This is a genomic window from Nitrospirillum karajorum (assembly GCF_036348415.1).
GTDB lineage: Bacteria > Pseudomonadota > Alphaproteobacteria > Azospirillales > Azospirillaceae > Nitrospirillum > Nitrospirillum amazonense_B.
The window spans coordinates 713250-805000 of record NZ_JAZBQB010000003.1; the positions used below are offsets into that span (position 1 = coordinate 713250).

Annotated in this window: 85 protein-coding genes and 1 pseudogene (2 of these 86 cut by a window edge); 54 read left to right on the plus strand and 32 right to left on the minus strand. The window is 68.0% G+C overall.

Going from position 1 to position 91751, the window contains the following annotated elements:
- From ileS to UCD39_RS16945, 4 genes are all read right to left on the minus strand, one after another.
- Positions 1 to 1318: the 5' end (the start) of an isoleucine--tRNA ligase gene (ileS, locus tag UCD39_RS16930; protein WP_330497079.1), read on the minus strand. The gene continues 1562 nt to the left of window position 1, outside the view; the window shows 1318 of its 2880 coding nt (coding positions 1-1318); the start codon lies at positions 1316 to 1318; its stop codon lies off the left edge, out of view.
- Positions 1319 to 1592: 274 nt separating this feature from the next.
- Positions 1593 to 2543: a bifunctional riboflavin kinase/FAD synthetase gene (locus tag UCD39_RS16935; protein WP_330497080.1), complete on the minus strand. Its 951-nt coding sequence runs from the start codon at positions 2541 to 2543 to the stop codon at positions 1593 to 1595.
- Between the two features lie 133 nt (positions 2544 to 2676).
- Complete coding sequence (locus tag UCD39_RS16940; protein WP_330497081.1) at positions 2677 to 3888, minus strand: MFS transporter; 1212 nt, start codon at positions 3886 to 3888, stop codon at positions 2677 to 2679.
- Between the two features lie 132 nt (positions 3889 to 4020).
- Positions 4021 to 4152: a hypothetical protein gene (locus UCD39_RS16945; RefSeq protein ID WP_276509115.1), complete on the minus strand. Its 132-nt coding sequence runs from the start codon at positions 4150 to 4152 to the stop codon at positions 4021 to 4023.
- On the opposite strand from UCD39_RS16945, the gene UCD39_RS16950 reads away from it, so the two are divergent.
- Positions 4151 to 5122: an alpha/beta fold hydrolase gene (locus UCD39_RS16950; protein ID WP_330497082.1), complete on the plus strand. Its 972-nt coding sequence runs from the start codon at positions 4151 to 4153 to the stop codon at positions 5120 to 5122. The genes UCD39_RS16945 and UCD39_RS16950 overlap by 2 nt on opposite strands.
- Here the strand turns inward: UCD39_RS16950 and UCD39_RS16955 are convergent, their stop codons facing one another.
- From UCD39_RS16955 to UCD39_RS16965, 3 genes are all read right to left on the minus strand, one after another.
- Positions 5123 to 8320 carry a transglycosylase domain-containing protein gene (locus tag UCD39_RS16955; RefSeq protein WP_330497083.1) on the minus strand — a complete coding sequence of 1066 codons (3198 nt, stop codon included), beginning with the start codon at positions 8318 to 8320 and terminating at the stop codon, positions 5123 to 5125.
- Between the two features lie 231 nt (positions 8321 to 8551).
- Positions 8552 to 9232, minus strand: coding sequence for a His/Gly/Thr/Pro-type tRNA ligase C-terminal domain-containing protein (locus tag UCD39_RS16960; protein WP_330498474.1), 681 nt, complete (start codon positions 9230 to 9232; stop codon positions 8552 to 8554).
- Positions 9127 to 9924, minus strand: a complete 798-nt coding sequence (locus tag UCD39_RS16965; RefSeq protein ID WP_330497084.1) for an ATP phosphoribosyltransferase regulatory subunit — start codon at positions 9922 to 9924, stop codon at positions 9127 to 9129. The genes UCD39_RS16960 and UCD39_RS16965 overlap by 106 nt, the downstream gene beginning before the upstream one ends.
- A 191-nt stretch (positions 9925 to 10115) precedes the next feature.
- Here UCD39_RS16965 and pyrC point away from each other — a divergent pair, with 191 nt between their 5' ends.
- Positions 10116 to 11177, plus strand: a complete 1062-nt coding sequence (pyrC, locus tag UCD39_RS16970) for a dihydroorotase (protein ID WP_330497085.1) — start codon at positions 10116 to 10118, stop codon at positions 11175 to 11177.
- Positions 11178 to 11215: 38 nt separating this feature from the next.
- Positions 11216 to 11890, plus strand: coding sequence for an orotate phosphoribosyltransferase (locus UCD39_RS16975; RefSeq protein ID WP_330497086.1), 675 nt, complete (start codon positions 11216 to 11218; stop codon positions 11888 to 11890).
- 60 nt (positions 11891 to 11950) lie between these two features.
- On the opposite strand, the gene UCD39_RS16980 is transcribed toward UCD39_RS16975, so the two are convergent.
- Entirely contained in the window at positions 11951 to 12859 is a 909-nt protein-coding gene (locus tag UCD39_RS16980; RefSeq protein WP_330497087.1) for a helix-turn-helix domain-containing protein, read from the minus strand.
- Between the two features lie 104 nt (positions 12860 to 12963).
- Between UCD39_RS16980 and UCD39_RS16985 the strand changes: the two genes are divergently transcribed.
- The gene (locus tag UCD39_RS16985; RefSeq protein WP_330497088.1) at positions 12964 to 13953 is read left to right on the plus strand and encodes an alpha/beta fold hydrolase; all 990 of its coding nucleotides are present in this window, start codon (positions 12964 to 12966) and stop codon (positions 13951 to 13953) included.
- A 78-nt stretch (positions 13954 to 14031) separates the two neighbouring features.
- On the opposite strand, the gene UCD39_RS16990 is transcribed toward UCD39_RS16985, so the two are convergent.
- A complete protein-coding gene (locus UCD39_RS16990; RefSeq protein ID WP_330497089.1) occupies positions 14032 to 15696 on the minus strand; it encodes a methyl-accepting chemotaxis protein in 1665 nt (554 codons plus the stop codon).
- Positions 15697 to 16297: 601 nt separating this feature from the next.
- Between UCD39_RS16990 and UCD39_RS16995 the strand changes: the two genes are divergently transcribed.
- On the plus strand, positions 16298 to 16609 hold the full coding sequence (locus UCD39_RS16995; RefSeq protein WP_145735626.1) for a hypothetical protein: 312 nt from the start codon (positions 16298 to 16300) through the stop codon (positions 16607 to 16609).
- A 103-nt stretch (positions 16610 to 16712) separates the two neighbouring features.
- Here UCD39_RS16995 and UCD39_RS17000 read toward each other — a convergent pair whose 3' ends face one another.
- A complete protein-coding gene (locus UCD39_RS17000) occupies positions 16713 to 18170 on the minus strand; it encodes a serine hydrolase domain-containing protein (protein WP_330497090.1) in 1458 nt (485 codons plus the stop codon).
- A gap of 123 nt (positions 18171 to 18293) precedes the next feature.
- Complete coding sequence (locus tag UCD39_RS17005) at positions 18294 to 18716, minus strand: RT0821/Lpp0805 family surface protein (protein WP_330497091.1); 423 nt, start codon at positions 18714 to 18716, stop codon at positions 18294 to 18296.
- 243 nt (positions 18717 to 18959) lie between these two features.
- Here UCD39_RS17005 and UCD39_RS17010 point away from each other — a divergent pair, with 243 nt between their 5' ends.
- The 3 genes from UCD39_RS17010 (at position 18960) to UCD39_RS17020 (ending at position 21688) form a co-directional block, all read left to right on the plus strand.
- Positions 18960 to 19472 carry a MarR family winged helix-turn-helix transcriptional regulator gene (locus tag UCD39_RS17010; protein WP_145735620.1) on the plus strand — a complete coding sequence of 171 codons (513 nt, stop codon included), beginning with the start codon at positions 18960 to 18962 and terminating at the stop codon, positions 19470 to 19472.
- Positions 19473 to 19540: 68 nt separating this feature from the next.
- Positions 19541 to 20260, plus strand: a complete 720-nt coding sequence (locus UCD39_RS17015) for a response regulator (RefSeq protein WP_330497092.1) — start codon at positions 19541 to 19543, stop codon at positions 20258 to 20260.
- Positions 20261 to 20290: 30 nt separating this feature from the next.
- Entirely contained in the window at positions 20291 to 21688 is a 1398-nt protein-coding gene (locus tag UCD39_RS17020; protein WP_330497093.1) for an ATP-binding protein, read from the plus strand.
- 111 nt (positions 21689 to 21799) lie between these two features.
- Here the strand turns inward: UCD39_RS17020 and UCD39_RS17025 are convergent, their stop codons facing one another.
- The 5 genes from UCD39_RS17025 to UCD39_RS17045 all read right to left on the minus strand — a co-directional run bounded on the left by UCD39_RS17025 (position 21800) and on the right by UCD39_RS17045 (position 24954).
- Positions 21800 to 22282, minus strand: a complete 483-nt coding sequence (locus UCD39_RS17025) for a phasin family protein (RefSeq protein ID WP_145735614.1) — start codon at positions 22280 to 22282, stop codon at positions 21800 to 21802.
- A gap of 187 nt (positions 22283 to 22469) precedes the next feature.
- Positions 22470 to 22964 carry a YbaK/EbsC family protein gene (locus UCD39_RS17030; protein WP_330497094.1) on the minus strand — a complete coding sequence of 165 codons (495 nt, stop codon included), beginning with the start codon at positions 22962 to 22964 and terminating at the stop codon, positions 22470 to 22472.
- A 4-nt stretch (positions 22965 to 22968) separates the two neighbouring features.
- Positions 22969 to 23772 (minus strand): pyrroline-5-carboxylate reductase, encoded by an 804-nt coding sequence (gene proC / locus UCD39_RS17035; protein ID WP_330497095.1) that lies wholly within the window; start codon positions 23770 to 23772, stop codon positions 22969 to 22971.
- A gap of 79 nt (positions 23773 to 23851) precedes the next feature.
- Positions 23852 to 24355, minus strand: a complete 504-nt coding sequence (locus UCD39_RS17040) for a type III secretion system chaperone family protein (RefSeq protein WP_322481942.1) — start codon at positions 24353 to 24355, stop codon at positions 23852 to 23854.
- A gap of 269 nt (positions 24356 to 24624) precedes the next feature.
- Positions 24625 to 24954, minus strand: a complete 330-nt coding sequence (locus UCD39_RS17045; protein ID WP_330497096.1) for an accessory factor UbiK family protein — start codon at positions 24952 to 24954, stop codon at positions 24625 to 24627.
- 354 nt (positions 24955 to 25308) lie between these two features.
- On the opposite strand from UCD39_RS17045, the gene lgt reads away from it, so the two are divergent.
- From lgt to UCD39_RS17095, 10 genes and pseudogenes are all read left to right on the plus strand, one after another.
- Complete coding sequence (gene lgt / locus UCD39_RS17050; RefSeq protein ID WP_330497097.1) at positions 25309 to 26112, plus strand: prolipoprotein diacylglyceryl transferase; 804 nt, start codon at positions 25309 to 25311, stop codon at positions 26110 to 26112.
- A gap of 200 nt (positions 26113 to 26312) precedes the next feature.
- Positions 26313 to 26474, plus strand: a pseudogene (locus tag UCD39_RS17055) (SAM-dependent methyltransferase); the annotation flags it as partial.
- A 116-nt stretch (positions 26475 to 26590) separates the two neighbouring features.
- Entirely contained in the window at positions 26591 to 27259 is a 669-nt protein-coding gene (locus UCD39_RS17060) for an SAM-dependent methyltransferase (RefSeq protein ID WP_330497098.1), read from the plus strand.
- A 2-nt stretch (positions 27260 to 27261) separates the two neighbouring features.
- The gene (pgeF, locus tag UCD39_RS17065; RefSeq protein ID WP_330497099.1) at positions 27262 to 28062 is read left to right on the plus strand and encodes a peptidoglycan editing factor PgeF; all 801 of its coding nucleotides are present in this window, start codon (positions 27262 to 27264) and stop codon (positions 28060 to 28062) included.
- Between the two features lie 171 nt (positions 28063 to 28233).
- Entirely contained in the window at positions 28234 to 29166 is a 933-nt protein-coding gene (locus UCD39_RS17070; protein ID WP_330497100.1) for a ribose-phosphate pyrophosphokinase, read from the plus strand.
- A gap of 165 nt (positions 29167 to 29331) precedes the next feature.
- Positions 29332 to 29940 carry a 50S ribosomal protein L25/general stress protein Ctc gene (locus tag UCD39_RS17075; RefSeq protein WP_322481948.1) on the plus strand — a complete coding sequence of 203 codons (609 nt, stop codon included), beginning with the start codon at positions 29332 to 29334 and terminating at the stop codon, positions 29938 to 29940.
- 6 nt (positions 29941 to 29946) lie between these two features.
- Complete coding sequence (gene pth / locus UCD39_RS17080; protein ID WP_330497101.1) at positions 29947 to 30567, plus strand: aminoacyl-tRNA hydrolase; 621 nt, start codon at positions 29947 to 29949, stop codon at positions 30565 to 30567.
- Positions 30568 to 30698: 131 nt separating this feature from the next.
- Positions 30699 to 31121, plus strand: a complete 423-nt coding sequence (locus tag UCD39_RS17085; RefSeq protein ID WP_330497102.1) for a DUF2946 family protein — start codon at positions 30699 to 30701, stop codon at positions 31119 to 31121.
- Positions 31122 to 31317: 196 nt separating this feature from the next.
- Positions 31318 to 33582, plus strand: a complete 2265-nt coding sequence (locus UCD39_RS17090; protein ID WP_330497103.1) for a TonB-dependent receptor — start codon at positions 31318 to 31320, stop codon at positions 33580 to 33582.
- Between the two features lie 16 nt (positions 33583 to 33598).
- Positions 33599 to 34321, plus strand: a complete 723-nt coding sequence (locus UCD39_RS17095) for a TonB family protein (RefSeq protein WP_330497104.1) — start codon at positions 33599 to 33601, stop codon at positions 34319 to 34321.
- 36 nt (positions 34322 to 34357) lie between these two features.
- On the opposite strand, the gene UCD39_RS17100 is transcribed toward UCD39_RS17095, so the two are convergent.
- Together UCD39_RS17100 and UCD39_RS17105 are read right to left on the minus strand one after the other, a co-directional pair.
- Positions 34358 to 34588, minus strand: a complete 231-nt coding sequence (locus tag UCD39_RS17100) for a hypothetical protein (protein ID WP_145735589.1) — start codon at positions 34586 to 34588, stop codon at positions 34358 to 34360.
- A gap of 46 nt (positions 34589 to 34634) precedes the next feature.
- The gene (locus UCD39_RS17105; RefSeq protein WP_330497105.1) at positions 34635 to 35141 is read right to left on the minus strand and encodes a hypothetical protein; all 507 of its coding nucleotides are present in this window, start codon (positions 35139 to 35141) and stop codon (positions 34635 to 34637) included.
- Between the two features lie 381 nt (positions 35142 to 35522).
- Between UCD39_RS17105 and UCD39_RS17110 the strand changes: the two genes are divergently transcribed.
- Together UCD39_RS17110 and UCD39_RS17115 are read left to right on the plus strand one after the other, a co-directional pair.
- Entirely contained in the window at positions 35523 to 36173 is a 651-nt protein-coding gene (locus UCD39_RS17110) for a hypothetical protein (RefSeq protein ID WP_330497106.1), read from the plus strand.
- Between the two features lie 182 nt (positions 36174 to 36355).
- On the plus strand, positions 36356 to 37069 hold the full coding sequence (locus UCD39_RS17115; protein ID WP_330497107.1) for a hypothetical protein: 714 nt from the start codon (positions 36356 to 36358) through the stop codon (positions 37067 to 37069).
- A gap of 52 nt (positions 37070 to 37121) precedes the next feature.
- On the opposite strand, the gene UCD39_RS17120 is transcribed toward UCD39_RS17115, so the two are convergent.
- Together UCD39_RS17120 and UCD39_RS17125 are read right to left on the minus strand one after the other, a co-directional pair.
- The gene (locus tag UCD39_RS17120; RefSeq protein WP_330497108.1) at positions 37122 to 38825 is read right to left on the minus strand and encodes a methyl-accepting chemotaxis protein; all 1704 of its coding nucleotides are present in this window, start codon (positions 38823 to 38825) and stop codon (positions 37122 to 37124) included.
- A gap of 235 nt (positions 38826 to 39060) precedes the next feature.
- Positions 39061 to 40515: a GH1 family beta-glucosidase gene (locus UCD39_RS17125; RefSeq protein WP_330497109.1), complete on the minus strand. Its 1455-nt coding sequence runs from the start codon at positions 40513 to 40515 to the stop codon at positions 39061 to 39063.
- 512 nt (positions 40516 to 41027) lie between these two features.
- Here UCD39_RS17125 and cysT point away from each other — a divergent pair.
- The 10 genes from cysT to UCD39_RS17175 all read left to right on the plus strand — a co-directional run bounded on the left by cysT (position 41028) and on the right by UCD39_RS17175 (position 49210).
- Entirely contained in the window at positions 41028 to 41894 is an 867-nt protein-coding gene (gene cysT / locus UCD39_RS17130; protein ID WP_442943702.1) for a sulfate ABC transporter permease subunit CysT, read from the plus strand.
- Entirely contained in the window at positions 41884 to 42741 is an 858-nt protein-coding gene (gene cysW / locus UCD39_RS17135; protein ID WP_330497110.1) for a sulfate ABC transporter permease subunit CysW, read from the plus strand. Before cysT ends, cysW begins: the two co-directional genes overlap by 11 nt.
- Before the next feature lie 56 nt (positions 42742 to 42797).
- Positions 42798 to 43862 carry a sulfate/molybdate ABC transporter ATP-binding protein gene (locus UCD39_RS17140; RefSeq protein WP_330497111.1) on the plus strand — a complete coding sequence of 355 codons (1065 nt, stop codon included), beginning with the start codon at positions 42798 to 42800 and terminating at the stop codon, positions 43860 to 43862.
- A gap of 61 nt (positions 43863 to 43923) precedes the next feature.
- On the plus strand, positions 43924 to 45195 hold the full coding sequence (locus UCD39_RS17145; protein WP_330497112.1) for a glutamate-5-semialdehyde dehydrogenase: 1272 nt from the start codon (positions 43924 to 43926) through the stop codon (positions 45193 to 45195).
- Positions 45196 to 45217: 22 nt separating this feature from the next.
- Positions 45218 to 45862: a nicotinate-nucleotide adenylyltransferase gene (locus tag UCD39_RS17150; RefSeq protein ID WP_330497113.1), complete on the plus strand. Its 645-nt coding sequence runs from the start codon at positions 45218 to 45220 to the stop codon at positions 45860 to 45862.
- A gap of 205 nt (positions 45863 to 46067) precedes the next feature.
- The gene (gene rsfS, locus UCD39_RS17155; protein WP_145613308.1) at positions 46068 to 46457 is read left to right on the plus strand and encodes a ribosome silencing factor; all 390 of its coding nucleotides are present in this window, start codon (positions 46068 to 46070) and stop codon (positions 46455 to 46457) included.
- Between the two features lie 30 nt (positions 46458 to 46487).
- Positions 46488 to 46946 (plus strand): 23S rRNA (pseudouridine(1915)-N(3))-methyltransferase RlmH, encoded by a 459-nt coding sequence (gene rlmH / locus UCD39_RS17160; protein ID WP_330497114.1) that lies wholly within the window; start codon positions 46488 to 46490, stop codon positions 46944 to 46946.
- A 99-nt stretch (positions 46947 to 47045) separates the two neighbouring features.
- Positions 47046 to 47594: a flavodoxin family protein gene (locus UCD39_RS17165; RefSeq protein WP_330497115.1), complete on the plus strand. Its 549-nt coding sequence runs from the start codon at positions 47046 to 47048 to the stop codon at positions 47592 to 47594.
- A gap of 48 nt (positions 47595 to 47642) precedes the next feature.
- Entirely contained in the window at positions 47643 to 48908 is a 1266-nt protein-coding gene (locus tag UCD39_RS17170; RefSeq protein WP_330497116.1) for an MgtC/SapB family protein, read from the plus strand.
- Between the two features lie 92 nt (positions 48909 to 49000).
- Entirely contained in the window at positions 49001 to 49210 is a 210-nt protein-coding gene (locus UCD39_RS17175; protein ID WP_330497117.1) for an addiction module protein, read from the plus strand.
- 296 nt (positions 49211 to 49506) lie between these two features.
- Here UCD39_RS17175 and UCD39_RS17180 read toward each other — a convergent pair whose 3' ends face one another.
- From UCD39_RS17180 to rocD, 3 genes are all read right to left on the minus strand, one after another.
- Positions 49507 to 49998 carry an Lrp/AsnC family transcriptional regulator gene (locus tag UCD39_RS17180; RefSeq protein WP_330497118.1) on the minus strand — a complete coding sequence of 164 codons (492 nt, stop codon included), beginning with the start codon at positions 49996 to 49998 and terminating at the stop codon, positions 49507 to 49509.
- 84 nt (positions 49999 to 50082) lie between these two features.
- Entirely contained in the window at positions 50083 to 50997 is a 915-nt protein-coding gene (locus UCD39_RS17185; RefSeq protein WP_330497119.1) for a dimethylarginine dimethylaminohydrolase family protein, read from the minus strand.
- A 36-nt stretch (positions 50998 to 51033) separates the two neighbouring features.
- Complete coding sequence (rocD, locus tag UCD39_RS17190) at positions 51034 to 52272, minus strand: ornithine--oxo-acid transaminase (RefSeq protein WP_330497120.1); 1239 nt, start codon at positions 52270 to 52272, stop codon at positions 51034 to 51036.
- A gap of 306 nt (positions 52273 to 52578) precedes the next feature.
- Here rocD and gpmI point away from each other — a divergent pair, with 306 nt between their 5' ends.
- From gpmI to UCD39_RS17220, 6 genes are all read left to right on the plus strand, one after another.
- Positions 52579 to 54156 carry a 2,3-bisphosphoglycerate-independent phosphoglycerate mutase gene (gpmI, locus tag UCD39_RS17195; RefSeq protein WP_330497121.1) on the plus strand — a complete coding sequence of 526 codons (1578 nt, stop codon included), beginning with the start codon at positions 52579 to 52581 and terminating at the stop codon, positions 54154 to 54156.
- Positions 54157 to 54196: 40 nt separating this feature from the next.
- Positions 54197 to 55510, plus strand: coding sequence for a murein hydrolase activator EnvC family protein (locus UCD39_RS17200; protein ID WP_330497122.1), 1314 nt, complete (start codon positions 54197 to 54199; stop codon positions 55508 to 55510).
- Between the two features lies 1 nt (position 55511).
- Positions 55512 to 56975: a S41 family peptidase gene (locus tag UCD39_RS17205; RefSeq protein ID WP_330497123.1), complete on the plus strand. Its 1464-nt coding sequence runs from the start codon at positions 55512 to 55514 to the stop codon at positions 56973 to 56975.
- 34 nt (positions 56976 to 57009) lie between these two features.
- The gene (locus UCD39_RS17210; protein ID WP_330497124.1) at positions 57010 to 58323 is read left to right on the plus strand and encodes a divergent polysaccharide deacetylase family protein; all 1314 of its coding nucleotides are present in this window, start codon (positions 57010 to 57012) and stop codon (positions 58321 to 58323) included.
- 94 nt (positions 58324 to 58417) lie between these two features.
- Positions 58418 to 59086: a hypothetical protein gene (locus UCD39_RS17215; protein ID WP_330497125.1), complete on the plus strand. Its 669-nt coding sequence runs from the start codon at positions 58418 to 58420 to the stop codon at positions 59084 to 59086.
- Positions 59087 to 59185: 99 nt separating this feature from the next.
- Positions 59186 to 59767, plus strand: a complete 582-nt coding sequence (locus UCD39_RS17220) for a DJ-1/PfpI family protein (protein WP_330497126.1) — start codon at positions 59186 to 59188, stop codon at positions 59765 to 59767.
- Between the two features lie 69 nt (positions 59768 to 59836).
- On the opposite strand, the gene curA is transcribed toward UCD39_RS17220, so the two are convergent.
- The gene (gene curA, locus UCD39_RS17225) at positions 59837 to 60859 is read right to left on the minus strand and encodes an NADPH-dependent curcumin/dihydrocurcumin reductase (RefSeq protein ID WP_330497127.1); all 1023 of its coding nucleotides are present in this window, start codon (positions 60857 to 60859) and stop codon (positions 59837 to 59839) included.
- Positions 60860 to 61237: 378 nt separating this feature from the next.
- Positions 61238 to 61852: a polyhydroxyalkanoate synthesis repressor PhaR gene (gene phaR / locus UCD39_RS17230; RefSeq protein ID WP_330497128.1), complete on the minus strand. Its 615-nt coding sequence runs from the start codon at positions 61850 to 61852 to the stop codon at positions 61238 to 61240.
- 561 nt (positions 61853 to 62413) lie between these two features.
- On the opposite strand from phaR, the gene UCD39_RS17235 reads away from it, so the two are divergent.
- Entirely contained in the window at positions 62414 to 63604 is a 1191-nt protein-coding gene (locus UCD39_RS17235; RefSeq protein ID WP_330497129.1) for an alpha/beta fold hydrolase, read from the plus strand.
- Here UCD39_RS17235 and UCD39_RS17240 read toward each other — a convergent pair.
- Positions 63586 to 64224, minus strand: coding sequence for a glutathione S-transferase family protein (locus UCD39_RS17240; protein WP_330497130.1), 639 nt, complete (start codon positions 64222 to 64224; stop codon positions 63586 to 63588). The two genes, UCD39_RS17235 and UCD39_RS17240, sit on opposite strands and share 19 nt — an antisense overlap.
- 51 nt (positions 64225 to 64275) lie before the next feature.
- On the minus strand, positions 64276 to 64695 hold the full coding sequence (locus UCD39_RS17245; protein ID WP_330497131.1) for an HIT domain-containing protein: 420 nt from the start codon (positions 64693 to 64695) through the stop codon (positions 64276 to 64278).
- Positions 64696 to 65123: 428 nt separating this feature from the next.
- Here UCD39_RS17245 and UCD39_RS17250 point away from each other — a divergent pair, with 428 nt between their 5' ends.
- From UCD39_RS17250 to UCD39_RS17260, 3 genes are all read left to right on the plus strand, one after another.
- The gene (locus UCD39_RS17250) at positions 65124 to 67733 is read left to right on the plus strand and encodes a glycosyltransferase (RefSeq protein WP_330497132.1); all 2610 of its coding nucleotides are present in this window, start codon (positions 65124 to 65126) and stop codon (positions 67731 to 67733) included.
- Positions 67734 to 67960: 227 nt separating this feature from the next.
- Positions 67961 to 68461, plus strand: coding sequence for a nuclear transport factor 2 family protein (locus tag UCD39_RS17255; protein WP_330497133.1), 501 nt, complete (start codon positions 67961 to 67963; stop codon positions 68459 to 68461).
- Between the two features lie 95 nt (positions 68462 to 68556).
- A complete protein-coding gene (locus tag UCD39_RS17260) occupies positions 68557 to 69945 on the plus strand; it encodes a glycoside hydrolase family 27 protein (protein ID WP_330497134.1) in 1389 nt (462 codons plus the stop codon).
- A 27-nt stretch (positions 69946 to 69972) separates the two neighbouring features.
- Here the strand turns inward: UCD39_RS17260 and UCD39_RS17265 are convergent, their stop codons facing one another.
- Entirely contained in the window at positions 69973 to 70758 is a 786-nt protein-coding gene (locus UCD39_RS17265; protein ID WP_330497135.1) for a protein tyrosine phosphatase family protein, read from the minus strand.
- A gap of 199 nt (positions 70759 to 70957) precedes the next feature.
- Positions 70958 to 71416 (minus strand): hypothetical protein, encoded by a 459-nt coding sequence (locus UCD39_RS17270; protein WP_330497136.1) that lies wholly within the window; start codon positions 71414 to 71416, stop codon positions 70958 to 70960.
- A gap of 298 nt (positions 71417 to 71714) precedes the next feature.
- Between UCD39_RS17270 and UCD39_RS17275 the strand changes: the two genes are divergently transcribed.
- Positions 71715 to 73049, plus strand: coding sequence for a hypothetical protein (locus UCD39_RS17275; protein ID WP_330497137.1), 1335 nt, complete (start codon positions 71715 to 71717; stop codon positions 73047 to 73049).
- 192 nt (positions 73050 to 73241) lie between these two features.
- On the opposite strand, the gene UCD39_RS17280 is transcribed toward UCD39_RS17275, so the two are convergent.
- Entirely contained in the window at positions 73242 to 73973 is a 732-nt protein-coding gene (locus tag UCD39_RS17280) for a DUF1194 domain-containing protein (RefSeq protein WP_330497138.1), read from the minus strand.
- Positions 73974 to 74014: 41 nt separating this feature from the next.
- Positions 74015 to 75124 (minus strand): A/G-specific adenine glycosylase, encoded by a 1110-nt coding sequence (gene mutY, locus UCD39_RS17285; protein ID WP_330497139.1) that lies wholly within the window; start codon positions 75122 to 75124, stop codon positions 74015 to 74017.
- A gap of 117 nt (positions 75125 to 75241) precedes the next feature.
- Between mutY and UCD39_RS17290 the strand changes: the two genes are divergently transcribed.
- From UCD39_RS17290 to UCD39_RS17350, 13 genes are all read left to right on the plus strand, one after another.
- Positions 75242 to 75733: a DUF721 domain-containing protein gene (locus UCD39_RS17290; RefSeq protein ID WP_088870846.1), complete on the plus strand. Its 492-nt coding sequence runs from the start codon at positions 75242 to 75244 to the stop codon at positions 75731 to 75733.
- 73 nt (positions 75734 to 75806) lie between these two features.
- Entirely contained in the window at positions 75807 to 76685 is an 879-nt protein-coding gene (locus UCD39_RS17295) for a thioredoxin domain-containing protein (RefSeq protein WP_330497140.1), read from the plus strand.
- A gap of 131 nt (positions 76686 to 76816) precedes the next feature.
- Positions 76817 to 77494: a thioredoxin domain-containing protein gene (locus UCD39_RS17300; protein ID WP_330497141.1), complete on the plus strand. Its 678-nt coding sequence runs from the start codon at positions 76817 to 76819 to the stop codon at positions 77492 to 77494.
- Between the two features lie 6 nt (positions 77495 to 77500).
- Positions 77501 to 81040, plus strand: coding sequence for a chromosome segregation protein SMC (gene smc, locus UCD39_RS17305; RefSeq protein WP_330497142.1), 3540 nt, complete (start codon positions 77501 to 77503; stop codon positions 81038 to 81040).
- 177 nt (positions 81041 to 81217) lie between these two features.
- Positions 81218 to 81706 carry a hypothetical protein gene (locus UCD39_RS17310; protein WP_330497143.1) on the plus strand — a complete coding sequence of 163 codons (489 nt, stop codon included), beginning with the start codon at positions 81218 to 81220 and terminating at the stop codon, positions 81704 to 81706.
- Positions 81707 to 82066: 360 nt separating this feature from the next.
- Positions 82067 to 82504 (plus strand): CBS domain-containing protein, encoded by a 438-nt coding sequence (locus UCD39_RS17315; RefSeq protein ID WP_145736818.1) that lies wholly within the window; start codon positions 82067 to 82069, stop codon positions 82502 to 82504.
- A gap of 169 nt (positions 82505 to 82673) precedes the next feature.
- On the plus strand, positions 82674 to 83411 hold the full coding sequence (locus UCD39_RS17320; RefSeq protein WP_442943659.1) for a glutathione S-transferase N-terminal domain-containing protein: 738 nt from the start codon (positions 82674 to 82676) through the stop codon (positions 83409 to 83411).
- A 154-nt stretch (positions 83412 to 83565) separates the two neighbouring features.
- The gene (locus UCD39_RS17325; RefSeq protein ID WP_330497144.1) at positions 83566 to 84477 is read left to right on the plus strand and encodes a DUF3034 family protein; all 912 of its coding nucleotides are present in this window, start codon (positions 83566 to 83568) and stop codon (positions 84475 to 84477) included.
- Between the two features lie 3 nt (positions 84478 to 84480).
- Positions 84481 to 85002, plus strand: coding sequence for a group I truncated hemoglobin (locus tag UCD39_RS17330; RefSeq protein WP_330497145.1), 522 nt, complete (start codon positions 84481 to 84483; stop codon positions 85000 to 85002).
- 737 nt (positions 85003 to 85739) lie between these two features.
- Positions 85740 to 87686, plus strand: a complete 1947-nt coding sequence (locus UCD39_RS17335; RefSeq protein WP_145736827.1) for a PrkA family serine protein kinase — start codon at positions 85740 to 85742, stop codon at positions 87684 to 87686.
- Positions 87687 to 87888: 202 nt separating this feature from the next.
- Entirely contained in the window at positions 87889 to 89214 is a 1326-nt protein-coding gene (locus UCD39_RS17340) for a YeaH/YhbH family protein (protein ID WP_330498476.1), read from the plus strand.
- A gap of 80 nt (positions 89215 to 89294) precedes the next feature.
- The gene (locus tag UCD39_RS17345) at positions 89295 to 90812 is read left to right on the plus strand and encodes a SpoVR family protein (RefSeq protein WP_330498477.1); all 1518 of its coding nucleotides are present in this window, start codon (positions 89295 to 89297) and stop codon (positions 90810 to 90812) included.
- A 224-nt stretch (positions 90813 to 91036) separates the two neighbouring features.
- Positions 91037 to 91231 (plus strand): hypothetical protein, encoded by a 195-nt coding sequence (locus UCD39_RS17350; RefSeq protein WP_145736833.1) that lies wholly within the window; start codon positions 91037 to 91039, stop codon positions 91229 to 91231.
- Between the two features lie 58 nt (positions 91232 to 91289).
- On the opposite strand, the gene UCD39_RS17355 is transcribed toward UCD39_RS17350, so the two are convergent.
- Positions 91290 to 91751: the 3' portion of a glycosyltransferase family 9 protein gene (locus UCD39_RS17355; RefSeq protein ID WP_330497146.1), read on the minus strand. The gene runs 90 nt beyond the window's last position; the window shows 462 of its 552 coding nt (coding positions 91-552); its start codon lies beyond the right edge, outside the window; it ends in the stop codon at positions 91290 to 91292.

Consider the following 91751-nt stretch of genomic DNA (forward strand, 5'->3'; position numbering starts at 1 on the left):
GCGGCGTGGTGCGGAAGATCAGCGGCGCCTTGGACCGCCAGCTGTGCGGATAGCTGTGCTTCAGGTTGCCCTTGGCCAGCAGCGCCCCTTGCGCGATCAGGGTGCTGATGGACTTGCCGTTGGCGTCGCCCGGCTTGCCCTCCGGCGTGTAGACGCGGGCGCCGGCGAACAGCGGCACATGGGCGTAGTAGCTGCCGTCCGCGTCCACCGTCTGCGGCACCTCCAGCCCGAACTTGCGGCCGAGGTCGAAGTCCTCCGCGCCGTGCCCGGGGGCGGTGTGGACGAAGCCGGTACCGGCGTCGGACGTGACATGGTCACCCGGCAGCAGCGGCACGGCGTAGTCGTAGCCGCCGTTGGCCTCCGTATGGCCGCGGAAGGGATGGGCCAGGATGGCGCCGTTGAGGTCGGCGGCGGTGACGTCGGCACCCTTCGCGAACGTCGCCTTGGCCGATGTCGCCACCCCGTCGGCCAGGGCCTGGGCCAGGATGAGCTTTTCACCCACCTTGGCGAGCGAGCCTTCCTGGGCCTCGGTCACAGTGTAGACCGCGTAGGGGATATCCTCGCCATAGGCCACGGCGCGGTTGCCCGGCATGGTCCAGGGGGTGGTGGTCCAGATGACGACCGCCGCACCGTTCAGCACCGGCGTCGGCGCCGTCACCACGGGGAAGCGCACCCAGATCATGGGCGAGGTCACGTCCTGATACTCGACCTCGGCCTCGGCCAGGGCGGTCTTTTCCACCACCGACCACATGACGGGCTTGGCGCCCTTGTACAGGCCGCCGTTCAGCAGGAACTTGTGGATCTCACGCACGATGGCGGATTCGGCGTCGAACGCCATGGTCAGGTAGGGGTTCTGCCAGTCGCCCTCGACACCCAGGCGGCGGAACTCGGCGGCCTGGACGCCCACCCACTCAGCGGCGAAGTTGCGGCATTCGGCGCGGAACTGCAGGACGGGCACCTCGTCCTTGTCCTTGCCGGCCTTGCGGTACTTCTCCTCGATCTTCCACTCGATGGGCAGGCCATGGCAGTCCCAGCCGGGGACGTAGACCGCGTTGCGGCCCTGCATCTGCTGGCTGCGGATGACCACATCCTTCAGGATCTTGTTGACCGCGTGGCCGATATGGATGTTGCCGTTGGCGTAGGGCGGGCCGTCATGCAGCACGAAGGGCGCGCGTTCCGCCCCATCCTGGCGCAGCTTGCCGTACAGGTCGATGGCCGCCCAGTGGGCCAGCAGCTCCGGCTCCTTCTTCGGCAGGCCGCCGCGCATGGGGAAATCGGTGCGCGGCAGGAAAACGGTGTCTTTAAGATCGCGGGTCATGGCGGGTCAGAAAATCCGGTGTTCGGATGGCGGCCTTCCCTGGCCCGGGCGCGGAAGCGGGCGTCCCGGGGAAGGCCGGCGGGATTGTCGGCGGTGGCGGTACGCGGATGAACGCGCCCAAATCCCGGCCCCCCTCAGGAGACCGGGTCGATAATTCGCAGGTCCATGACCCTGATCTGGCGCGGTATCAACATGGGGGCGGATGTTAGCAGCCGGCCCCGGCGGGTCAAGCGGCATGGGACGGAACCGGCTGGCGTCACGGCGCTGACCCGGTTCACGGTTTAGGCAGGGTGGCCAGGCGGCGGCGCGCCTCACCCGCATCGCCGAGGATCTGGTCCTTCAGCGCCTGGAAACTCTCAAACTTCATCTCCGGCCGGATGAAGTCCAGCAACTGGACGCGGACATGCCGGCCGTAGAGGTCGCCGTCGAAATCGAACAGGTGGGCCTCCAGCCGCTCGACCGTGCCGCCCACGGTGGGGCGGCGGCCCAGGTTGGCCACGCCGTCATGCCACACGGTGGCGGCACCCTCGTCCACCCCGGCGCGCACGGCATAGACGCCGAACTGGGGGCGCAGGTAATCGTGGATTTCGATGTTGGCGGTGGGGAAGCCGATGGTGCGTCCGCGCTTGTCGCCGTGCTCGACCCGGCCCTCGATCTCGAAGGGGTGGCCCAGGATGGCGGCGGCTTCCCGTGGACGGCCTTCCTGCAGATGGCGGCGGACGGAGGTGGAGGAATAAGGCTCCCCCGCCCCATTGGCCACCGGCCGCGCCTCGGTCACGCCAAAGCCGTGCTGAGCGCCCAGGGTCCGCAGCAGGCCCATGTCCCCGCCCCGGTTGTGGCCGAATAGGAAGTCGTAGCCCGCCACGACATGATGCGCCCCCAGGCCCTGGACCAGCACCCTCTCCACGAACTCCTCCGCCGTCATGCCCGACAGGGCGGCGTCAAAGTGCAGCACCACCAGGGCATCGACGCCCAGGCCGGCGATCAGGCGCGTCTTGATGCGCAACGGCGTCAGGCGGAAGGGCGGATCGTCCGGGCGGAAGAAGCTGCGCGGGTGCGGCTCGAACGTCATGACGGCGGCCGGCCGGCCCAGGTCGTCGGCCAAGGCCCGGGCCTGGCCGATGACGGCGCGATGCCCCAGATGCACGCCGTCGAAATTGCCCAAAGCCACCACCGCCCCGCGTACGTCGGCGGGCGCATCCTCATAGTGGCGCAATAGCTTCATGACCGGCGGCTTTTCATCGCTTGGGTGGGCCGTGGAACGGGCGGAAATCCGATGCGTCCGGATATAGGCTTTAACGCCCCGCTCTGCAAAGCCCCTTCCCGCGCATGCGGCCCGCCTTCAGGCCGCATGCGCCCTATCTGCCGCCTGGCCTGCCATCCAGCCCACCGCCGGGCCGCGGCAAGGCGTTCAGGGCGGCGCTGGCGAACAGCAGCAGGGCGGTCACGAAGAACACGGAGCGCATGCCCACATGCCCGCCGATGAAGCCGCCCAGCAGCGGCCCGGCCACCTGCCCCGCGAACTGGGCAGAGGTGGAATAGCCCAGGATGGCGCCCGCCACCCGGTCGGGCACGCTGTGCCGGATCAGGGTGGTGATGGCGGGCAACAGGCCGGCCAAGGTCAGCCCCATCAGGAAACGCAGGGCGATCAGCTGCCAGGTATGGGTGACGAAGGCTTGGGGGATCATCAGCACGCCGGTGGCGGCCAGGCAGGCCACCACCACAGCACGCGGCCCCAGCCGGTCGGTCAGCCGCCCCACGCGCGGCGCCGCCAGCATGCTGGCCAACGCCCCGGCCGCCATCACCAGCCCCGACAGAAAGGCGATGTCGCTGTCGGGCGGGGCGATTTGGCCGACATAGACGGTGATGATGGGCTCGATCGACATATTGGCCACCATCAGCATGCAGGCGGTCAACAGCATGGCGTACACCGGCCGCCGGTCGGAGATCTGGCGCCACGGGCTGCCCACAAGAGGGGGCCCGGCAACCTTGGCCCGCGGTTCCTCCCGGATCAGGGTGGCGGTGGCGATGAAGGTCAGGAAGATGGCGCCGCCCGCGGCGAAGAAGGTCTGCCGCAGCCCGATCAGCCCCGGCAGGGCGCCGCCGATCAGCGGCCCCGCCAGGCTGCCGGCCAGGATGCCGGTGGACAGGACACCCAGGGCCCAGCCGGACCGGGACCTGGGCGTCTGCGTCGCCACCAGCACGATGGAGCCGGAGGCGTAGCCCCCCAACAGGCCCGCCAGCAAGCGCAACGCCACCAGCTGATAGACGTCCCGCACCAGGCCGGTCAGCGCGATGGCCGCCGCCATGGCGAAACTGGCGCGGATCAGGATGATCTTGCGGCCGTAGCGGTCGGCGAACCGGCCCCACAGGGGGGCAGTGGCCCCGGCACCAAAGAAGGTGGCGCCATAGGCGACGCCCGACCATTGCACGATGGCGGCGTGACCGCTCACCCCCAGATGCTCCACATACAGGGGCAGGAAGGGCAATATCAGGCTGAGGCCCGCGATGGTGGTGAAGGATCCGAACAGGCAGACGTACAGGTTCCGTCGCCAGTGCAAGGATTCCATGATCGTCAATCCTGATGGGGCAGCATCGTTCACCCGGAAACTGGCGCCATGACCACCACGGGTCCATCGTTAACCTGTCGGTGGAGATGGGCGCCCCCGTCATGCCCCTACGCCGGCCCGATGTGAGCGGGCTCATAGCGCGCCGCCGGGAACGGGCAAAAGATCGAAAAAATATGCCTTGTGGGGTGGACGGGCGCGGCGAATCGCCCCGACAATCAGCAAAGCATCACCGACAGCCAGCCGCGCCAGGATCGCCGCCGTCATGGACACCGCAGTCGAAACACCCGCCGTCCGGGCGGACCAGGCGGGCACCACCGGATGGTCCTGCACCTACCTGGAGCGTCCCGACGGCGCGCGGCTGCGCCTGGGGTCGTGGCAGGCGGGCGAGGCGGCCGGTCGGCGCGGCACCTGCCTACTGGTCAACGGCCGCAGCGAGTTTCTGGAAAAATACGCCGAACAGGCCGCCGAGTGGGCCGCCCGGGGCTGGCGGGTGGTATCGTTCGACTGGCGGGGCCAGGGCCTGTCCTCACGCTCCCTCGCCAACCGCCACATGGGACACATCGACGACTTCGCCACCTACCTGGACGATTTGGACGCGGTGATGGCGACCTTGTGCCCGCCCACGGGGCCGGTCGTGGCCTTCGCCCACAGCATGGGCGGCCATCTCATGCTGCGCCATGTGCTGGATTGCGACACGGCGATGGAGGTGCCGCGGCTGAAGGCGCTGATCCTTTGCGCCGCCATGCTGCGCGTCAACACCTTCCCCTTGCCCAGCCGCGCCGCCACGCTGATCGCGGATCTGGCGTGCCGCCAAGGCAAGGCCGAGACTTATGCCGCCGGCCAGCGCGACTTCGATCCCGACGCCCAGCGATTCGATGGCAACACCCTGACCACCGACCCCCGCCGCTTCCGCGTGGCGCTGGACGCCTGCCGCCGCCAGCCGGATCTGTGCCTGGGCGGTGTCACCTACGGCTGGCTGGCCGCCGCCTTCCGCTCCATGGATTACCTTGAGCAGGCGAGCATGTCAGGCCTGAACCTGCCCATCCAGATCCTGGCGGCCGGCGCCGACCGCATCGTGCGCTCCGCCGCCCTTCGCGTCCTGGCCCGCCGCCTGCCCAACGCCTGGTTCCACCAGTATCCCGGCGCCCAGCACGAGTTGATGATGGAGACTGACGCCATCCGCCGCGCGGTGTGGGAGGATATCGACCACTTCCTGGAGGAAAACGGGTTGTAGTTACCCCTGGTCCGGCGGCATCAGCATCAGGGGCTGCAGCGCCGGGGCCAGCACGCGGAGCAACTGGGCCGGCAATGCGCTGGTGAAGTGGTAGTTGGCGGCCTGGGCCCCATGGACATGGGCGGTTATGACGCCGAAGAAGCGATCGCCGGCATAGAAGACAAAGGTGGCCGTGCGGTTCACCACCCGCGATTCCAGCAGCACCCCGCCGGGCCCGAAGCGGTCGAAGCGCTGGTCACCCGTGCCGGTCTTACCACCCAGGGGCAGCGGGTTGCCCTCGGCGTCGTGGAAGGCGCCCTTGGCGCGCTGGGCCGTGCCGTTCTGCACCACATCCAGCAGGTGGGCCTTCACCACGTCCACCAACTCATGGGACAGCACGCGCTCCCCCTTCAGCCGGTCATCCAGACCCACCGTCGCCTCATAGGGTGTGCCGGCGGCGAAGTGCAGGCGGGTGATGCGCGCGGTGGGCAGGCGGATGCCGTCGTTGACGATGATGCCCATCAGGTCGGCCAGCGCCCCGGGCCGGTCGCCCGAACTGCCGATGGCGGTGGCGTAGGAGGGCACCAGCGCCTCGAAGGGATAGCCCAGGCGCTTCCAGTCGGCATGGATGCGGGCGAAGGCCTGTTCCTCCAGCACGATGCCGATGCGGGTGTCCTGCGCGTGCTTGTAGCGGGTGGAGAACAGCCACTGATAGCTTTCCTGGCGCGAGCTGCTGCTTTCCTTCAGCATCTGGCGCTTGGGCGCCTTGGGGCTTTCCTGCAGATAGGCCACCAGCCACAATTCCAGCGGATGGACGCCGGCCATGTAGCCCCGGTCGTTCAGGGTCCACTTCTCCGGGTCCGCCTTCTCGAACAGGGCGGCCACGGTGGCGGGCTTCAGCGGCTGCGGTTTCGCGTTAGCGCGCGCTCCGGGGGGCCGGGTCTCGTTCTCCGTGGCGCCGTGGGCCGCCAGGAAGCGCGCCAAATCCTCAGGCGTCGAATTGGGCCGGACAGAGCGGTAGATGACGGCCAGCCGCTCCTCCCGCGTGCCGGCCTTGGCCGCCAGCTTTTCCAGCGCTTGGTCGGGGTTGAGGCCGCCATACTCATCCCAGAAATGGTTCAGGAAGGTGCTGCCCTCCCGATCCGCGAACTGGGCCAGGTAGGTCTGGCGGGCCGGGTTGCGCGGATCGTCCAGGACATCGTCCTTCCGCGCCGGCCCTTCGGCGATGTAGTGGTTCACCACGTCGCGCATCAGGCGGATGAACACCAGGTTGACCGAGCGGCGCAGCGCCTCCGACACCGTCAGGATGCGGTGGTCGTCCGACTTTTCGAAATTGTTGAAGCTGTGCAGGCCGCCGCCGGTGAAGAAACGCTCACCCGTGCCGGCGGAATAGGTGCGCTCCATGGCGGCGTTCAGCAGGGCCGGCAGCCCCTGGTCGCCGGTTTCCGCCAGCGTCTGGGTCACCCAGCGCGTCAGGTTGTCATCCGCCGCGGCCGAGATGTCGCGCAACGCCGCCGCGTCGCGCTGGTGATAGTCGCGGTAGAGCTTCTCGATGATCTCAAGATAGGAGATCAGGGTGCGCAGCTTGGCAGTGGAGCCCAAATCCAGGCGCGCGCCCTCGTTCAGGTCCAGCGGCTGGTCCAGGGTGTCGACCTGCACCCGCACCAGGTTGGCGTGGGGGGCGCGTTCATACAGGGTGACGGAATAGACCACCTTGGCCGGGTCGGCCCCGGTCAGCAGCCGGTCGCCGGTCAGACCCAGCTCCGCCGTCGCCGCCGGGTCGGACAGGCGCTTCAGCACCGCCGTCACCCGTTCCTGCGCCGCCTGGTCCAGCGTCGTGTCGGTGGTAAGGTCCAGGCGGTCCAGTTGATACAGCGTATGGGCGCCCAGCATGGAGATGAGGCGGTTACGGATGGCGTTGACGGCCTTCTGTTCCACATAGGAGACATCGGGCGTGTCCGGCGCCTCCTCCCGGAAGCGCAGTCGGAAGTTCTGCGCGGCATCGGCCAGGGCCGGCGGGATGACGCCCGCCTTTTCCAGCACCCGCAGATGCTCGTTGCACAGGGCGTCCAGCGCCGTGCGATTGGTGGTCAGGTAAAACGACGGGCGCCGCTGGGCCAGCAGCAGGCTCAGCACCTGCTTATAGACCACGGCCTGGGTCGCCAAATCCTCTTCCGTTCGGGGTTGGTCGCGCAGGATCTGGTTGGCGGTGGCGAAGTCGGTGCCGTACCAGGCCCACAGGCCGTCGCCCAGGCCATTGATTTCACCGATGCCGGGCCGGGCCGACAGGGGGGTGGAGTTCAGGTAATCCACCAGGATGCGGAAGCGGGTCTGGGTCGTGTCCGCGCCGTCCATATAGGCGCGCATACTTGCCGACGCCATCTGGCGCAGCTTTTCCACCCCATCGGACGTCTGGCCGCCAGCGGAATGGCGATACTTCTCCGTCTGGGTCGCCAGGGTGCTGCCGCCGATGCGCTGGGCGCCCGGGTTGATGACCTGCAAGGGAATCTGCAGCAAGGCCAGGCCAAAGCGGTCCCAATCCACCGCCGGGTTGCGGTAAGGGTGGGCCGGGTCCAGCAGCTTACGGTTCTCGATGAACAGCAGGGTGTTGGCCACCAGGGGCGGGACGGAGGCGAAGCTGGTGAACACCCGCTCCGGATAGCTGGCGCCATAGAGCAGCGTGCCGCCGCGGTCCAGCACCTGCAGCCCGGCCGAGGTCTTCTCCGCATAGGGCGGATAGAAGCTGAGGTCCAGATAGTCCAGCAGGGTGGGCGACATGCGCGCCTGGGCGGTGACGCGGTAGGGACCGGCCGTCAGCCGCTCCAGGAAGCTGGGCATCTGGGTATAGCCCAGCCTCTCATCATAGGGCCCGCCGGTGGGGTAGCGCACCGCCGTGGTGGGCCCGGGATAGACGGAGAAGCGCAGGTCGCGGCCCACCCGGGCCAGCAGCGCGGATTCGAAACCCGACGTCTGTGTTTCCAGCCAGGCCGCGCCCCCGATGCCGCCCATGATGGCCAAGCTGGTGGTCCAGCCCAGGATACGCACCCACAGCGGCGTGCCCCGGCGGCGGACCTTGGGGCCTGTGGCGTCGGTATGGGCGGCCTTCGCCCCCGGCGACAGGCGGGACACGGGTGGACGCAACGCGGCCAGGGTCTCGCCGCGCCCGCCAATACCCGCCAGGGGGCTTCCGCCCAAGCTGTCCTCGGTGCTGGTCGTCATCGCCCGCGTACGCGGTACCCCCCCTAGCGCAGACCCGTCCAGGCCATCCGGCAAAGCCCCACCCTCACCTGGAACCCACCGTCCCTTGGAACTAAGCGGCCTTAACCCGCCCTTGATCAAGCGATATCAAGGGCCGCCTGCTGTTGGGGGTAGCCCCATGCCGGTGGTCAACCGAACACGGGGGACGCCCCGAACGCCGGATCACTTACGCAAGTCCCGTGCCGTCGCCTTTCAGCGCGCGCGACCGAATGATGCCAGCAGGTGGCCGGGCAGGTCCGCACGGGTCACGGCCGCTTGCTCGCCGCTGGCCAGCCGCTTCACCGTGACGGTGCCCGCCGCCCTCTCATCCGGGCCCATCATCAGCACCACGGGAATGCCGGCACGGTCGGCATATTTCATCTGCTTGGCTATTTTTGCCGGCTCCAGATGCACTTCGACGTTCAGGCCGGCGGTGCGCAGCTCACCCGCCAGGGCCAGGTAGTCGGGCAGCAGTTCGGGCGCGAACTGGGTGACCAGCACGTCGATGGTGCTGGTCTGGTCCTTCACCAGGCCGGCCTGGTCCAGCACATAGAACAGGCGGGTGGCGCCGATGGAGATGCCGACGCCCGGCAGCTTGCTCTTGGTGTACTGGCTGGCCAGGTTGTCATAGCGCCCGCCGGAGCAGACGCTGCCCATCTGCGGGAAGTCGGTCAGGAAGGTCTCATACACCGTGCCGGTGTAGTAATCGAGGCCGCGGGTGATGGAGAAATTGACGCGGAAATGGCTATCCGGCACGCCCAGGGCGCGCAGGCCCGCCACCACCTGGGTCAGCTCACCCAGGCCTTCCTGCGCGGTGGCACTGGTTCCCGCCAGCTCCTTGGCCTTGGCCAGCATCTCATCCGTCGTGCCGTCGATACCGACGAAGGCCAGGATGGCGTCGGCGGTCTCGGCCGACAGCGCCTGTTCCCCGTCAGGGTGGTGCGCACGGCGTCCACGCCCACCTTGGGCAGCTTGTCGATCTCACGCAGCACGGCGGCCTGGGCCTCGCCCTCGGTCAGGCCCAACCCTTCCAGGAAGCCGCGCAGGATCTTGCGGTTGGACAGGTTGATCTGGAAGGGGCCGACGTCGATGCCCACCGCCGCCAAGTCGCGGAACACGGTGTAGATGACGGCCGGCATCTCCGCGTCATAGGCGACGGACAGGCTGTCCTTGCCGATGACGTCGATGTCGCACTGATAGAACTCGCGGTAACGGCCCTTCTGCGCCCGCTCCCCGCGATAGACGCGCTGGATCTGGTAACGGCGGAAGGGGAAGCTGAGGTCATGCTCATGCTCCGCGACATAGCGGGCGGTGGGCACGGTCAGGTCGAAGCGCAGGGCGATGTCCGGGCGCTTGGCCTGTTCCAGGGCGCCGGTCGACTGCACGAAATAGATCTGCTTTTCCGTCTCGCCGCCCGACTTGGTCAGCAGCACGTCCACGGTCTCGAACACCGGCGTTTCGATCTGCAGGAAACCGAAGCGCTCATAGCCCCGCCGGATGGTGTCCAGCATGCGCTGGAAGGCGATCTGCTTGGACGGCAGCAGTTCCATCGTGCCGGGCGGCGTGCGGGGGGCGATCAGGGCCATGGGATCGGACTCGGGATTTTAGAGACGGACAAGACGGGCTTCATACCCGATTTGCCCCGTGGCGCGCCACAGGCATGGGTCGCGCGTCCCAAGCATGGGCCATCCGCGACACCTGGGGCGCACAGGGGTTGAGCCCAGGCACCTGAGCGCGTACCACTGGCGCCCGGACATCATAAGCCGGACCCTGCCCCATGAGCGCGACCACCGCCGCCCGCCTGACCCTGCGCCGCCCCGACGATTGGCACCTGCACGTCCGCACCGGGGCCATGCTGCGCGCCGTGCTGCCGCACTCCGCCCGCCAGATGGGCCGGGCCATCATCATGCCCAACCTCGTTCCGCCGGTGACCGACCGCGCCGCCGCCCGGCGCTACAAGGCGGAGATCATGGAAGCCTTGGGTCCGGACACCCGCTTCCAGCCGCTGATGACCGCCTACCTGACCGATGGCAGCAGCGCCGATGAGATCGCCGCCGGCTATGAGGAAGGCCTGTTCCGGGCGGTGAAGCTGTACCCCGCCCATGCCACCACCAATTCCGCCCACGGTGTCACCGACCTCACCAACGTGGCCGGCGTGCTGGCGCGCATGCAGGACATCGGCATGCCCCTGCTGGTCCATGGCGAGGTGACCGACCCCGCCATCGACATCTTCGACCGCGAGGCCGTGTTCATCGAGCGGGTGCTGCTGCCCCTGATGGACCGCTACCCGGCCCTGAAGATCGTGCTGGAACATGCGACAACCGAGGAGGCGGTGGCCGTGGTGGAGGCGCACGGGGCCAGCGGGCGCCTCGCCTGCACCATCACCGCCCACCATTTGATGATCAACCGGTCGTCCATCTTCGCGGGCGGCATCCGGCCCCACCTCTACTGCCTGCCCATCGCCAAGCGGGAGAAGCACCGACTGGCCCTGCGCCGCGCCGCCACCTCCGGCCAGCCCTGGTTCTTCCTGGGCACCGACAGCGCGCCGCACCCCACCAGCGCCAAGGAATCAGGCTGCGGCTGCGCCGGCATCTACACGGCAGCCAGCGCCATTGAGCTTTACGCCCAGGTCTTCGACGAGGAGGGCAAGCTGGACGCGCTGGAGGCCTTCGCCAGCCTGAACGGCCCGCGCTTCCACGGCCTGGCGCCCAACGCGGACACCATCACCCTGGTGCGTGACGGCTTTATCGTCCCCGACCTGGTGGACGCCGGCGGCAGCAACGCTGTCCTGCCCTTCCGCGCCGGCGAACGGCTGGACTGGCGCCTACTTCAGGACTAAACCCTCCACCAATTTATCTTCAGCGCCCGAGGTCCCCCATGATCGACGCCCAGACCGCCGCCAGTTTGACCGCCCGCATCCTGCTGGACATCAAGGCGATCCACTTCAACGCCGCCCAGCCCTTCATCCTGACCTCGGGCAAGGCCAGCCCGGTCTATATCGACTGCCGCAAGGTCATCAGCTTCCCGCGCGCCCGCTCGGCCATCATCGATTACGCGGTGCAGACGGTGATGCGCGATGCCGGGTTCGAGGCGTTCGACGGTGTCGCCGGCGGTGAGACGGCCGGCATCTCCTACGCCGCCTGGATGGCCGACCGCATGGGCCTGCCCATGCAGTACGTCCGCAAAAAGCCCAAGGGCTTCGGCCGCAACGCCCAGATCGAGGGCCAGTTCGCCGAGGGCGACCGCATCCTGTTGGTGGAAGACCTGACCACCGACGGCGGCAGCAAGGTGGGCTTCGTCAACGCCCTGCGCCAGGCCGGCGCGGTGTGTGAGCACGCCTTCGTCGTCTTCCACTATGGCATCTTCCCCAAGAGCGTGGAGACGATGAAGGAGATCGGCGTCACCCTGCATGCCCTGACCACCTGGTGGGACGTGCTGAAGGTGGCCCGCGACCACAACTATTTCGATACCGCAACGATGGCGGAAGTGGAGAAGTTCCTGCACGCCCCGGCCGAATGGTCGGCCGCCAATGGCGGCAAGGTGGAAGCGTAAGCCTTCCATCCGGCGCGACGTTTACCGCAGCGGCATGGGGCGACCCATGCCGCTGTTTGCTTATATGGACGCCCCCGCCGCCAGCGCCTTGCACCGCTCCGCCGTGCGCTCATCGGCTGGGAACATGCACTCGATGCGCAGTTCCTCCACCGTCACATCACGGGCGGAGCCGAAGGTGGTGATGGTGGAGAAGAAGCGCAGCGGATGCCCCTCCGCATCCACCGCGCCACCGGCGAAAACCGTGGTGCACAGCGGCAAGGGATAGGCGTCCGGGTCGCGCGACCGCCAGCGGGCGGGCACGCCGGGATAGGCCAGCACATCGTCCAGCAAGGTGCGCAGCCCCTGGTCCAGGGGCGTGGCGGCAAGTTCGTTGTGCAGGTGGCAGATCAGGTCGCCAGCCAGGCTTTCCCAATTGCCCATGACGGGCCGCATGTCGTCGGGATCGAAGATCTGGCGCAGAATGTTGTTGTGCCGGGGCATGCCGCCACGCGCCAGGCCGACGATGCGGGCGGTGGCGCGGTTGGTGCGCAGCACGTCCCAGCGGCGGTTCATCACCACGGCGGGATAGGGTTCCTGCTGGCCGATGATGAAGTCGATGGCCTGGCGCACCGGCGCCATGGCGGGGGTGGCCAGCGTCGCCTCGCCGTAGCGCGGGGCGTAGCCGGCGGCCACCAGCAGGGCGTTGCGCTCCCGCAGGGGCATGTCCAGCGTGTCGGCCAGGCGGGCCAACAGCTCGCGGCTGGGCTGGGCCTTGCCGGTTTCCACGCAGCTGAGGTGCCGGGTGGAGACGCCGGCCTCCAGCGCCAGATCCATCTGGCTCATGCGCCGCGCCGCCCGCCACTCGCGCAGCAACAGGCCCAGCGGCGTGGGCTGGGGCGGCGTAGGCTGTGAAGGAAGGGCGGTCACGGTCGCGGCGGCGGCATGGGTCATGATGGAGGGAATGATACGGCCGCTACGGGCAAAAGCCATGACCTGAGAGGTCAAGAATCCATGACCTGGCGGGTTATCGACCGCGTGTCTCACACAGGGATATCCCTGGAGCATTCGAACAACCTTCCCTTGAGGGATGAGAGATGCTCTCCGCACCGTTCGCCCGCCGTCATTTCCTGCGCGGCCTGGCCGGGATCGGCGCCACCATGGCGCTCGGGGCCCCCAGAGCCAGCGCCGCCGCCCTGTCCGGCACCGGGCCGCTGGACGCCACCGCTTATCGCGCCTTGCGCCGCTACGCCGGCACGCCGTTCGGCCATATCGCCTATATGGACCAGGGCCGTGGGCCCGACGCGCTGTTCCTGCACGGCTTCCCCCTGAACAGCTTCCAATGGCGCGGCGCCATCGACAGGCTGTCGGCCCACCGCCGCTGCCTGGCGCCCGACTTCCTGGGGCTGGGCTACAGCCGCGTGCCGGACGGCCAAGCGGTGACGCCCCCGGTCCAGGTGCGGATGCTGGCCGCCTTCCTGGACGGTGTGGGCGCCAACGCGGTGGACATCGTGGCCAACGACAGCGGCGGGGCCGTGGCCCAACTGTTCGTCACCCAGTACCCCAAGCGGGTGCGCAGCCTGCTGCTGACCAACTGCGATACCGAGCCCGACAGCCCGCCCCCCGCCCTGCAACCGGTGCTGGAGATGGCGCGGGCCGGCACCTTCGCCGACCGCTGGCTGGCGCGTTGGGTGGCGGACAAGGATTTGGCCCGCAGCCCCATGGGCCTGGGCGGCCAAACGTTCAGCGACCCTTCGCGCCCCACGGATGAGGCCATCGACTACTACCTGGGCCCGCTGGTCGGCAGTCCCCGGCGCAAGGACCTGGTGCACGCCTACACCCTGGGCCTGGCCCCCAACCCGCTGGCCGGTATCGAGAAGGACCTGCGCCGGGTCGTGGCGCCGGCGCGCATCGTCTGGGGCATGGCCGACACCATCTTCGACCCCACCGGCGGCGATTACCTGGCCGGCCTCCTGCCCAATTGCCAGGGCGTACGCAATCTGCCCCAGGCCAAGCTGTTCTTTCCCGAGGAATATCCGGACGTGATCGCGGAGGAGGCCCGGAAACTTTGGGGGATTTCGGCCTGACGTCGGGATCTGGCCGCACATACAAAAACCCCCGCGGGATCGCTCCCGCGGGGGTTTTCTTAGAACCGAACCCAATGCTTACGCGGCGCGGACCTGCTGCAGGAAGCGGTCGACCTGGCCGGACAGGGTGTCGGACTGCTGGGACAGGCCGGTGGCGGCACCCAGCACCTGGTTGGCCGACTTGCCGGTGTCCTCGGCCGCGTGCTGCAGCGAGCCGATGTTGCGCGACACTTCCATGGTGCCCATGGAGGCCTGCTGGACGTTGCGGGCGATTTCCTTGGTCGCCGCGTCCTGCTCTTCCACGGCACCCGCGACCATGTCGGAGATGTCGTTGATCTCGGCGATGGTCTTGGAAATCGTGATGATGGCGTCGACCGCGTCGCGTGTGGCGTCCTGCATGGTGGAGATCTGGGCGGAGATTTCCTCCGTCGCCTTGGCCGTCTGGTTGGCCAGGCTCTTCACCTCGCTGGCCACGACCGCGAAGCCCTTGCCGGCTTCACCGGCGCGGGCCGCCTCGATGGTGGCGTTCAGCGCCAGCAGGTTGGTCTGGCTGGCGATGTCGCTGATCAGCTTCACCACGTCGCCGATGCTCTGGGCGCGCGAGGCCAGGGACTGCACGGTCTCGTTCGTCTTCTCGGCCGTGGAGGCCGCCGCCTTGGCGATGCGTGCGGAGGTGTTGACCTGGTTGGAAATCTCAGCCAGAGAGCCGGCCAGTTCCTCGGTGGCGCTGGCCACCGACTGGACATTGGCGGACGCCTGCTGCGTGGCGGCGGCGACGGCGCCGGCCTGGCTGCGGCTTTCGTCGGCCGAACCGGACAGGGTCTGGGCGCTGGATTGCATGCGGGCGGCCGCTTCGGACACCTGGGCCACGACACCCTTCACGGTGCTTTCGAACTCGTCAGCCAGACGGTTCATGGTGCGGCGCTTCTCTTCCGCCGACTCCCGCTCCGCCTGCTCCTGCACCTTCTTCAGGCGCTCCACCTCGATGGCGTTGTCCTTGAACACCTGGACGGACCCGGCCATGGCGCCGATCTCGTCACCACGGTCGGTGCCGGTGATCTCCACCGACAGGTCACCGCTGGCCAGGCGGCCCATGGCGGTCTGCAGGGTGGTGAGCGGACGGCTGACCAGGAAGTGCAGCAGCACGCCCAGGAAACCGACCAGCACGGCCAGGACGACGACGGCGGTCAGCAGTGAGCCCTTGACGGTGGAGGCGATGGCCTCGTTCAGGCCCTGGCGGCTCCACGCCACGATCAGCGTGCCCACCTGGTCATGGTTGGCGCCCGCCTTCACCGGCGCCATGACGATCAGATGGTCGCCCCGGTCGAAGGCCTTGGTCTCGGTGACCTTCTTGGGCAGTTCCTTGTCCTTGTCGATGGCATAGGTCGGCAGGGTCTTGCTGTCGAAGCTGTCCAGGGACTCGCCATCGGTATCGTTGACGCGCACCCCGGCCAGGCTGCCACCAGCGCGGGTGCTGAGTTCGGTGTAGGCGTCGGCGATGGATTCCTGCTGCTTGAAGCGGACGGCGGCGCTCATCTGCTGCGCCAGCATTTCCGTTTCCTGCCGCTCGGACGCCACGGACTGGGCCAGCATGGCCTCATGCATCTTGGCGGAGCTTAACCAAATAACGGCACCCAAACCGATAATCGTGGGAATGGCCACGGCGGGGGCGATCTTGCGTCCAATGGTGAACCAGCTCTTGGCATTTTCCGGCTTTTTCACCAGGCCACTGACACGCCCCAAAATCCCATCCGCCTCATACGACATTATCAACTACCCCTGCTTTGTTCATTGCCCCGCAGCACTGCCGCCGCCGAGACCGCGACCACCCATCCGAACCCCATGTGCACCGTCGAACCCACCTCACAGCGCGGTGATGGCTCGGCACCGGGGCCTCGGCTAATACCTAGACACGCTTTCGCAGACCTGTAAACTGACTTATAACGTCAACTACAGTTAACATCGCAAAGGCTGACAACGACTGAAATTCATCTTCCGCAAGCCGTAAAGGATTTCAGGCTGGATCCATTACCGATGGGTTTTGGTTAAAACGGCGGAATCCAATGCCGTAGCGGGTGTGGGCAGACGAAACACGGGGAAAAGGGCCATGCCCCGCCGTTTCTTTTAACATTTTAAGTAATAAAAATTCGAACAGGGGCATCGGAGCCGTCACCGAAATATAACCTACTGGCTTTGGCGTAACCGGACATGGCGCGCCTGGCTGGGACGTGCTGGCCGCGGCCTAGGCCCAGCACGACGGTAACGATGCTTAAACCAATCTTTAAACCTTTGATTGGTATTCTCTTTTGACCGTTGACTACGAGACTCTGGGAGGTCGGTGCAGATGATGAAGCGGGTGGCAGTCATCGTTCTGATGGCTGGAATGGGGGTTGCGGGTGTGGCGCGGGCCGAGTGCACGCTGGGGTCGCCCCCGTCCGTGCCGGACGGCAGCAAGGCCGCGGAAGCCGAGATGCAAGCCGCCCAGGCCGCGGTCAAAAAGTTCATGGCCGAAACCCAGGACTATATGAGTTGCCTGGAGTTCGAAGGGAAAAACGGCAACGGCACCTGGCAGAAGAAGTACAATGACGCCGTTGATCAGATGCAAAAGCTCGCCGGTGACTTCAACAAACAGTTGAAGGCGTTCAAGTCCAAGTAATGGCTGGGCGGTGGCTCCGGCACCCTTGGCGGGGCCACCGTCACGTTAACCAATTCCAACAGTCGCCGAAGCGCACCGCACGGTCGGCGCTTCTACGGCGGCCTCAGGGGCGATGCGGCGTTTTGTCCGACGGCCCGGCACCAGGCACGGGCGGCGCCTTCGGCATCTCCGGCTTGGCACCAGGGGCGGCGCCCTGCCCTTGGGCGGGGGCCGGATGCGGCGTATCCAGCGGCACTGTCACCACCACCGGCGGCTTGCGCGGCGTGATGATGGGCGGCATGGCCAAGCCCTGGGGCTGAACGGCAATGGCGGAATAGGGCGTCCGCTTGGGCTCCGGCGGGCGTTCCAGATGGCGCGCGACCAGATTCACCAGGGCGGCATCGTCCCACGGCTGCACGACACGGCCCAAACGCAAGATCACCAGATCCGCCGCCTTGGACACATACAGGCGCTGGCCACCGGCCCCCGCCATGAACACGGTGTCGGGTTCGGCGAAAGCCTCCGCCGCCTTGATCGGGCCGCCCTTTTCCCGTGGCCAGGCAATGCGGATGCGCATGCCCTCGTTGCGGGCGAACAGCGTGGGGCGCTGCATCTCTTCAACCCAGGGCATGGGAATGACCGGACGGTTTTCCACCTGGCCACCATCCTTCAGCAGCAGGCCGAGGCGCAGCCAATCCCGCGCGGTCGCCTTGACGCAACACCCCACCAGCGTGGCGCGGCCGCTGTCGTCGAGCAGCATCTCCGCCGGGCGGGCGCCCACGGGTGCCCACAGCGCCTGCGACATATAGGCCGCCAGCGGCTGCTTGGTCGCCCGCTCCAGCACAAGGGCCAGGACCTGCAACTCCTCCTCGGCCGGCTTGTACCGGGTGCCGGGCTCGGCCTCCAGCGCCAACCCTTTCAGCCAGGCGCCGGCATCGGCTTTCCCCGCCGGCCCGTCGGCGGTCCCGACCGGGAAACCCAGGCCGCTGCTGCCCACCAGCAGGTCGCGCACGGTGATGCGGCCCCGGGGATCGTCCTTCCAGTCGGGGAAAATCTGGCCCAGCGGCTGGTCGGCAGAGGTGAGGAAGCCATCCTGGATGGCCTTCCCGGCCAAGAAGGTCAGCACGCCGGCTTGCAAGCCGGCGCCATCCATCAGGTCGGCCGGCCGGATGCCGGGGCCGTAATCCTCCACCTGCAGGGCGCCGCGATACCAGACCAGCAGCGCGGTGGTGCCGGTGGTGGATTCGAACGCATGGAGGGCCTTCAGTCCCTCATCCGAAATCTGGCGGTCGTCGGGTGAAGCCACCGTGAGGATGGGACCATCCCCCCCGGCCACCTCGACCGTCACCGGCCCCCGAGGCGCCGGCGGCTCGGCCGCCATCGGGGCGGATTGAGACGGTGGCGGGGGCGACGAGTCGCCCCGCTTGCCCCAATGGGCCAGCAACAGGCCGCCCCCGATGGCCAGGGCCGCGACCGGAACGAGCAGCAACGCCGCCCGGCCGAAGCCCGCCGTGCCGGAAGAGGTGGGTTTGGATTTGGCGGGGCCGGGTTTGCGCGGCCCCGATTTCGGTGACTGGGACATTGGTAAGCAACGCTCCCGGAGGCGGATGGGTCCGCCCCGGGGTGCGCCCCGGCACGAACTCAGGCATGAGCCTTGGCCGCGACTATGGCACGGCCAAGGCAGCGAGAGTTGGCGGAGGCCGCCTTACTTGCGTTCGCGGACCGGATAATCGACGCCGTCGACCACTTCCCAGCTGCCATCCGGCTGCCGGCAGATGAAGCCGGTCTGGTGGCGGAACAACTGGCCCTGGAACACCACGGAGTGGAACTCCCGGCACGGGCGGTTCTTGGCGTCGAAACCGTCGCGCAGCATTTTCACCGTGCCCTGACGTCCCGTCTCGGGGTTGGTCCAGGTCACGGTTTCTTGAATGGGCTTGCCCGTGGCCGCCTTCAGCGCCGTCTGCAGCGCGGTCAGGTCGCTGGGCTCCAGCGTGATGTCCGTGGGCGGCGGCTTGGGCGCCTCGACGGGCGGCGGCGCGGGCGGCGCCGCGGGCTTGTCATCGGGCTTGGCGGCGCAACCCGCCAACGCCAGCAGCATCAGCCCCGCGACCGACAGCTTCATCTTCATCCCTTTGGCTCCTGCATTCCCTTGAGTCACGCCCCCGCCCGAGTCACGCCTCGACATCGGCGATGCCCCGATTGAGCGCCCCTTTTGCCAAAGGTGACGCCCGCCGCGCAATCCCCGCCGAAGCCAGTCCACCGAAAGCCAGAGGCGCACGCCCTGGAAGCACGGCGTGAATCCCCTCCCCTTCACAGGCGTAACTGGCATAATGCGGCCCTTGCCTGTGACAGTACCGAAAGCCTGTACCGCATGACCGACATGAAGACCGGTGTGAACCCTCTCTTCCTCAGGGAGGAGGAGTTGCGGCAGGCGATGGAGATGCTGTTCTACGCCTACCGCGACTTCACCGCCGAACCCGACACCATGCTGGAGAAGATCGGGCTGGGCCGGGCGCACCATCGTGTCATCTATTTCGTGGGCCGCCACCCCAACATCACGGTGACCGACCTGCTGGGCATCCTGCGCATCACCAAGCAAAGCCTGTCGCGCGTCCTGCAGGATCTGGTGCGCGAGGAGTACATCGTGCAACGGCAGGGCACCCGCGACCGGCGCCAGCGGCTGCTGGACCTGACGCCCAAGGGTCAGGAGCTGGAGCGCCAGCTGTCCGAACCGCAGCGGCAGCTGATCGCCCGCGCCTATCGCCGGGCGGGGGCGGAGGCGGTGGAGGGCTTCCGCAAGGTGATGGTCGGCATCATGGACGACGCCGACCGGGACAAGTTCGCCCAGCCCCGGGCGCCGCTGGCGGCGCTGGCCAAGCGCTAAGCGATCAGCGCCGTGGAACGCCCCTGTGCTATGCTGCCGCCCCCGACCGTTAGGGATCGCCTCCGGCCATGACCACGACGCAGCAGCAAGCCCTGCCCGAAGAACAGCCCCACATCCTGGTGGTGGATGACGACGACCGCCTGCGCGAGGCGTTGCGCCGCTATCTGTCGCAAAACGGATTTATCGTGTCGGCGGCGGCGGATGCGGCGGCGGCGCGGCGCATGCTGGCCTCCCTCAACTTCGACCTCATGGTGCTGGATGTCCGCATGCCCGGCGAATTGGGGTTGGAGCTGACCCGATCCCTGAGGGGCGACGGCGGCAATGGTGACGGCGGCCTGCCCATCCTGCTGCTGACCGCCAACGGCCAGCCCGACGACCGCATCGCCGGCCTGGAGGCGGGAGCCGACGACTACCTGCCGAAGCCCTTCGAGCCGCGCGAGCTGGTGCTGCGCATCTCCTCCATCCTGCGCCGCCTGCCCAAGCCGGCCGTGGCGGCGGCGGAGGTGCGGCTGGGACGCTGGGTCTTCGATGCCGAGCGGGAGGAACTGCGCTCCGGCGAGGAAACCCTGCGCCTGACCAGCGGCGAAGCCAGCCTGCTGCGCACCCTGGCCGCCCAGCCGGGCGTCGTCTTCACGCGGGAGGATTTGGGGCGCGCCGGCATCGACAGCAACGCCCGCGCCATCGATGTGCAGGTCACCCGCCTGCGCCGCAAGATCGAGATCGACCCCCGCCAGCCGCGCTATCTGCAGACCGTGCGGGGAGAAGGCTATGTGCTGCGCCCCGATTGAGGCCGACCCCGACTTGGTGAAGGACGCCCCATGAGCATGACGCGCGAGCAGGCGCCCCGGCGGCGACCCCCGCAAAGGCAAGGGCTTGGAGCCCCCCCGGTGATCAACCCGGCGGGGGTGGTGAAGCGCATGCTGCCCCGTACCTTGTTCGGCCGCTCGCTGCTGATCATCACCACGCCGGTGATCCTGGCCCAGGCCATCGCCACCTTCTATTTCTATGACCAGCATTGGGAGCGGGTGACCAACAACCAGGCCTTTGGCGTGGCGGGCGAGGTCGCCATGGTCATCGAACAGCTGGGCCGGGACCAGACGCCGGAGGACAGGGACGTGACCCTGGACATGGTGACCCGGACCACCGACCTGATGGTGACCTTCCAACCCGGCGAGCGACTGCCCAACTGGCACCGTCAGCACCTGTTCGGCATCCTGGAACATACCCTGGGCCGGGCGCTGGACGAGAAGGTGGGCCGGCCCTGGACCATCGACACCCATGTGGCCCACGAATGGTATGGCATCAACGTGCAGTTGCCCGACGGTGTGCTGCACGTCCTGTCGCCCGAGCGGCGGCTGTTCAGTTTCACCAGCTGGGTGTTCATCCTGTGGATGGCCGGCAGCTCGCTGCTGCTGTTCACCGTCGCCATCATGTTCATGCGCAATCAAATACGGCCCATCCGCCGCCTGGCCATCGCGGCGGAGGCTTTCGGCAAGGGGCGTGACACCCCGGCCTTCAAGCCGGAAGGCGCGTCGGAGGTGCGGCAGGCCGCGACCGCCTTCCTGCAAATGCGTGAACGCATCCAGCGGCAGATCAGCCAGCGCACGGAAATGCTGGCCGGGGTCAGCCATGACCTGCGCACCCCGCTCACCCGCATGCGGCTGCAATTGGCCATGCTGCCCGACGCTCAGGAGGTGGAGGAGTTGAAGGCGGACGTGGCCGAGATGGAGGGCATGATCGAGGCCTACCTGGCCTTCGCCCGGGGCGAGGGTGCCGAACCGGCCACCCCCACCGATGTGGGCGCCCTGCTGGCCGACGTGGTTGCCAACGCCCGGCGCGAGGGCCGGCTGGTGGAATTGAGCCTACCGGACATCGCCATCACCGTGCCGTTGCGCGCCAACGACTTCCGCCGCTGCGTCGCCAACTTGGTGGGCAATGCCGTGCGGTACGCCGGACGCGCCTGGGTGACCCTGCAACGCCAGGGCGGCCATCTTTACGTCCTGATCGATGATGACGGCCCGGGCATCCCCGAAGAGATGCGGGAAGAAGTCTTCCGCCCCTTCCACCGCCTGGACGGGTCACGCAACCAGGCCACCGGCGGCGTCGGCCTGGGCCTGGGCATCGCCCGCGACATCGCCAACCGCCACGGGGGCGACGTGTTGCTGGAGGATAGCCCCAAGGGCGGCCTGCGTGCGGCGATCCGGTTGCCGGTTTGACGTTTTCCCCGGTTTGGCACCGGCCTCGCCTGGCTGGTCCGCCGAAATGAAAACGGGCGGCCCCCCGGAGGGACCGCCCGTCTATAGGTCAGCGCGAGGCTGGAACCAGGCTTAGTGCTTGGCCTGGGCCTTGGCGATGGCGGCCTTCACTTCCTCAATGCTTTCCCGCACGCGGTTGGACAGCACGTCGGCGGCCTCGCTGTTGGACTTGGCGATCAGCTCGGCCAGTTCCTTGACGTTGGCCAGGGCCTTTTCGAAGGCGGTCTTCACCAGCTCGGCCTGCTTGGCGACCTTGTCTTCCGGGGTGCCGGTGGACAGGAAGTCGGAAACGACGGAAGAGGTCTCTTCCAGGCTCTGGCGCAGGATTTCGGCCTGGCGGCGCAGGACGGCCTGGATGCCTTCCACGGCCAGCTGGTTCGCGGCCGTCACGGCCTCGATGTTCTTGCGCTGGGCGGAGACGAAGGCGTCGACGTCGATGCCCGGCACCTTGTAGTCGGCCAGCGTCTTGCTGAAGTCCACCTTCGTGAACTCGGCGAACTTGGACGGGTCGAAGAACTTGGTCATGTCGAAGTCGAGGAACGGATTGGTCGCCATAGTGTCAGATCCCTATACGGCTTGCGCCGCTGCGGTGCGGCAATTCCGGGGGGATAATGCTTTGGGCCGAGCAGCCGGTCAATGGTTTTTGTGCAGCGCACAATAAACTCTTTTGGTTAGTACGGGACGGCCAAGCACCGCCATAGGTCGAACCGGCTAGACCAGGGAAAGGGGCCGGCCCTTCCGCCTAGGCGACGTCCACGATCCGGGCGCCGGCGAGCCGGGCCAGGACGTCGGGGGCGATGGCGAACACCGCGTTGGGGGTGCCGGCAGCCGCCCAAACCGTGGGAAATGACAGCAAACGCCGATCGAATAATGTGACAGGCGCCACCGCGTGCCCCAGTGGCGGAACGCCGCCGATAGGGAAACCGGTGGTCAATCGCACATATTCCGGGTCCGCCCGCATAAGCCGATCGCCGTTGAGGATGTCGGCCAAGGCCTTGGTCACCAAGGCTTCGTTGATGCGCGTGGCACCCGATGCGACCACCAGGACGGACGCGTTCTTTTCGCGGGTGCGAAAAACAATTGACTTGGCGATTTGTGCTGCATCGCAACCGATTACCGCTGCCGCCTCGGCCGCCGTCCGGGTGGTGGCGGCGAATTCCACCACATGGATGGGCTGGCCGAGGTCATTCAGCAGGTTCTGGATCTTTTGCGCACTGGGGCTGAGAGGGCCGGCCATGGTGTCAGCCCGCCAGTTCCCGCGACCGCCGGTCCGCCGCGGCGACGGTGCGGACCATCAGCGGCGTCAGCCCCTGCGCCTCGTCCATCAGAACATCCAGCGCCGCCTGGGTCGTGCCCTTGGGGCTGGTGACGTTGATGCGCAACTGGGTGGCGGTGGTGTCGGGGTTCCGGTGCAACAGCTCGCCAGCGCCGGTGACGGTGGCACGCGCCAGGCGCAGCGCCAGGTCGGGCGGCAGCCCCGCCGCCGCCCCGGCGGCGGCCAGGGCCTCCACCAGATGGAAAACATAGGCGGGGCCGCTGCCGGAGACCGCGGTCACGGCATCGATCAGACCTTCCTCCGCGACCCAGACCACCTCGCCCACCGCGCTCAGCAGGCTTTGGCATAGGTCGCGCTGGGCCGGCGAAACGGCGGGCGTGGCGTAAGCGCCGGAAATGCCGCGCCCCACGGCCGCCGGCGTGTTGGGCATGGCCCGCACCAGGGCGGTTCCCTGCCCCAGCACCTTCTGGAAATAGGCGATGGTCTTGCCGGCGGCGATGGACAGGAACACGGCACGGCCGGCATACGGCACGTAAGCTGGCAGGGCCTGGTCCATCATTTGGGGTTTCACCGCCAGCACGACGGCATCCGGGGCGAAGTCGGCGGGGATCTGGGCCGGGTCGGCGACGAGCATGGCGCCTTCCGGCGCGACCTCCGCGGCCGGATCGACAATGACAACGCGGCGGACGGTCCCGGCGGCCCGCCATCCGGCAAGCATGGCGCCGCCCATCTTGCCGCAGCCCACCAACAATAGATCAACCGCCGTCATCCCCGCCCCATCGTCCTCAATGCAGTCAAACCGAGGTCAAAAGTCACTGGCAAACCAAGGTCACGGGGTGTGGGCTGTATCAAGCTTCGCCGAGCGTGTCCAGAATGGCGGCGGACACGGCGTCCGCGGCACTTTTACCGCCCCAGATGACGAACTGGAACGCGGGGTAGTAGCGCTCGCACTCCGCCACCGCGATCTCGACCAGATCCTCGATCTGTTCCACGCTGGCCGCGCGGGTGCCGCGCAGCAGCAACGTCTGGCGGAACATCGGCGTATGCTCTTCGCTGCATACGTCGAAATGACCCAGCCACATCTTGCCGTTCACCTCAGCCAGCAGCTCGGTAACGGCCAGCTTGCGGGCTGGCGGCACCTTCATGTCGAACTGGCAGGAGAACTGCATGGCGCTGACTTCGTTCTGCCAAACGAAAAACAGCCGGTAGTCGCACCACCGGCCGTTGATCTCGACGATCATCTCGTCTTCGCTGGCGCGCTCGAATGGCCATTCGTTGGCCGTGACGATCTCCTCGACGATATCGAGGGGATTATGGGTGGTGCTGCTAGTCTCGACGGCGAGTGCCGACATGATACGCCCTCCTGTCGCGCGCGATGGCAAGGGACGACCCATCCCACCCGGCGCGGGAACCCGGCTTTTCCGGACCCCCTGTAAAACAAAATCTGGTGCTGCCGGGCGTGGGAGCTACCAGGGGTACGGTGCCAGAGGACAACCGCCCCCGCAACCGTCTTCTACCGCCCACCACGGCCTCCTTTCCGCCGGCTTGGCCCCGAGGCCGATGGACGGCTGGGAACCGGGCCGGGGGGCCGGGGGCACCCCTTCCGATCACTATCGGCCGGTCAGGCGGGGCTGCCCGCGTTGGCGGCACCGGCGTCGTCCGCCTTGGCCGCGGCCTTGGCCACCACCGACTCAAGGTGGGTCACGCGATCCAGCAGTGCCTGCTGCAGGGCCAGCAGGCGGTTGATCTCATCCTCCTGAGCGCGGGCGCGGGCGGCCATTTCCTTCACGGCCTCGAACTCATCGCGACGGACCATGTCCAGACCGCTGAGCATGCGCTCCAGGCGCTGGCGCACATGGCCCTCGACCTCATTCTTCAGCCCGGCCACGGCACCGACGGCGCCACCGGCCACGCGGGCCAAATCGTCCAGCACCTTGTTGTCCACCTGCATCGCCTCAATCCTTAAGCAATATCGCCGGCGCGCCCATTCCCGCCCCCTCATTCCCACCCCATGGGAACCCGATGCGGCGGGGACCCGATGGAGAGGCGGGACAGGCTGGCGCGCGGCCATCAAGACGCCATTATCGCCGTCCACGTTCGCAGGCGCAACAGCACCTTGGAGGGGCCATCCTACGGGGGCCGGTTGCGACCCCGGCGCGGTCCCCCTATAAAGCCGACAGTCAGGCCCACATCTTCCCTACGGTGCTGGCCATGTGGGAACGGGGATCGTCCGGCACAAGGGCCGCCGCCCACCCACCATGGCCCAGAGCCGGAAGAGACCGTCCACGGGGATATCCGCAGCATCATGGCCCTCGCCTTTCCCAACATCAGCCCCACGATCGTGGAGATCGGCCCCTTCGCCCTGCGCTGGTACGCGCTGGCCTACATCGTGGGCGTGACGCTGGGCTATCGCCTGGCCCTGGGCATGGCGCGGCGCATGAACAGCCGCCCCACCCCCCTGGAGCTGGACGATTTCCTGGTCTGGGCGGTGGTGGGGGTGCTTGCGGGTGGCCGGCTCGGCTTCATCCTGTTCTACAACCTGGATTTCTACCTGCAGCACCCGCTGGATATGCTGAAGGTCTGGAACGGCGGCATGTCGTTCCATGGCGGCATGACCGGCGTGGCCCTGGCCATCCTGCTCTTCGCCCGGCGGCGCGGCTTCAACCCGCTGGCCCTGGGCGACCTGGCCGCCGTGGCCGCCCCCATCGGCCTGTTCCTGGGCCGCCTGGCCAATTTCGTGAACGGGGAGCTGTGGGGCCGCCCCACCGATGTACCCTGGGGCATGGTCTTCCCCCATGCCGACGACCTGCCCCGCCACCCCAGTCAGCTGTATGAGGCCGGGCTGGAAGGCATCGTGTTGTTCACCGTGCTGTTCCTGCTGTCGCGCGTGCCCTCGGTGCGGGACCGGACCGGCACGCTGAGCGGCGCCTTCCTCATCGGCTACGCCCTGTGCCGCATCACCGCCGAGTTCTTCCGCGAACCCGACGTGCAGGTCGGCTTCCTGCTGGGCGGCGGCGTCACCATGGGCCAGATCCTGTCCGTGCCCATGGCGCTGATCGGCGTCGCCCTGGTGGCCCTGGCCCGCCGCCGCGTGCCGGCGGCGGCCTGATGCCCGGCGCCGAGCCCCTATCCGGCGATGGCCCGGCCAGCCTAGCCGATCATCTCATTCGCCGCATCGGGCGTGAAGGTCCTTTGCGCCTCTCCACCTTCATGGCCGAGGCGCTGGGCCACCCCACCCTGGGCTATTACACCACCCGCGACCCGCTGGGCGCCGGCGGCGATTTTACCACCGCGCCGGAAATCAGCCAGATGTTCGGGGAGCTGCTGGGCCTGTGGTGCGCCCAGGCTTGGCTGACTTTGGGTTCGCCCGGGGCGGTTCACCTGGTGGAACTGGGGCCTGGGCGCGGCACCCTGATGGCCGACGCGCTACGCGCCATGGCCCGCGTCCCCGGGCTGACCGCGGCATTGCGGGTGCACCTGGTGGAAACCAGCCCGGCGCTGCGGGAACGGCAGAGGGCGGCCCTGTCCGCCTTGCCCGACAAGGTCCTTCCCCCCATACCGTCGTCTGGGCCGACAGCCTGGAGTCGGTGCCTGAGGGACCGCTGCTGCTGCTGGCCAACGAGTTCTTCGACGCCCTGCCCATCCGCCAGCTGCAGAAGACGGAGCGCGGCTGGGCGGAGCGGTGCGTCACCTGGGACGCGGATGCCGGCCGCTTCGCCTGGGCGCTGGACGCCACCGGCGGCGCGGAGCTGCTGGTGCCGCCCGACCTGCGCGCGGCGGCCCCCGGCGGCGTGGTGGAGATCTGCCCGGCCGCCCTGACGGTGGCGGGTGAGATTGGACGCCGCCTGGCGGCGCATCCCGGCGCCGCCCTGGTGGTGGACTATGGTTATGACGCCCCGCCGCAGGGCGACACGCTGCAGGCGGTGCGGGGACACGCCTACGCCGCCGTCCTGAAGGACCCCGGCCAGGCCGACCTGACGGCCCATGTCGATTTCCGCACCCTGGCCGCCACGGCGGTGGCGGCCGGCGCCCAGTCCCATGGCATTGTCGAGCAAGGCGCCCTGCTGCACCGTTTGGGCATCCAGCAGCGTGCTGGCGCCTTGAAGCGGGGTGCCACCGCCCCGCAGGCCCACGCCATCGACCTGGCGCTGGACCGCCTGACGCATCCCGACCAGATGGGCAGGCTATTCAAGGCCCTGGCCCTGACCAGTCCGGGCGCGCCCCCGCCCGCCGGCTTCGACCCCAGCGAAGGCTGATCATGACCGTCCCCATCCCCGCCGACCGCCCCCACCTGACCCTGGACGCGCTGGACCTGCCCGGCGTCCGCCACGGCTATTTCACCCGGCGCGACGGGGTGTCCACCGGGCTTTACGCCGGGCGCAACGTCGGCTTCGGATCGAACGACGATGCCGCCGCCGTGGCGGAAAACCGGGCGCGCTGCGCCGCCGACCTGGGCCTGGGGCCGGAAAGCCTGGTCACCGTCTACCAGGTGCACAGCCCCACCGTTGTGACGGTGGAGCGGCCGTGGGCGCGGGAGGACGCGCCCCAGGCCGACGCCCTGGTCACGCGCCAGCGCGGCATCGCGCTGGGCATCCTGACCGCTGATTGCGTGCCCGTGCTGTTCGCCGACTCGACAGCCGGGGTGGTGGGTGCCGCCCATGCCGGCTGGAAGGGGGCGTTCACCGGCGTGCTGGAGGCGACCGTCCAGGCCATGGCCGCCCTGGGCGCCGACCCGGCCCGTATCGTCGCCGGCGTCGGTCCGCACATCGGCCCCGACTCTTATGAGGTGGGGCCGGAGTTCGAGGCGCGCTTCCTGGAGGCCGACGGCGCCAACCAGCGCTTCTTCCGCCCCGGGCCGCAGGCCGATCATCCCCTGTTCGACATCGGCGGCTATGTCGGCCACCGCCTGGCGGGCTGTGGTCTGGCCCAGGTGTCACACACCGGCCACGACACGGTCGCGGAAGAGAGCCTGTTTTTCAGCTACCGGCGGTGCACGCTGCGGCGGGAAGGCGATTATGGCCGTCATATCAGCATGATAGCCCTGTCTCCCACCCCCTGACCCCACCTGCGGCAAAACGAAAATACCCCCGTATGGGCGCATGCCCCCTGTGCCCTGACTGCGGGGGGTGGCGGTTTACAGCCCAGGCCTTGCTTGATATGGTCCGCGCGCCTTTATGAAGGTATGAAGACGCCCCGCCGTCGCCCACGTCCCACTTAAACGAGCGCCCCCATGAAGCTCATCGCCGGCAATAGCAATCATCCGCTTGCCGAGGCCATCTCGGCCTGCCTGAATGTTCCGCTGACGAAGGCCAGCATCCGGCGCTTCAGCGATATGGAAGTCTTCGTGGAAATCCTGGAGAACGTCCGCGGCGAGGACGTGTTCGTCATCCAGTCCACCTCTTACCCCGCCAATGACAACCTGATGGAACTGCTGGTCACCATCGACGCGCTGCGTCGTGGTTCGGCCCGGCGCATCACGGCGGTGCTGCCCTACTACGGCTACGCCCGCCAGGACCGCAAGACCGGTCCTCGCACCCCGATCTCGGCCAAGCTGGTCGCCAACCTGATCACCACCGCCGGTGCCAACCGGGTGCTGACCATGGATTTGCACGCCGGCCAGATTCAGGGCTTCTTCGACATCCCCACCGACAACCTGGTGGCCGCCCCGGTGTTCGTGCAGGACATTGAGGCCACCATGGGCCGCCAGAACCTGATGATCGTCTCGCCGGACGTCGGTGGTGTGGTGCGCGCCCGCGCCATCGCCAACCGCCTGGACGCCGACCTGGCCATCATCGACAAGCGGCGTGAGCGCGCCGGCGTGTCGGAAGTGATGAACGTCATCGGCGACGTCAGCGGCCGTGACTGCATCCTGGTCGACGACATCGTCGACAGCGCCGGCACCTTGTGCAACGCCGCCGTCGCCCTGAAGGAGCGGGGCGCCAAGTCCGTCCGCGCCTACGTCACCCATGGCGTGCTGTCCGGCGGCGCCGTGGCCCGCGTCGCCCAGTCCCCGCTGGAAGCGTTGATCACCACCGACAGCATCCAGGCGACCGAGGCCGTGCGCGTGTCGCGCAACGTCCGTCACCTGACCGTCGCCCCCCTGATCGCCGAGGCCATTGAGCGCATCAGCAACGAGCGGTCGGTTTCCTCGCTGTTCGACTGACCCGTCGCCGTAGCCGGCGACCGTGCCAAGCACGCAAGAAGGCGGCCTCATGGCCGCCTTCTTGACTCAGTGGCTTGACTCCGGGCCGGCGCGCGCATACACCCGCGCATTCCGACCGCGCTCAGCACCCCTGGAGGCTGGCGCATTGATGTAAGGAGTTAACCCATGACCCAGATTATTGCGTTCGCCGCCGAGGCGCGGAACGGGGCAGGCAAGGGGACCGCCCGTCAGACCCGCCGCGATGGCCGCATCCCTGCCGTGATCTACGGCAACAAGGAAAAGCCTGTGGCGATCTCGCTCGAGGCCGTCCATTTCACCCGCGTGCTGCACAAGCCGGGCTTCTTCACGCACCTCTACGACATCACCGTCGACGGCGTGACCACCCGCACCCTGCCGCGCGACGTCCAGTTCGACCCGGTGACCGACCGTCCCCTGCACGTCGACTTCCTGCGCGTCAGCGACACCACCGAGATCATCGTGAAGGTCCCGGTGGAGTTCACGGGCCACGACGCCAGCCCCGGCCTGAAGCGTGGCGGCGTGCTGAACATCGTCCGCCACGAGGTGGAGATGCACGTCCGCGCCAATGACATTCCCGAGCACCTGACGGTCGCCCTGGATGGCTTTGACGTGGGTGACTCCATCCACATCAGCGCCGTGAAGCTGCCGGAAGGCACCAGCCTGGTCGTCACCGACCGCGACTTCACCGTCGCCACCATCGCCGCTCCCTCGGGCCTGAAGTCCGAAGAGAACGCGGCGGCGGCTGCCGAGGCCTGATAGACGATGCGGCTGGTGGTCGGTCTGGGCAACCCTGGCCCGGAATATGCGCACCACCGGCACAACGTCGGCTTCATGGCGGTGGACGAACTCGCCCACCGCCATCGGTTCGGCCCCTGGAAGAAACGCTTCCAGGGGCTGATCACCGAGGGGCAGATCGGCCCCGAAAAAGTCTACCTCCTGAAACCGCAGACTTTCATGAACCTGTCCGGCCAGTCGGTCGGGGAGGCGATGCGGTTTTACAAGATGACGCCCGACCAGGTCATCGTCCTGCATGACGAACTGGACCTGCCGCCGGGCAAGCTGCGCGCCAAGAAGGGCGGCGGCCATGGCGGCCACAACGGCCTGCGCTCCATCGACGACCATATCGGCAAGGACTATTGGCGCGTGCGCCTCGGCATCGGCCATCCGGGGGACAAGAACCTGGTGCATGGCTGGGTGCTGTCCAACTTCGCCAAGGCCGATCAGACCTGGCTGGTCCCCTTCCTGGACGCCGTCGTCGCCGATTTCAGCCTGATGACCGATGGCGAGGCGGAGAAATTCCAGAGTCGCATCGCCCTGGTGACGCAGCCGCCCAAGCCGGCGAAGCAAGCCGCGCCCAAGTCATCCCCGGGCGAGCCCCGCTAAGCTTCCCCGTCAACGTCCCCGTCAACGACATGGATCAAGTGAAGCCGCCGTGCACCGGCGTGGCTGCCGTGAGCACCCCCGCGTTGACTTGACGGCCATGGCCCCGGAAAGTCCTCCGATGGATCGGGGGCATGACACGACGCACCGCACATAACCGGCTGGACCGGGCGCGCCGCGACAGCGGCCGGCGCCTGATCGCCTGGCTGACGCTGGCGCTGCTGGCTATCGACGTGATGGCCGCCGGCGTGCTGCCCCTGCGTGTGCAGGCGGAGCCCGCCGACCCCGACAGCGCCTACATCCTCTGTGGCCCGGCGTCGCCGGCCAGTGGACAGAGAAGCGGCGACGCGTCCCGCCATGGGGCCGGCGGCCATGCCCAGCCGTTTTGCGCCTATTGCCTGCCTTTCCTGCATGGCGGCATGGCCCTGCCGTCCCCGGTGTTCCTGCCCCTGCCCCAGCTTGCGGGCCGGTTAGATCTGGCCGGCGCCGTCAGCCCGGTCGAGACCACCCCCTACCGCCAGTCCGCCTATCCCCGGGGCCCGCCGGCCCGGGCCTGACCTCCCCCCATCGACCCCGCTTCCACCATCCCTCGACCGAGGGACGGACCAGCGCGGGCCTTCCCAGTCGCGGCCCTTACCGGGTCCCGCGCGCGGCGGAGCATGTCCGGACGCCCCCCATGATTGGGCGCGCCGCCGGGATGTTGCCGGCTGCCGGGGCCCGGAGTCCGCCGCCCTTTTCGGATCGGCTTCACGAATGTCATTCATCGTTTCCAGCGCCCCCGCCAGGCGCCCTGCTCCGTCGCGCCGCCCCCGCGCCTCCGCCCCTTTGATCCGGGTATCGGCCCTGGCCCTGATGGCCGGTGCCCTGCCGTGGCTGCCGGCCTCCGCAGCGGCTCAGCAGACCACGACCGAAGGAAAACCCCCCGCCGTCGCCCTGCCCGCCATCGACGTGGATACGGAGTTCGCGGCCGGCGGCATGTCCGTCCCGTCCGTCGATGGCCACCTCAGCAGCCAGGCCATCGCCGACCGCCGAACAGCCACCCCCGATACCGCCGCCCTGCTCTCCGGCCTGCCCGGCGTCTCCCTTTATGGGGCCGGCGGCATCTCCAGCCTGCCGGTCCTCCGGGGCTTGGCGGACGACCGGGTGCTGACCCTGGTCAACAATGTGCCGGTGGCCGCGTCCTGCCCCAACCACATGAACCCGGCCCTGTCCTACATCGCCCCCGGCGACGTGGGCGCCATCGACGTTCTGGCGGGGGTGACACCCGTCAGCCGGGGCGGCGACAATATCGGCGGCACCATCGCCGTCACCACGCCAGAGCCGCAATTCGCCGGCGAGGGGCAAGGCATGGCCGTGCATGGCGACGTGTCCACGGCCTTTCGCAGCGTGAACAACGGCACGACCGTGGGCGGCCACCTGTCCGCCGCGACCGACCGCTATGTCGTCGGCTATGCCGGGTCCTGGAGCCGGGGCGACGACTACGCCCGCGGCGGTGACGGCAAGGACGTCAACTCCACCCTTTTCGAAACCCAAAGCCACACGCTCAGCCTGGCGGCCCGAGTGGGCGAGGACGGCGTGCTGGAGGTGCGCGGCGGCGTGCAGTACACGCCCTATGAGGGCTTCGCCAATCAGCGCATGGACATGACCGACAACCGCGGTACCTCGGTCGACGCGCACTACAAGGCCGGCTTCGCCTGGGGCAGCCTGGATGCCACCGCCTATTGGCAGCACGTGCGCCACGCCATGAACTTCCTGGAAGATAAGGGCGGTTCGGATGGCGGCGGCATGCCCATGAACACCCGGTCCAACGCCGAAGGCTACACCGTGAAGGCCGACATTCCGCTCAGCGCCGCAGACACGCTGCGGGTGGGTAGCGAGTTCCACCACTACGCCCTGGACGACTGGTGGCCGCCGGTGGGGGGCATGATGGCCATGATGATGGGCCCCAACACCTTCCACACCATCAACGGCGGCACACGCGACCGTCTGGGCACCTTCGTGGAATGGGAACGGACCTGGGGTGGCGGCTGGAGCACCCTGGCCGGCCTGCGCAACGACACGGTATGGACGGATACCGGCACCGTGTCGGGGTACAACGCCAGCTATGCCGCCAACGCCGCCGCCTTCAACGCCCGCGACCGTGCCCGCACGGACGCGAATGTCGATGCCACGGCCGAGCTGCGCTACGCCATCGACGACCAGGCGACGGTCGATTTGGGCTATGCCCGCAAAAGCCGGTCGCCCAACCTGTATGAGCGCTATGCCTGGTCCACGGGCAACATGGCCAGCAGCATGATCACCTGGAATGGCGACGGGAACTACTACGTCGGCAATCCGGACCTGAAGCCCGAAGTCGCCAACACGGTCAGCGCCTCCTTCAGCTGGCATGCGGCACCCACGGCCGATGGCGCGGCGGCGCCCCCGGCCTGGGAAGTCCGCCTGACCCCCCATTACAGCTATATCGAGGATTATATCAGCCAGCGCCTGCTGGCCCCGGTGGTGTCCAACGGCGTTCCCTTCGCCAAGGTCATGTTCGCCAACCGCGACGCCCGCACCTATGGGGTGGACTTGTCCGGTCAGGCCACTGTCTGGCGTGACGTCCGGTATGGCGCCGTCGGCCTCAGCGGCGTGCTGGGCTGGGTCCGGGGCCAGACGGTGTCGGACGAGGATGGCCTCTACCACATGATGCCCCTGAACGGCCGCATCGCCGTGGACCACACGCTGGGCGGCTGGCACGGGACGGTGGAGGTGCAGATGGTCGACGCCAAGACGCAGGTCGACCGCCTGCTGCGGGAGCCCACCACGCCCGGCTACACCCTGGTGAACCTGCGCGGTAGTTACACCTGGGGAGATGTGCGGGTGGACTTCGCCATCGAGAACCTGATGGACAAGGCCTATGCCCTGCCGTTGGGCGGCATCGACTATGGCGACTGGCGGGCCGCCAACTACACCACACCCCTGGGTTCGGTGCCTGGCCCGGGACGGTCGTTCAATGCCGGCCTGACCGTCAAGTTCTGACGGCGACGGTCCTGATATGAGGCAGAAGACCGCCCCGTCCCGAATGTCGCCCGGCATCACGGCCGGCTTTCGTCCGGCCGCCTATGGCCGGGCGGTGCATCCGCGCGCCGGGGCGGTCTTCGCCGCCGTTATCGCCCTGGCCATCCAAGCCGTCCTGGTGACCTGGATGGCCGGGCTGTCGGCTCCGCCGGCCGCAGCCCGCGCGCAGGGCGAAACCGTGGTGGTGGCCCGGTTGCTGCCCCCGCCGCCGCGGGTGGTGGACACCCCCCCGGTCCAGCCCCGGCACCAACCGCCACCGCCCCCTGCCCGGCAGCGGAGCACCGCACCCGTCACGAGCCAGCCGGCCCCTGCCCCGCCAGTCGTGACGGCCATCCTTCCCGTCCCCGAGGCACCGCCACCCGAAACCGGGACCGACGCCGCACCGCCCCCCACACCGATGCGGCACACCCCCGATCCACCGCCGCCGGATGTGCTTGAGGCCTATACCCGCGTGGTGTGGCAGGCGCTGGCCCGCCACCGGCCCGCCCATGTCGCGGCGGCCGGCACGGTGGTGCTGTCCATCTCGGTGGCCGCCGACGGCCAGGTGCGCGACGCCGCGATCCTGACATCCAGCGGCAGCGGCGTGCTGGACGCCATCGCATTGCGCGCCGTCAGCCAAGCGGCCCCCCTGCCGGCACCGCCGGAGGCGCTGCTGACGGACGGGCGGTTCAGCTTCACGGTGCCGTTCCGCTTCCGCTAATAGGGGCAAATGGGGGAGGACCGCCGAAAGGGGCGGTCAGGCCATGATGTCCAGCAGGCGCTTGCTGTTGTCGTCCACCGTCTGGGCAACCTTGGTCAGGGCCTTGAAGGTCAGGGCGTCGCTGCTGAGGCTGACCACATCGGTGGGGTTGATGTCGCCGCCCTTGGACGCCGCGATCGCCGTGGCGTCCCGATCCACCCGCGCGCTGCTGCTTTGCAGGCCGGCGGCCACGGTGGCGTAGGGATTGGGGGCGGTGATGCTGGTCATGGCTTACATATAGCATCGCCGCCGGCCTTGGCACAGGGGGCGGTTCTCAGCCCTGCGGCGGCACCACCAGCACGGTGACGGCGGGCACCGGGCTGTTGGACAATTGCAGCTGATAAGTGCCGGCGGCCAGGCCGAAATCCACCACCTTGTGGATGCCGGAGCAGTTGGGGCCGTGCTTGTGGCTGGTGGACTCCACCGCCGTCCCATTCGCCACCACGTCGACCCAGGCCCCCGTGTCCAGCGCGATACGATAGGGGCCGGCGGCGGGCACGGTGAAGGACACGATGCCGGCATAGGTCGACTCAGCCGCGGGTTTGGGTGGCGTGGTGGCCAGGGTGACGCCCGACTTGGGCGCCAGTGTCACCCGTACCGGCGTGCCGGGGGTCAGGGCCGGGGCGGCGGCGGACGCGGTCGCGGCCGTCACCGGCACGGTGGTAAGGCCCCAGGCCTTGAGGTCGGCCGGCCATTCCACCGCGACGCCCTTGCATGACGGGTCGGCCCTTTGGACAGCACCCTGGGCCCAGGCGGGACCCGCCAGGGCCATCATCATCATCCCTATCACCATTCCCTGTCCCTGCCGCATGACCGGTTCCTTCCCTGGCATAGCGCTGTATTTATCCTGATATAGCGCCTGTGTTTCCTGACCTGACAGGGAAATCGCGCGCGGTGCGGCGACGGCAAGCTGGGTGCCCACAAAAATCGGTCGCGCGGCAGCCCTACACTTGCCCCAATTACAACCCTTAGTAAGGATGGCGCCTATGGGGGCGTCGTCTGATCGGATGGGGATATCTTGAAAGCCCAGATATGGATGGGGGTGACGCTGGCCGCCCTGGTCACGATGTGCGCCGATGCGGCTGGCGCCCAGACCGACGAAGCCGCGCCAGTCCAACAAACGTTTCCAAGCCCCGCAACGGAAGGGGCGATCCAGGAAATCGTGGTCGCGGACCAGAACGACTTCGCCGGCATCAAGTACCGCCGAGTAGCCAAGGTGCTGAAAGAATTGGATGAGCTGGGCGCCGCCAGCGGACACCATCTACGCCTGCTGGTCCACCTGGAGCGGCGGAAAGGCAAGACCGGTCCTGATCCCATCCAGGAATGGGCGGTGCACGATGGCAAGGAAGAAGCCATCGAGACGGCGGGTGACGGCTATTTCTACCTGCCCTTCCGCCAGGATTGGGTGGATGCCGACGCCAAGATCGTCAGCAATCAACCCAAGGGCAGCATGCGGGCGGACCTGGTGCTGGAAGTGATGGTGCGGGACGGGCAGCCCATCCCCTACGCCGAGATGCGACAGGGCGCCAAGCTGTTGGATCGCGCCATCGAACGGTTGGTGGGCCCCGTCCTGGGCTTCGTCATCCCGGGCATAGACCAGTTCAGCTTCCAGTGCGGTCCCAAGGACCATTGCCGGCTGGAGGCCGCGCTGGAAGGGGAACCGGCGTTGGAGCACGACGACAACGGCGCGCCCCTGCTGGACTTCAACAGCCGGCTGGAGCGCCGAAACCCCAGCCTGCGCCTGACCGCCAGCACCGACAATGAAGCCATTCCCGCCCACATCTACGCGCTGCCGGTGGCACACCTGTTTTGAGCCCTTATCCCGGCAGCCCGCGAAGATACGTCGCAGGCCGCGCCCCATGCGTAGGAATCTCAACGCCTGGTAAGCTTACGTCTGGCGACGGGACGTGACGGCATCCAGCGGCAGGGGGCATCTTGGAACGCAGGGTATATCGGTCAAAGGCGGGTTGGCGAGCGCTGGCGGCGATAGTGGCCTTGATCCACACCAGCGCAGCGGGGGCACAGGAGGTAGAGACATCGCCACAGGCGCAGGCTGAACCGGTGCCGGAGATGGTGGTGACCTCGCGCGAACAGTTCGGTCGGGTGACCTACCGGGGCCTATCCGACTTTCTAAAGGTCATGGATCAGGTGGGGAGTTCAGGCCACCACCTGCGCCTGGCTTTCAAAATCCAGTACAAAGGGGGGAGCATCGAATCGGAACCCGTCCAGATGTGGGCGGACTATGATGGCAAGGAGGATGAGATCGAATCCACCGCCGACGGCATTTTCCTCATTCCTTACCGCGCCGACTGGGAAGCGGCCGACGCGAAGCTGGTCACCAGCCCACACTCGGGCACCCTGGAGGCCGTCTTCTTGCTGGAGGTGACGACCGACCCTGGCCAGACCATTCCCTATGCCGAGTTGCGAGAGGGCGCCAAGCTGGTGGGCCGGGCCATCAGGGAATTCGTGCGGCCAGCCAAGGGCTTCTCGACGCCGGACATCGATGAATTGGATTTCCTGTGCGGGCCGCTGGAGCATTGCCAAGTCAGCGCCAGCATCGACGGCGGCGACGCGCTGAACCGAAACGAGCGGGTCAGGCCAGTCCTGAAATTCAGCAGCAAGCTGGACCGGCGCAACCCGGTCGTGCGCATTGCCGCCACGGCAGAAGATGGCACCCCTGGGCGCATTTACGCTCTACCCCTATTTTAAGGTAGGGGTGGGGCTGGCGAAACCACCAGCCCCCACATCAGGCCCCGCACCGTCAGGCGGCGCGCACGCGGCTGATGAAGCTGCCCACCTCCGTCCGCAGGATGTCGGAGCTGCGGCCCAGGCCGCTGGCCGCGGCCAGCACCTGGGAGGCGGCCTGTCCGGCCTCCGCCGATGCCACGGTGACGCCGGCGATGCTGCGTGACACATCCTGCGTGCCATGGGCCGCCTGGTCGACGTTGCGGGCGATCTCCTGCGTCGCGGCGCTCTGTTCCTCGACCGCCGAGGCGATGGCGCTGGAGATTTGGCTCAGTTCATCGATCACCGCGCCGATGCCCTCGATGGCGCCCACGGCCTGCCGGGTGGAGGCCTGGACCTCCGCGATCTGGGCCACGATCTCGTCGGTGGCCTTGGCGGTCTGGGTCGCCAGGGTCTTGACCTCCCCCGCCACGACGGCGAAGCCCCGGCCGGCCTCACCCGCCCGCGCCGCCTCGATGGTGGCGTTGAGGGCCAGCAGGTTGGTCTGGCTGGCGATGTTGCTGATCAGCTCGATGACCCGGCCGATACGCTCGGCGTTGGAGGCCAGGCCGCGCACCATCTCGTTGGCCAACCGCGCCCGCTCCACGGCGCTGCAGGACACCTCGCTGGAATGGCCGACGCGCTGGCTGATCTCCCCGATGGAGGAGGAGAGCTGCTCCGCCGCCGAGGACACGGTCTGGACATTGGCCGTGGTCTGGTCGGCCGCCGCCGCCACGGTGGTGGCCTGCCGGTTGGTTTCCTCGGCGATGGAGGACATGGCGGTGGCGGTGGACGACAGTTGCTCCGCCGCGGAGGAGACCGCCTGGACCACGCCGGCCACCTTGGCGTCGAACAGGTCCGCCAACTCATCCATGGCCTTCTTCTTCTCCGCTGCGGCGCGCTGCTCCTGCTCCTTCGCGGCGGCCTCCATCTCGCGGTTGCGCAGGATATTGGTCTTGAAGACCTGCATGGTCTCCGCCACCGCGCCCAGTTCATCCTTGCGGCCCAGGCCGAAGACGGTGAAGCCCACGTCGCCGGCGGCAAGGCGCTGCAGGCAATCCACCATGGCGCCGATGGGGCGGGCGACACCGACATGGCCGATGCCCATGCCCAAGGCCACCCCTACCAGGGTCCCGGCGATCGTCCCGATCAGCATGATGCGCTTGGCATCGTCGGCCATGGCCAGGCCGCGCCGCGCCATGTCGGTGCCCGCCTGGTCGTAATGGTCCGCCAGCGCGCGCACCCGCTGTTGCAACTGGTCAACCAGGGCCCGGCCTTCCTTGACCGACGCGATCACGGCCATCTGGTCCACGGTGGGGGCCACGCCGCCCTGGGTGCGCGCCTTCGCCATCGTCGCCTCCAGGTTGCCCACCAAGGCGCCATAACCCTCGGCCACGGTCCTCAGCATTTCCTGTTCCTGGGGATCGGCACCGGACCGCAGGTCATTCAGGCTGCGCTCGAACAGCGCGCGGTTCTCGGCCACCGACTTTTCCACCGTCGCCATCGACTCCTGCGACGCATCCATGCCCATGCGGTATTGGGAGCGGTTGAGCGCGATCAGGGTCTGGTTCATGCGGGCGGCGCGCAGCGCCTGGCCATCCGCATCGTCAATATCCTGCCCGGCCGCGCCCAGGGTGACGGCGCTGTGGTATCCGGTGTAGCCCACATAAATCAGGATGGAGGACAACAACCCAACGATTATCAATATCTTGTAGACGATCGGAATATTTTTTAAGGACATCTAACCCTCCTGAGGTAACACCTGCGGCCGGCGCGCAGATGATCAGGTGAATTCTCTGTCCCCCCTCACTTAATAATCTATTAAAGGAATGGAACACCCATCAATTCATCAGAAGATTGATCCATATCAGGCGTTCATTCAGCGTTAATGTTGCTTTTTATTTATTGACGCTGGCATTTATTTGAGACCCCAATTCTGAGGCGGGACGGGCGGTCCCGCCTCAGCAAACCAGAAATCAGAAACCGTTGTTCTTGGCGACCTTGGCGTACCACAGGCCACTGTCCTTGATCGTCCGCTTCTGATCGTTCTTGTAATCGACATAGACCAGGCCGAAGCGCTGGGTATAGCCCTGGGCCCATTCGAAATTGTCCATGAGGCTCCAGGCATGGTAGGCGCGCACGGGCGCCCCGTCCTGGATTGCGCGGGACAGGGCGGCGAAATAGGCCTTCATGTACTCGATGCGCTGAGTGTCCTTCACCCGGCCATTGACCAGCGGCGTGTTGTAGGACGCGCCGCTTTCCGTGATCTCGATGGGGCGGTTGCCGATGGCCTTGGCCATGCGCACCAGCGTGTCGTGGAAGCCGTCGGGGTCGATGTCCCAGCCGATGTCGGTCTTGGCGTGCGGCCCCTCGCCCCATTCGTGCGCGGTGTTCAGGCCGGGGATGCCATTGCCTTCGGGCTTATCCGCCACCACCCAGCGGGTGTAGTAGTTCAGGCCCACCATGTCGTAATCGGCGCGCATGGTTTTCTCGTCGCCCGGCTGGAAGCCCAGCAGGGCGTCGCGCTGGTCCGCCGGCAGCACATCGGGGTAGGTGCCGTCCAGCACCGGCTGCAGGAACCACAGGTTCAGGAAGCGGTGGTAGCGCTCGGCCGCGGCCTTGTCGGCCTCGCTGTCCGTGCGCGGCACCATGTTGGCCACGTCGCAAACGCTGCCGACCTGGAACTTGGGGTTGATGGCCTTCAGGGCGCGGAAGGCCTTGCCCTGGCTGAGGTTCACCACATGGGTGGCCTTCAGCATCTGCAGCGGGTCCTTGTGGCCAGGGGCGAAGATGCCTTCCCAATAGCCCAGATGGGTGAAGGTCTTGGGCTCGTTCAGGATGGCCCAGTGGGTGATGCGGTCGCCCAGCGCGCGGCCGACGATGTCGGCATACTCCGCCAGCCGGTCGGCGGTGTCGCGGTTGGTCCAGCCGCCGGCGTCGTCCAGGGCCTGCGGCAGATCCCAATGGTACAGCGTGACCAGGGGGCGGGCGCCCGTCTCCAGCACCGCGTCGGTCAGGCGTTTGTAATAATCCAGGCCCGCCTGATTCACCGCCCCCTTGCCCAGCGGCTGCACCCGCGACCAGGCGATGGAATAGCGGTAGCTCTTCAGGTTCATCTGCCGAATGAGGGCCGCGTCCTCCTTGTACTTGTGATAGCTGTCGCAGGCCACGTCACCGGTCGCGTTCTCCTTGATGTGGCCCGGCTGGTGGGTGAACGTGTCCCAGATGGACGGCCCCTTGCCGTCGGCGTTCCACCCGCCCTCGACCTGATAGGCGGCGGTGGCGGCCCCCCACAGGAAATCCTTCGGAAACACGACTTGGCCCGCCGGCATGGCCGCCAGCGCGGACCGCCAGGCTGCGGTCGTTCCCCCTAGGGCGCCAATACCGGCCAGGGCGGCCGTGCCCTGCAACAGGGCGCGACGATTCATCATGCTCATTACACTCCGCTTCTTGGTAGCGCCTCATCCCCACGGAGCCCCCGCCGCGAACGCTCATCCCGCGGCAAGATCCGGTATCGGCTGTACGGCAAGGCCAGGGCGCGCGCCGGCATGCGCAATTCCGCCGGATGACCCGGACTGAAAACGGTGCCAGCATTGGTTTTTGTCATGCCCTTCCTCCCTGAAGGACTTTTACCCAATGCGGACAACGCTGTCACACGTCATGTGACCGCTACCGCGCGGGATTTTCGCCCACGACCCGGCATTATCCGATTGATTTATATTTCACACTTTTGTGATGGTGATTTATTCGGAGATGCATGGCACCGTTGTGAAAGAGGCGCCTGCACTCCCCAGCGTGAAGGTTGTACACGCTCCGGGGCTTATGCATTAATCTCACGTCTCGAATTTGGGGAAAGGCCGCTCATGACCCGACCGGGTTCGTCTCACGTCGACTTATCCCTTTCGGGCGGGTCCCTTCTAAGCGGGGACGCCTCGTGACGGCCGTGGCATCGGGCACAACCGCCCGGCCGGCCAAGCGGGGCTGGTCCTTCCTGGCACCCACCATCCTGCCCGGCTTCGGCACGGCTTTCGGCTTCACCCTGGCCTATCTCTGCCTGATCGTCCTGATCCCTCTGGGCCACATGGCGCTGCGGGCGGCGGACGTGGGCTGGGATCGGTTCTGGGCCATCACCCTGGCCCCCCGGGTGCTGCACGCCTTCTATGTCAGCTTCGGCTGCGCCCTGGCGGCGGCGCTAATCAACGCGGTGTTCGGCCTGGTCGTCGCCTGGGTGCTGGTGCGCTACCGCTTTCCCGGCCGGCGCCTGATCGACGCCATGGTCGACCTGCCCTTCGCCCTGCCGACCTCCGTCGCCGGCATCGCGCTGACCGCCATCTATGCCCCCAACGGCTGGATCGGCGCCCTGGCCAAGGCCGCCGGCTTCAAGATCGCCTTCACCCCCATCGGCATCGTCATCGCCCTGGTGTTCGTCGGCCTGCCCTTCATCGTGCGCACGGTGGAGCCGGTGCTGCAGGATTTGGATGCCGAGGTGGAGGAGGCCGCCGCCTCCCTGGGCGCCACCCGCTGGCAGACCTTCATCAAGGTACTGCTGCCCGCCATCCTGCCGGCGCTAATCACCGGCGTGGCCCTGGCCTTCGCCCGCGGTGTGGGCGAATACGGCTCCGTCATCTTCATCGCCGGCAACATCCCGGCGGTGTCCGAGATCGTGCCCCTGCTGATCGTCGCCCGGCTGGAGCAATATGACTATGCCGGCGCCACCGTCATCGCCACGGCCATGATGGGGGTTTCCTTCCTCATGCTGCTGGGCATCAATTTCCTGCAGCGCTGGACCCGGTCGCGCCATGCCCGCTGATCCGCATTCCCGCCGCCCGGCCGTGGGCGAAGGCCCGCTGACGCGCTTGGCGCTCATCGGCCTGGCCATCCTGTTCCTGGCGGCCTTCCTGGCCCTGCCGCTCGCGGCGGTGTTCAGCCAGGCCCTGGCCAAGGGCTTCGGCGCCTTCCTCAAGGGCCTGGCCAACCCCGACGCCCTGTCCGCCATCCAGCTGACCCTGACGGTGGCCGCCATCGCCGTGCCGCTGAACCTGGTGTTCGGCGTGGCCGCCAGCTGGGCCATCGCCAAGTTCAATTTCCGGGGCAAGAGCCTGCTGCTGGCCCTGATCGACCTGCCCTTCTCCGTCTCGCCCGTCATTTCCGGCCTGGTCTACGTGCTGCTGTTTGGCCTGCACGGCACCTTCGGCCCCTGGCTGCGCGACCATGGGGTGCAGATCATTTTCGCCGTGCCGGGCGTGGTCATGGCCACCGTCTTCGTCACCTTTCCCTTCGTGGCGCGCGAACTGATCCCCCTGATGCAGGAACAGGGGGTGGAGGATGAGGAAGCGGCCATCGTGCTGGGCGCCAGCGGCTGGCAGACCTTCCGCCTGGTGACCCTGCCCAACATCCGCTGGGGCCTGCTGTACGGCGTGCTGTTGTGCAACGCCCGCGCGATGGGGGAGTTTGGGGCGGTGTCCGTCGTTTCCGGGCACATCCGGGGCAAAACCAACACCATGCCCCTGCATGTCGAGATTCTGTACAACGAATACAACTTCGTGGCCGCCTTCGCGGTGGCCTCGCTGCTGGCGCTACTGGCGCTGGTCACCCTGGCGGCCAAGGCGATCCTGGAATGGCGCTTCGCCGACCAGATCGCCGCCGCCAAGCGCTGAGGCCAAACAGGTGAAGAAAGCGGCGACAATGACGATCAAGCAAACGGGCGGCGCGCATGGCCATTGAAATCCGCAATGTAGAAAAGACCTTCGGCGCTTTCACCGCCTTGGGTGGCGTCAGCCTGGACGTGCGCTCGGGTGAGCTGCTGGCCTTGCTGGGGCCCAGCGGCTCCGGCAAGACCACCCTGCTGCGCATCATCGCCGGGCTGGACCATGCCGACGCCGGCGAGGTGAGCTTCGACGGGCAGGACACCCGCGACCGCGCCGCGCGCGATCGCAAGGTGGGCTTCGTCTTCCAGCACTACGCCCTGTTCCGGCACATGACCGTCTTCGACAACGTGGCCTTCGGCCTGCGCGTCAAGAAGAAGGCGGAACGGCCGGCGGAGATGGACATCCGCCGCCGGGTGGGCCAGCTGCTGGAGATGGTGCAGTTGTCGCACCTGGCCAGCCGCTACCCCAGCCAGTTGTCCGGCGGCCAGCGTCAGCGCGTGGCCCTGGCCCGCGCGCTGGCCATCGAGCCCAAGGTGTTGCTGCTGGATGAACCCTTCGGCGCGCTGGACGCCAAGGTGCGCAAGGATTTGCGCAAGTGGCTGCGCCACCTGCACGACGATATGCACATCACCTCCATCTTCGTGACCCATGACCAGGAGGAGGCGCTGGAGCTGGCGGACCGCGTGGTCGTCATGAACCATGGCCAGATCATCCAGGTGGGCACCCCGGCGGAGGTGTACGACACCCCGGCCGACAGCTTCGTCTTCGACTTCCTGGGCGGGGTGAATCGGCTGAACGGCGTCATCGAGGGGGGCGTCGCCCGGCTGGACGGCAAGGCTGTGCGGGTGGATGGCGAGGTGGGCGCCAACGGCCCGGCCGTCATCTATGTCCGGCCCCACCAGGTGGAACTGGACGTGGCGCCCGGCGACGGCGTGCCCGAGGGCAAGTGGAGCGCGCGGGTCAGCAGCCTGCACGCCGCCGGCCCCGTGGCCCGGCTGGAGCTGGATCTGGCCGGCCGCGCGCTGGAAGCGCAGCTGTCCCGCGACCGGCTGAGCGATCTGGCGCTGGACGTCGGCAGCTGGTGTACTGTGGACTTCCGTCACGCCCGGGTGTTCCCCGCCAAAAGCTAGGGGCGCCCAAAGCTGGTGGGTGAAGGTGTGACGGCGTAACGGATATCAGGGCGTGCGAATCATGGACGGGCAGACGGTCGACCTCACGGCGGTGATGCGGGACATCGGGCAGCGGGCGCGCGCCGCCAGCGCCCAGTTGGCCGTGACCACGCCGGAGCAGCGCGTCGCCGGGCTGCGCGCCGCCGCCGCCGCCCTGCGCGCCGACGCCGTCCTCATTCTGGACGCCAACGCCCGCGACATGGCGGCCGGCCAGGCCAAGGGCCTAACCCCCGCCCTGCTGGACCGCCTGCGCCTGGACGAGGGCCGGTTGGAAGCCATCGCCAAGGGGCTGGAGGACGTGGCCGACCTGCCCGATCCCCTTGGTGCGGTCATGGCCGACTGGACCAGGCCCAACGGCCTGCGTATCCAGCGGGTGCGGGTGCCCCTGGGAGTCATCGGCATCATCTATGAAAGCCGGCCCAACGTGACGGCGGATGCCGGCGGCCTGTGCGTCAAATCCGGCAACGCCGCCATCCTGCGCGGCGGATCGGAAAGCCTGCATTCCTCCAGCACCATCGTGGACGCCATGCGCCGGGGCCTGGTGGAAGGCGGCCTGCCCGCCGACGCCGTGCAGCTGGTGCCCACTACCGACCGCGCCGCCGTGGGCATCCTGCTGACCATGACCGATTTCGTCGACGTCATCATCCCCCGGGGCGGCAAGTCCCTGACGGCGCGGGTGGCGGCGGAATCGCGCGTACCGGTCATCAAGCATCTGGACGGCATCTGCCACGTCTACCTGGACAAGGCGGCCGATCCGGCCAAGGGCCGCGCCATCGCCCTCAACGCCAAGATGCGCCGCACCGGCATTTGCGGCGCCATGGAGACGCTGCTGGTCCACCGCGACGTGGCGGCGGCCCAGCTGCCCGCCCTGATCGAGGATCTGGTCGCCGCCGGGTGCGAGGTGCGGGGCGACGCCACGGTGCAGTCCCTGGACGGCCGCGTCCTGCCCGCCGACGACGCCGACTGGGATACGGAATACCTGGACGCCATCCTGTCGGTGAAGGTGGTGGACGGCGTGGACGACGCCATCGCGCATATCGAGCGCCACGGCAGCCACCATACCGACAGCATCGTGACGGAGGATGCGGCCACGGCGGAATATTTCCTGGCCCGGGTGGACAGCGGCATCGTGCTGTGGAACGCCTCCACCCAGTTCGCCGATGGCGGGGAGTTCGGCTTCGGCGCGGAAATCGGCATTTCCACCGGCAAGCTGCACGCCCGTGGCCCCGTGGGCGCGGAGCAGCTGACCAGCTACAAGTACGTCGTGCGCGGCGACGGCCAGACGCGCCCATAAGCGACCGGTCGGCGTTCCCCCCATGTCAACCTCCCCCCACGGCCGCTATTGGATTCGACCGCGGCCGCTGACCGGTGCCAGTTGGGCCGGCCGGCGCATCGGCATCCTGGGCGGGTCCTTCAACCCCGCCCATGCCGGCCACCGCCATGTCAGCCAATGGATGCTGCGCCGCCTGCAGCTGGACCAGGTGTGGTGGCTGGTCAGCCCGCAGAACCCGCTGAAGCAGACCCGCGGCATGGCCACGCTGGACGCCCGGCTGGATGCCGCCCGCGCCGCCGCCCGTGATCCGCGCATCCTGGTGACGGACCTGGAGACGCAGCTGGGCACCCGCTACACCGTGGACACGCTGGAGGCCCTGCGCCGCCGCTATCCCCGCACCCGCTTCGTCTGGATCATGGGCGCCGACAACCTGTTGCAGATTCCGCGCTGGCGGGGGTGGACGCGCATTCTGGGCCGCATGCCCGTTGCCGTGTTTCCGCGCCGCCCCTATTCCCTAAAGGCGCTTGTCGGCCAGGCCGCGCGGCGGTATTCCCGCAGCAGGGTTCCGCCACGGGACGCGGGTGGGCTGCCGGCACGGCCGGCGCCGGCCTGGACCTTTCTGGACGGGCCGCTGCACCCCGCCTCCTCCACCGAGATCCGGCGGAAGGGGTGGTGGGCCGGCCGATGACCGGGAAACCAACCGCCGGGGCTAACCCCGTGGGCAAGACGCCACCGTTCGGCTTGCCCACGGACATCAACGGATTATCATCAGGGTGCGGGCCGGTCCTCCGGTCCTGAGCGCCCTTTTTTGCTTAGAGGTAACGATCATTTCCACCATCGCCCATTTCCCGACGCCGACCGCTGGGCGGACGGCGCCCCAGCCGCTTCCGGACATGGCGGCCCCCGACTTCCCCGAGCAGCTGCGCGACCTGATCGTCGCCAGCGTGGAGGATGACAAGGCCGAAGGCACCGTGGTGCTCGACCTCAAGGGCAAGTCCACCCTGGCCGACTACATCGTCATCACCTCCGGCCGCTCCGCCCGCCAGGTGGACGCCATGGCCGGCCATCTGCTGTCCAAGCTCAAGGAGGTCGGGCTGGTCGGCCTGGACGCCGAAGGCACGCCTCAGTGCGACTGGGTGCTGATCGATGCCGGTGACGTGCTGGTCCACCTGTTCCGTCCCGAGGTCCGTGCCTTCTACAACCTGGAAAAGATGTGGGGCGTGGAACTGCCGCCCGACTTCGCCGGGTTCGGTGCGCCGGCCGGCGACTTTTTGTCTGTTTGATCGTGATCGAACGGTAGCGGGATCGGGCCCATGCGCGTTTGGCTGATCGCCGTCGGCCGCAGCCGGCCGGGCCCTGCCCGCGACCTGTTCGAAGAGTACAAGGGCCGCATCACCTGGCCCTTCACCTTGCGTGAGGTGGAGTGCCGCAAGCGGGTGGAGGGGGATGAGCTGAAGCGGCTGGAGGCCCAGCTGCTGCTGGAAGCCATCCCTCCCGGCGCCACCCTGGTGGCCCTGGACGAACGCGGCAAGGCCCTGCCCAGCGAGGCGTTCGCCCGCCAGGTCGGCACCTGGCGCGACGGCGGCTTGGCCGACCTGGCCTTCATCATCGGCGGCGCCGATGGCCTGGCTGAGGAGGTCCGCCGCCGCGCCTCCCTGCTCATCGCCTTCGGCCCCATGACCTGGCCGCATATGATGGTGCGCGGCATGCTGGCCGAACAGCTTTATCGCGCCCAGCAAATCCTCGCGGGACATCCCTACCACCGGGTGTAAGGGCCACACGCTTGCGGTGCGTCAATGCCCGCGGCGGGGCATCCTGCCAGTCTTCGCCCACCCAGAGCCCATGAGGGCAGCCGGAGGGGGAGGGGACCCATGGCCGTGCTGATCGCCTATTATTCGCTGACCGGCACGACGCGCGCCGTGGTGCAGGAATTGGCCCGGCATCTGCATGCCGATATCGAGGAAATCCGCTGCGACCGGTACACCGTCAGCTTCCTGGGCTGGTGGCGCGCCGCGATGGACAGCCGCCGGCGCCGGCTGGTCGAGATCGCCCCCGCCGTCCATGCCGTGCGCGACTATGACCTGGTGATCCTGGCCGGCCCGATCTGGGCCTGGCAGCCCTGCCCGCCCTTGCGCGCCTATGTCCAGCGCGAGCGGGCGGAGCTGCCGGACACCGCCCTGCTGCTGACCCATGGCGGGTCCGCCGGCCCACAGTCGCTGGACGCGCTGGGGGCCTGGGTGGGAAAGCCGCCCAAGGCGCGGCTGACCATCACCGCCGCCGAAATGAAGAGCGGCATCTACATCGAGACGGTGGCCCATTTCGCCCAGACCGTGAGTCCCGCCCCAATACCGGTGGCCCCAGTACCGGTGGCCCCGGCGCCGGTGCCCCAAGCCCTTGCGGTGGATCAATGCGCCGGCTGAACGATTAGGGCCGACTGGGCGGGTCGTCACCCACCCAGGACCGCCTTGATGGACCCCACCACCCTGCTCAGCCGCCTGGCGGTTTCCTTGGCGATCGGCCTGCTGGTGGGGTTGGAACGGGGGTGGCACAGCCGCAGCGGCCAGGAATACCAGCGCGCGGTGGGACTGCGCACCTTCGCCCTGTCGGGCCTGCTGGGCGGTGTGGCCGGCGCCCTGGCGGGGGCGCAGCAGCCCTACATCCTGGGCCTGGTGTTCCTGGGCTATGCCGCCGCCTTCACCGCCTTCCACTGGCTGGAGGCCAGGGCCGACACCGACCGCAACCCGGAGCGTGATCTCAGCATCACCTCGGTGGTGGCGGGGCTGGTGACCTTCCTGCTGGGCGCTCTGGCCATCCTGGCGGACGTGCGCGTCGCCATCGCCGCCGGCGTGGCCATGACCGGCCTGCTGGCGCTGCGCGACCCCCTGCACCGCTGGGTGGCGACGCTGAGTGGTGATGAGGTCCGGGCCATCCTGACCTTACTGGCCATGTCTTTCCTGCTGCTGCCCGTCCTGCCCAACCATCCGGTGGACCCATGGGGGGCCTTGAACCCACATTCCATCTGGCTGCTGGCGGTCATGGTCGCCGCCATCTCCTTCGGCGGCTATGTCGCCGTCCGCGCCCTGGGTGACCGGCTGGGGGTGTTGATGGCGGCGCTGGCCGGCGGCCTGGCCTCCTCCACCGCCACGACGCTGACCCTGGCGCGGCTGGGCCGGGTGCATCCCACCTCATCCCGCCTGCTGGGGGCGGGGGTGCTGCTGGCCGGGGCCGTCATGATGGTCCGGGTGGGGGTGCTGGCCATGGTGCTGAACCCCGACCTGCTGGGCCTGCTGGCGCCGCCGCTGGCCTGCGCCGCGCTGGGCCAGGTGGGCGGTGCCGCCGTGCTGATCATCCGCAACCGCCATTACCATGTGCCCAAGCTGAACATCGCCAACCCGCTGGAGGTGGGCATGGCATTGAAGATGGCTGCCTTCATCGCGGCGGTGGCCCTCGCCAGCCAGTTGCTGGCGCAGTCCTTGGGCGCCCCCGGCGTGCTGGTCATGGCCGCCCTGTCGGGCGTGGCCGACGTGGACGCCGTCACCCTGTCCATGGCCCATCTGGGCGGCCACGGCCTGACCCTGAAGGTCGCCATGGAGGGCGTGCTGATCGTCACCGCCGTGAACACCGTGACCAAGGCCGCCATGGCCGCCTGGGTGGGCGGCACCCGCCTGGGCCTGGTGGTGGGCGGGGTCAGCGCCCTGGCCCTGGGCGCCGGGGCGTTGGCCGTCGGGTGGTGAGGACGGGGTGACCGCTAGACCCCCTGCCTGGACAAGGGCCCTGACGGATGCCATGTTTCGAGGACCTAAGTGCCCTTTTAGGGACGAAAGCGATGACCGTACTGCCCTTCGATCACCTGACTGCCGAGGAGCGCCTGACGCTCATCGATGAGTTATGGGACAGCCTGGACCAGCGGAACATTCCCCTGACGGACGCACAGAAGGCCGAACTGGACCGGCGGCTGGCGACGGCAGATGAGGATATGAAGCACGGCATTCCAGCCGACGAGCTTTTGGCGGAACTGCGTCGACGCCACGCCTGATGCTGACCGTCATCTTCTCGCCTTTGGCTGCCGAAGATATCCGCACAGCAACGATCTGGTACCGCCACGAATATCCACCAGCGGAGCCTTGCTTCACTGAAGAATTGGCCTCACCGTCCACGCGCTTGGCCCAGGCCCCCCGCCAATTCCCGTTCGTTCACAAGGAACTGCGGTAGGCTGTCTTCAAAAGCTTCCCGTATTCCCTGTTTTTCCGCATCGTGGACTCGGAAGTCCACATCCTCGCCTGCTTGCACAACCGCCAGAATCCCGCGCATTGGCGCAGAAGGCGCTGACGCTCAGACTTCCTCCTCCTCCTCGAACACCGGATACGTCCCGAAGTCGCGGATAGGGCGCAGGACGACGTTGCTGACGACGCGGGCCACGCCCATCTCGGCATCGTCGATCCAGCTGTCGGTCAGTTCCTGGTAGGCCTCCAGGTCGCGGCAGACCAGCTTGGCGATGTAGTCGTAGGGGCCGCTGACCTCGAAGCACTCGATGACCTCGGGCACCTCGCGCAGGCGGCGTTCGAAGGCGCTGGTGCGGGCACGGCCCTGTTTTTCCAGGGAGATTTGGGCCAGGACGAAGACGCAGGACTGGATGCGGCGCACGTCCACCTGGGCTTGGTAGCGGACGATGATGCCCTCGCGCTCCAGCCGGCGCACCCGTTCCAGGCAGGGGCGGGCGGACAGGCCCACCCGTTCCGACAGGGCCTGGTTGGTGACGCGGCCATCGGCCTGCAATTCCGTCAGGATCTTGATGTCGATGGCGTCGAGCTTGCGCGGCTTCAAGGCGGGGTCCGAAAAGGCCAAAGCGAGGACGCCAGCTTAAGCGCCCTCGCCTCCGCCCCCAAAGGCTTTACTTGCCCAAGGGTTTTACTTTGAGGTGCGATCCAACTTCAGGATCAGGCAGAAGGCCGAACCGCCGGACAGGCCGAAATCGCTGACCGGCGTCTCGTGCACGCGATAGCCGCGCTCCGTCAGCATGCCGCGCAGGGCCGGGCTGGCGGTGGCCAGCACGATATCGCGGCCCAGGTTCACGGCATTGACGGCCAGGGTGCAGGCATCGGGCTCCGGCGCCACGATCAGGTTTTCGGCGCCGAAGCGCTCCCGGATGCGGGCGTTGCCCTCGGCGGAGAAGGCGCCGGGGAAGTAGAGCACCTCACCGCCCGTCAGGGGGCAGAGGCAGGTGTCCATGTGATAGAAACGCGGGTCGACCAGTTCCAGCGCCTCGACCTCCACACCGAACAGGTCGCGCACCACCGGGGCGGCCGCCTTGTCGGAGCGCTGGCCATAGCCCAGCCAGAAGGTCTTGCGCACGGGGTCCCAGACGCAATCGCCCGCCCCCTCCAGCACCACGCCCGCCGGCATGTCATGCACCTCGGTCAGCAGGCCCCGGTCCTTCAGCGCGTCGAAGGTACGGCGGAACACCGGCGTCTCACCCTGGCGCTGGGGGTGGCGGAAGGTGGCGACCAGCGCCTTGCCGTCCAGAACCACGGCGGCATTGGCGGTGAACACCATGTCGGGCAGGCCGGGCTGAGGTGCCGCGAATTCCAGTTCCACGCCCAGGCCACGCAGGGTGGCCACCAGCCGTTCCCAGCCGTTGGAGGAGCGGGCGCCCAGCAGGGCCCCCTCCTCCTGCCAGCGATCCGGCCGCATCCAGGGATTGATGGCGTAGCTCACCTCGAAATGCTCCGGAGCGCACATCAGGATGCGGCCACCGGGCAGGGCGTCGGTCGCGGCGCCGGCATGGGTGGCGGCAGCGGCGCCAGTCAGGCTGGTATCGGGCATGGATGGGGATTCCCTGGGTGTTGTTGTCGATTGATGTCAGGCGAAGGTCGCCAGGGTCTCGGCCAGGCGGTCCACCGCCCAGTCCAGATCCTCCGGCGCGATCATCAGCGGCGGCGCCAGGCGCACCACCGTGTCGTGGGTTTCCTTGGACAGGACGCCGCGGCGCATCCACTCCTCCACCACCTGGCGGGCGGTGGCGCGGGCGGGATCGATCTCCAGCCCTACCCACAGGCCAAGGCCGCGGATGTCGCGAATCAGTGGGCTGTTCAGGGCACGCAGGCGGTCCATGAGATGTGCGCCCAGCGCGGCGCTGCGCTGGACCAGCCCTTCCTCCTCGATCACCGCCAGGGCCTCCAGCCCCACGGCGGCGGCCAGCGGGTTGCCGCCGAAGGTGGAGCCGTGACTGCCGGGATCGAACACGTCGATGACATCGCGGCGGGCGACGAAGGCGGAAACGGGCAGCACGCCACCGCCCAGTGCCTTGCCTAGGCACAGGCCATCGGGGCGGATGTCTTCATGCTGATGGGCGAACCAGCGGCCGGTGCGGCCCAGGCCGGACTGGATCTCATCCAGGATCATCAGGATGCCGGCGCGGTCACAGGCCGCGCGCACGCCCTTGAGGTAGCCGGCCGGCGGCAGGACGATGCCGGCCTCCCCCTGGATGGGTTCCAGCAGCACGGCCGCCGTGTTGGGGCCGATGGCCGCCGTCAGCGCGTCCAGGTCGCCGAAGGGCACGACGCGGAAGCCGGGGGTGTAGGGACCGAAGCCCTCCCGGTAGGCCTCTTCGGAGGAGAAGCTGATGATGGTGGTGGTGCGGCCATGGAAATTGCCGCTGGCCACGATGATCTCCGCCTGGTTGGCGGGAATGCGGCGATGGCGATAGCCCCAGCGTCGGGCGGCCTTCACCGCCGTCTCCACCGCCTCCGCCCCGCTGTTCATGGGGCAGGCGCCGTCCAGGCCGGTCAGGGCGCACAGGCGTTGCAGGAAGGGGCCCAGCCTGTCGGTATGGAAGGCGCGGGAGACGACGGCCACCTTGGCCGCCTGCTCGGTCAGCGCCCTGAGGATGCGGGGATGGCCATGGCCGACATTGACGGCGGAATAGGCGCTCATCATGTCCAGGTAGCGGCGGCCGGTGTCATCGTGGATCCAGGCGCCCTGGGCACGGGTGATGACCACGGGCAGCGGCTTGTAGGTGTGGGCGCACCAGCGGTCTTCCAGGGCGATGGCCCCGGGGGAAGCGATCCCGCCCCTGTCGCCGTTCAGCCGTTGATCCATGATGTCCTCCACCTTATCCCGGTCTCGTTACCCTGGATGGTGGCATGGACGCGCCAGCCGAAACGGCCGAAGTTCCGGAGGCCGGCGACAGAAGCGGTGGGCGATGGTGCGCCCGGCATACCGTTTCTGTCCCCACCCCTTGCAGGCCGGACATAAGTAAGACGCGCGACGGCCGAACCCGTGCCGGCCTATAACGCTTTATCAGGTCGGAAATTCGGACGCGCCGCTTGCCATCCGGCGCGGAAATTCCGATTTTCCCAATAGGTTCGCACCTCCCACACCACCAGGATCAGGGAACAGACAGCCATGGCCGCCGCCGACAAGACCAGCAAAGCCCCCCGCCCCGTGGTGCTGTGCATCATGGACGGCTGGGGCTATCGGGAAGAGGTGGCGGACAACGCCGTCGCCCAGGGCAACACCCCCAACTATGACCGCCTGTGGAAGGACTGCCCGCACGGCCTGCTGTCCGCCAGCGAGGAGGATGTGGGCCTGCCCGCCGGCCAGATGGGCAATTCCGAGGTGGGGCACATGAACCTGGGTGCCGGCCGCATCGTGTTCCAGGACCTGCCCATGATCGACCGCGCGATCGCCCAGGGCGAGTTCGAGACCAACGCGGCGCTGACCGCGTTCAAGGCGGCGCTGAAGAAGTCGGGCGGCACCGCCCACATCCTGGGCCTGGCCTCCCCCGGCGGCGTGCACAGCCACCAGGACCACATGGTGGCCCTGGCCCGCACCCTGGCCCAGGCCGGCATCCCGGTGGCCCTGCACGCCTTCACCGACGGCCGCGACGTGCCGCCGCAGAGCGCCCTGGAACAGCTGGCCGCCATCGAGGCCGGCCTGAAGGAGGCCCCCGGCGCCAAAATCGCCACGGTGGACGGCCGCTACTACGCCATGGACCGCGACAAGCGCTGGGACCGGGTGGAGAAGGCCTATCGCGCCCTGGTGTCGGCTGAAGGCGAGAAGGCCGCCAGCGCCGAGGCGGCGGTGACGCAGAGCTATGACGCCGGCAAGCACGATGAGTTCATCCTGCCCACCATCATCGGCGATTACGCCGGCATGAAGGACGGCGACGGCGTGCTGATGGCCAACTTCCGCGCCGACCGCGCCCGTGAGATCCTGTCCGCCCTGGTGGAACCGGAGTTCAGCGGCTTCGACCGGGGCACCCCTGTGAAGTTCGCCGCGCAGCTGGGCATGGTGGAGTATTCTTCGCAATTGGCGAAGGTCCTGCCGGCCATCTTCCCGCCCAAGGAAATCCGCCACACCCTGGGCGAGATCGTCTCGCAAAAGGGCCTGAGGCAGCTGCGCATCGCCGAGACGGAGAAGTATCCGCACGTCACCTTCTTCTTCAACGGCGGCGAGGAGAAGGTCTACGAGGGTGAGGAGCGCATCCTGGTCCCCTCGCCCAAGGTGGCGACCTACGACCTGCAGCCGGAGATGTCGGCCGACGAGCTGACGGACAAGCTGGTGGCGGCGGTGGACAGCGGCGCCTTCGACCTGGTGGTGGTGAACTACGCCAACCCCGACATGGTGGGCCATTCCGGCATCCTGGCCGCCGCGGTGAAGGCGGTGGAGGCGGTGGACCGCAGCATCGGCCGGCTGGAGGAAGCGGTGAAGCGCCAGGGCGGCGCCCTGCTGATCACCGCCGACCACGGCAATTGCGAGCTGATGAAGGACCCGGAGACGGGCGGCCCGCACACCGCCCACACCCTGGACCTGGTGCCGGCCATCCTGGTGAACGCGCCGGCCGATGTGGTGCGCCTGGACCAGGGCAAGCTGGCCGACGTGGCCCCCACCCTGCTGGAACTGATGAACCTGCCCCAGCCGGAGGAAATGACCGGCCGGTCCCTGCTGGTACGTGACGCCGCCCGCGCGGCGGCCGAGTGAGCGCGGGCCCCGGGTACAACCGCCCGTGACCGCACCCCCCGTGACCACATCCAGGGCCCCCTTTCCCCTGCTGACCCTGGCGCTGGCGTTGCTGGCGCCGGGCGCGGCGGGGGCCGCCCAGCACGCCCCGCCCGTGGTGCTGACACCCATTGCCCAGACGAGCGGGAGCCAAAGCCCACCCAAGCCGCAGGACGCCCAGCGCCAGCTGGACAAGGTGGAAAAGGATCTGAAGGCCGACCAGGCGCGCAAGGCCGAGCTGGACGCCAAGAACGACGCGCTGGAGCGGGAACTGGCCGATCTGCGCGCCAAGTCGGTGGCGGTCGCGGAGGACCAGCGCCGGCAGGACGACGCCCTCCGCACGGTGGAACAGTCGCTGGCCGGCCTGGCCGCCAACGAGCAGGAACAGATGGCCCGCATCGACGCCGACCGCGCGGCGCTGGCCGACCTGCTGGGCGCCCTGCAACGCTTGTCCCGTTTGCCGCCGGAGGCCATGGTGGCCCGGCCGGAGGCGCCGGGCGAGATGGTCAAGAGCGCCCTGCTGCTGCGCGAGGCCATCCCCCAGCTGAAAAAGCGGGCGGACGCGCTGGCGGCGCAGTTGCGGGAACTGGCGGCCTTGCGCCAAAAACTGGCGGACAAGCGCGCCCAGGCGCTGACGGCGAAAAAGGAGCTGGAAAAGCGCGAGGGCGAGCTGCGCGACCTGGTGTCGCGCCGCGAGGCTCTGTCGCAGGCCAACGACGCCGAACTACAGGATGTGGCCGGTCACATGGCCGTGTTGACGTCCCAAGCCGGCGACCTGCGCGACCTCATGGAAAAGCTGGAGGCGGAGCGCAAGGCGGCCGCCGAGCGGGCCCGCCAGGCGGAGGCGCAGAAGCGCCAGCAGGCGGAAGAGGCTCGGCAGAAAAAGGCGCAGGAGCGGCTGGCCGCCATGGGCCGCACGCCCAAGGATGTGCCCGGCGGCACGGCGCTGGGCGGCATGACCCTGCCCGTGGCCGGACCGGTGGCCCAGCGCTATGGCGAGCAGGACGCGGTGGGAACCACCAGCCGCGGCGTGCGCATCAGCGCCCGCGCCGGGTCCCCCGTCGTGGCGCCGTATGAAGGCTCGGTGGTTTTCGCCGGCCCGTTCAAGGGCTATGGCCTTATCTTGATCGTCGAGCACCCCAATGGGTATCATAGCCTGATCGCGGGATTGGGTCGGATCGATACGCGGGTGGGACAACGTGTGTTGACCGGCGAACCCATGGGCGCCATGGCCAGCGACGGAAGCCCCACATTGTACTTCGAGTTGCGGCGGGGTGGTCAGCCGATCAACCCCCTGCGCGGCTTTACGGGCACCGAGGGTAAAGGACAAGGGTGAGATGAAGAAACTGCTGACCTCCGTGGCTGTCGTGGCCCTGGTCTATCTGGCAAGCCCCCTGTCCCGGCCGCTGGACGCGAAGCCGCCGATCAAGGCGGAAACCTACAAGCAGCTGGAACTGTTCACTGAAGCGTTCGAGCGGGTGAAGTCCGACTATGTCGAGGAAGTGCCGGACGACCAGCTGGTCGAGGCCGCGATCAACGGCATGCTGGCCTCGCTGGACCCCCATTCCAACTTCATGAACAAGAAGAATTGGGAGGACATGCAGGTCCAGACCAAGGGTGAGTTCGGCGGCCTGGGCCTGGAGGTCACGGAGGAGAATGGCGTGGTCAAGGTGATCTCGCCCATCGACGACACGCCGGCCAGCCGCGCCGGCGTGCAGCCCGGCGACTACATCACCCACCTGAACGACGAAGCCATCGTGGGCCTGGGCCTGAACGAGGCGGTGGAGAAGATGCGCGGCGCCCCGGGCACCGACATCAAGGTCACCATCCACCGCAACAACGTGCCCCAGCCCCTGAACTTCACCCTGACCCGCGCCGTCATCAAGGTGCAGTCGGTGCGCTGGCGGGTGGAGGGCAAGGTCGGCTACATCCGCCTGTCCGGCTTCACCGAGCAGACCCAGTCCGGCCTGGACAAGGCCCTGGCCGGCATCCAGAAGGAGCTGGGCGACAAGGTCATCGGCTATGTGCTGGACCTGCGCAACAACCCCGGCGGCCTGCTGGACCAGGCCATCTCGGTCAGCGACACCTTCCTGGAGCGGGGGGAGATCGTCTCCACCCGCGGCCGCCGCCCCGACCAGGGCGAGCGCTACAACGCCAAGCCCGGCGACGCCATCCACGGCCTGCCGCTGGTGGTGCTGATCAACGGCGGCTCCGCCTCCGCCTCGGAAATCGTCGCCGGCGCGCTGCAGGACCATAAGCGCGCCATCCTCATGGGCACGCAGAGCTTCGGCAAGGGCTCGGTCCAGACCATCATGCCCATGCCTGGCGGCAACGCCATGAAGCTGACCACCGCGCGCTATTACACACCGTCCGGCCGGTCCATCCAGCAGTTGGGCATCACCCCGGACATCGAGGTGCAGCAGGCCAAGGTGGAAGAGGTGGGCGCACCCGCCGGTCTTATCCGCCGGCGCGAGGCCGACCTGCCGCACGCCCTGCGCAACACCGACCCGGGCGCCAAGCAGCCGGCCAAGCCGGGCGATGACGCCAAGGACAAGACCTCGGACGGCAAGACCCCGGATGGCAAGACGCCGGACAACAAGGGTGCCGGCGCCGACAAGGCCAAGGTCGATTCCAAGACGCAGGACCCGAAGGCGGGCGCCAAGGGCCAGGACGCCCCGGGGGGCAACCCGGTGCCGCCGGCCGCCAATGGCGATGCCACGCCCCAGGATTATCAGCTGACGCGCGCCCTGGACCTGCTGCGCGGCCTGTCGCTGTTGCAACAGTCCAAGGCCACGAACTGACCACAACACGCCCTAGCCAACCGACGGGGACCCCTTGGCCGCCCTAACCAGCCGCCTGAAGAGCCTTGTGTCGCGCAAGGCCAAGCCTTCCAAGGCGGCAAAGAAGACGAAACGCGGGAAGGGCGACGACAACGACGCCTTCGAGGCGCTGTTGGCCGATGCGGACGAGGATGCGTCCGCCGACGTGCTGGCGGCGCGCCTGGGCGTGCCCAAGCGCACCGGTCGCGGTGCCGGAACTGCCAAGGCGGGCCCCAAGGCGCGGGGCAAGGGCGACAAACCCCGGCGGCGCCTGAACCTGTTCGCCGTGGCCGTGGCCCTGACCGTGCTGGTCGTGGCGGGAACCGTGGCCTGGCTGGCCGCCACCGGTGAGGAGACGGCCGCGGCCCGGCGCAAGGCGGCCACCCTGCCCGACATCGCCGTCACCCTGCCGGAGGGTGGCGCCCGGCCGGTGGAGGCCCCCCCGGCAGCCACCGGAGCGGCGGATGGGGCGGCCGCGAAGGCCGCCGCCGCGCATGAGCCCGACCCCATGGACATGGCGGTGAAGCTGGCGCCCAGCCGCAACGACGACCTGCTGGAAAAGACGCGGGCGGGCTATCTGCCACGCATGCCGGCCAAGGGCCCCGCCCCCTGGCAGGCCTACAGCCGCCCCTTCCCCCAGGATGACAAGCGGCCGCGCATCGCGCTGGTGATGGCCGACCTGGGCTGGTCGCCCAGCGCCCTGGAAAAGGTGCTGGCCCGCATGCCCGCCGCCGTCACCCTGGCCTTCGCCGCCAGCGCGCCCAACCTGCAGAAGGCGGTGGACCAGGCGCGCGGCGATGGCCATGAGGTGCTGCTGCAGGTTCCTATGGAGCCGCAGGACTTCCCCCGCAACGATCCCGGTCCCGGCACCCTGCTGACCAGCTTGCCGGATGAGAAGAACGTGGACCGGCTGGAAACGGCCATGGCCAGCGCCACCGGCTATGTCGGCCTGACCAACCTGACCGGCACCAAGTTCCTGGCCAGCCATGACAGCCTGCAAACCGTGCTGCGCCAGGTGCAACGCCGGGGCCTGATCTATGTCGACAGCTGGCCCACCCCGGCCAGCCAGGCCACCCGCATCGCCACCGAGCTGGGCCTGCCCCGCGCCGTGTCGGACGTGCAGGTGGACCGGGCGCCGTCCGACGCCGGCGTCGCCGCCCAGTTGGCGGAACTGGAACGGCTGGCCAAGCTCAACGGCGTCGCCGTCGGCTATGCCCAGCCCTATCCCGTGACACTGGAGGCTATCGCCCGCTGGGCCGTGGGCCTGCGCGACCGGGGTATCGTCCTGGCGCCCGTGACCGCCGTGGTCAACCGGCAGGCGGACCGATAGCGCTTTACTCCCCCGCGCCGCCCCTTATGTCCTTCATGCCCAGGAATGGGCGGATCTGACGGCGGCGGTGGAATAAATGGCTTCAAAGGTTCGCTTGAACGAGGATACCGGGCAGCAATTGCTGGGGGGTGCTGTCAGCATCCTTGTCTTCCTCATCTGTCTTCTTGGCTTGGGCTATGCCTGGGAATGGATGCAGATGTCGCTGGCGCCGGACTCCCCGTGGTTTTGCGCCGCCCCAAGCTTCATCGGGCGCCTACTTTTTCTCCTGAATATGGCCGTCGCGTTCTTTATGGCTGGGCTGACCGGGTGGATCTTGGCCCGCCCGCACAGATACCGGGACGAAAAGGTCCTCCGCTCCAGGACGGTCCGTAGGGTGCTGTGGAGCCTGCTTCCCTTGGGCGCCGTCGCCTTCTTCCTCAGCGGAACACGGACCTGCCTGGTCGACGGCGGCATCTATGCCCAATCCAGCTATCTATCGGCCCCGCATCGTTACACCAGGGACCAGGTGAGGCTCATCATTCCTCATTGCGACAATAACAGTCGCGCCCCCTTCCACATCGCCATCGCCCTCAAGATGGCTGACGGACGCACGCTCAACCTTGAGAGCCCAAGCCGTAACCCCACCCCAGGTGAGCCGACGCTGGCAGACCTTCTGGGCGCGCCCGTGGATTGGAGCGATGTACCGGACTATTGCCCCAGCCGGGTGATCACGCCCTATCTGCCGGATACCCGCCCCGGGAGAGAGGGCACCGCCACCCCCTGACCTTTCGACGCCGGCCGCTACCTCCTTAAGGCCCATAGGCGTTTCCGCCCTCCACCGGCATCCTGGGCATCCCCGGAACGGTCTGAATGGAGGAACACCATGGCCCCCAAACGCATCCTGATGATCGTCGGCGATTTCGCCGAGGACTATGAGACCATGGTGCCCTTCCAGGCCCTGTCCATGGTGGGCTACCAGGTCGACGCCGTGGCCCCGGGCAAGCGGCCGGGCGACAAGATCGCCACCGCCGTCCATGATTTCGAGGGTCACCAGACCTATACCGAGAAGCGCGGCCACGACTTCACGCTGAACGCCGATTTTGAAAGCGTGAAGGCCGACGACTACGTGGCCCTGGTCATCCCCGGCGGCCGCGCGCCCGAGTTCCTGCGCCTCGACAGCCGGGTGATCACCCTGGTGAAAGCGTTCGCGGCGCAGGACAAGGCCATCGCCGCCGTCTGCCACGGCCCGCAGATCCTGGCCGCCGCCGGCGTGCTGTCCGGCCGCAAGGTCTCCGCCTACCCCGCCTGCCGGCCGGAGGTGACCCTGGCCGGGGGTGAGTACGCCGACATCCCGGTGGACGGCGCCGTCACCGACGGCAAGCTGGTGACCGCCCCCGCCTGGCCGGCCCATGCCGCCTGGCTGGCCCAGCTGCTGAAGGTGCTGGGCGCGGAGATCAGGATTTAAGAAAGGCGAAGCCCCCGCGTCGGGGTCACCGGGCGGGGGCTTGATTCTCAGGACGGTGGCGGAACCGGCTTACAGCTTCACCAGCGCCTTGCCCAGGTTCTTGCCCTGCAGCAGGCCGAGAAAAGCGGGAACGGCGTTCTCCAAGCCCTCGGTCACGTCCTCGCGATAGCGCAGTTGGCCGCTTTTCACCAGGGCGCCGACCTCTTCCAGGAAGGCGTCGTTGCGGTGCCAGTGGTCGGAGACGATGAAGCCCTGCACGTGCAGGCGGCGGGTCAGGATGGTCGACAGCAGGGCCGGCACCCGGTCCGGGCCGGCCGGCAACGCGGTGTCGTTCAGGTTGCCGATGCGGCCGCACAGCGGCACGCGGGCGAAGGTGTTCAGCAGGTCGAACACCGCGTCAGTGACCCGGCCGCCGACATTGTCGAAATAGACGTCGACGCCATTGTCGCACGCGGCGGCCAGCGCTTCCTTGAAGGTCTCGGCCTTGTAGTCGACGCAGGCGTCGAAGCCCAGCTCATCCACCACGAAGGCGCACTTCTCCGCCCCGCCGGCGATGCCGACGGCGCGGGCGCCCTTCAACTTGGCCAATTGGCCAACGACGGAGCCCACGGCGCCGGCGGCGGCGGACACCACCACCGTTTCACCCGGCTTGGGCTGGCCGATGTCGTTCAGGCCGACATAAGCGGTCAGACCCGGCATGCCCAGCACACCCAAGGCGGTCGTGACCGGCAGGCCATCGGTGTCCAGCTTATGCACCGACTTCGGCCCGGCCACGGCGTATTCCTGCCAGCCGGAATTGGACAGCACGAGGTCGCCGGCCTGGAAGCCGGGAACGTTGCTTTCCACAACCTCACCGATGGTGCCGCCCACCATCAGGCCACCGACCTCGATGGGCGGGGTATAGGACTTGGCGGCGCTCATGCGGGCGCGCATGTAGGGGTCGAGAGAGAGCCACCGCGTCTTCAGCAGAATCTGGCCGGGGCCCGCCACGGGGATGGACGCTTGTTCCATCCCGAAGTTCTGTTCCGTCGGGAGCCCCTCGGGGCGCGAGGCCAGAACAATCCTGCGGTTCAGCGGCATGTCTTTCCTCATCTTCCTTCAGAAGGGCGACACCCCGCGGGTGGCCCCGTTCATTCGCGTGAGGGTGTGGCCCATGCGGGTCGGGCCAGCCGGAACCGCACGATCACACCACGAACCAGGGGCCGGTCTTTCAGACGACTGTGCACGTCAAGCAGCCGCCGACACCTTGGTCCTTCGTCCAGGGCGCAAACCTTAGCCCACGGCCCGGCACCCGGTGAAATGCCGTTGGCGCAACCCCGCACCCCACCGCCGGACACCGGACCGTTGCAATTTTTGGCTGTGCTTCCCGCGGCTCGTCCCGGCATCCGCCGGGCGAGGACACCACAAAAAACCCCGGCCGCGAGGATGCGGGACCGGGGTTTTGTCGACATCGGAAGAAGGCGGGACCGATCAGTCCGGCTTGCGGGTCAGGCCGGTAAGGGACACCAGCTGCTGCTGCAGCTCGTCCAGCCGCTTCTGCAACTCATCGAACTGCCCGCCGGTGGTGGCGGGCTTGGCCTTGGGCGCCTCACCCGTTTCAGGGCGGGCCGCGTCGGCACCGGCCAGGGGCGAGAACATGCGCATCGCCCGCTCGAACATGGCCATGTTCTGCTTGCCCACCTCCTCGAACGAGCCGAAGGGGAACATGCCACCCAGGGTGTTCTGGAAGTAATCCCGCATCTTTTCGTGATTACGGGTGAACGACTGCATGCTGTATTCGAGATACTTCGGCACCATCCACTGCATGTTGTCGCCGTAAAGGCTGATCAACTGCCGCAGGAAGCCGATGGGCAGCAGGTTCTGTCCGCCCTTGGACTCTTCTTCCACGATGATCTGGGTCAACACCGACCGGGTGATGTCGTCGCCCGACTTGGCGTCGTAGACAACGAAGTCGGTCCCGTCCTTCACCATCTGGCATAGATGGTCCAGGGTCACGTACGAACTGGTGGCGGTGTTGTAAAGACGCCGGTTGGCGTACTTCTTGATCGTGATCGGCGCGGGCTTGGGATCTTCTTTGTCGACCATAGGCGGCGTTTCCCGGCGATGTTTATCACCCGTTGCACGGGTGCACTGCACATAGCTAATCCATGCGGTGCGGCACACGCAAGCATCCTACTAAGGAACAATGCGCGTATGACCTTCCGCCACCGCTTTGCCAGCCGGTGGCGCGGGTGTAGATTGCCCCCATGCCGCGCAAGCCTGACGCCCCATCGCCCCCGCCCTGCGCCCCCGCCTCCGGCACCTGTCAGGGGGAGCCGCCCAGCCTGGACGCGCTGGCTCGGCGCTACCTGGACTTGTGGCAGGACCAATGGGCCGCCATGTCCGCCGATCCAGACATGACAGACGCGTTCGCCCGCCTGGTCCGCGCATTCGGCCAAGCCGCCTGGCCGGGCGGTGGCGCGAATCCGGGGCCTGGCGCCTGGTCGGGCGCGCCTTTCTTCACCCCCGCCACCTTCCCCTGGGGGCCATATGCCAGCACGCACAGCAACACAGGCCCCGGGCCAGCGGTCGGACGACCCGGCACCGACGGGGCCCCCGAAACGCCGCCAGGGCCCCCGGCCGCTGGCAGCGCACCTGACGGCAGCGATGGCCGTCTTGCTGAACTCGCAGGCCGGATTGCCGCTCTTGAACGGCAGCTCGCCGATCTGGCGCAAGGAGCTGGAGCCGAGGTGCCGCCAACTGCGCGCCGACCTCGCCGGCGTCGACCCGGAGGCGCTGAAAACAGCGGTTGAGCGCGAAACCCGACGCCGACTCGACACGTTCCTGAGCGGGCTGGAACGCTATCGCCGGGCCCCCTACCAGCGCGACGTCCTCGACCCGCCACCGATATGGACGGAAGGCAACAGCCGCCTGCTGGATTACAGCCGGCCCGGGGCGAAGGGCCCCGTGCTGCTGTTCGTGCCTTCACTGGTCAACCGCGGCTATATCCTGGACCTGTCGGCGCGCAAGAGTCTGGTGCGATGGCTGGCGCAAGTGAGCGATGCGCAGGGAGGGTTCCGCCCCCTGCTGCTGGACTGGGGCTCGGTGGGGGCCACGGAGCGAGGGTTCGGCCTCAGCGACTATGTCGCCGGCCGGCTGGCACGCGCCGTGGACGCGACGCGCGACCTGATGGGCCAGACGCCTGCCTTGGTGGGATATTGCATGGGCGGCACGCTGGCCGCCGCCGCCGCCGTGCTGCGACCCGAGGCGATTTCATCCCTGGTGCTGCTAGCCGCCCCTTGGGATTTCCATGCCGACGACGCGGCGGCGGCGCTGCGCACCGCCGCCGTCCTGCCCCTGGTCGAGCCGGCGCTGACCTGGCTGGGCGAACTGCCGGTGGACATGATCCAGTTTCTGTTCGCCGGGCTGGACCCGCTGCTGGCGTTGCGCAAGTTCAGCCGCTACGCCCACCTGGACCCGGACAGCCAGGACGCCCAGGACTTCGTGGCGCTGGAGGACTGGCTGAACGACGGGGTGCCCCTGGCCGCCGCCGTCGCGCGGGAATGCCTGGGCGGATGGTACGGCCGTAACGACCCCGCCCAGGGTAACTGGCGGATGACGGGCCGGGCCATAACGCCGGAGGCCATCCGCCTGCCCACGCTGGCCATCATCCCCGCCCGCGACCGCATCGTGCCACCGGGCGCCGCCCGCGCCCTGATCGATGCCATACCCGGCGGCGACCGGCTGGAGCCCCCATTGGGCCACATCGGCATGGTGGTCAGCGCCGGCGCGCCGGCGCAGGTGTGGGCGCCGCTGGCCGAGTGGCTGCGGGCGCGTCTTCAGGCGCCGCGGTCATAGCGGTAAGGACCGCCCTTCTCCACCGCCGCGCGGTAGGCCGGCCGGGACTGGATGCGCGTCAGGAAGTCGGCCAGGTGGGGGAAGCGCTCCGCCGCATCCGGCGCCGTGAGGGCCGTCTCGATGGGGAAGCTCATCTGGATATCCGCGGCGGTGAAGGTCTCCCCCAGGAACCAGGGGCCCTGGGCCAGTTCCGCGTTCATGTAACCCAGGTGGTTGGCCATCTCCGACGCGATGCGGGGCTGCAGGGGGGCGGCACCGTCGCCCAGCCGGCTGGTGTAGAGCCGCAGCAGGATGGGCAGCATGGCGGAACCCTCGGCGTAGTGCATCCAGTGGCTGTAGCACGCCTGGGCGGCACGGTCCCCCGCCGGCGGCGCCAGGCGCCCATTCCCGTGGGTGCGCACCAGATACTCGATGATGGCGCCCAATTCGGCCAACACTAGGCCATCGTCCTCGATCACCGGCGACTTGCCCAGGCGATGAATGACCTTCAAGGCCGGGGGGGCCAACTGCGTGGCCGGATCGCGCTCATACCGCACCACCTGGTAAGGCAGGTCCAGTTCCTCCAGCGCCCACAGCACGCGCTGCGACCGGGAATGGTTCAGATGATGGACGATGATCATGGCGCGCTCTCCGACAATTTCAGCTTTTCGTACGGGGTGGATACGGCTGGATCATAGGCCCAGATCAGCCGCCAGCTTGGCGGCACGCGCTTCGGCGCCATCGGGGCCGTAGGCTTCCTCGAACCCGGATCCCCAGATGGGGCCCGGCCAGGCGGCGTCGCCGCGCGTGCGGGCGACGACATGGACGTGCAGTTGCGGCACCAGGTTGCCGATGGCGGCGACGTTCAGCTTATCCGGGCTGAAGGCCGCCTCCATGACGCGCGAGACCTGGGCGATCTCCGCCATAAGCTGGACCTGGTCGGCCGTCTCCAGCCGATGGATCTCGACGGCGCCGGCCCGGCGGGGAACCAGGATCAACCAGGGCCAGCTGGCGTTGCGGGACAGCAGCACGCGGCTGAGCGGCAGGTCGCCCACGGCCACGGTGTCGGCGGCCAGGCGGGGGTGCAGGACGAAGTCGGCGGTGCTTGTCATTTGCGCAGGCGATCCCTTCGGGGCAGGACGCCGGGATTCGGCGACGGACGGCGCCCGCAATACCGCTGGACGCCCTCGGTAGGATGGCTATGTACTACTGTCCAATGCCGTCCGTCCAAGGGGTTCGCCCAGGGAAGGCGGCCGGGTCATGGAGATGAGGGGCGCGGATGGGTCAGCCTTGGGACTGAAAATGGCGTGGGGGCGCCCGGCCTCCATAAAATTGCCCCATAGTCGTGTCATTGGATGGTTTCGCTTCCGTCACGGCGGGGGCGTCACGGTGGGGCGCCATGGTGGGGCCTTGGGGCTGGGAACCCGCCCGATAATTCATTAGTTTGCGGGGCCGCCCGTTCAGCCGTGCGCGTTCCTATTCCTTTTTCATCATCGTCCCGTTCATCATCATTCCGTTCCAGGGGCAGGGGTCGTTCACAATGCGTAAGATTTTGAGGATGCAGAAATCCGCCTGGGCGGTCCTGCTTCTTCTCGTGCTGGGCAACATCGGCGCGTGGGCAGTCGTCAACCGCCCGGCCAGCGAGCGCCCCTGGGCCGGCACCATCGCCGGTGTGGCCTTCGTGCCCTTCCAGGCCAACCAAAGCCCGCAGAACGGGGACAGCCCCTCCGCAGATGACATCAAGCGCGACCTGGACGTGGTGGCGCCGCATGTGCAGTCCATCCGCACCTATCAGGTCGGCAACGGCATCGACCAGGTAGCGCCCATCGCACTGGAGCGTTACCCCAACCTGACCATCACCCAGGGCGCCTGGCTGTCCAAGGACACCGCCGCCAATGAGGCGGAGTTGGCCGGCCTGGTGCGCGTCGCCCGCGCCAACCCGAATGTGAAGCGGGTCATGGTCGGCAACGAGGTGCTGTTCCGCGATGACTTCAGCGTCGCCCAGCTGATCGACTACATCCAGCGGGTGAAGCGCCAGGTGAACGTGCCGGTGTCCACGGCCGAGCCGTCCTACGTCTGGCTGGATCATCCGGAACTGGCCGACGCCTGCGACTTCATCACCATCCACCTGCTGCCTTACTGGAACAAGGTGTCGGTGGACCGCGCGGTGGAAGACGCCATGGCGGCCTACCGCCAGGTGCAGGAGCGCTTCCCCAACAAGCACATCCTGATCGGCGAGACCGGCTGGCCGTCCGATGGCGCCTATCGCGGGGCGGCCGAGGCCGGGCTGGTGAACGAGGCCAAGTACATCCGCAGCTTCCTGAACATCGCCGGCCAGCAGCGCCTGGACTTCTACATCATGGAGGCCTTCGACCAGCCGTGGAAGCGCACGCTGGGCGGCACGGCGGAAACGGCCTGGGGCATCTGGGACGCCCATCGCCACCAGAAGTTCCCCATGGTGGGCGGCATCCTGGAAGTGCCGTCGTGGCGGGTGCTGTGCGCCATCGCCACCGCCCTGGCCTTCTTCCCCATGTTCTTCTTCGTGCTGGCCCGCGACGACCTGAAATGGCGCGGCCAGTTGTTCTACGGCTTCCTGATCCAGACGGTGGCGTCCGTCCTGGTGTGGACAGGCACCCAGGCCCTGACCGTGGGCATGGGCACCCTGTCCTTCACCGCCTTCATGGTGCTGATCTTCGCCCAGCTAATCCTGTTCGCCGTCATGTTGATCGACGGCCTGGAATTGACGGAGGTGGTGTGGACCCAGCGCTGGAAGCGGCGCTACACGCCGGTGCGTGAGCCGCTGGGCGACTACACGCCCAAGGTTTCCATCCATGTGCCCTGCTACAACGAGCCGGCGCACATGGTGATCGAGACCCTGGACGCCCTGGCGGCCATGGACTACCCCAACTTCGAAGTCCTGGTGATCGACAACAATACCAAGGACGAGGCGGTGTGGCGGCCGCTGGAGGAATACTGCGCCAAGCTGGGGCCGCGCTTTCGCTTCTTCCACCTGCCGCGCTGGCCGGGCTTCAAGGGCGGCGCCCTGAACTTTGGCCTGTCCGTCACCGCCCCGGATGTGGAGGTGGTGGGCGTCATCGACAGCGACTACCAGGTCACGCCCGACTGGCTGTCGGCCACCATCCCCTATTTCAAGCGGCCGGAGGTGGGCTTCGTCCAGTCCCCGCAGGACTATCGCGACTGGTCCGACGACGCCTTCAAGTCGATGATCAACTGGGAATACCAGGGCTTTTTCCACATCGGCATGATCCAGCGGAACGAGCGCAACGCTATCATCCAGCACGGCACCATGACCCTGGTGCGCAAGAGCGCCCTGGACGGCGTGGGCCGCTGGGCCGAATGGTGCATCTGCGAGGATTCGGAGCTGGGCCTGCGCCTGTTCGAGGAGAAGCTGGAGGCGGTCTACATGCCCGACAGCTTCGGCCAGGGCCTGGTCCCCGACAGCTTCGCCGGCTACAAGACCCAGCGCTTCCGCTGGGCCTACGGTGCCGTGCAGATCCTGAAGCGCCACTGGCGCGAGATGATGCCGGGCGGCACCAAGCTGACCGCCGGTCAGAAGTACCACTTCATCACCGGCTGGCTGCCCTGGTTCGCCGACGCCGCCCACATGGGCTTCGTCATCGGCGGCATCATCTGGTCGCTGGGCCTGCTGCTGCTGCCGCAGTGGATCGAGTTTCCGCCCACCGTCTTCATCCTGCCCACCCTCAGCGTCTTCTTCTTCAAGGTGCTATGCGGCCTGTGGCTGTATGGGGAGCGGGTGAAGTGCCGCTTCATCGACAAGCTGGGAGCGGCCATCGCCGGCATGGCGCTGACCCACACCGTGGGCCGCGCCGTCTGGGTGGGCCTGTTCACCAGCGGCCGCCCCTTCGTGCGCACACCCAAGTGCGAGGACCAGCCGGCCCTGATCCAGGGCTTCCTGCATGCGCGGGAAGAGGTGGCGCTGATGCTGGGCCTGTGGCTGGCCGCCGCCGCCATCGCCCTGCTGAAGGGCAGTGACAACCGCGACGCCTATGTCTGGGCAACCATGCTGGTGGTCCAGTCCTTCCCCTACATCGCCGCCCTGTTCCTAAGCACCCTTAACGCCCTGCCCAAGGGCGGCGGGGCCGAGGCCTCGACCGCGCCGGCGGAATAAGCGCGGGGGTCACGGGCGTGATGGTCAATACGGGGCGGTGGGGCAACCTACCGCCCCGTTCCGTTTCAAAGCCAACGAGCCGGCCGGGCACAATTCCGTGACCGAAACGCCGATTCGCGCCCACAACAGCCCAGACGCGCTATCCTGAACCCAGGTTCAACAATCGGTGGGCCGGCCCACGGGGCCGCCAAAACAGGATCGGCCAGAAGGCCGGGGAACGGGAGGGAATGGTGAAAACGCAGCCACTGTCGACCCAGGCGCCGCAAACCGACGCGGCGGAGGGCGACGTCGATCTCCAGGGCGATGCGGATGTCCAGGCCGTGCTTGCCGCCAACCGACGCTTCTATCAGGCCGTCGCGGAACGCGATGTGGCGGGGATGGAGGCGCTGTGGGCCCAGGACGGGGACGTGCGCTGCGTCCATCCCGGCTGGCCGGCGCTGTCGGGCTGGGAACAGGTCATGCGCAGCTGGCGCGACCTGCTGGGCAACTCCCGGTCCCCGGACGTGCGCCACCAGGGCGCGCAGGCCATGGTCTGCGGCGACATCGGCTGGGTGGTGTGCGAGGAGTTCGTGGCCAGCACCGCCCTGGTGGTCACCAACCTGTTCACCCGGTCGGTGGGCGGCTGGCGCATGATCCACCACCAGGCCACGCCCATCTCCTCCATCGCCGCGTTCGAGGACGCCAGCGGCCACGAGGATCTGCATGGCCGGCCGCCCACGCTACATTAGACCTGATTAGTACGACAAATCCGGTTTTGGAGATTGCGGGGGCGCCGCTTTTCCGTACTGTTATCGCTAACAACACGGAAAACAGGGAGAGCCCCATGCGGCGTTGGCTGCGCATCGCACGTTTTTTACCGACCGTCCTGACCGGATTGCTGGCCATTGGCCCCGCCCTGGCCGCATCGCCTGCCCCCACGCCGCCCGCCCCCACGCCGCCCATGGGGTGGAACAGCTGGGACGCCTACGGCTTCACCATCGACGAGGCCGACTTCAAGGCCAATGTCGGCGTGCTGGCGACGCTGAAGCGTTACGGTTGGACATACGCCGTGGTGGATGAGGGGTGGTACATGGCCGACCCCTTCGGCAAGACCCTGGCGGAGCGGCAGTACCTCTTGGACGGCAACGGCCTGCTGGTCCCCGTGCCCGCGCGTTTCCCCACGGCCGCGGACGGCCGGGGCTTCAAGACGCTGGCCGACTGGGTGCATGCCCAGGGCCTGAAGTTCGGGCTGCACATCGTGCGCGGTATTCCCAAGCAGGCCGTGGAGCGGAACACGCCGGTGGCGGGGGCCTCCTTCCACGCGGCCGACGTGGCGGACACCGCCGACACCTGCCCTTGGGATGACGGCAACTATGGGGTGCGCGATACGCCCGCCGGCCAGGCCTACTATGATTCGATGATGGCGCAGTACGCGCGCTGGGGCCTGGACTTCCTGAAGGTCGACTGCATCGCCGACCATCCCTACAAGGCCAGCGAAATCCGGCAGATCAGCAGCGCCATCGCCAAGACGGGCCGGCCCATCGTGCTGAGCCTGTCGCCCGGTCCCACCAATCTGTCCCACGCGGCGGAGATCAGCCGCTATGGCCAGATGTGGCGTATCACCAATGACGTGTGGGACGGCTGGACCTTCCCCCATGAAAAGCCGGGCGACGACTTCCCCTATGGCGTGCGCGACCTGTTCGACCGCCTGCCCGGCTGGGCGCCGCACACGGGCCAGGGCCGCTGGCCGGACGCGGACATGCTGCCCATCGGCACCCTGGCCCCCCATCCCGGCTGGGGTGAGCCCCGCGCCTCACGCCTGACGGCGGAGGAACAGCGCACCCTGATCACCCTGTGGGCCATCGCCCGTTCGCCCCTGATCCTGGGCGCCAACCTGACCAAGCTGGACGATGCCACCCGCGCGCTGATCACCAACCGCGCGGTCATCGCGGTGGACCAGACGGCCAAGGACAGCCGGCCGGTGACGGACCTGCCCGCCGGCTTCGAGAACGCCCGCGTCTGGCTGGCCACGGGCGCCAAGGGTCAGCGCTACCTGGCGCTGTTCAATCTGGATGACAAGCCCGCGACGCTGTCGGCGCCGTGGGAAAAGGTGGGCCTGGCCGCCGGCCGCCATGCGCCCCACGACCTGTGGACGGACAAGGCCCTGCCGGCGGCGGAAGCCATGGCCGTCACCCTGCCCGCACATGGCAGCGCGCTGTTCGAGGTGAAATGATCGAGAGGCGGGCCGCTGCGTCCGGGATCATTCCCGGCGCAGCACCTTGTCCGCCAGTACGCTGGCCCACCAGCGGGTCATGAAGGTCTTCTTGAAGGCCGGCGGGTCGTAGACGTCATCCACCCACTGGTAGAAGGCGTCGACGGTCGGCTCGATGCGCTGCCCCTCGGCATAGGCCAGGAAGGTCTCGAAGAAGTGGTCCAGGATGCCGGTCTTGGCATGCCGCAGGTGGCCATATTTGGGGCTGAGTTGACCCAGGGCGGTCCGCAGGGGCACGCCCTCATGCACGAACAGGTACAGCACGCTCATGAAGCCGACCCGGTCGGACCCGGCCTTGCAGTGCATCAGCACCGGGTACTGCGCGTCACGCCAAATCTCCCGCGCCTGGTGCAGGATATGCTTCTTGGGCGCGTCGCGGGAATTCACGGGGAAATTGACCAGGGCCAGGCCCTGGCGGGCACAGGCCTCATCCTCCAGCACCCAGGAGCCGCAATTGTCGCGCCGGCCGCGCAGGTTGATGACGGTGCGCACGCCCAAGCGGGCGGCCTGGGCGATGTGCCGGGGCGTCGGCTGGCTGGAGCGGTACAGCCGCGGCGAAATCTGAAACATGTTCTTGTAGATCATGCGGATGAACGCATGGTCCTTGAAGAAGCTGTTCAGGTAACGCTTCACGCCGCTGATCCGCTGCGGGGGCACCCCACTCGCAGGGGATGAGGTCGCCGGGGAAGGGGTTGCCAAGGGGGCGGGCGGCGCCTCGGTTCCAGCCGCCGGCATCTTGTCCACCGTCACGGCCTGCAGCCGATAGTCCGTCATCGCGTGTACTGTCCCAAAAGCACAAGGCAGCCTAAAAGCAAAGGCAAAAGCCCACCTGGCCAGGCGTTCCGTCGGCCGAGCATAGGTCCCTTATATAGGGGGTTTATTTCGCGGGCGCGAGGGGGCATGCGCGCATGGGCGCATAGACCGCAGCCCGGCGCATCATTGGGGCCGGCGCACCACCGGGACAGGCGGGGCCTCAGCGCGCGGCGGGGCGCACATAGGTGGAGTCGAGCCGGTCCAGCCGGTCGAAGAAGGGGGCGACCACCGACCGATCCTCCTTGGTTTCCCGGTCCAGAGCGGCGCGATCATGTTCCGTCCACCGCACCAGGGTCGCCATCTCCTGCCGGTCGAAGGCGCTGAGGGTGGAGGTGGAGGCCAGCTTCTGCGCCGTCGCCCCTTTTTCCACCGGCTCCTCCGCCGCGCGGGCCGCCTGGCGGGCAGCCAGCACCCGCTGCGTCACCTGTCGCCAGCGCCGCTCGTCAAAGCCATATTTGGACAGCAGGGCTTGCGCGTCAGGCCCGGGGTGGGCCAGCAGGACGAACGCCGGTTGCCCATCGTTCGGCGCGGACGCGACCAGAGCCTCAGCCGCCGTCACGTAGCGACCGACCTCATCGGTGTCCAAACGCTCATGCGCCAGCATCGGCGCGGATACCATCAGAACCACTAACGCGGCTGCGAAGCGCATCGTTTGCCCCCAAACGTTCGCGCGCCAAATGTGATCATTTGTTATAATGGGCACGCAACGGCATTTCCAGAGGAAAGCCGGGAAGCAACGAGTAAAACTGACGAATTGTGGCGAAGGTATGGCCGCGCCGCGCCTCTTCCCAACTCTTCGGGAGGGCGCGCAAGGACAGGCCTGCGGCGGTACCGCGCATGCCCCTTGAATGATGTCAAGACGTGCCCTAGGGTCCCGACGCACCCATGGGTTTTCCATTTAGGATAGACGTAGCCCCGTGTCCCGTTTCACCGCCCGTCTTCTTGCCGCCGGCACCGCCTTGGTCCTGGCCGGCACCGCCCTTGCCCAGACCACCCCGCAACCGGATCAGCCCTCGGGGGGCCAAGCCCCGACCAGTGGTTCGGATGCCGGCGGCCTGATCCTTCCGGGCGCCATCTCCTCGGGCTCCAGCGTCGCGGCGCCGCAGCAGGCCCCCGTGCCCGGCCCCGCCATGGGTCCGGCCGCCGGGCCCGCGGCTGGCCCCAGCGCCGGTCCGCGCCAGGCGCCGGCCGCCCAGGCGCCCATTGCCGGCCCGGCTGCGCCGGCTGCCGCACCGGCCGCGTCCAAGGTGGGCACGGTCACCGGCAACTGGCAGGTGGGGCCGCAGGTCTACACCGATGGCAGCTTCAAGCTCTGCGAGGCGCAGGCCAGCTTCGACAATGGCCTGGCCCTGGTCTTCCTGGCCCTGCCGGTGCCCCAGGCCGAGCAGCAGGCCAAGAAGCTGCCGCCCAAGATCATCAATCTGGTGATCGGCGTGCCCGGCGCCAACATGCCGCCGGGCCAGGGCCCGGCCGTGAAGCTGAAGCTGGACGGCAAGCTGGAGCAGACACGCGGCTCGCAGATCATCCAGCCGAACGCCATCATGACCGGCTTCGACCCGATGGACGCCAACTTCACGAAGGCGCTGCTGACGGCCAACAAGCTGGAGGTCAGCAGCCCCAACGATACCGCCACCTTCGTCCTGAAGGGCGGCACCAAGGCCTTCAAGGACCTGAACGCCTGCTTCGACCAGGCGGTGGCCGGCAAGCTGCAGTTGCCGCCGCCGCCGCCGGCCATCCCGCCGGCCTTCGCGCAGCTGTTGATCGATGCCGGCCTGAAGGACGCCCACCCCCTGCCGGTGGACAAGATGTCACCGCAGGAGCGCCCCGGCGACTTCGCCTGGGCCGTTCAGAAGGATGTCATCGGCTCGCTGCGCTCGGTCGGCCTGAAGCCTGAGGCGGGTGACCTGGAAAAGGTGATGCAGAACTATCTGGACAGCCTGTCCAAGGGCTGCCAGGGCACCTACACCCCGACCAAGGGCAAGCTGGAAAAGCTGCTGCAGATCGACATGCAGACCGGCTCCGCCAGCTGCAAGACGGACAAGGGTGAGTTCTACGCCAACCTGATCCTGTACCTGACCAAGGACCGGCAGCTGTTCATCATCTCGCATGAGGCGCCAGCGGCGTCCAAGGCTGTGGCCGACAACGCCGGCAACGCCATCGCCGGCGTGCTGCGCAAGAAGGCCAACGAGCCGCCGCCCGCCCAGGGCACGCAGCAGCCGGGCCCCGCAGCCGGTCCGCGCAAGCAGCAGTAAACCTCAGTCTCACGGCTGAAATGAAACGGGAGGGGCCAACACCCCTCCTGTTTTTTGGGTCCCTCAGACGCCGGGCGCCAGCATCCGCTGACTTGGCTGATCCTCGGTTTCCAGTCCGCTGCGCTCCCCGGAAACCTCCGGCGGCTGCAGTCGCAGCCTAGGACGGCATAAAGAGAGGCCTTACAGCCGCCATCACACCACTTCCCGCACCAGCTTGGACAGGAAGGCGTCGGCGAAGGCGTGGCGGTTGGCGGCGGTGATGACGAAGGCGTCCTCCCCCGCCACGACATTCTCGCGGTAGTACGGCTCCAGCCAGTCATATTCGTCCAGGATGACCAGGCCGTTCACCCCGACCCCGGCGGCCTGGGCGTGCGCGCGGGCGGAGCGGGGATCGATGCCGCCGTTGTTGAAGCCGTTGCTGACCAGGTCGATGGTGCGCCGGTCGGCACTGTAGGGACAGGCGTCCAGCTGGCGCACCGCCTGGACGATGCAATCGCCCAGGGCGGTGTTGCCGCCCATGGCCACGCCGGGCGCCGCGTCGATGCGGTCGGCCAGGGCCAGCGCGTCCTGCGGCGTGGCCAGCAGGGTCCAGGGCACCAGCGTGGTCAGGGTGCCGGGGCCGGAGAACAGGGCCAGTTGCACCGCCACCTTGCCCTTGGGCCCGCCGGCCAGGGCTTGGTGCACCGCCTTGTCGCGGAAGGCGGCCGCATGGCCGCGCAATTGGAAGTCCAGCATCACCTTGGAAATGCTGGCGGAACTGTCCACCGCCATCACGAGCGCCAAATCCACCGGCGTGCCGCCAGCCCGGGCCCAGGCGGGAGCCGCCACCATCGGCGCCGCCAGCGCGGCCCCCATGCCGGTCAGCAGCGCGCGCCGCGTCGGCTTTGCCGCCCCTTGGCCATCCTTACCCACGTTTCGTCCCATATGCCTGCAGTCCCAAGGAGAAGCGCGGCGATCCTGGGGGATCAGTCCTTGCCCCCGCTGCGCGCCCAGGTGACAACCTTGCGCATGACGGTGGGCAGGGCCTGGTCATGGAAATCGGCGGGGGCGCACCATACGCCTTCGACCGCCGCCCCCTCATCCGCCAGGTGGCCGCGAACGACGGTAAGTTCCAGGTGAAAATGGGTGAATGTGTGGCGGACGATGCCCGGCAGGCGCTGCCAGTCCACCGACGCCGGCGCCCAGGCCAGCGCCCGGGTGTAGGCCAAGTCCGCGCCCGGTTCCCAGGCGCTGGACGGCACCTCCATCATTCCGCCCAGCAGGCCCGACTCGGGCCGGCGACGCAGAAGCACCTGCCCCCGCGCGTTGGTCAGCCAGAAGGCCACGCCCCGGCGGGTGGGCTTGGCCGCCTTCTCCGCCTTGCGCGGCAGCAGGTCGGCGATGCCGTCCCGCCGTCCTCGGCAGGCATCTCGCCAGGGGCACAGCACGCACCGCGGATTGCGCGGGCTGCACAAGGTGGCCCCCAGGTCGAACAGCGCCTGGGTATAGTCGCCCGGCCGCCTGTCCGGGACCAGGGCCGTGGCCAGCGCCTTCAGCGTGGGCTTGGAACCCGGCAGCGGGTCGGTCACCGCGTAGATGCGGGACAGAACGCGTTCCACATTGCCGTCCATGGCCGTGGCCGGCAGGTCGAAGGCGATGGCCGCGATGGCGGCGGCGGTGTAGGCGCCGATGCCGGGCAGATCCAGAAGGGCGGACTCGTCCGCCGGGAAGCGGCCACCATGCCGCGCTACCACCGCCTGGGCGCAGGCATGCAGGTTGCGGGCGCGGGCGTAATAGCCAAGACCGGCCCATTCCTTCAGCACCGCGTCCAGATCCGCCGCCGCCAGGTCCGCGACCGTGGGCCACCGGGCCAGGAAGCGCTGGAAGTAAGGCCCCACGGTCGCCACCGTCGTCTGCTGCAGCATGATTTCCGACAGCCAGACATGATAGGGATCGGCCACCGTTCCGGGAGCGGACCGCCAGGGCAGTTGGCGGCGGTGGGCGTCATACCAGGCCAGCAGGTCGGCGGGCCGGGGAGCCGGCAGGTCAGGGCCGGCGGCGGAGCCAAGGGGGAAGGAGTCGCCTGCGACGATCATTGTGTGGTCAAAGCCCCTTGCGCCATGGTTCAACAACCCCCAAACACTGTTCCCGGATAGGGGCCGCCCCCAGCGGATACGCCGCCCCCGCAACTGTTTCAAGGTCCACCGACGCCCATGCCCGGCCCGCGCCCCATCGGCCGCCACCTGAACGCCATCGCCGGCAAGGCGCTGGGCCCGCACGGCCCCGCCTTCGCCACCCTGCTGGCTGAATGGGACGCTATCGTGGGCCCGCGCCTGGCCAGCGTCGCCCTGCCGCTGAAGCTGCAGTTCCCCAAGGGCCGGCAGGATGATGCCGTGCTGCACCTGGGCGTGGCCGGACCCGCCGCATTGTTCATCCAGCATGAGGAACCGCAGATCCTGCAACGGTTGAACGGCTTCTTCGGTTTCCGCGCCGTGGCGCGGCTGAAGCTGCTGCAGGCGCCTCCCGCCACCAACCGACGGCGCGACCGGCCGGCGCCGATTCCCCGCCGCCTGTCGGCGGGAGAGGCGGCGGCGCTGGAAACCCAGACGGCGGCCGTGGAAGACGGGGACTTGCGGGAGGCGCTGACCAGCCTGGGCCGCGCCATCCTGGCCACCGAAAAGCCGGCCGGGTCCCCGAAGCGATAGCCCCTCGGACGCGGCTTGCCGGCCCCCGGCGCCGCCCCCTATAGTCACTACAGTTGGTATCGGAGGAACTAAGGTGAACCTACATCTGCGTAATTCGCTGGCCGCCGCCCTGGTGGCCGCAGGTGCCCTGGCCGGTGTCCTGTCGGCCGGCGCGGCCAGCGCCCAGACGGCGGACGCCCCCGTCACCATCGACGTCGCCAGCGCCACCAGCCCGCGCGTGCTGGGTGACGTCAAGGCGCCCGTCGTGCTGGAGGAATACGCCTCGTTCACCTGCCCGCACTGCGCTCATTTCGAAGAGGCGTTCCTGCCGCGGCTGAAGGCGGACTTCATCGATACCGGCCAGGTGCAGCTGGTGTTCCACGACTTCCCGCTGGACCAGCTGGCCTTCGCCGCCGAAATGGCCGCCCGCTGCCTGCCGGCCGACCGCTACACCGCCGCCAAAGGCCTGATCTTCAAGACGCAGGCGCAGTGGGAACACGCCGACGATCCGCTGAAGGCCCTGCAGCAGACCCTGCGCCTGGGCGGCATGTCCGATGCCACCTTCACCGCCTGCCTGAGCAGCAAGCCGCTGCAGGACTTCATCACCCAGAGCCGGCTGGATGCGTCGGAAAAGCTGGGCGTGGACGGCACCCCGACCTTCTTCATCAAGAAGGGCGACGCGGTGGTGGAAAAGATCGACAACCTGCGTGAATACAGCCAGCTGTCGGACGCGCTGGTGAAGGCGGGCGCCAAGGCGCCGGCCAACCCCGCCCCCGACCCGACCGCCGGCACCGCCGCCCAACCCGCCGCCGCCACGCCGGCCGCGTCCACCCCGGCCAGCACCCCGGCATCCACGCCGGCCCCGGCCGCCAGCGCCAGCAGCGGCCCCAACACCGGCATGATCGTGGGTGGCATCGTGGCCGCGCTGGTCGTCCTGGGCGGTCTGTTCATGCTGACCCGCCGCAAGAAGTGACATGGGATGGCGCGCCGGGGCGATCCCGGCGCGCCGCCTCATGACAGTCAGTGCCGTCGATGTCGCGATCAAGGGGAATGGGGATGATGGGGGTCAAGCAAGCCAGCGGCACGCGCGGACCAGTGGGAACAATGGCGCCGATTGCCCGCGCCCTCGCGGTGGCGACGGCCGCCCTGCTGGCGCCCACCCTGGCGCCCACCCTGGCGCTAGCCCAGGCGGCCCCCGTCGCCCCTGCGGGGCCGGCCAACGGCATCGACATCGCCGCCGCCACCAGCACCCGCGCCCTGGGCAGCGGCAACGCACCGCTGACTGTCGAGGAATACGCCTCCTTCTCCTGCCCGCACTGCGCCCATTTCGAGGAGACGATGCTGCCCCGGCTGAAGGCGGACTTCATCAATCCCGGCCAGGTGCGCTTCGTCTTCCATGACACCCCCACCAACCGCGTGGGTTACCTGGCCCACATGGCCACGCGCTGCCTGCCCGTCGCCAGCTATAATGACGCCCGCAGCCTGCTGTTCAGCACCCAGAACCAATGGCTGGGTGCCAAGGATCCCGAGGCGGGCCTCAAGGAGATGATGGGCATGGCGGGCCTGCCCGGCCCGGCCTACGACGCCTGCGTGGCCAGCAAGCCGCTTCAGGACTATGTGGCCACCAGCAGCCAGGAGGCCAACGAGGCCAAGATCGAGGTGACGCCCACGCTGATTATCCGCAAGGGCGGCAAGGAAGTGGACCGCGTCGCGGGCCCCAACGACTATGACAAGCTGGCCGCCGCCCTGATCAAGGCCGGCGCCAAGGCACCGAAGAAGTAAGCCCCCGTGCAATTCACCAAGCTTCGCATCTCCGGCTTCAAGTCCTTCGTGGACCACACCGAGCTTTTGATCGAGCCCGGGATGACCGGCATCGTCGGCCCCAATGGTTGCGGCAAGTCCAACCTGGTGGAGGCGTTGCGCTGGGCCATGGGTGAGACCTCGGCCAAGAAGATGCGCGGCGAGGACATGGACGACGTCATCTTTGGCGGCACGGCCACGCGCCCGGCACGCAATTTGTGCGAAGTCGTGCTGCACCTGGACAGCCCCAACCTGACGGCCGGCACGCCGGGCGTCAAAGCGGACGCGGTCCAGACGGAGATGGAGATCAGCCGCAAGCTGGAACGCGGCGCGGGGTCCGACTACCGCATCAATGGCCGGCCCGCCCGCGCCCGCGACGTGCAATTGCTGCTGGCCGACAACGCCTCGGGCGCCCATTCCCCCGCCCTGGTCAGCCAGGGGCGGGTGGGCGCCCTGATCAACGCCAAGCCGGGCGACCGCCGCCAGTTGCTGGAGGAGGCCGCCGGCATCACCGGCCTGCATTCCCGCCGCCATGAGGCGGAACTGAAGCTGAAGGCGGCGGAAACCAACCTGACGCGCCTGGACGACGTGGTCGTCACCATGGACGCGCAGTTGCAGAACCTGCGCAAGCAGGCCCGCCAGGCCGCCCGCTACCGCAACATCTCCGACCACATCCGCCGGGCGGAGGCGCTACTGCTGCACCTGCGCTGGACCACCGCCACCGCCCAGGTCATGCAGGCCCGCGCCGGCTTCGACAAGGCGGAGGACGCGGTGCGCGGCCTGATGCTGGCCGTCACGCAGGCCACCACCAAGCGCACGGATCTGGCCGCCAGCTTGCCGCCCAAGCGTCAGGCCGAGGCCGAGGCCGCCGCCGCCCTGCAGCGCCTGTTGGTGGCGCGGGAGCAGCTGGACGCGGAGGAGCGGCGCGCGACCGAGGCCCTGGCCACCCTGCAGCGCCGCCTGGCCCAGATCGAGGGCGACCTGGCGCGCGAAAAGGACCTGGCGGCGGACGCCGACCGCGCCCTGTCCCGCCTGGCGGAGGAACGCCAGGCCATCGCCGACGCTCAAGGGGACGAGGCTGAAAGCCAGGAACTGGCCAAGGCCCGCCTGGAGGAAATCCGCGACACCGTCGCCAGCCTGGATGCCGAACTGGCCGCCGCCACGGAGCGGCTGGCCGCGGATGAGGCCAAGCGCGCCCAGATCCAGCGCCAGGCGCAGGACCTGGACCAGCGCGTCGCCACCCTGCGCCGCCGCATCGAAGAACATCAGGCCCAGAAGGCGGAGCTGGAGCGCCAGCAGGCCGCCCGCGACGACGTGGCCCAAGCCGAAGAGGCCATCCACCTGGCCGAGGAGCGGCTGGACCTGGCCAAGGCGGCCGCGGAGGATGCCGAAGGAGCCAAGGCAACGGCCGAGCAGGCCGCCAACACCGCCCGCGCCCTGGGCACGCAGGAGCAGGCGGCCGCCCGCGACGCCCTGCAACGCGCCGAGGGTGACCGCTCCCGCCGGACGGCCGAGGCCGACGCCATCACCCGCCTGCTGAAGGCCGGCGCCGGCGACCTGTTCCCGCCCCTGGTGGACGCGCTGACCGTGGCCAAGGGATATGAGCAAGCCCTGGCCGCCGCCCTGGGCGACGCCCTGACCGCGCCGCTGGATGAGGCGGCACCCGTCCATTGGCGCGCCCTCCCCGCCCTGGCCCAGGTGGCCGCCCTGCCGGAGGGTGCGGAACCCCTGGCCGCCAAGGTGAAGGCGCCGGGCGCGCTGGACCGCTGCCTGGCCCACATCGGCATCGTCGCCGACACCGCCACCGGCACCCGCCTGGCGGCCGGTTTGGCGCCCGGCCAGATCCTGGTGACCCGCGATGGCGCCGCCTGGCGCTGGGACGGGCACTGCATCGCCGCCGGCGCCCCCACCGCCGCCGCCGAGCGCCTGCGTCAGCGCAACCGCCTGACCGAGCTGACGCAGGAGATCGCGGAGGCCGACGCCCTGGTGGCCGAGGCCCGCGCCGCCTATGAGGCGGTGAAGGACGCGGCGGAGGAGCGCGTGGCCCAGGCGCTGCGCGCCGTGGACCAGGCCTCGGCCAAGGACCGCGCCGCCCGCGACGCCGTCAGCGCCGCCTTCCGCGCCGTGGCCGACGCCCGCGCCACCCATGCCCGGGTTGCCCAGGCCGCCGCCGCCTTGGCCAGCCGCCTGGCCGCCCTGTCCGAGACCCTGGACCAGATGGCAGCGGATGAGGAGGACCTGCGGGAACGCTGGGCCGAGGCCCGCGCCACGCTGGAGGAATTGCCGCCGCCGGGCGAGGGCCGTGAGCAGATCGCCGAGGCCCGCCTGCGGCTGATGGAGGCGCGCGGCACCCAGGCGGAGGCGCAGAACGCCCTGGACCGCCTGCTGCGCGAGGCGGAGGACCGCCGCCGCCGGCTGGAGGCCATCGCCACCGAGGAGTCCTCATGGCGCCAACGCCGGGACGGCACCGGCGGCCGCCTGGCGGAACTGACCGAGCGCGCCCAAGAAGCCCGCGAGGAACAGGAACGCCTGGCCGAGCGTCCGGCGGAAATCGAGGAAGAACGCCTGACCCTGGCCGACCTGATCCATGAGGCGGAACGGGTGCGCAGCCGCGCCGGCGACGATCTGGCGGAGGCCGAGGGCGCGCTGACCGCCGCTGAACGCACCCTGAAGGAAGCGGAGAACGGCCTGGCCGACGCCCGCGAGGCCCGCGCCCATGCCGAGGCCGCCGTGGGCTCCGCCCATCAGCACCTGGACACGGTGAAGGAGCGTATCGCCGAACGGCTGGATTGCCCGCCGGAACAGGTGCTGGCCCTGGCCGGCCTGGAGGAGGGCGAGCCCCTGCCCGAGGCCCATGCCGTGGAGCAGCGCCTGGGCCGGCTGGAAGCCGAGCGCGACAACATGGGCCCCGTCAACCTGCGCGCCGAGCAGGAGGTGCAGGAGTTGGACGAGCAGATCGGCGTCATGAAGACGGAGCGGGAGGACCTGGTGTCCGCCATCGCCCGCCTGCGCCAGGGCATCTCCGGCCTGAACAAGGAGGCGCGGGAGCGTCTGCTGGCGGCCTTCCACAAGGTGGATGCCCATTTCCAGGAGATGTTCACCCAGCTGTTCGGTGGCGGCCGTGCCCAGCTGAAGCTGACCGACACCGAGGACCCGCTGGACGCCGGCCTGGAGATCTATGCCAGCCCGCCGGGCAAGAAGCTTCAGATCCTGTCACTGCTGTCGGGTGGCGAGCAGGCCTTGACCGCCATCGCCCTGCTGTTCGCCGTCTTCCTGTGCAACCCGGCGCCCATCTGCGTGCTGGACGAGGTGGACGCACCCCTGGACGAGGCCAATGTGGGCCGCTTCTGCGACCTGGTGGAAGAGATGGCGCGGGCGGGCCACACCCGTTTCCTGATCATCAGCCACCATCGCCTGACCATGTCGCGCATGGACCGGCTGTTCGGCGTCACCATGGCGGAGCGGGGCGTGTCACAACTGGTGTCCGTGGACCTGGCGACTGCCGAGGAATTGCAAGCCGCCGAATAGGCGGGCGAGGAAACTTTCCCGTCCCGCGACAACTGGCGCCATGCGCCCGTCGGCCGGCCCTGGTAGGAAGAACCCGGCTGCACTATCTTAAGAAGAAGGGCCCTGGGGCGGGGCCTGGCGGTTGGGGCTTGTCAATCCGGCGGCGATGGCCGAACCGGAAGCGTGAGGGAGACTGAAATGCGGTACCGTTCCTTGGCACTTGCGGCGGTGGGCTTGTTGGCCATAGCCGGTTGCGCCACCAGCCCCGAAGCCGACCAGGCGGCGCTGGCCCAGCGTGTGCTGGTCGGCATGCCTAAGCAGACCCTGCTGTCCTGCGCCGGCGTGCCCACCCGCCAGACCTCGGTCGACAACGTGGAATACTACACCTACTCCAGCGACAGCCTGCAGACCCGCATGGGCCCGTCCTATTGGGGCGGCTGGGGTGGCGGCCCGTGGCATCGCGGCTATTGGGGTGGCGCCGATTGGGGCTCGACGGAAGTGTCCGCCCGCAACTGCAACGCCACCTTCACCCTGAAGAACGGCGTCGTGCAGCAGCTGGTCTACGGCAGCTCCACCGACAGCCCTGCTGGCCGCCTCTCCCAGTGCTACGCCATCGTGCAGAACTGCCTGCCGCTGGTGCCGCAGCAGAGCTCCGCAGCCGGCGGCGTGGGCAGCCGCGCCCGATAAGCGACCGGACGTTGCGGAACCGGAATGACCCCCGGGTGACCGGGGGTCCAAGGTCATCGCCGGCGTCCGTCCCTATTCCTCCCTTACTGACCTATGCGTAAGGCTTGGCCCTTGGCCGGGCGGGTCCCCGTTTGCCCCATTGCGGGTGCGGCGCAACATGACGTTTCATAAACCTCTGGAAGGAGGGGCCGCCTGCCGCGGCCCGCTTCCGGAGGGGGCCGTTACCGGTCAATAGAAGCCGGCGCTGGTTTCCTTGGCATGAATCCACTGGGCACGCGGAAGACCGGCCCTTGGGAAGGCCGTATCGTCGGGGTTCAATCACCCCACCCGCGTCCCCCGTGAGGAACGGGAGAAGCGCCTATGCATGTTTCCGGGATTCTGAAGCACAAAGACAGCAGCGCCATCATCAGCGCCAAGCCCACCGACACCATAGAGGTGGTCGCCGCCCTGCTGGCGGCCCACCGCATTGGCGCCGTCCTGGTGCTGGACGCGGGCGGCGGCGTGGCCGGCATCATCTCAGAACGCGACATCGTGCGCGGGCTGGCGACCCATGGCCCCGCCGTGCTGAACCAAAGCGTTTCCGAACTGATGACCCGCCGTGTGGTGGCGTGTTCACCTTACGACACCGTGTCCACCATCATGACCCGCATGACAGAAGGCCGCTTCCGCCACATGCCGGTCATGGAGCATGGCCGGCTGGTGGGATTCATCAGCATCGGCGACGTGGTGAAGCACCGCCTGGCGGAGGCCACCAGCGAGGTCGAAAGCCTGCGGGTCTACGTGGCCGGCGGATTCTGACGCAGGTCGGGCGGCCCCCCCTCCGCCCGGACGGGGCGCGTGAGGGCTGTGCGGGTGCGCCCGAGGGTCATGCCGAGGGACCGGGCCGCTGTGATCACCGTCGCAGCGGCCCGTTAACCTTTTCGGGGACCCTCAGCGTCCCTTCCCCTGCCCGAGCGAGAGCCGTGCCATGACCGACATGACCGACACCGCCGACCCCCAGTCCACCAACGCCGGGGCCATCGCCCTGTATGCCTGGCCCACCCCCAACGGACACAAGATCTCCATCGCCTTGGAAGAGATGGGCCTGCCCTATGTCGTTCATCCGGTGGATATCGGCGCGGGCGACCAGTTCAAGCCGGACTTCCTGGCCATTTCGCCCAACAACCGCATGCCGGCCATCGTCGATCCCCACGGCCCCAACGGCGCGCCGCTGTCGCTGTTCGAATCGGGCGCCATCCTGATCTACCTGGCGGAGAAGACGGGGCGGTTCCGTCCCGCCGATGCAGCCGTGTGGTATGGCCATGTCCAATGGCTGATGTGGCAGATGGGCGGCGTGGGCCCCATGTTCGGCCAGGCCGGACATTTCCGCCACTACGCGCCCGAGCGCATTCAATACGGCATCGACCGCTACACCAATGAGGCGCGCCGCCTGATCCGCGTGGCCAACACCCAGCTGGGCAAGACGGAGTTCCTGGCGGGGGACTACGGCATCGCCGACATGGCGACCTTCCCTTGGCTGCGCCTGCATGAGCGTTATGAGATCGATCTGGCGGACTTCCCCCATGTGAAGCGCTGGATCGACACCATCGCGGCGCGCCCTGCCGTGCAGCGCGGCCTGGAGTTGCTGAAGGACAGGGCGCGGCCCGCCGGCCAGGCCATGGACGACAAGGCGCGCGAGAACCTGTTCGGCGCCAAGCAGCGCTGAGCGGACCGTCCGCACCACCCTGACCTTCCGGATAGCGTCGCCTTGACGACGGGTCTGGGGCCGCCATTTACCGTCGCGCCCGTGCCGAGCGGGCGGGACGGTTTGGCAGGACAGGGGCGGTATCGTGGCTTCGCTTTGGGGGTGGGTGCCTGGCATGGGCCGCGGCGCCCGAGTCGTCGTGTGCCTGGGTGTCGTCCTGGGCACTATCGGCGCGCCTGCGGCGGCGGCCACCGTCAGCCGGCCGGAAGACCCCACCTTCAGCGGCAAACTTCTCGCCACCGGCGGTGTCAGCCAGGTTGAAGGGGCGGCGGGCGGCGGCCTGACCCCCTGGGCCGTCATCGGCGGCGGCGGCACGCGGGAGGAGGTGGGCGCCACCGCCTTTTTCACCGCCATCCGCACCCATGATTACGGCATGAACGCCTATGGCGCCCTGCTCGGCCTGTGGGACCGGGTGGAGGTGTCGGTGGCCCGGAACCGCTTCGACACCCAGGCCATCGGCGGCGCCCTGGGTCTGGGCGACGGCTACGCCCTCACCGACACCATCGCCGGCCTCAAGGTTCGGGTGGCAGGCGACGCCGTCTATGACCAGGATAGCTGGATGCCGCAGGTGGCGGTGGGCACCCAGTACAAGGCCAACAACCGCGCCAGCCTGGTGAAGGCGCTGGGCGCGCGCAGCGACGACGGCGTCGATGTCTATGCCAGCGTCACCAAGATCCTGCTGGCGCAAAGCCTGCTGCTCAGCGGCACGCTGCGCCTGACCAAGGCCAACCAGACCGGCATCTTGGGCTTCGGCGGGGCCGACGATGACTATCACGCCGAGTTGGAGGGCAGCGCCGCCCTGCTGCTGGACCGCACCCTGGTGGCAGGCATCGAGTATCGCATGAAGCCCAACACCCTGGCCCGCGCCAACCCCGGCCTGGCGCCGGAGGACGACTGGTACGACGCCTTCGTCGCCTGGCTGCCGAGCAAGAACCTGGCCTTCACCCTGGCGTACGTGAATTTGGGCCGCGTGGTCACGCCCACCCGGCAGAACGCCATCTATCTGTCGCTGCAAGCGGGGTTCTGAACCATGCCCCCCCGTCGTTCCCTGGCCGCCCTGCTGCTGGCCACAGCGCTCGCCGGCACCGTCCTGACCGGCTGCGCCACCGGCCCCTCGCCCGAGCTGTACCAGACGTTCGGCGGACAGCCGGGTCTGACGGCCCTGGTGGATGACTTCATGGACGGGATGATGCGCAATCCCGACCTGCGCCCCTATTTCGTCAACGCCAACCGCGCCCACATCAAGAAGGAGCTGGTCAGCCAGTTCTGCGCCGCCCTGGGCGGCCCCTGCGCGTATAAGGGCATGGACATGAAGATGGCCCACGCCCGCTATGGCATCGGCGATCGCGAGTTCAACGCCCTGGTGGAGGAATTGCAGCGGGCGATGGACGGGCGGCACATCCCCTATGCGGCGCAGAACCGTTTCCTGGCCATGATGGCCTCCTTCCGCGACGACATGGTGCACCCGGCGCCGCCGCCCCGGGCCCGGCCACCGCTGACCCTCAGCCCCGATGCCGTGGCGGTGCCGGAGACGGTGCCTGGAAAACCATGACCCCGCCGCCTTTGCAGGCAATTGCCCAGCCGGCGGGCAGCTGCCGGCGGGCGGCCCCCGGCGCGAAATAGTTTGCCTTAAGGATAGAGGGACTAGCGCTAGACCCGAAGGCTGGTTTAGCATCTATCTATAGCCGGTCACCCCGCTTAATCCTGAAGAAAACGGGGCCATTCAGGATCGGCAAGAACTTGCCTGTCGGCTCCGCGAGAGAGCCGATGCGGCCAAAAACCATGCTTTCCCTGCCCAGCGTTAAGGCTTTAGTGACGCCTTGGCCTCACCCTGATGTCAGGGAATGCGCGTGGAAATAGCGCCGACGGACCGGTCGCGGGGTGTCTTGGGCCGGTTCGTGCGGGCAGCGAGCATGGGAACGGGCGCCGCGGGATGGGCCCGGTTGATGAGCGGACAAGCGTGCCGGGGCCACGGGCCGGCAGCGACAGTGAGCAGTCAACGTATCGTTATCTTTAAATGTTATTCTTCCGAAAAGTCCCGCTTCGCCTCTACTCCGTCGCAATTGGCCACCAATATCTAAATCAAGGACCACGGTAGCAGGGAGACGCGGGCGGACGACAAGGGCACCACAGGACAACCGCACCGGTTGGTACGGAACTTGCCTGCCCTGACTGTCGTTGCGAGCTTGGTACCCCGTTGGCACGGGGTTAGGAGCCGTCGCGGTCCGGCGTTACAGGACCGCCCGTCGAGTTGCCTGATAGGCGTGATCCTTCTGAAAGGGTGAGCCCATGCCGAAGTCGACCGATTTGTTCACAACCTTCGCCCAGAGCTATGAGGCGCGCCGCGAGGTGGCGATGTCGTTGCAGGAGTACCTGGAAGGGTGCCGCGACGACCCGATGATGTACGCCAGCGCGCCGGAGCGCCTGCTGGCCGCCATCGGCGAGCCGGAGGTGGTGGACACCGCGAAGGACAGTCGCCTGTCCCGCGTCTTCATGAACCGAACCATCAAGATCTATCCCGCCTTCGCCGAGTTCTACGGCATGGAGGAGACGATCGAGCGCATCGTGGGCTTCTTCCGCCACGCGGCCCAGGGCCTGGAGGAGCGCAAGCAGATCCTCTACCTGCTGGGCCCCGTGGGTGGCGGCAAGTCCTCGCTGGCCGAACGCCTGAAGGCCCTGATGGAGGAACAGCCCATCTACGTGCTGAAGGCCGGCGACCAGCTGAGCCCGGTGTTCGAAAGCCCCCTGGGCCTGTTCGATCCCGGCACCATGGGCGAGGCGCTGGAGGAACGCTATGGCATTCCCCGCCGCCGCCTGACCGGCCTGGTCAGCCCTTGGGCCATCAAGCGCCTGGATGAGTTCGGCGGCGACATCACCCGGTTCCGCGTGGTGAAGCTACGCCCCTCCCGCCTGCGCCAGATCGCGGTGTCGAAGACCGAACCGGGCGATGAGAACAACCAGGACATCTCCTCCCTGGTGGGCAAGGTCGACATCCGCAAGCTGGAGATGTTCCAGCAGAACGACCCCGATGCCTACAGCTACTCTGGCGGCCTGAACCGGGCGAACCAGGGCCTGCTGGAATTCGTCGAGATGTTCAAGGCGCCCATCAAGATGCTGCACCCCCTGCTGACGGCCACGCAGGAGGGCAACTACATCGGCACCGAGAACATCGGCGCCCTGCCCTTCACCGGCGTCATCATGGCGCACTCCAACGAGGCGGAGTGGCAGAGCTTCAAGAACAACAAGAACAACGAGGCCTTCATCGACCGCATCTGCGTGGTCAAGGTCCCGTACAGCCTGCGCGTCACCGAGGAACAGCGCATCTATGAGAAGCTGATCGGCGGATCGGAACTGGCCAAGTCCCCCTGCGCCCCCGGCACCATGGAGATGCTGGCCCGCTTCACCGTGCTGTCCCGCCTGCGGGATCATGAGAACTCCAACCTCTTCTCCAAGATGCGCGTCTATGACGGCGAAAGCCTGAAGGAGACGGACCCCAAGGCCCGCACCCTGCAGGAATACAAGGACGCCGCCGGCATGGATGAGGGCATGAACGGCATCTCCACCCGTTTCGCCTTCAAGGTGCTGGCCAGCACCTTCAACTACGACACGGTGGAGGTGGCGGCCGACCCGGTCCACCTGATGTACGTGCTGGAACAGGCCATCCGCCGGGAGCAGTTCCCGGATGAGACGGAGAAGCGCTACCTGGAATTCATCAAGGCCGAGCTGGCGCCGCGCTATGCGGAGTTCATCGGCTATGAAATCCAGAAGGCCTACCTGGAGTCGTACCACGATTACGGCCAGAACCTGTTCGACCGCTACGTCGACTACGCCGACGCCTGGATCGAGGATCAGGACTTCAAGGATCCCGACACCGGCCAGTTGATGAACCGGGACCTGCTGAACCAGGAGCTGACCAAGATCGAGAAGCCGGCGGGCATCGCCAACCCGAAGGACTTCCGCAACGAGGTGGTGAAGTTCGTGCTGCGGACGCGGGCGGCCAATGCCGGCCGCAACCCCAGCTGGACCTCTTATGAGAAGCTGCGTCTGGTCATCGAACGGCGTATGTTCAGCCAAGTGGAGGAACTGCTGCCGGTCATCAGCTTCGGCAGCAAGAAGGATGGCGAAACGGAGAAGAAGCACCACGAGTTCGTCGAGCGCATGGTGGATCGCGGCTATACCGAGCGCCAAGTGCGGCGGTTGGTCGAGTGGTACATGCGGGTGAAGCAGGCGGGCTGAGGCGGGACCCAGGCGGGGTCGGCCTTTCCGGCCGGCCCCCTTGATCCCACCGGTCCCCCTGGCGGTCGCCCGCCTTACGGACACCACCCCACCCGGCTGATGCCGGTGGCGCTCCCCCCGCCCGGTGCCTGCGACGGCCCCGGGCCCGTCGGCGCCGCCGGCCATCCCGGACAGGGATACGGGGAGTAATGCCTTGTCGTCGATGATCATTGTCGATCGCCGCAGCAATCCCAAGGGCAAGAGCCTGGCCAACCGCCAGCGCTTCATCCGCCGCGCCAAGGAGCAGATCCTCCGCGCCGTGAACGGCGCGTCCAGCAACCGCCGCATCAAGGACGTGGAGAGCGGCGCCGACATCTCCATCCCCACCGGCGGCATTTCCGAACCCACCTTCCACCGCTCCGGCCAGGGCGGCATCCGCGACCACGTAGTGCCCGGCAACAAGGAGTTCATGGAGGGCGACACCATCGCGAAGCCACCGGGCGGCGGCGGGGCGGGCCGCGGCAATGAAGGCAGCCCCGACGGCGGCGGCGAGGACGAGTTCCGCTTCGTCCTGACGCGGGAGGAGTTCATGGACCTCTTCATGGAGGACCTGGAACTGCCCGATCTCGCCAAGCGCAAGCTGAAGGCGGCCGACGCCGTGCTGTGGCAGCGCGCGGGTTATTCATCCTCCGGCTCGCCCACCAACCTCAACCTGGTGCGCACCATGCGCAACAGCCTGTCGCGCCGCATCGCCCTGAAGCGCCCCAAGACGGAGGAGATGCTGGCGCTGGAGGCGGAGATCGCGGAACTGGAGGCCCAGCCGGGCAAGGACCCGGACCGGCTGATGGAGCTGCGCGGCCTGCTGGAGCGGCAGGTCCTGCGGTCCAAGCGCATTCCCTACATCGACCCCATCGACGTCCGCTACAACCGCTTCACCCCCATTCCCAAGCCGGCGGCCCAGGCGGTGATGTTCTGCCTGATGGACGTCTCGGGCTCGATGACCGAGCATATGAAGGACCTGGCCAAGCGCTTCTTCATGCTGCTCTATCTGTTCCTCACCCGCCGCTACAAGCAGGTGGAGGTGGTCTTCATCCGCCACACCCATGAGGCGGAGGAGGTGGACGAGGACACTTTCTTCCACTCCACCGAGACCGGCGGCACCATGGTGTCCACCGCCCTGGAGGAGATGAAGCGCATCATCAAGGAGCGCTATCCCGTCGCCGACTGGAACATCTACGGCGCCCAGGCCTCCGACGGTGACAACACCACCAGCGACGGCGGGCGGACGGCGGCCTTGCTGGAGCAAGACCTGCTGCCGGCCTGCCAGTATTACGCCTATGTCGAGGTCGGGTCTGACCCCGACTCCATGCCGGCGGGCTTCGCCACCCATGCCCGCGAGACCGACCTGTGGCGGACCTACAAGCAGATCACGGGCACCGAGACGCCGTTCGTGATGAAGAAGGTCCGCCATCGGCGGGAAATCTACCCGGTATTCCGTGAGCTGTTCGCCCGCGACGGCGCGAAACAGTCGGAGGAGGCGACACCTTGACCTTAGCCCCCGTAGAACGCCTGAAGCAGCCTGAGAGATCGAAACCAGGAGAGAAAGCGCCGCCGCCCGATGACGCCCGCCTGCTCTATACCGGGGCCGACTGGGACTACGACACCGTCAAGCGCTGCCACGACGCCATCCAGGAGATCGCGCTGGGGGAGCTGGGCCTAGACGTCTATCCCAACCAGATCGAGGTGATCACGTCCGAGCAGATGCTGGACGCCTACGCCTCCATCGGCATGCCCCTGCTGTACCGGCACTGGTCCTTCGGCAAGCATTTCGCCCGGGACGAGGCCATGTACCGCCGCGGCATGCGCGGCCTGGCCTATGAAATCGTCATCAATTCCAGTCCCTGCATCAGCTACATCATGGAGGAGAACTCCATCACCATGCAGGCGCTGGTCATCGCCCACGCGGCGTTCGGCCACAACCACTTCTTCAAAAACAACTACTTGTTCCAGCAGTGGACGGATGCCGAGGGCATCCTGGGCTATCTGGATTTCGCCAAGGCCTATATCGCCCGGTGTGAGGAACGCTATGGCCAGCAGCTGGTGGAACGCACCCTGGACGCCGCCCACGCCCTGATGAACCAGGGCATCCACCGCTATCCCCGCCGCCGCCTGGACCTGCAATCCGAAGCCCGGCGGGAGCAGGAGCGGCAGGAGGTGCAGCGCCAGCTGTACAACGACCTATGGCGCACGGTGCCCACCAAGAAGGGCCTGAAGGCGCCGTCGGATGAGGAGCGGCGGCGGGCCCTGCTGGACCTGCCGGAAGAGAACCTGCTGTATTTCCTGGAGAAGAAGGCGCCACGCTTGGCCCCCTGGCAGCGGGAGGTGCTGCGCATCGTCCGCCATGTGGCGCAATACTTTTCCCCCCAGCGGCAGACCAAGGTGATGAACGAGGGGTGTGCCACCTATGTGCACTACCGCATCATGACCCGGCTGCATGAGCTAGGGCGCATCAGCGACGGCGCCTATATGGAGTTCCTGCACTCCCATACCAGCGTGGTATTCCAGCCGTCATTCGACGATCCGCGCTATTCCGGCATCAACCCCTATGCCCTGGGGTTCGCCATGATGCAGGACATCGAGCGCATCGCCACCAACCCGACGGAGGAGGATCGCGCCTGGTTCCCGGGCTATGCCGGCAGCGGCGACGCCATGGCGGCCCTTCGCGACGCCTGGGCCAATTACCGCGACGAGAGTTTCATCCTGCAGTATCTGAGCCCGCATCTGATGCGCAAGATGCGGCTGTTCCACCTGCACGACAACAGCGACGAGTCGGTTTATCGCGTCAGCGCCATCCATGACGAACGCGGCTATCGCCGGGTGCGGCAGCAGTTGGCGGCGCAGTACGACTTCTCCTCCCTCGACCCCGACATCCAGATCACCGACGTGGACCTGGCTGGCGACCGCCGCCTGATCCTGGAACACAAGGTGCAGAAGGGCGTGCTGTTGGCGGAGGAGGATGCCAAGTCCGTGCTGCAGCATGTCGCCAACCTCTGGGGCTATGACGTCCTGCTGTTCGAGAACGACGACGCCGGCAACACCCTGCGCAAGCTGACGGTGCCCGCACGCACCATCCTGTTGGCGGAATGAAGACCCCACCTTCAGGTCACGTCGATCCCTAAACCAGTCATCGGCAGCAAGCCAGGACCGGTGGGCACACGCCCGCCGGTCCTTTTGGTGTTCCGCCACGCCGGCCACCGATTTGTCATGCCGCAGATGCGAAATCGCCCTAGTTCCGCCATGCTGCATCGCGATATTATCCAGGCAACCCCGATGGGGAACCGCACCGCCAACCTCGTGAGAGAGCAAGTCCGATGTCCACCCTGGAACTGGATCCCGCCTTCGTCGCCGCCTGCGAAGCGCATGGGCTGGACCCGCAGAAGACCAACATGTTCCTGCTGGAATGCGCCGTTCAGGGTCGCGAGCCGTCCAAGGTCTCCATGTTCGAGCTCGACCGCCAGCCGTCCGAACTGTGGGCCAAGGTGCGCAAGCTGAACCGCGCCGCCTGATCCACGTCTCGATCTTGTTGGAGGAAGCCGCCGGGGCGAAAGGCCCAGGCGGCTTTTTTCATGGGCGCGGCATCGCGTCATCCAGCGCGGCGGCCACCCGGGCCAGGACGCCGTACCAATCCCCAGGGGTTTCCTGCCGGAATTGGCGCAAGGTGGGATACCACGGGCTGTCATCACGGCCGTACAGCCAACGCCAGTCGGTATCGAAGCGGTTCAACAGCCACACCGGCCGGCCCAGGGCGCCGGCGAGATGGACGACGGAAGTGTCGACGCTGATCACCAGATCCATGGCCTGGATCAGCGCGGCGGTATCGGCGAAATCCTTGACCTCGCCCATACGATCGATCACGCCCTCGGGCAGACCACCGTTGGCGTCCGGATCTTTCTGCAGGCTGTGGAACTCGACCTCCGGGCAGGCGGCCACCAGCGACTCGACCTGCGCCCGGGTCAGGGATCGGCGACGGTCGACCTTGTAGGTGGGATTGCCGGCCCAAACCAGGCCGACGCGGAAACGACCCGG

Coding starts and splice junctions, on each gene's coding strand:
- UCD39_RS16935 (WP_330497080.1), bottom strand. CDS start 2,543: ATGAAGCTATTGCGCCACTATGAGGATGCGCCCGCCGACGTACGCGGG.
- UCD39_RS16940 (WP_330497081.1), bottom strand. CDS start 3,888: ATGGAATCCTTGCACTGGCGACGGAACCTGTACGTCTGCCTGTTCGGA.
- UCD39_RS16950 (WP_330497082.1), top strand. CDS start 4,151: ATGGACACCGCAGTCGAAACACCCGCCGTCCGGGCGGACCAGGCGGGC.
- UCD39_RS16945 (WP_276509115.1), bottom strand. CDS start 4,152: ATGACGGCGGCGATCCTGGCGCGGCTGGCTGTCGGTGATGCTTTGCTG.
- UCD39_RS16955 (WP_330497083.1), bottom strand. CDS start 8,320: ATGACGACCAGCACCGAGGACAGCTTGGGCGGAAGCCCCCTGGCGGGT.
- UCD39_RS16965 (WP_330497084.1), bottom strand. CDS start 9,924: ATGGCCCTGATCGCCCCCCGCACGCCGCCCGGCACGATGGAACTGCTG.
- pyrC (WP_330497085.1), top strand. CDS start 10,116: ATGAGCGCGACCACCGCCGCCCGCCTGACCCTGCGCCGCCCCGACGAT.
- UCD39_RS16975 (WP_330497086.1), top strand. CDS start 11,216: ATGATCGACGCCCAGACCGCCGCCAGTTTGACCGCCCGCATCCTGCTG.
- UCD39_RS16980 (WP_330497087.1), bottom strand. CDS start 12,859: ATGGCTTTTGCCCGTAGCGGCCGTATCATTCCCTCCATCATGACCCAT.
- UCD39_RS16985 (WP_330497088.1), top strand. CDS start 12,964: ATGCTCTCCGCACCGTTCGCCCGCCGTCATTTCCTGCGCGGCCTGGCC.
- UCD39_RS16995 (WP_145735626.1), top strand. CDS start 16,298: ATGATGAAGCGGGTGGCAGTCATCGTTCTGATGGCTGGAATGGGGGTT.
- UCD39_RS17000 (WP_330497090.1), bottom strand. CDS start 18,170: ATGTCCCAGTCACCGAAATCGGGGCCGCGCAAACCCGGCCCCGCCAAA.
- UCD39_RS17005 (WP_330497091.1), bottom strand. CDS start 18,716: ATGAAGATGAAGCTGTCGGTCGCGGGGCTGATGCTGCTGGCGTTGGCG.
- UCD39_RS17010 (WP_145735620.1), top strand. CDS start 18,960: ATGACCGACATGAAGACCGGTGTGAACCCTCTCTTCCTCAGGGAGGAG.
- UCD39_RS17015 (WP_330497092.1), top strand. CDS start 19,541: ATGACCACGACGCAGCAGCAAGCCCTGCCCGAAGAACAGCCCCACATC.
- UCD39_RS17020 (WP_330497093.1), top strand. CDS start 20,291: ATGAGCATGACGCGCGAGCAGGCGCCCCGGCGGCGACCCCCGCAAAGG.
- UCD39_RS17025 (WP_145735614.1), bottom strand. CDS start 22,282: ATGGCGACCAATCCGTTCCTCGACTTCGACATGACCAAGTTCTTCGAC.
- UCD39_RS17030 (WP_330497094.1), bottom strand. CDS start 22,964: ATGGCCGGCCCTCTCAGCCCCAGTGCGCAAAAGATCCAGAACCTGCTG.
- proC (WP_330497095.1), bottom strand. CDS start 23,772: ATGACGGCGGTTGATCTATTGTTGGTGGGCTGCGGCAAGATGGGCGGC.
- UCD39_RS17040 (WP_322481942.1), bottom strand. CDS start 24,355: ATGTCGGCACTCGCCGTCGAGACTAGCAGCACCACCCATAATCCCCTC.
- UCD39_RS17045 (WP_330497096.1), bottom strand. CDS start 24,954: ATGCAGGTGGACAACAAGGTGCTGGACGATTTGGCCCGCGTGGCCGGT.
- lgt (WP_330497097.1), top strand. CDS start 25,309: ATGGCCCTCGCCTTTCCCAACATCAGCCCCACGATCGTGGAGATCGGC.
- pgeF (WP_330497099.1), top strand. CDS start 27,262: ATGACCGTCCCCATCCCCGCCGACCGCCCCCACCTGACCCTGGACGCG.
- UCD39_RS17070 (WP_330497100.1), top strand. CDS start 28,234: ATGAAGCTCATCGCCGGCAATAGCAATCATCCGCTTGCCGAGGCCATC.
- UCD39_RS17075 (WP_322481948.1), top strand. CDS start 29,332: ATGACCCAGATTATTGCGTTCGCCGCCGAGGCGCGGAACGGGGCAGGC.
- pth (WP_330497101.1), top strand. CDS start 29,947: ATGCGGCTGGTGGTCGGTCTGGGCAACCCTGGCCCGGAATATGCGCAC.
- UCD39_RS17085 (WP_330497102.1), top strand. CDS start 30,699: ATGACACGACGCACCGCACATAACCGGCTGGACCGGGCGCGCCGCGAC.
- UCD39_RS17090 (WP_330497103.1), top strand. CDS start 31,318: ATGTCATTCATCGTTTCCAGCGCCCCCGCCAGGCGCCCTGCTCCGTCG.
- UCD39_RS17095 (WP_330497104.1), top strand. CDS start 33,599: ATGAGGCAGAAGACCGCCCCGTCCCGAATGTCGCCCGGCATCACGGCC.
- UCD39_RS17100 (WP_145735589.1), bottom strand. CDS start 34,588: ATGACCAGCATCACCGCCCCCAATCCCTACGCCACCGTGGCCGCCGGC.
- UCD39_RS17105 (WP_330497105.1), bottom strand. CDS start 35,141: ATGATGATGATGGCCCTGGCGGGTCCCGCCTGGGCCCAGGGTGCTGTC.
- UCD39_RS17120 (WP_330497108.1), bottom strand. CDS start 38,825: ATGTCCTTAAAAAATATTCCGATCGTCTACAAGATATTGATAATCGTT.
- UCD39_RS17125 (WP_330497109.1), bottom strand. CDS start 40,515: ATGATGAATCGTCGCGCCCTGTTGCAGGGCACGGCCGCCCTGGCCGGT.
- cysW (WP_330497110.1), top strand. CDS start 41,884: ATGCCCGCTGATCCGCATTCCCGCCGCCCGGCCGTGGGCGAAGGCCCG.
- UCD39_RS17140 (WP_330497111.1), top strand. CDS start 42,798: ATGGCCATTGAAATCCGCAATGTAGAAAAGACCTTCGGCGCTTTCACC.
- UCD39_RS17145 (WP_330497112.1), top strand. CDS start 43,924: ATGGACGGGCAGACGGTCGACCTCACGGCGGTGATGCGGGACATCGGG.
- UCD39_RS17150 (WP_330497113.1), top strand. CDS start 45,218: ATGTCAACCTCCCCCCACGGCCGCTATTGGATTCGACCGCGGCCGCTG.
- rsfS (WP_145613308.1), top strand. CDS start 46,068: ATGGCGGCCCCCGACTTCCCCGAGCAGCTGCGCGACCTGATCGTCGCC.
- rlmH (WP_330497114.1), top strand. CDS start 46,488: ATGCGCGTTTGGCTGATCGCCGTCGGCCGCAGCCGGCCGGGCCCTGCC.
- UCD39_RS17165 (WP_330497115.1), top strand. CDS start 47,046: ATGGCCGTGCTGATCGCCTATTATTCGCTGACCGGCACGACGCGCGCC.
- UCD39_RS17170 (WP_330497116.1), top strand. CDS start 47,643: ATGGACCCCACCACCCTGCTCAGCCGCCTGGCGGTTTCCTTGGCGATC.
- UCD39_RS17175 (WP_330497117.1), top strand. CDS start 49,001: ATGACCGTACTGCCCTTCGATCACCTGACTGCCGAGGAGCGCCTGACG.
- UCD39_RS17185 (WP_330497119.1), bottom strand. CDS start 50,997: ATGCCCGATACCAGCCTGACTGGCGCCGCTGCCGCCACCCATGCCGGC.
- rocD (WP_330497120.1), bottom strand. CDS start 52,272: ATGGATCAACGGCTGAACGGCGACAGGGGCGGGATCGCTTCCCCCGGG.
- gpmI (WP_330497121.1), top strand. CDS start 52,579: ATGGCCGCCGCCGACAAGACCAGCAAAGCCCCCCGCCCCGTGGTGCTG.
- UCD39_RS17205 (WP_330497123.1), top strand. CDS start 55,512: ATGAAGAAACTGCTGACCTCCGTGGCTGTCGTGGCCCTGGTCTATCTG.
- UCD39_RS17220 (WP_330497126.1), top strand. CDS start 59,186: ATGGCCCCCAAACGCATCCTGATGATCGTCGGCGATTTCGCCGAGGAC.
- curA (WP_330497127.1), bottom strand. CDS start 60,859: ATGAGGAAAGACATGCCGCTGAACCGCAGGATTGTTCTGGCCTCGCGC.
- phaR (WP_330497128.1), bottom strand. CDS start 61,852: ATGGTCGACAAAGAAGATCCCAAGCCCGCGCCGATCACGATCAAGAAG.
- UCD39_RS17235 (WP_330497129.1), top strand. CDS start 62,414: ATGGCCGTCTTGCTGAACTCGCAGGCCGGATTGCCGCTCTTGAACGGC.
- UCD39_RS17240 (WP_330497130.1), bottom strand. CDS start 64,224: ATGATCATCGTCCATCATCTGAACCATTCCCGGTCGCAGCGCGTGCTG.
- UCD39_RS17245 (WP_330497131.1), bottom strand. CDS start 64,695: ATGACAAGCACCGCCGACTTCGTCCTGCACCCCCGCCTGGCCGCCGAC.
- UCD39_RS17250 (WP_330497132.1), top strand. CDS start 65,124: ATGCGTAAGATTTTGAGGATGCAGAAATCCGCCTGGGCGGTCCTGCTT.
- UCD39_RS17255 (WP_330497133.1), top strand. CDS start 67,961: ATGGTGAAAACGCAGCCACTGTCGACCCAGGCGCCGCAAACCGACGCG.
- UCD39_RS17260 (WP_330497134.1), top strand. CDS start 68,557: ATGCGGCGTTGGCTGCGCATCGCACGTTTTTTACCGACCGTCCTGACC.
- UCD39_RS17265 (WP_330497135.1), bottom strand. CDS start 70,758: ATGACGGACTATCGGCTGCAGGCCGTGACGGTGGACAAGATGCCGGCG.
- UCD39_RS17270 (WP_330497136.1), bottom strand. CDS start 71,416: ATGGTATCCGCGCCGATGCTGGCGCATGAGCGTTTGGACACCGATGAG.
- UCD39_RS17280 (WP_330497138.1), bottom strand. CDS start 73,973: ATGGGACGAAACGTGGGTAAGGATGGCCAAGGGGCGGCAAAGCCGACG.
- mutY (WP_330497139.1), bottom strand. CDS start 75,124: ATGATCGTCGCAGGCGACTCCTTCCCCCTTGGCTCCGCCGCCGGCCCT.
- UCD39_RS17290 (WP_088870846.1), top strand. CDS start 75,242: ATGCCCGGCCCGCGCCCCATCGGCCGCCACCTGAACGCCATCGCCGGC.
- UCD39_RS17300 (WP_330497141.1), top strand. CDS start 76,817: ATGGCGCCGATTGCCCGCGCCCTCGCGGTGGCGACGGCCGCCCTGCTG.
- UCD39_RS17310 (WP_330497143.1), top strand. CDS start 81,218: ATGCGGTACCGTTCCTTGGCACTTGCGGCGGTGGGCTTGTTGGCCATA.
- UCD39_RS17315 (WP_145736818.1), top strand. CDS start 82,067: ATGCATGTTTCCGGGATTCTGAAGCACAAAGACAGCAGCGCCATCATC.
- UCD39_RS17320 (WP_442943659.1), top strand. CDS start 82,674: ATGACCGACATGACCGACACCGCCGACCCCCAGTCCACCAACGCCGGG.
- UCD39_RS17325 (WP_330497144.1), top strand. CDS start 83,566: ATGGGCCGCGGCGCCCGAGTCGTCGTGTGCCTGGGTGTCGTCCTGGGC.
- UCD39_RS17330 (WP_330497145.1), top strand. CDS start 84,481: ATGCCCCCCCGTCGTTCCCTGGCCGCCCTGCTGCTGGCCACAGCGCTC.
- UCD39_RS17335 (WP_145736827.1), top strand. CDS start 85,740: ATGCCGAAGTCGACCGATTTGTTCACAACCTTCGCCCAGAGCTATGAG.
- UCD39_RS17340 (WP_330498476.1), top strand. CDS start 87,889: ATGATCATTGTCGATCGCCGCAGCAATCCCAAGGGCAAGAGCCTGGCC.
- UCD39_RS17350 (WP_145736833.1), top strand. CDS start 91,037: ATGTCCACCCTGGAACTGGATCCCGCCTTCGTCGCCGCCTGCGAAGCG.